This window comes from Peribacillus sp. FSL E2-0218 (assembly GCF_037992945.1).
Taxonomy (GTDB): Bacteria; Bacillota; Bacilli; order Bacillales; family DSM-1321; genus Peribacillus; species Peribacillus simplex_B.
This window is the reverse complement of record NZ_CP150304.1, coordinates 2,339,427-2,454,769: the sequence shown is the minus strand read 5'-3', so window position 1 is coordinate 2,454,769 and position 115,343 is coordinate 2,339,427. Positions and strand designations below refer to the sequence as shown.

102 protein-coding genes and 1 other RNA gene (2 of these 103 cut by a window edge) are annotated in these 115,343 nt (G+C 42.2%); 30 read left to right on the top strand and 73 right to left on the bottom strand.

Features of this window, described 5'->3' with window-relative positions; all coding sequences use genetic code 11:
- The 7 genes from MHI53_RS11830 to MHI53_RS11800 all read right to left on the bottom strand — a co-directional run.
- Window positions 1–704: the start of a S9 family peptidase gene (locus tag MHI53_RS11830; RefSeq protein WP_340373562.1), read on the bottom strand. Its footprint begins 1,096 nt before the window's first position; only the first 704 of its 1,800 coding nucleotides appear in the window; its start codon is at window positions 702–704; its stop codon lies beyond the left edge, outside the window.
- 458 nt (window positions 705–1,162) lie between these two features.
- The gene (locus MHI53_RS11825; RefSeq protein ID WP_340373561.1) at window positions 1,163–2,023 is read right to left on the bottom strand and encodes a nitrilase-related carbon-nitrogen hydrolase; all 861 of its coding nucleotides are present in this window, start codon (window positions 2,021–2,023) and stop codon (window positions 1,163–1,165) included.
- Window positions 2,024–2,085: 62 nt separating this feature from the next.
- Window positions 2,086–3,570: a sodium:solute symporter family protein gene (locus MHI53_RS11820; protein ID WP_340373560.1), complete on the bottom strand. Its 1,485-nt coding sequence runs from the start codon at window positions 3,568–3,570 to the stop codon at window positions 2,086–2,088.
- Window positions 3,567–3,767: a DUF3311 domain-containing protein gene (locus MHI53_RS11815; protein ID WP_061141968.1), complete on the bottom strand. Its 201-nt coding sequence runs from the start codon at window positions 3,765–3,767 to the stop codon at window positions 3,567–3,569. Before MHI53_RS11815 ends, MHI53_RS11820 begins: the two co-directional genes overlap by 4 nt.
- Before the next feature lie 124 nt (window positions 3,768–3,891).
- On the bottom strand, window positions 3,892–5,124 hold the full coding sequence (locus MHI53_RS11810) for a Zn-dependent hydrolase (protein ID WP_061141924.1): 1,233 nt from the start codon (window positions 5,122–5,124) through the stop codon (window positions 3,892–3,894).
- Between the two features lie 102 nt (window positions 5,125–5,226).
- Window positions 5,227–6,846, bottom strand: coding sequence for an amidohydrolase (locus MHI53_RS11805; protein WP_340373559.1), 1,620 nt, complete (start codon window positions 6,844–6,846; stop codon window positions 5,227–5,229).
- Window positions 6,847–7,124: 278 nt separating this feature from the next.
- Window positions 7,125–8,018: a hypothetical protein gene (locus MHI53_RS11800; RefSeq protein ID WP_340373558.1), complete on the bottom strand. Its 894-nt coding sequence runs from the start codon at window positions 8,016–8,018 to the stop codon at window positions 7,125–7,127.
- 929 nt (window positions 8,019–8,947) lie between these two features.
- On the opposite strand from MHI53_RS11800, the gene rocF reads away from it, so the two are divergent.
- The gene (gene rocF / locus MHI53_RS11795; RefSeq protein WP_340373557.1) at window positions 8,948–9,901 is read left to right on the top strand and encodes an arginase; all 954 of its coding nucleotides are present in this window, start codon (window positions 8,948–8,950) and stop codon (window positions 9,899–9,901) included.
- Between the two features lie 21 nt (window positions 9,902–9,922).
- On the opposite strand, the gene MHI53_RS11790 is transcribed toward rocF, so the two are convergent.
- On the bottom strand, window positions 9,923–10,114 hold the full coding sequence (locus MHI53_RS11790; RefSeq protein WP_061141927.1) for a hypothetical protein: 192 nt from the start codon (window positions 10,112–10,114) through the stop codon (window positions 9,923–9,925).
- Window positions 10,115–10,263: 149 nt separating this feature from the next.
- On the opposite strand from MHI53_RS11790, the gene MHI53_RS11785 reads away from it, so the two are divergent.
- A complete protein-coding gene (locus MHI53_RS11785; protein WP_061141928.1) occupies window positions 10,264–11,700 on the top strand; it encodes an amino acid permease in 1,437 nt (478 codons plus the stop codon).
- Between the two features lie 202 nt (window positions 11,701–11,902).
- On the opposite strand, the gene MHI53_RS11780 is transcribed toward MHI53_RS11785, so the two are convergent.
- Window positions 11,903–12,187: a hypothetical protein gene (locus MHI53_RS11780; protein WP_155645443.1), complete on the bottom strand. Its 285-nt coding sequence runs from the start codon at window positions 12,185–12,187 to the stop codon at window positions 11,903–11,905.
- A gap of 335 nt (window positions 12,188–12,522) precedes the next feature.
- On the opposite strand from MHI53_RS11780, the gene MHI53_RS11775 reads away from it, so the two are divergent.
- Both MHI53_RS11775 and MHI53_RS11770 read left to right on the top strand, forming a co-directional pair.
- On the top strand, window positions 12,523–13,854 hold the full coding sequence (locus MHI53_RS11775; protein ID WP_061141930.1) for an oligosaccharide flippase family protein: 1,332 nt from the start codon (window positions 12,523–12,525) through the stop codon (window positions 13,852–13,854).
- Window positions 13,855–14,033: 179 nt separating this feature from the next.
- Window positions 14,034–14,225, top strand: a complete 192-nt coding sequence (locus MHI53_RS11770; RefSeq protein WP_061141931.1) for a DUF3934 family protein — start codon at window positions 14,034–14,036, stop codon at window positions 14,223–14,225.
- A 179-nt stretch (window positions 14,226–14,404) separates the two neighbouring features.
- Here the strand turns inward: MHI53_RS11770 and MHI53_RS11765 are convergent, their stop codons facing one another.
- A complete protein-coding gene (locus MHI53_RS11765; protein ID WP_061141932.1) occupies window positions 14,405–14,770 on the bottom strand; it encodes a DUF948 domain-containing protein in 366 nt (121 codons plus the stop codon).
- A gap of 94 nt (window positions 14,771–14,864) precedes the next feature.
- Window positions 14,865–15,251 carry a DUF948 domain-containing protein gene (locus tag MHI53_RS11760; protein WP_061141933.1) on the bottom strand — a complete coding sequence of 129 codons (387 nt, stop codon included), beginning with the start codon at window positions 15,249–15,251 and terminating at the stop codon, window positions 14,865–14,867.
- 356 nt (window positions 15,252–15,607) lie between these two features.
- On the opposite strand from MHI53_RS11760, the gene MHI53_RS11755 reads away from it, so the two are divergent.
- The gene (locus MHI53_RS11755) at window positions 15,608–15,919 is read left to right on the top strand and encodes a hypothetical protein (protein ID WP_061141934.1); all 312 of its coding nucleotides are present in this window, start codon (window positions 15,608–15,610) and stop codon (window positions 15,917–15,919) included.
- Between the two features lie 63 nt (window positions 15,920–15,982).
- Here the strand turns inward: MHI53_RS11755 and MHI53_RS11750 are convergent, their stop codons facing one another.
- Window positions 15,983–16,669, bottom strand: coding sequence for a hypothetical protein (locus MHI53_RS11750; protein ID WP_340373556.1), 687 nt, complete (start codon window positions 16,667–16,669; stop codon window positions 15,983–15,985).
- A 198-nt stretch (window positions 16,670–16,867) separates the two neighbouring features.
- Between MHI53_RS11750 and MHI53_RS11745 the strand changes: the two genes are divergently transcribed.
- The gene (locus MHI53_RS11745) at window positions 16,868–17,074 is read left to right on the top strand and encodes a YqaE/Pmp3 family membrane protein (protein ID WP_061141970.1); all 207 of its coding nucleotides are present in this window, start codon (window positions 16,868–16,870) and stop codon (window positions 17,072–17,074) included.
- Window positions 17,075–17,163: 89 nt separating this feature from the next.
- Here MHI53_RS11745 and MHI53_RS11740 read toward each other — a convergent pair whose 3' ends face one another.
- Window positions 17,164–19,734: a DEAD/DEAH box helicase gene (locus MHI53_RS11740; protein ID WP_340373555.1), complete on the bottom strand. Its 2,571-nt coding sequence runs from the start codon at window positions 19,732–19,734 to the stop codon at window positions 17,164–17,166.
- 444 nt (window positions 19,735–20,178) lie between these two features.
- On the opposite strand from MHI53_RS11740, the gene MHI53_RS11735 reads away from it, so the two are divergent.
- Complete coding sequence (locus MHI53_RS11735) at window positions 20,179–21,141, top strand: sensor domain-containing diguanylate cyclase (protein ID WP_061141937.1); 963 nt, start codon at window positions 20,179–20,181, stop codon at window positions 21,139–21,141.
- 267 nt (window positions 21,142–21,408) lie between these two features.
- Here the strand turns inward: MHI53_RS11735 and MHI53_RS11730 are convergent, their stop codons facing one another.
- The gene (locus tag MHI53_RS11730) at window positions 21,409–21,588 is read right to left on the bottom strand and encodes a hypothetical protein (RefSeq protein WP_061141938.1); all 180 of its coding nucleotides are present in this window, start codon (window positions 21,586–21,588) and stop codon (window positions 21,409–21,411) included.
- Entirely contained in the window at window positions 21,589–22,338 is a 750-nt protein-coding gene (locus tag MHI53_RS11725) for a type II toxin-antitoxin system SpoIISA family toxin (protein WP_061141939.1), read from the bottom strand.
- 238 nt (window positions 22,339–22,576) lie between these two features.
- Between MHI53_RS11725 and MHI53_RS11720 the strand changes: the two genes are divergently transcribed.
- A complete protein-coding gene (locus tag MHI53_RS11720; RefSeq protein ID WP_340373554.1) occupies window positions 22,577–23,662 on the top strand; it encodes an MBL fold metallo-hydrolase in 1,086 nt (361 codons plus the stop codon).
- A gap of 35 nt (window positions 23,663–23,697) precedes the next feature.
- Here MHI53_RS11720 and MHI53_RS11715 read toward each other — a convergent pair whose 3' ends face one another.
- Together MHI53_RS11715 and MHI53_RS11710 are read right to left on the bottom strand one after the other, a co-directional pair.
- Window positions 23,698–24,651: a DMT family transporter gene (locus MHI53_RS11715; protein ID WP_061141941.1), complete on the bottom strand. Its 954-nt coding sequence runs from the start codon at window positions 24,649–24,651 to the stop codon at window positions 23,698–23,700.
- A 37-nt stretch (window positions 24,652–24,688) separates the two neighbouring features.
- Entirely contained in the window at window positions 24,689–24,910 is a 222-nt protein-coding gene (locus MHI53_RS11710) for a hypothetical protein (protein ID WP_340373553.1), read from the bottom strand.
- Window positions 24,911–24,993: 83 nt separating this feature from the next.
- Here MHI53_RS11710 and MHI53_RS11705 point away from each other — a divergent pair, with 83 nt between their 5' ends.
- A complete protein-coding gene (locus MHI53_RS11705) occupies window positions 24,994–25,320 on the top strand; it encodes a YnfA family protein (RefSeq protein ID WP_340373552.1) in 327 nt (108 codons plus the stop codon).
- A gap of 91 nt (window positions 25,321–25,411) precedes the next feature.
- Here MHI53_RS11705 and MHI53_RS11700 read toward each other — a convergent pair whose 3' ends face one another.
- The 3 genes from MHI53_RS11700 to ssrS form a co-directional block, all read right to left on the bottom strand.
- Window positions 25,412–25,600, bottom strand: a complete 189-nt coding sequence (locus tag MHI53_RS11700) for a hypothetical protein (RefSeq protein ID WP_340373551.1) — start codon at window positions 25,598–25,600, stop codon at window positions 25,412–25,414.
- 299 nt (window positions 25,601–25,899) lie between these two features.
- Window positions 25,900–27,255: an aromatic acid/H+ symport family MFS transporter gene (locus MHI53_RS11695; RefSeq protein ID WP_340373550.1), complete on the bottom strand. Its 1,356-nt coding sequence runs from the start codon at window positions 27,253–27,255 to the stop codon at window positions 25,900–25,902.
- A 246-nt stretch (window positions 27,256–27,501) separates the two neighbouring features.
- A non-coding RNA gene (ssrS, locus tag MHI53_RS11690) (6S RNA) lies at window positions 27,502–27,689 on the bottom strand.
- 210 nt (window positions 27,690–27,899) lie between these two features.
- Here ssrS and tatA point away from each other — a divergent pair.
- The gene (gene tatA, locus MHI53_RS11685) at window positions 27,900–28,106 is read left to right on the top strand and encodes a twin-arginine translocase TatA/TatE family subunit (RefSeq protein WP_061141945.1); all 207 of its coding nucleotides are present in this window, start codon (window positions 27,900–27,902) and stop codon (window positions 28,104–28,106) included.
- A 233-nt stretch (window positions 28,107–28,339) separates the two neighbouring features.
- Here tatA and MHI53_RS11680 read toward each other — a convergent pair whose 3' ends face one another.
- Window positions 28,340–29,638: a globin-coupled sensor protein gene (locus MHI53_RS11680; RefSeq protein WP_061141946.1), complete on the bottom strand. Its 1,299-nt coding sequence runs from the start codon at window positions 29,636–29,638 to the stop codon at window positions 28,340–28,342.
- Between the two features lie 265 nt (window positions 29,639–29,903).
- Between MHI53_RS11680 and MHI53_RS11675 the strand changes: the two genes are divergently transcribed.
- From MHI53_RS11675 to MHI53_RS11665, 3 genes are all read left to right on the top strand, one after another.
- Window positions 29,904–30,965 (top strand): DUF3900 domain-containing protein, encoded by a 1,062-nt coding sequence (locus tag MHI53_RS11675; protein ID WP_061141947.1) that lies wholly within the window; start codon window positions 29,904–29,906, stop codon window positions 30,963–30,965.
- A gap of 389 nt (window positions 30,966–31,354) precedes the next feature.
- The gene (locus MHI53_RS11670; protein WP_061141948.1) at window positions 31,355–32,020 is read left to right on the top strand and encodes a restriction endonuclease; all 666 of its coding nucleotides are present in this window, start codon (window positions 31,355–31,357) and stop codon (window positions 32,018–32,020) included.
- A 1,452-nt stretch (window positions 32,021–33,472) separates the two neighbouring features.
- Window positions 33,473–34,231: a hypothetical protein gene (locus MHI53_RS11665; protein WP_340373549.1), complete on the top strand. Its 759-nt coding sequence runs from the start codon at window positions 33,473–33,475 to the stop codon at window positions 34,229–34,231.
- Between the two features lie 521 nt (window positions 34,232–34,752).
- Here the strand turns inward: MHI53_RS11665 and MHI53_RS11660 are convergent.
- The 4 genes from MHI53_RS11660 to ssuD form a co-directional block, all read right to left on the bottom strand.
- Window positions 34,753–37,380, bottom strand: a complete 2,628-nt coding sequence (locus MHI53_RS11660) for an Ig-like domain-containing protein (protein WP_340373548.1) — start codon at window positions 37,378–37,380, stop codon at window positions 34,753–34,755.
- A gap of 508 nt (window positions 37,381–37,888) precedes the next feature.
- Window positions 37,889–39,028, bottom strand: a complete 1,140-nt coding sequence (locus MHI53_RS11655) for an Ig-like domain-containing protein (protein ID WP_340373547.1) — start codon at window positions 39,026–39,028, stop codon at window positions 37,889–37,891.
- Window positions 39,029–39,236: 208 nt separating this feature from the next.
- Window positions 39,237–39,692 carry a GNAT family N-acetyltransferase gene (locus tag MHI53_RS11650; RefSeq protein ID WP_340373546.1) on the bottom strand — a complete coding sequence of 152 codons (456 nt, stop codon included), beginning with the start codon at window positions 39,690–39,692 and terminating at the stop codon, window positions 39,237–39,239.
- Window positions 39,693–39,931: 239 nt separating this feature from the next.
- Complete coding sequence (ssuD, locus tag MHI53_RS11645) at window positions 39,932–41,065, bottom strand: FMNH2-dependent alkanesulfonate monooxygenase (RefSeq protein WP_100532282.1); 1,134 nt, start codon at window positions 41,063–41,065, stop codon at window positions 39,932–39,934.
- Window positions 41,066–41,376: 311 nt separating this feature from the next.
- On the opposite strand from ssuD, the gene MHI53_RS11640 reads away from it, so the two are divergent.
- The gene (locus tag MHI53_RS11640; RefSeq protein ID WP_340373545.1) at window positions 41,377–42,777 is read left to right on the top strand and encodes an MFS transporter; all 1,401 of its coding nucleotides are present in this window, start codon (window positions 41,377–41,379) and stop codon (window positions 42,775–42,777) included.
- A 248-nt stretch (window positions 42,778–43,025) separates the two neighbouring features.
- Here the strand turns inward: MHI53_RS11640 and MHI53_RS11635 are convergent, their stop codons facing one another.
- Complete coding sequence (locus MHI53_RS11635; protein WP_061141956.1) at window positions 43,026–43,250, bottom strand: hypothetical protein; 225 nt, start codon at window positions 43,248–43,250, stop codon at window positions 43,026–43,028.
- 18 nt (window positions 43,251–43,268) lie between these two features.
- Window positions 43,269–43,778 (bottom strand): DinB family protein, encoded by a 510-nt coding sequence (locus MHI53_RS11630; RefSeq protein WP_340373544.1) that lies wholly within the window; start codon window positions 43,776–43,778, stop codon window positions 43,269–43,271.
- A gap of 302 nt (window positions 43,779–44,080) precedes the next feature.
- On the opposite strand from MHI53_RS11630, the gene MHI53_RS11625 reads away from it, so the two are divergent.
- From MHI53_RS11625 to MHI53_RS11610, 4 genes are all read left to right on the top strand, one after another.
- A complete protein-coding gene (locus tag MHI53_RS11625) occupies window positions 44,081–45,094 on the top strand; it encodes a zinc-dependent alcohol dehydrogenase family protein (RefSeq protein ID WP_340373543.1) in 1,014 nt (337 codons plus the stop codon).
- A gap of 97 nt (window positions 45,095–45,191) precedes the next feature.
- The gene (gene xylB / locus MHI53_RS11620) at window positions 45,192–46,673 is read left to right on the top strand and encodes a xylulokinase (protein ID WP_340373542.1); all 1,482 of its coding nucleotides are present in this window, start codon (window positions 45,192–45,194) and stop codon (window positions 46,671–46,673) included.
- 48 nt (window positions 46,674–46,721) lie between these two features.
- Window positions 46,722–48,821, top strand: coding sequence for a PRD domain-containing protein (locus tag MHI53_RS11615; RefSeq protein ID WP_340373541.1), 2,100 nt, complete (start codon window positions 46,722–46,724; stop codon window positions 48,819–48,821).
- A complete protein-coding gene (locus MHI53_RS11610; RefSeq protein WP_340373540.1) occupies window positions 48,818–50,206 on the top strand; it encodes a PTS mannitol transporter subunit IIBC in 1,389 nt (462 codons plus the stop codon). Before MHI53_RS11615 ends, MHI53_RS11610 begins: the two co-directional genes overlap by 4 nt.
- Window positions 50,207–50,462: 256 nt before the next feature.
- Here the strand turns inward: MHI53_RS11610 and MHI53_RS11605 are convergent, their stop codons facing one another.
- The 3 genes from MHI53_RS11605 to MHI53_RS11595 form a co-directional block, all read right to left on the bottom strand.
- Window positions 50,463–51,755, bottom strand: coding sequence for an MFS transporter (locus MHI53_RS11605; RefSeq protein WP_340373539.1), 1,293 nt, complete (start codon window positions 51,753–51,755; stop codon window positions 50,463–50,465).
- A gap of 763 nt (window positions 51,756–52,518) precedes the next feature.
- Window positions 52,519–53,484: a peptidoglycan-binding protein gene (locus tag MHI53_RS11600; protein ID WP_081092375.1), complete on the bottom strand. Its 966-nt coding sequence runs from the start codon at window positions 53,482–53,484 to the stop codon at window positions 52,519–52,521.
- A 267-nt stretch (window positions 53,485–53,751) separates the two neighbouring features.
- Window positions 53,752–55,875 (bottom strand): glycoside hydrolase family 3 N-terminal domain-containing protein, encoded by a 2,124-nt coding sequence (locus MHI53_RS11595; RefSeq protein ID WP_340373538.1) that lies wholly within the window; start codon window positions 55,873–55,875, stop codon window positions 53,752–53,754.
- Window positions 55,876–56,064: 189 nt separating this feature from the next.
- Between MHI53_RS11595 and MHI53_RS11590 the strand changes: the two genes are divergently transcribed.
- The gene (locus MHI53_RS11590) at window positions 56,065–56,979 is read left to right on the top strand and encodes an AraC family transcriptional regulator (protein ID WP_061141963.1); all 915 of its coding nucleotides are present in this window, start codon (window positions 56,065–56,067) and stop codon (window positions 56,977–56,979) included.
- A gap of 399 nt (window positions 56,980–57,378) precedes the next feature.
- Here the strand turns inward: MHI53_RS11590 and MHI53_RS11585 are convergent, their stop codons facing one another.
- Window positions 57,379–57,693, bottom strand: a complete 315-nt coding sequence (locus MHI53_RS11585; RefSeq protein WP_340373537.1) for a hypothetical protein — start codon at window positions 57,691–57,693, stop codon at window positions 57,379–57,381.
- Between the two features lie 735 nt (window positions 57,694–58,428).
- Between MHI53_RS11585 and MHI53_RS11580 the strand changes: the two genes are divergently transcribed.
- Both MHI53_RS11580 and MHI53_RS11575 read left to right on the top strand, forming a co-directional pair.
- Window positions 58,429–58,521: a hypothetical protein gene (locus tag MHI53_RS11580; protein ID WP_340373678.1), complete on the top strand. Its 93-nt coding sequence runs from the start codon at window positions 58,429–58,431 to the stop codon at window positions 58,519–58,521.
- A 429-nt stretch (window positions 58,522–58,950) separates the two neighbouring features.
- A complete protein-coding gene (locus tag MHI53_RS11575) occupies window positions 58,951–60,228 on the top strand; it encodes an IS1182 family transposase (RefSeq protein WP_340373536.1) in 1,278 nt (425 codons plus the stop codon).
- Window positions 60,229–60,373: 145 nt separating this feature from the next.
- Here the strand turns inward: MHI53_RS11575 and MHI53_RS11570 are convergent, their stop codons facing one another.
- Window positions 60,374–60,574, bottom strand: a complete 201-nt coding sequence (locus MHI53_RS11570; RefSeq protein ID WP_061141442.1) for a hypothetical protein — start codon at window positions 60,572–60,574, stop codon at window positions 60,374–60,376.
- Window positions 60,575–60,775: 201 nt separating this feature from the next.
- On the opposite strand from MHI53_RS11570, the gene MHI53_RS11565 reads away from it, so the two are divergent.
- Window positions 60,776–61,021: a hypothetical protein gene (locus MHI53_RS11565; RefSeq protein WP_061141443.1), complete on the top strand. Its 246-nt coding sequence runs from the start codon at window positions 60,776–60,778 to the stop codon at window positions 61,019–61,021.
- Window positions 61,022–61,601: 580 nt separating this feature from the next.
- Here MHI53_RS11565 and MHI53_RS11560 read toward each other — a convergent pair.
- Both MHI53_RS11560 and MHI53_RS11555 read right to left on the bottom strand, forming a co-directional pair.
- Entirely contained in the window at window positions 61,602–62,030 is a 429-nt protein-coding gene (locus MHI53_RS11560; RefSeq protein ID WP_061141444.1) for a DUF5082 family protein, read from the bottom strand.
- 153 nt (window positions 62,031–62,183) lie between these two features.
- Window positions 62,184–62,432: a hypothetical protein gene (locus MHI53_RS11555; protein ID WP_340373535.1), complete on the bottom strand. Its 249-nt coding sequence runs from the start codon at window positions 62,430–62,432 to the stop codon at window positions 62,184–62,186.
- A gap of 245 nt (window positions 62,433–62,677) precedes the next feature.
- On the opposite strand from MHI53_RS11555, the gene MHI53_RS11550 reads away from it, so the two are divergent.
- On the top strand, window positions 62,678–63,088 hold the full coding sequence (locus MHI53_RS11550; RefSeq protein ID WP_061141446.1) for a hypothetical protein: 411 nt from the start codon (window positions 62,678–62,680) through the stop codon (window positions 63,086–63,088).
- A gap of 74 nt (window positions 63,089–63,162) precedes the next feature.
- Here the strand turns inward: MHI53_RS11550 and MHI53_RS11545 are convergent, their stop codons facing one another.
- From MHI53_RS11545 to MHI53_RS11460, 18 genes are all read right to left on the bottom strand, one after another.
- Window positions 63,163–63,459: a hypothetical protein gene (locus tag MHI53_RS11545; RefSeq protein WP_100532298.1), complete on the bottom strand. Its 297-nt coding sequence runs from the start codon at window positions 63,457–63,459 to the stop codon at window positions 63,163–63,165.
- A 148-nt stretch (window positions 63,460–63,607) separates the two neighbouring features.
- The gene (locus tag MHI53_RS11540) at window positions 63,608–63,787 is read right to left on the bottom strand and encodes a DUF3951 domain-containing protein (protein WP_061141448.1); all 180 of its coding nucleotides are present in this window, start codon (window positions 63,785–63,787) and stop codon (window positions 63,608–63,610) included.
- 50 nt (window positions 63,788–63,837) lie between these two features.
- Window positions 63,838–64,863: a serine hydrolase gene (locus tag MHI53_RS11535; protein ID WP_340373534.1), complete on the bottom strand. Its 1,026-nt coding sequence runs from the start codon at window positions 64,861–64,863 to the stop codon at window positions 63,838–63,840.
- A 150-nt stretch (window positions 64,864–65,013) separates the two neighbouring features.
- On the bottom strand, window positions 65,014–65,844 hold the full coding sequence (gene nadE / locus MHI53_RS11530; RefSeq protein WP_061141450.1) for an ammonia-dependent NAD(+) synthetase: 831 nt from the start codon (window positions 65,842–65,844) through the stop codon (window positions 65,014–65,016).
- Between the two features lie 35 nt (window positions 65,845–65,879).
- Window positions 65,880–67,349, bottom strand: coding sequence for a nicotinate phosphoribosyltransferase (locus MHI53_RS11525; protein ID WP_061141451.1), 1,470 nt, complete (start codon window positions 67,347–67,349; stop codon window positions 65,880–65,882).
- 57 nt (window positions 67,350–67,406) lie between these two features.
- Window positions 67,407–67,961: a cysteine hydrolase family protein gene (locus MHI53_RS11520; RefSeq protein WP_340373533.1), complete on the bottom strand. Its 555-nt coding sequence runs from the start codon at window positions 67,959–67,961 to the stop codon at window positions 67,407–67,409.
- Between the two features lie 16 nt (window positions 67,962–67,977).
- Window positions 67,978–68,742, bottom strand: coding sequence for an NUDIX domain-containing protein (locus MHI53_RS11515; protein WP_340373532.1), 765 nt, complete (start codon window positions 68,740–68,742; stop codon window positions 67,978–67,980).
- A gap of 202 nt (window positions 68,743–68,944) precedes the next feature.
- Window positions 68,945–70,474, bottom strand: a complete 1,530-nt coding sequence (locus MHI53_RS11510; RefSeq protein WP_340373531.1) for an acyl-CoA carboxylase subunit beta — start codon at window positions 70,472–70,474, stop codon at window positions 68,945–68,947.
- A 23-nt stretch (window positions 70,475–70,497) separates the two neighbouring features.
- Window positions 70,498–71,280 (bottom strand): enoyl-CoA hydratase, encoded by a 783-nt coding sequence (locus MHI53_RS11505; RefSeq protein ID WP_340373530.1) that lies wholly within the window; start codon window positions 71,278–71,280, stop codon window positions 70,498–70,500.
- A 19-nt stretch (window positions 71,281–71,299) separates the two neighbouring features.
- A complete protein-coding gene (locus tag MHI53_RS11500; RefSeq protein ID WP_061141456.1) occupies window positions 71,300–72,199 on the bottom strand; it encodes a hydroxymethylglutaryl-CoA lyase in 900 nt (299 codons plus the stop codon).
- A gap of 12 nt (window positions 72,200–72,211) precedes the next feature.
- Window positions 72,212–72,424 (bottom strand): acetyl-CoA carboxylase biotin carboxyl carrier protein subunit, encoded by a 213-nt coding sequence (locus MHI53_RS11495; protein ID WP_061141457.1) that lies wholly within the window; start codon window positions 72,422–72,424, stop codon window positions 72,212–72,214.
- Window positions 72,425–72,464: 40 nt separating this feature from the next.
- Window positions 72,465–73,814, bottom strand: a complete 1,350-nt coding sequence (locus tag MHI53_RS11490) for an acetyl-CoA carboxylase biotin carboxylase subunit (RefSeq protein WP_061141458.1) — start codon at window positions 73,812–73,814, stop codon at window positions 72,465–72,467.
- 12 nt (window positions 73,815–73,826) lie between these two features.
- Window positions 73,827–75,473 (bottom strand): AMP-binding protein, encoded by a 1,647-nt coding sequence (locus MHI53_RS11485; RefSeq protein ID WP_340373529.1) that lies wholly within the window; start codon window positions 75,471–75,473, stop codon window positions 73,827–73,829.
- Between the two features lie 113 nt (window positions 75,474–75,586).
- A complete protein-coding gene (locus MHI53_RS11480; protein ID WP_061141459.1) occupies window positions 75,587–76,729 on the bottom strand; it encodes an acyl-CoA dehydrogenase family protein in 1,143 nt (380 codons plus the stop codon).
- Between the two features lie 118 nt (window positions 76,730–76,847).
- A complete protein-coding gene (locus MHI53_RS11475; protein ID WP_061141460.1) occupies window positions 76,848–77,444 on the bottom strand; it encodes a TetR/AcrR family transcriptional regulator in 597 nt (198 codons plus the stop codon).
- A gap of 161 nt (window positions 77,445–77,605) precedes the next feature.
- Window positions 77,606–78,373 (bottom strand): hypothetical protein, encoded by a 768-nt coding sequence (locus MHI53_RS11470; protein ID WP_061141461.1) that lies wholly within the window; start codon window positions 78,371–78,373, stop codon window positions 77,606–77,608.
- Window positions 78,374–78,402: 29 nt separating this feature from the next.
- Window positions 78,403–79,449 carry a cytochrome d ubiquinol oxidase subunit II gene (locus MHI53_RS11465; RefSeq protein WP_061141462.1) on the bottom strand — a complete coding sequence of 349 codons (1,047 nt, stop codon included), beginning with the start codon at window positions 79,447–79,449 and terminating at the stop codon, window positions 78,403–78,405.
- A gap of 14 nt (window positions 79,450–79,463) precedes the next feature.
- Window positions 79,464–80,825, bottom strand: coding sequence for a cytochrome ubiquinol oxidase subunit I (locus tag MHI53_RS11460; protein ID WP_340373528.1), 1,362 nt, complete (start codon window positions 80,823–80,825; stop codon window positions 79,464–79,466).
- A gap of 367 nt (window positions 80,826–81,192) precedes the next feature.
- Here MHI53_RS11460 and MHI53_RS11455 point away from each other — a divergent pair, with 367 nt between their 5' ends.
- Window positions 81,193–82,638 (top strand): flavin monoamine oxidase family protein, encoded by a 1,446-nt coding sequence (locus MHI53_RS11455; protein WP_061141821.1) that lies wholly within the window; start codon window positions 81,193–81,195, stop codon window positions 82,636–82,638.
- Window positions 82,639–83,051: 413 nt separating this feature from the next.
- Here the strand turns inward: MHI53_RS11455 and MHI53_RS11450 are convergent, their stop codons facing one another.
- Genes MHI53_RS11450 through MHI53_RS11440 form a run of 3 tightly spaced genes read right to left on the bottom strand, consistent with a single transcriptional unit; the run spans window position 83,052 to window position 86,682 of the window.
- Window positions 83,052–84,164 (bottom strand): Ger(x)C family spore germination protein, encoded by a 1,113-nt coding sequence (locus MHI53_RS11450; protein WP_061141464.1) that lies wholly within the window; start codon window positions 84,162–84,164, stop codon window positions 83,052–83,054.
- Window positions 84,161–85,255, bottom strand: coding sequence for an endospore germination permease (locus MHI53_RS11445; RefSeq protein WP_340373527.1), 1,095 nt, complete (start codon window positions 85,253–85,255; stop codon window positions 84,161–84,163). The genes MHI53_RS11450 and MHI53_RS11445 overlap by 4 nt, the downstream gene beginning before the upstream one ends.
- Window positions 85,252–86,682, bottom strand: coding sequence for a spore germination protein (locus tag MHI53_RS11440; RefSeq protein WP_061141465.1), 1,431 nt, complete (start codon window positions 86,680–86,682; stop codon window positions 85,252–85,254). Before MHI53_RS11440 ends, MHI53_RS11445 begins: the two co-directional genes overlap by 4 nt.
- A 225-nt stretch (window positions 86,683–86,907) precedes the next feature.
- On the opposite strand from MHI53_RS11440, the gene MHI53_RS11435 reads away from it, so the two are divergent.
- The 3 genes from MHI53_RS11435 to MHI53_RS11425 are packed head-to-tail and all read left to right on the top strand — an operon-like array spanning window position 86,908 to window position 90,626.
- Window positions 86,908–88,434: a spore germination protein gene (locus MHI53_RS11435; protein ID WP_061141466.1), complete on the top strand. Its 1,527-nt coding sequence runs from the start codon at window positions 86,908–86,910 to the stop codon at window positions 88,432–88,434.
- An 18-nt stretch (window positions 88,435–88,452) separates the two neighbouring features.
- Window positions 88,453–89,544 (top strand): GerAB/ArcD/ProY family transporter, encoded by a 1,092-nt coding sequence (locus MHI53_RS11430; RefSeq protein ID WP_340373526.1) that lies wholly within the window; start codon window positions 88,453–88,455, stop codon window positions 89,542–89,544.
- A complete protein-coding gene (locus MHI53_RS11425; RefSeq protein ID WP_061141468.1) occupies window positions 89,541–90,626 on the top strand; it encodes a Ger(x)C family spore germination protein in 1,086 nt (361 codons plus the stop codon). Before MHI53_RS11430 ends, MHI53_RS11425 begins: the two co-directional genes overlap by 4 nt.
- A gap of 57 nt (window positions 90,627–90,683) precedes the next feature.
- Here MHI53_RS11425 and cysI read toward each other — a convergent pair whose 3' ends face one another.
- The gene (cysI, locus tag MHI53_RS11420; protein ID WP_340373525.1) at window positions 90,684–92,402 is read right to left on the bottom strand and encodes an assimilatory sulfite reductase (NADPH) hemoprotein subunit; all 1,719 of its coding nucleotides are present in this window, start codon (window positions 92,400–92,402) and stop codon (window positions 90,684–90,686) included.
- 27 nt (window positions 92,403–92,429) lie between these two features.
- The gene (locus MHI53_RS11415; RefSeq protein ID WP_061141470.1) at window positions 92,430–94,244 is read right to left on the bottom strand and encodes an assimilatory sulfite reductase (NADPH) flavoprotein subunit; all 1,815 of its coding nucleotides are present in this window, start codon (window positions 94,242–94,244) and stop codon (window positions 92,430–92,432) included.
- A gap of 330 nt (window positions 94,245–94,574) precedes the next feature.
- Between MHI53_RS11415 and MHI53_RS11410 the strand changes: the two genes are divergently transcribed.
- Window positions 94,575–95,483, top strand: a complete 909-nt coding sequence (locus MHI53_RS11410; RefSeq protein WP_061141471.1) for a LysR family transcriptional regulator — start codon at window positions 94,575–94,577, stop codon at window positions 95,481–95,483.
- A gap of 1,156 nt (window positions 95,484–96,639) precedes the next feature.
- On the opposite strand, the gene MHI53_RS11405 is transcribed toward MHI53_RS11410, so the two are convergent.
- From MHI53_RS11405 to MHI53_RS11355, 11 genes are all read right to left on the bottom strand, one after another.
- Entirely contained in the window at window positions 96,640–97,428 is a 789-nt protein-coding gene (locus MHI53_RS11405; RefSeq protein ID WP_260320147.1) for an SDR family NAD(P)-dependent oxidoreductase, read from the bottom strand.
- A 21-nt stretch (window positions 97,429–97,449) separates the two neighbouring features.
- Complete coding sequence (locus tag MHI53_RS11400; protein ID WP_061141472.1) at window positions 97,450–97,959, bottom strand: aromatic-ring-hydroxylating dioxygenase subunit beta; 510 nt, start codon at window positions 97,957–97,959, stop codon at window positions 97,450–97,452.
- Window positions 97,960–97,980: 21 nt separating this feature from the next.
- Complete coding sequence (locus MHI53_RS11395) at window positions 97,981–99,282, bottom strand: aromatic ring-hydroxylating dioxygenase subunit alpha (RefSeq protein WP_061141473.1); 1,302 nt, start codon at window positions 99,280–99,282, stop codon at window positions 97,981–97,983.
- Window positions 99,283–99,324: 42 nt separating this feature from the next.
- Window positions 99,325–100,110, bottom strand: a complete 786-nt coding sequence (gene nadX, locus MHI53_RS11390; RefSeq protein WP_340373524.1) for an aspartate dehydrogenase — start codon at window positions 100,108–100,110, stop codon at window positions 99,325–99,327.
- 16 nt (window positions 100,111–100,126) lie between these two features.
- Window positions 100,127–101,572, bottom strand: a complete 1,446-nt coding sequence (locus tag MHI53_RS11385) for an aldehyde dehydrogenase family protein (protein WP_340373523.1) — start codon at window positions 101,570–101,572, stop codon at window positions 100,127–100,129.
- Window positions 101,573–101,586: 14 nt separating this feature from the next.
- Window positions 101,587–103,275 (bottom strand): thiamine pyrophosphate-binding protein, encoded by a 1,689-nt coding sequence (locus MHI53_RS11380; RefSeq protein WP_340373522.1) that lies wholly within the window; start codon window positions 103,273–103,275, stop codon window positions 101,587–101,589.
- 27 nt (window positions 103,276–103,302) lie between these two features.
- On the bottom strand, window positions 103,303–104,094 hold the full coding sequence (locus tag MHI53_RS11375) for an SDR family oxidoreductase (RefSeq protein ID WP_061141477.1): 792 nt from the start codon (window positions 104,092–104,094) through the stop codon (window positions 103,303–103,305).
- A gap of 94 nt (window positions 104,095–104,188) precedes the next feature.
- Window positions 104,189–105,124, bottom strand: a complete 936-nt coding sequence (locus tag MHI53_RS11370; protein ID WP_061141478.1) for a VOC family protein — start codon at window positions 105,122–105,124, stop codon at window positions 104,189–104,191.
- A gap of 124 nt (window positions 105,125–105,248) precedes the next feature.
- On the bottom strand, window positions 105,249–105,782 hold the full coding sequence (locus MHI53_RS11365; RefSeq protein WP_061141479.1) for a cupin domain-containing protein: 534 nt from the start codon (window positions 105,780–105,782) through the stop codon (window positions 105,249–105,251).
- A gap of 259 nt (window positions 105,783–106,041) precedes the next feature.
- On the bottom strand, window positions 106,042–106,857 hold the full coding sequence (locus MHI53_RS11360; protein ID WP_061141480.1) for an IclR family transcriptional regulator: 816 nt from the start codon (window positions 106,855–106,857) through the stop codon (window positions 106,042–106,044).
- A 73-nt stretch (window positions 106,858–106,930) separates the two neighbouring features.
- Window positions 106,931–107,737 (bottom strand): alpha/beta hydrolase, encoded by an 807-nt coding sequence (locus MHI53_RS11355; RefSeq protein ID WP_340373521.1) that lies wholly within the window; start codon window positions 107,735–107,737, stop codon window positions 106,931–106,933.
- 612 nt (window positions 107,738–108,349) lie between these two features.
- Between MHI53_RS11355 and MHI53_RS11350 the strand changes: the two genes are divergently transcribed.
- Window positions 108,350–109,639: an MFS transporter gene (locus MHI53_RS11350; RefSeq protein WP_340373520.1), complete on the top strand. Its 1,290-nt coding sequence runs from the start codon at window positions 108,350–108,352 to the stop codon at window positions 109,637–109,639.
- A gap of 498 nt (window positions 109,640–110,137) precedes the next feature.
- On the top strand, window positions 110,138–110,320 hold the full coding sequence (gene yppF, locus MHI53_RS11345; protein ID WP_081092341.1) for a YppF family protein: 183 nt from the start codon (window positions 110,138–110,140) through the stop codon (window positions 110,318–110,320).
- A 191-nt stretch (window positions 110,321–110,511) separates the two neighbouring features.
- Here the strand turns inward: yppF and MHI53_RS11340 are convergent, their stop codons facing one another.
- From MHI53_RS11340 to MHI53_RS11320, 5 genes are all read right to left on the bottom strand, one after another.
- Window positions 110,512–111,837, bottom strand: a complete 1,326-nt coding sequence (locus MHI53_RS11340; protein WP_340373519.1) for a gluconate:H+ symporter — start codon at window positions 111,835–111,837, stop codon at window positions 110,512–110,514.
- Between the two features lie 63 nt (window positions 111,838–111,900).
- A complete protein-coding gene (locus MHI53_RS11335) occupies window positions 111,901–112,623 on the bottom strand; it encodes a GntR family transcriptional regulator (RefSeq protein ID WP_340373518.1) in 723 nt (240 codons plus the stop codon).
- A gap of 17 nt (window positions 112,624–112,640) precedes the next feature.
- Window positions 112,641–113,654 carry a sugar kinase gene (locus tag MHI53_RS11330; protein WP_340373517.1) on the bottom strand — a complete coding sequence of 338 codons (1,014 nt, stop codon included), beginning with the start codon at window positions 113,652–113,654 and terminating at the stop codon, window positions 112,641–112,643.
- Window positions 113,647–114,402: a KDGP aldolase family protein gene (locus MHI53_RS11325; protein ID WP_340373516.1), complete on the bottom strand. Its 756-nt coding sequence runs from the start codon at window positions 114,400–114,402 to the stop codon at window positions 113,647–113,649. Before MHI53_RS11325 ends, MHI53_RS11330 begins: the two co-directional genes overlap by 8 nt.
- Window positions 114,399–115,343, bottom strand: partial view of a DgaE family pyridoxal phosphate-dependent ammonia lyase gene (locus MHI53_RS11320; RefSeq protein WP_340373515.1) — the 3' portion only. 165 nt of this gene lie beyond the right edge of the window; only the last 945 of its 1,110 coding nucleotides appear in the window; its start codon lies beyond the right edge, outside the window; it ends in the stop codon at window positions 114,399–114,401. The genes MHI53_RS11325 and MHI53_RS11320 overlap by 4 nt, the downstream gene beginning before the upstream one ends.

The window sequence follows — 115,343 nt, the reverse complement described above, 5'->3', positions numbered from 1 at the left end:
TGATCGGTTTCTAGATTAAAAGAGGCCAAGTAAGTGTAATCCGAATCATAATCCGTCAATAAATAAATCAGGGAATCCGAGACGAAAACACCGTGTGTGACTGTATGTTGTTTCTCGGATGGAGGGGTAAGCAAAATCTCACAGCTTCCACTCTTCGCATAGAGGAGGGAATATGTATTTGCATAGTGCTTGTGATAAAGAAAGGTTTTTTCATCAGGACTGAAACCAATGATATAGGTTGCCGCATCTTCCCCCTCGAGTATTTGGGTTTCCTGTCCTGATTCCAGGTCTAAACAATAGGAATTTAAAAAGGACGGATTTCCTCTCGACGTGGTGTAATAAAGCCTTTGGCTGTCATTCGATAAAATCGGCATGAAATTCCGGGTATTTTCATGATTGATGATTTCCTTCATGGTCCCTCCCCTCAAAGGAATCCCATAAAACTGGGTGTTTTCATTCCCGTCTTGATCAAAACCGGCTATGATGAAACGACCTTGTTTATCAAATAACAGCTCCTGGCAGCTTTGATCGATGGATGTAAGCGGGTATGGAAACGTATTGGGTAAATCCATTCCCCATAGATTATACTTGCCGCTCAAATTCGTACTGAAAACCAACTGCTTTTCATCAGGGCTTACGATAAAATCGCCAATGGAAAATGTCCGTAAAAATTGCTCAACATCAGGTTTTGGAAAAGTGATCATGATTGAAAACCCCCTTTTTTATTGGATAACTCCTTAATTATTGTACCATATTTTCCCTTTCGATTCAGATTAATCGGTGGCATCCCCACCATAACTCCAATCAATCAGGAGACTGCTTCCCTCATTTACCATTCGGCAGCGTTCGCCCTGTTTGATTAGTTCAATTGATATACCTTCTGGCCCCGGCGTATTCCTCGCCGTATCCCGATGTGTTTATTTCATCTATTCTTACGTGTATAGAGCTGTTTAGAGAGTGGAAAGCAGCCTTGGCTTCGCCAACGATATATATGGTATTTTGATGAAACATTATTTTTGTTCCTCCTGCCAATACAGACATCATAACAGCCATAAATAAGGTCGCTCTTTATATGGTACAAGATGAAATGGTTACATATTATAATGGGCCCATCCGACAATATATTTAGAAAATTCAGTCCTTTTCGATTACAAAAAGACGATCAGCCTTTATATGGCTCATATTTAGCATACAAGGCCTTGCGGCGGTCACGATCGGTGAAAGTGGTAGCTGCACCGCTTTTACGGTTTCGATAAAGTTCCTCCATATCCACCGTGCCGGTAATGACAGTTTGTCCGGCCGTTTTTGCCTCGGCTACGATTCCATCGGCTGTCCAGGCTTTATCACAGGGGCTAAGGATACTTGCACGGCCATATCCACTCGGAAGCGGTCCTCCCGGTTCACCTACAGTGGGACAATGAACGAAGTACACCTGATTTTCGATTGCGCGTGCTTGCGCGCAATGGCGCACTCTCCAAAAACCTGCCTCCGTAAACGTATATGAGGGGCAAAAAATAATGTCTGCCCCCTTCATGGCCAATATTCTTGAAACTTCGGGAATTTCCGCTTCATAACAAATCGCTATTCCAATCTTGACAGGCCCGATGGAATACACATCCAGATCATTCCCCTCGGAAGTATGCCAATTTGCTTCGGCAGGAAAGATATGAGTTTTTTTATGCTCGGCACATGTTCCGTCCTTGTCGAAAATGTAGGCTATGTTGTAGTATTCATTTTTCCGACTTTCCAAATGTGAACCAGCAATGATCACTTGCTTCCTCTTTTTTGATATCGTCCTGAAAAGAAGTTTATATTGATTCGCATATTCAGCAATCTTGATTACGGATGTCTCATCCATTCCTTCATGTGTCGCTGCTAAGCCGATGGTAAACAGTTCAGGAAAAAGGATATAATCCGAGTCTACAGGCACTTGGCTGATCAAGTCTTCTACTTGATTCTGAAATTCAAGGAACGTCGACACTTTTTCGACCTTGAATTGGCAAGCCGATATGTTGATTTTCACGAAGCACCTCCCATAGTCTCCGTCAGTCTTGTCCCTGCTCCTGCACAGATGACCACAATCGATCAGGAAATTTTATTTAAATTTTCCACTTCCGTCCCTTTTATATTCATATGCTTAGTCAATGAACTTACGATGATCGTTACTAGCAAATTTAAAAATAAGGCTATGACGCCTGTACTGATATCATTGATTACGTGAGGCACATCAGGCAAGAAGGTCGCTATTTTCACATCGGCAATCGTGGCATACAATACGATCAGTACACCTGCCAGGATCCCTGCCATCGCACCATATTTGTTGATGATATTGTTTTTTGGCAAACTGCAAAACAAGGCAGGTGCTAGCTGGGTTATCAGGCTATATGACATGATATTCAAGATGGCGAGCGCTTCTCCGCCTGTTATCGTTACAATTAAAGCAATGATGGAGATAGCTATGATGATCATTCTTGAGACGACCAATTGCTGCTTTTCAGATGCAGCAGGGACCAGAACTTTGAAAAAGCTATTTGTCAGACCAACCGAGGCAGCCATTAGCATCACCGAGGCTGGAACTAGCGCCGTCAATAAGCCTGCTGCTCCAATCAGGCCTATCATCCATGGATCGAACGTTTGAATTGCCAGCCTTAACAGGGAAAGATCCCCATCAGCTCCCTGCAGTCCAGGGATTTCCATGATAGCGGCAAAACCTATGAAAAAGACGAATAGCAATAATAGTGTATACAAGGGTAAAGCGATCGCATTTTTCCTAAGTGTTCTTTCCCCATTCGACGATAATACGACCATGAAAGTTTGTGGCAAAAGATAAAATCCGAGTGCATTCAGCAAAACGGTAGACACAAACCAGGATTGACTCAACCCTTGATCTGCCAAAATTAACATTTCCGGTTTAGCGGCCTGTACCGTTTCGAACATGGGCTGAATGCCGCCGAAGTAATGAAAAGGAATGTAAATCCCCAAAAAAATCACTACTACCAAGATCATGAAATCCTTAAGGATTGCCGTCCATGCTGAACCGTGAATGCCTGAAATCATGACATATGTCGTAACTACGATGGCGCCGATGACACTTGCCGCCACCGGGGAGATGGCTCCATATGAAGCTTCTGAAACAATGATGCCCAATCCTTTAAGCTGGATGACAATATACGGAACAAGGGCTAAGCTACCCAGGACCGCTACGATCATTCCCATTGACCGGCTTTTGAATTTAGAGGCAAAATACTCAGGCTGGGAGATGATCGAATGTTGTTTTGAATATCTCCAGATTTTAGGGACGAGCCAATATGAGAGGACGTAAGCCAAAAAGATATAAGCAGGTACATAATAAGCCGCAGCCCCTTTGGAGTAAGCCCACCCGCTTCCGCCCAGAAATGTGAAGGTTGTATAAATTTCACCTGCTATCAACAAAAAAATGAAGAAGGTTCCGAAGCCCCTGCCTCCTAAAGCAAACTGCTCCATATCCATATCCTTTCCTTTTCTTGCTTTGATCCCCAAATAAAGAGCTAAAAACAAGAAGGAGGAAATGATGAGTAACGAAATGTTCAATCGAGATCACTCCCTTCATTATCAGGATCGAACTTATAGACGATCATCAAAATCACTGATGCCATCACCATCCAAAATGCGACCCAAAATAACAAAAATGGCATTCCCAATATGTATGGCTCCACTTTATTGGCTAAAGGCAATAAACCAAGGAACCCTATGAATGGAACAAAAAGCAATAGTTTGATAGCATTCAACTTGTACCCTCCCTGTAATAGGTATTCTCTCACGGATGAATCGCCATCAGCATAGCGGGCATTCCCTCCAAACTGATGGCAGGTAAGCATCTCTATCTGTCAAAGGATTTCGCTGGCCTTCCTCTCATTTGGATTGAATCGTAAGGACAGTTTCCAATAGGACGTTGACTCCTTTTTCACAATCCTCCCAAGCAGTAAGCTCTTCTTCACAATGGCTTTTTCCGTTGATGCTTGGAACGAAAATCATGGCTGTCGGGATATAACTAGCTATAAACTGGGCATCATGTCCGGCTCCACTAACCATCCTTTTATAAGGCAGCCCTAGTGAGATCGTCGATTGTTCAAGCAAATCACAAATTGATTCGTCGAACCAAACCGTATTCCTGTCCCATAATTTTTTCACTTGGATCTCGCAGTCATTTTCCGAACCATTTGTTGCAAAACCTGCAATGATCTCCTCAACCTGTTTGATGACCTTCGGATCTTTATGTCTGGCCTCTAATGAAAACACCACTTTATTGGGGATGACCGTATGGATATTAGGAAGAACATTGACTCTTCCCATCGTGAATACCAACTCGTCATGAAGCATCGCTAACTTTTGCCGGGCCTCCATGATCAAGGTATTGGCAGTGAAGAAGGCATCCTTTCTCATATTCATCGGAGTGGTTCCGGCATGATCGGACTCCCCGGTGACTTCAATTTCATAGCACACCATCCCCAGGACACATTCAACGACTCCGATCGTTAAAGATTCCCGCTCCAGGATGGGGCCCTGCTCGATATGCAACTCTAAAAATGCAGTCGCTTCTTTTAAACGCACCGCTTCATCCCCTGCATAGCCAATCTCATCCAAAGCGTTTTCGAAGGTATTCCCTTCACTATCCGTCTTTTGCAGCATCAGGGACTTTTCGAATTTACCGGAAAGAACGCCCGATGACATCATGGAAGGTTCGAACCTGGCTCCTTCTTCATTTGTGAAATTGACGATCATAATCGGGATTTTAGGCTGGAAATTATTTTCCACCAAAGTCCGAACGACCTCGAGTCCCGCAGCTACGCCCAAGATTCCATCAAACCGGCCTCCCTTTTTGACGGTATCCATATGTGAGCCCATCACAATGGGCGGTTTGTTTTCAAGGCCGGCCAAGGTAGCGTAAATATTACCCATATCATCTACCTGAATGGTCATTCCCAATTCCTTGCAACAGGAGCAAAAATAGTCACGGACTTGCCGATCCTCCTCCGAAAGGGATAACCGTGTAACTCCGTTGTTTTCCGTGCGTCCAAAATCGGCGAATTCCTCAAGCGTGCGGCTCAGCCTATCCCCATTGATTATTACCTTTTGTTTTTTCATAGCGAATATCCCCCTTCATGATTACATTACATGCTCCATCATTCATGCGCGCATTTACAAAATCGAAAGTGAACGTCTTGGTTGTAAAGCTATTTCCCTCTTCTATATTCCTACCAAAGTTTCGCTATTATATAGTATTTCTCCATTTAAAATCGTTGTTTCCACTTTCAATTCCTTTATGTCATTGAGCTTGACCTTCAAAATGCTATCATTCAAGATGACTAAGTCGGCCAGCTTCCCTACCTCGATACTGCCTTTGATCGCTTCATCGAAACTAGCATAAGCTCCATTCCATGTATATAGCCTGATCGCTTCCAATACCCGAATCGATTGTGCCGTGCCTATGCTTGCACCGGAGCTGCTTTTTCTATTTACTGCTACGTGTATGCCCAATAAAGGGTTATGATCCGTAACGGGAGCATCGGAACCAGCAGCAGCCAGTATGCCGTTATCGATATAATCACGGGCGGCATACATATAATTCACCCTCTCCCCATAATGCTCGATATATATATCACCGAATTCAAAAGGGAATGGCGGGTTGGGAATGGGGATGATTCCAAGTTGCTTCATCCTCCGCTGCAAATCGGGCGTAGATATTCCTGCATGCTCGATTCGATGTCTATGATCCTTTCTTGGAGATTCCTTCAAAGCCTTTTCCACACAGTTCAAATACATGTCTATCGCTTTGTCACCTTGGGCATGCACGGTAATTTGATAGCCTTTGGCATGTGCTTCACCCAACACCTGATAAATTTCCTCTTCCGTGTAATAGAGGATGCCGAAATTGCCGGGATCGCTTGAATAAGGCTCCCTAGTGGCTATGGTCGGACCCGTGCTGCTGCCATCCGTAAACAATTTTGCCGGACCGATTTTGAATCGATCGTCCCCCGTTCCGGTTACGACCCCCGCAGCCACCATTTTGTTGACGAATTCATGCGATTTGTTCAGTGAACCGATCATCGCATAAATGCGGACGCGGATATCGTTTTGTTTAACCGCTTGCTGCATGATTCGCAAACTATCAGGTCCATGTGCACCCGCTTCATGAATGCTGGTTATCCCTGCGGCAATGAAATGTTCCGAAGCGATTTTTACTGCCTTCTCCAGTTCCCTTTCCGTATAACCAGCCCGTTCGGCGATCATCATATGTGCCGTTTCAATAAGTTTGCCAGTGATCGCCCCACCTTCATCCTTTTCAATGATTCCACCTGGCGGGTTCACTGTACTCTCATCAATTCCTGCTATTTGTAACGCCTTCCGGTTCACCACACTTATATGGCTGCATGTCCTGGTTATCATGATCGGGTGGTTTTCTGATATGGCATCCAACTCAGCGATGGTTGGATATCGCTTTTCTTTCACCGCGGTTTCATTGAATCCCCATGCGCGGATCCATTCACCGTTTGGGATTGTTGCTGCTTGCTTCTTCAAGTCATCTAACAAATCAGCGACTGATTTGATATGTTCCGCTTTACAGCTTACTGCCAACTGATTGACACCGTACAATATAAGATGAATATGGGAATCTATGAAGCCTGGAAGTAATGATTTCCCCCGCAAATTGACCACTTTCGTATCTTCTCCGATAAAAGCTTCCATCTCCTGATTGGTTCCAACTGCAGAGATTAGATTTCCTTTCACTGCCATGGCCTCGGCTACTGAATTCTTCCGATCAACTGTAATGACTTCACCGTTCACGAACACGATATCAGCTAGCAAGCGCCCACCCCCTTCATATTTACTCAATAAAAAATTTTCTAGAGCACGCCTTTCCCTTTTTATGTTTGAATATTCAGTTTCCGGTAGATTCATTCTATCCATTCTTTATTGGGAAATCATTAGACAAATAGTTAATTTTTCAATCAATTTTTTATACCTTTCATCTACTTGTGTCAGATCTTCTTTTAAGATGCTCTGCCTCATCCCCTTAGGAGGTAGTTGAATAAGAAAAAAGGGAAATAAGCGCAGATGTGCTTATTTCCCCTGGAAATCCGTTTTTAGTTCTTCTCACTTTCACAAATCCTCCCGATTGCCCCAATCGTCAAATACCGTTTATCGACATTAAAATCCCATGACCAATATCGAAGGGTTAATTCCCTTTTATCGACTTCTTCCATAAAGGCTTTCAGACCTATCAATGACGCTCCATAGCCTACATTGGCTGCCAAGGTAAAAACGGCATTAATCCCTTCGTTGATGGCATCGCTATACTCAGGCTCGATTTTCAAAATATCCGTCCATGTAAGATAAAACCCATTTTTCTTGATACATTTGGACAGGGAGTGACTCAGTGTACGTACGATCTCGTCCCTTAAATCCAAGAATGCATCTTTTATCCGTTCAACGTCGTTTTCCGGGTAGTTGTCTCCATGCTCAGCAAGCAAATCCATGGCCCAATTATAAAAAAGCTGAGTGTAAATGGCAGAGGTCGCTACAATGTCAAACTCAAAACAATACTCAGCGAAAAGTTGTTCCGAAAGCTGGCTTAACCGATTCTCGGTATCTTTTACATACTGTATGACTACCCCTGCCTTTTCACCTCGATCCAACATCAAGGATAAATCACCATCAAAACCGATTGTATCGAGGCCAGTAACATTGATTTTAACCAGCTGGATTTTTTTCCGGGCAAGCTCCGGCAAGCCTTTTATACCCTTTTCCATACTTTCCTGATCTATATCAAATAAATGAATCGATTGGCATCGGGCGGCAAGATATTCCAGATCGAGATCATCGCAATTCCCAGCACCGATGATCGCCACTTTTTCAACCATCGGTTTCTTTGAAAGAACGGCTTCGAATAACTGTGTAACCTGGAGACGATGCTGTTTCCACCTTATCTTTCTTAATTCTTCTCGATCATGATTCATGTCCCTTTGAAAATCTTCCAAGTAAATCGCTCCCTTAACGGTACGTTCCATTAAAATATTGTATCAAAGTATCCTAATCATGTGGTAATGGAAATTGGCCCGGGGTTCGTTTTGAAAAATTGGCTTTGCGTCTCATAGGGAAGGAAAAATATTTTTCTTCATAAACGAACAAGAAACGTAAAAGAAATTCTTTCCTATTCATTGAACACAGGGAGCGCAATATATTGCAATGTTTGTGAAAATCTTTCATTCTTCGCCGGTGACTTCAAAGGGGTGAACTGTAATTCATTCTCACTTTCAGCCTTATCGCCCCTTCTCAAAGGCGAAAAAATAGGTGAATCTTACAACTTTTGAGATTATCGGAGCACTACCCGTTTATACAGTTAGTTTGAGCAGAAATTCACAGACTGCAACCGACCTAAAGCTTCTATTCTTCTGCTCGGCCTAGCATACCTTACTTTGTTGCATGAATGCATCTCGTTCAATACTAGTTTTCCAATTGATCCATTATTGAAAAAATTCACCAAAATCATTATGCCAGCAAAGCGAAATAACGCGGAAAACCACATTTTTTCCGTCATTCTTACTATATTCCGATAAAATTTGAAAATCCTTCCATCCATTTGATCAATCAGTGTATCAATTTCTGAATAAAGGTTGACTTGAATTTTAGGAAATGGACTCTGGGAATTCGATATCTCCCTTCTGATTTGGAATAAAATGAAATAATCATCCTGGAAGTTCCAGGCCTATTAATAGTGGGATTTCCCCATGATTTTGTCCATTACCCGATGCAGATTTCCCTGTTTTCCTTAAACTGAAAACAGGCAATTCCGCTTATGGATGTCACCCTTTTCCCAATCGTATAAATATTCAAAAAAATGTCGAGTTGAGTCATCTATCCTTTTACCCTTATACTAGGGGAGAAAACTGAAAGGGGAGAATCATTCATGAAAAAAGAAATATCAATCATTGGAGTCCCGATGGATCTTGGCCAGACAAGAAGAGGAGTCGATATGGGGCCAAGTGCCATTAGATATGCAGGATTGAGCGAGAGACTTGAAAACATTGGCTATACTGTTCATGATGAAGGCGATATAAGAGTAGAGATACAAGAAAGAGCACAAAGTGACTCAGACACAAATTTAAAGAATCTGCAAGATGTAGCGGAAGGCAATGAAAAACTGAGCCAAAAAGTGGATGAAGTCATCCGATCGAATCGCTTTCCACTAGTATTAGGTGGCGATCACAGCATTGCCATTGGCACGTTAGCAGGTTTAGCCAAGCATTCCGAGAACTTAGGAGTCATTTGGTATGATGCTCATGGTGATTTGAACACGGCGGAAACCTCCCCATCGGGAAATATACACGGGATGTCGCTGGCAGTAAGTTTGGGACTTGGACACCCTGCCCTTACTAGCATTGGCGGATACTCCCCGAAAGTCAAACCGGAAAATATCGTCATCATTGGGGCCCGTTCCTTGGACCAAGGGGAAAAAGAGTTGATTAGAGAGAAAGGAATTAAAGTTTTTACCATGCATGAGATTGATAGAATGGGCATGACAAGAGTGATGGAAGAATCGATAGCCTACCTGAAGGAACGCACGGATCTTGTACATTTATCCTTAGATCTTGATGGACTTGATCCGGATGATGCACCTGGCGTGGGGACACCTGTTATGGGAGGAATCAGCTACCGCGAGAGCCACCTTGCGATGGAAATGCTGGCTGAAGCTAATATCATCACATCAGCAGAGTTTGTCGAGATCAATCCAATTTTGGACGAGCATAATAAAACGGCTGAAGTGGCAGTTGCTCTAATGGGTTCACTTCTTGGCGAAAAATTATTATATGGAGCAGAGAATCATTTTGTCACAGCTGATATGCTGGCAGATGTGAAATAGAGGCCATTAATGCAAGACAAGCTAGGAATATATTAAGCTTTCATTCATGGATTCTCCATTGAAAAAGCCCATGCTTCGTAAGAATGCTTGATGGATGAGCATAAAAGGAGCAAGTTTACCATCCCTGATTTCCTGACGCTTGGCTTCCTTTTCTTTATTGATCGGCACTATCGAAATTATTTCTGCACCGGCATCGTTCACATTGCCCGGCATGTAGAAGTGATTTCTTATCCGAGGGAATTCAACAGCAACTTAGATTCAAAATCAATCTTTTACACATGTGCATGGAAAAACACATATTCCCTAATACCGTTCTAACATAAATGAAACCGTTTGCACCCATCAGGTAAAGGAGTTTTTCAATGAAAACAGCAGAAAATCAACCAAATGAATTAAAACGGAGCATGAAAGCAAGACATCTATTCATGATTTCAATAGGGGGATGTATTGGTACAGGCTTTTTCCTTGGATCTGGCTACACCATTCATGAAGCAGGAGCGCTTGGTGCGATCCTCTCTTACATAGTCGGCGGGTTAATCATGTATTTGACCATGCTGTGTCTAGGTGAACTATCCGTTGCGATGCCCGTAGCCGGTTCGTTTCAAACCTACTCGACCAAATTCATCGGTCCTGGAACCGGCTTTGCCATAGGATGGCTATACTGGTTAGGGTGGGCCGTTACCGTTGCCTTGGAATTTTTGGCAGCAGGACAGCTTATGCAAAGGTGGTTTCCTGAATCACCCGTGTGGATGTGGTGTGCGATCTTCGCGTTGCTCATCTTCATGCTCAACGCTCTATCGGCCAAAGCCTTCGGCGAATCGGAGTTTGTTTTTTCAAGCATAAAGGTATTGGCCATCATCCTGTTTATCGGTGTTGGCGGTGCCGCCATGTTTGGTCTTATTGATATGAAGGGCGGCCAAGAAGCGCCGTTTTTCTCGAATTTCTTCAATGAAGGCCTCTTCCCGAACGGCATTTCCGCCCTGCTTATCACGATGATTACCGTGAACTTTTCCTTCCAGGGCACAGAGTTGATCGGAATTGCTGCTGGAGAAAGTGAAAATCCGGAAAAGGTCATACCTAAATCCATTAAACAAACGGTTTGGAGAACCCTTTTCTTCTTTGTCCTATCTGTTTCAGTACTCTCTGCGCTGATTCCAAGGGAAAAAGCGGGAATCGTTGAAAGTCCTTTCGTTGTTGTACTGGATAGTATAGGCGTTCCCTATGCGGCTGACATCATGAACTTCATCATCTTAATCGCCCTATTGTCAGTCGCGAACTCCGGTCTTTATGCAGCGACACGAATGCTGTACTCGCTATCAAGGGAAGGCATGGCCAGTCCGAAGCTCGGTATGGTAAACAAGAGAGGGGTTCCTCTCAATGCTTTACTCATCACCCTAGCCATCGCTGGATTGTCTTTACTTTCTAGCGTCATCGCTGCAAAAACGGTATTTGTTTTCCTTCTTTCCCTTGCAGGTCTTGGGGCTCAAATTGGCTGGATAGCCATTGCCGCGTGCCTGCTCGCTTTTAGGAGGGCCTATGTCCGCCAAGGCGGCAAGGCAGAAGACCTCAAATTCAGAGTGCCGCTATACCCGATCATTCCAATACTTGCTTTAATAGCTAACTGCATCGTCATGATCAGTTTGGCATTTGTTCCCGAGCAGCGCATGGCCCTTTATTGCGGCGGAGCGTTCTTCATTGGTTGTTATGCGGTGTACCACTTTAAAGTGAAGAAATCCAAGGAAGCGGGTACTTCTCAACAGGAAGTGCAATTGACCGAGGGTAAAAAAATGGTGATTTAACACCACTAAAGCGAAGGAGAGAGGTCACCCATTGATTGATCACGACGTGACTTCCCGCATCCGCTACCCATATCAAAAAGAAGAAGCAGCCTGCTGTTCCACACATAAGGCTGCTTCTTCTTTTTGCATATCCCGATTTGCCGGATGATAGCATGTATAGGATGGTGAATTTCAGCTTCACCCCAATTCACTTCAAAAAAAATCATCCGAATCGATGATTGTTAGTTTGTGCAAATTCTTTCAACCTCGGCAGGATGGGCTCCAAAATTTCCTTGGCTATGTAATCCGTTTCCAATCCTATGAAGCGGTCGCTTTCCAATTCGACAGACCTTGCTTCTTCCGGGTCATTGCAAAATATGAACGATATGATCCCATTCTCTTCCCTCATGTCGACATATTTAAATGTGATGTCATGCCTCGTAAGGCAGCTTTCAAACGCAATGCACAATTCATCTATGTTTGCTGGACTTATAGATGTGAATTTCATATTGATCATCCCCTCTGCTACAGGATAACAAAATAAATCTTCAATTACAAAGCGAAATTCAAGACTTCCATAAAGCTGGAATAGATTATCTGACACAAGTGCGGCACCATTTATTTTTTGTGGAAGAAAAGGATGAAGGAAGCGCTTAGTTGATGATGGAGAATGGAAGTGAAGTTTCCTCCTTTCAGTGATTCTTACTGAACATTTCGGTTCATGAGCGTCAGGATCTTCAGGGCGATGACTCAGGAATGCAGCTCCTCGGACGGAGTTCCTTATGAATATTCCATGGCATGTCTCATATCTATATACAAACACCTTGTTAGGAGTGGGCCAACATGAAGTCTTTTTATAAGGGAACGCTCATCTTGATTATTGCAGCGTTTTTCGGTGAATGTATCGAGTTTTTGGTGAACATGATCCTAGCCAGGGAATTACACGAGGAGGGCATGGGATTATATATGTCCCTATTGCCCATTTTCTTTTTGATATATGTGATAGCCAGCCTTGAATTACATATTTCCATATCAAAATTCGTTGCAGAAAATAAACGGACCATGCATTATAACCTTATCATCCATGCGCTTAAAATGGCTGCAGTCGTCGTCTTGATCATGTGTGTGGTCATGCCTTTCATCCTTTCTTTTTCATCCGTCATGGACCGCTATCACCCCTATATTAAATGGCTGCTCATCATCTTGATCCCTATCGTCGCCTTTTCTTCCATCGCGAGAGGGTATTTCATGGGTGTCCAACAAATGGGGAAAATCGCCTTTTCCAATTTTTTGAAAGATATTATTCAATTTGGCTTGCTTTTCTTCATTTTCAACTTATTCCATTTCAATCAAGAAAAGTCGCTGTTAATGGCCTTTTTCGTATTGATCGGCAGTGAGTTCATCGTTTTTCTTTACTTGGTCAATCTCCTGATTCTGCAAATGAGGATCATGGGACGCGGAACGAACACACGAACAACTGGAAAGCATGCCCGGCAGACATTATTGGCGGTATCGCTGCCAACCATGGGGTTAAGGATTTTCCATGCAATAACGAATGCGATTCAGCCATTTTTGATTCATACAGCACTTCTTTCGGCTGGATTCGGGGCCGTGGTGGCTACGGAGCATTTCGGTATGCTCACGGGAGTTGCGATGACCATTGGGTTTTTCCCGGCCTTTATCGCACATTCCCTGATGATCATGCTCATCCCGAATGTTTCGAACGCGTACAAGAATCAGGACAAGGAAAAGTTGAGGGTATTATTGCAAAAATCGATGTCTTTTACCGTATTGTATGGGGTACCTGCGGTGTGTTTCATTTATTTCTTTGCCGAACCATTGACCTCACTCTTTTTTTCTTCAACCTCTGCAACTTACTATTTAAAGTTATTATGTCCTTACTTTCTCTTTCATTTCTTTGTCATTCCCATGCAAGCCTATCTCATTGGCTTAGGATTGGTGAAAGACGCTTTCATTCACACGGTCTGGTCACATATCGTCGCCTTTTTAATGATGTATATCCTTGGCTCCCAAGCTTCACTTAATATGGGAGGAATCATTTTAGGGATGAATACAGGAGCTGTTTTGCTAACGTTCATGCATTACTTGACCATTTGCAAAAAAATCGGGATAAGCATCTTCTTAACGAAATCCAGATCGATATCCATTAAGTGAGAAGGTTGATCGAGGCACTCCCTCATGATCAACCAGCTTGTCGTTTTGAAGGTTCAGGTTAAAAAAAATGAGCCTTTCCCTGTACATATCACCTTGGTTGCTGTATATTTCAACATACTTGGGTAATAATCAAGTAAAATGGTTTAAGTAAACCATACATATAGTAATGGAGTGATTTCATGAGTAAAGCTAAGGCTAAGAGTGGTACGGGTAAAGGCACAGGAACAGGAACGGGCAAGAAGGGCTGGAATCGTTGGAAAACGGGCGCCAACAAGAAAAAAAGCGCAAAACCTTATGTAAGTAAAGGAGTCAAGCATTCCAACGACTCTAAATCTGCAGGCAACCCGAGTGGTGAAAAAACGGATAAATAAAGACAACTTCATGACAGCTTGATGTTCCATATTCTCATACAGGAGGTTGGAAATCTGTATGAGACTCGGGGCCGATATTTCACTCGAGGAACCATCAAGGTAAACGTCCATTATCATACATACTAAAAAAAAGACACTCCCCATACGGTAGTGTCTTTCGTGTTTTTTTTATATTCCCATTACTTGATTTGACTTTTCGGTTTGATTGAATTGATTTTTTTCGGTGAAAACTCTGTCCGAAATCCGTTTGTGGCTTTTTTGACGGAGTCCGTCACCGAATGAATCGCTTCCCCAACATCCTGAGCGGAATCCAATAGCGGTTCGACGGTTTTCATTTTCGCTTTCACATCGTCGGTGATGTCGTTTGCCGTCTGCAATAGTTGTTTCGATTCACCCGATAAATCGTGGATGGCATTTCTTACCTCTTCCAATGTTTTATTGGCTTCACCTATCGTCACCATACCTTTTTGAAGAGTACCGATCAAAAAAACGACGAGCCATATGAACGCCAAAGCGATCGCGGCTATACTATATTGGATAATCATGATAAAAAGCTCCCCCTCTAATGTTAAGTGTTGATGCAATTGGTTTGGATATTTGAGTGGATACCGGGGTGACTTGTGTTTTTAATTGACCAACTTATTTAATTTTGATTTGAACGCCCTCTGCTTCCGCTTGTGGCGGGGCTGTAGGAGTGCTTAAACGATCTTTGGAATCATTCAAACTGGCCTCCTTCATTGAATGCGTTACATTATGAATCATTTCGCCTACGTCTTGAGCAGTTTCCAAAAGAGGGTCGACATTTTCCATCTTACCCTTTACATCTGCGGTTATTTGATTTGCAGAGTGGATCAATTGTTTGGACTCATGCGTCAATCCATGTACGGCATTTCTTACCTCTTCCAATGTCTTATTTGTTTCCTCCAGCGTCCCCATGCCCTTACGCAGCGTCTGGTTGACCGTATAAATTAAATAGACAACCGCACCGGAGACACTGGCCACACTTAATTTGATGAACATTTTCATCTATCCACTCCCTTCCATTCAATTTATGCTCCTCCCCCTTCTTTCATTCCCTAAAGTCCCTGCTTGTCCAGTCACTTTATTAGCATTTCCTGCCTCCATCAAGCGAATAAAGGGTGAAAGGTCGGATGAATGCCGAACATGCCCGTTCTTCTACTTACTTGCTGACTTGTTGAAAAAGCGATTTTGAGGATTGATGCGGCAATACATATATTCTAACGAGGTCTTTTCTGAAATAAATAACGGGTTATTTAACCCCTTTCCTTTAAAGGACTGTTCCCTGCCATAAGCAGGTTTTTTTAAAAAAGATTGTGAAATCCTTTCTTTCAGGCACACTATTACTAAAAAGGGAGGTTCCTATGGCCACGCGAAATGTACCAGCTAAAGATGTTGAGAAAAAGAAAGATGTCGCTTCACCAGTTGTGGAAAATGAAATAGCCCAACTCAATCGATTATTGGGAGCGGTCATGAAATATTTATCAGATGACGAGCAAGAAGAAATCGATATTGAGTATCTTCTTGAAAACACTGAGGGTTTGCGGGATTGGTGGAACGAATATAGGGAGCTTGATCGGAAAAGGGTCGAGGAGGAAATAAGAAATTCCCTGACGGTTTTATCCTTGGATGAACTTGAAACCATCCGTGAACAAATCCGAAATAAGGATAAATGAATCCCCCTGTCTAGGCTTTACAATACAGGGAGGGCCTTATCCTTTTAGTTAACAACTGACCCTTCAAATGTGCTCTTTTTCAATTGAGGGCCTTAGATCCAGTCGAGTGGCCATGAAGCTGACTAATGCCTGCAGCGGATTTATAATGGCATCTCCTGTCAGACGCTCATAGCTCATCGCTGCTTTGACCATGGATAACTGAGCCACCGAAATCTGTCTTTTTTCTTCATTGAATTGCAATAAGCGATTTACGATCTCCTGGTTATATGTGTCGTTCAAACCCTTCATGATCAATTCAAAGGCATTTTCGATGATGATGATTTCAACATCGACGCCCCCATAATTTCTTGAATGGACGTTTAAACGTTTCATCGTTCCTTCGACAGTAGCAGGATTCGTAAATAGCATCACTTGCGGCTGCTGCACTTGGCAAACCAGCTCAAAAAATGGTTCATCAATTTTGATGATGGGCATAGACAGCGATAGCTGTTCTTCGTTTAAAAAAGTAATATAGTTCGTGCAGGTTATCAGGATGGCATCCACATTACATTCGACCATCCATTCCATCTGTTCTTTCACTTTTTTCGAAGCATCCGAAAATGTAAACGTTTCATCTGATGCCACCCGATGCATCAATCCTGAATCTACAAAATGAAGCCATTCCATATCGAATGGCGAAAATGCTTTTTCTATGTATTCTATATTTGAATGGTGTGCATGCAAACAGGCGATCTTTTTTCTCATGAACATCCGTACCCCCGATGCGTTTTCTGATAATTCTAACACAGAAGCCGGCATATCGGTGAAAGGATTTTACTGAATTCATAAGACTCGCCCTGCATGAATGTGGGTCTCAAGCATATATATATCATCGCAATGACAAAAACGGAATGACTATACAAGCCTTAAGGCAGCTTGGCAATTAATAAAAACTGGAGCGTGTTCATTATTCTCTATATCATCGCGATTCTTTTCCCTCCATTGGCCGTATTGTTAGCGGGTAAACCTATTTCCGCTCTGATCAATTTGATTCTCACGCTTTTTTTCTACATTCCCGGATTGATCCATGCCCTTTTTGTGGTGCATGATAAGAAGGCGGATAAACGATTAAAGCGGCAAGCAGCTCTATTGGCCAAAGCGAAACGAAATGATTAGGCACTGCCCATCCTTCAACGCAAAATGACGTACACTTGTAGCGTACGTCATTTTGCGTTGTCCCCCTCCGGACGACCTGAGGAAGCGGATCAATGCAACCGGTGTGTCTTCCTATGGCCTCTATGATAACAAGCATCACATATATGAAAACGTGAGTCATCCGGTAGCTTTTTTCCACAGCGTTTACATTTTCTCTGGTAATTCAACATTTCATCCTTTAATTGATCATGAACGCCCTCACTGATTTCTTCACGGATACGCTCCCAATATACGGCTTCTGTTTTCTTACCCAAGCGGTATAAAAATAAGAGATGAAGGCCAATCGCCTTATAAGATAGCTCCAACTCCTCCAAATTTCTAGTCTTGATGATCGGTTCAGGAAGATCATGGCTCTCGGCTATCGCCTCGACAGTCTCCAGCCACTGCCTGATGAGACTCGGTTCTTTGGCAGAAAAAGGGATATGCAGGAAGCCATACAAATCCAGCAAAGAAAAACGAACTTCGATTTGGGTATCCCTTATCAGCTCGTACAGCTCCCTTTCTTCCGATAGTGAAGCCTTTTTCGTGCCTTTAGGGGGCTCGAACCGCTCCCACATTTCAAAAAAAGTGCCCATGTTCCGGTAATACTTTTGAAAACGCTCGAATACGGCAGAGGTTGGGGCAATCGTAAAGGTTTGAACTGGTTCATCCGCTTGTTCAAGCAACCTATTCATGATTTTGATTTCTGCCGTAAAGGCGACCTTGCCCGTATCATAAATGCCCTTTCTTCCCGCTCTGCCTGCAATTTGTTTGATTTCCTGTGACGTCAGTCTCCTTCTTCGGGTCCCGTCGAACTTTTCATTCTCAAGGAAGACAATGCGCCGGATCGGCAAATTCAAACCCATCCCAATTGCATCTGTAGCAACGACAACCGATGTTTCCCCGCGATTGAAAAGCTCTATTTGCCGTTTCCTGCTCTCAGGTGGCATACTGCCATAGATCATGCTGACATTATGTCCACTCTCTTTCAGACGCGATGCCGTCTCCAATACCTGCCTTCGCGAAAAACAAATGAGGGCATCCCCTTTTTTCGTATATTTCAATTCGAATTCACGCTGTTCCACCTCAAGCGGTATCTCTCGTCTGTATTCAAGGAGCTCCAACTCCGCTTCATCCAGAAGATTCAACAGCATCTTTTTAATATTATTGCTTCCGATAATGTGCACTTCTTTGGCATTTGCTTGCGTAATTGCCCGAAACCAGGCAAAGCCTCGATCTTTATCGGCAATCATCTGCGCTTCATCTATCACGATCACTTCGTGGTAATCCTTTTCATGGAACATTTCAACGGTACTTGAGGTGTGCTTTGCGCCCATGACAGCCTTTTCTTCCTCACCGGTTTTTAATGAGCAAGGTACGCCATCCGCATTCAATTTATCAAAAACTTCAAGCGCCAACAGCCTTAGGGGAGCCAGATATAAACCGCTTTCTGCATCTTTCATTTTTTGCAATGCCTGATGTGTCTTGCCGGTGTTGGTCTCTCCGATGTGCAAGATATAGCTGACCTTTTTTCCTAATGATGGAGTATAGGCCTTGCCAATAATGTCATTGATCATCCTTTGCTCTTCTGCCTGCTTTTTGGCTTGTTCGGCAATTGCTTCAGCTTTTCTTCTTTCTCTATTCGCCTCGTCTTTTTCGAAGATTTCCTCATGAACTGTTTCTTCAAAAGGAATTCCCTCGAGGTTCAATAAATCTGAAACGTATTCTTCTTGAAGTTCATCGAAACAGGCCTGGGACAAATCAGCCAATTCATCTCTCAAGATATCTTGCAGGGCGTGAACGGTCAGCCTTTCCCCATAAGACTCCAAAAAATCATGATGCAAGTGAACAGGCAAATGATTCATGTATTTTTCAGGGGCGATTTTCAGTATCAAATCCGAAACTAATCTCTCATAGCGATAAAAGTAATTTTCGTATTCAAAATGGTTCTTTCCCCAATCGAACAAGGAATGGATATCTCCTGTCAATTCTTCAAAGAAGTCCGTGACCATCAAATATTCATTTGCTTGGAACCCGCCTTCTTCCACCAATTTTTCTTCCAGCAGGTATGGATCGACATATTGGAATTTAGGCTTATTTTTAAGATCCTTTGCCAAAACCCCGGCAATATAAGACCTGACATGCAAATATAAAACAAGTGAGCTTTCTTCAAAATATGAGTTAGCCTCATCTTGCAGTCGGATGCGTATCTTCCACCGTTGCTTTGCGAGACGTTGTTCTTCCTGCCTCTTGAAAAAATCCCCCCGCGCTTCTCTATATCTCTTTTCCCAATCAGCCTGCTTTTCCGCGAAGGTTTCGCTCATCCACGATAATGCGTCAAATGGTCGGTACGTTCTTAATTCATTACGGAACATACTGTTGATCAGCTTATGATCCGAGCCCTCGGTAACGAAGCCCCTTTCGTTCAGAAACACCTTTTTTTCCCTTCTTGGCACATCATTTGATGCTTTATTCAACCATACATTAAGCCAGATTTGCTCAATGAAGGATAATCTGTCTGATACATAGGTTACAAACGAAGGCAATGTCTCTCTACTCTCCAAGTAAAAATTCATATCCTGCATGATTTTTTCCTTCGTATTTTCTATAGCTATAGGATATATACTTTCTAATTTACCCATAATGATCCCCTTTTGAATGTTCCTGTATGTACGGTACGCTTACCTTTTATCCTCTCCAAAACATTTTTTTACATGAGGGCCATCTAGCCTTTTACCCATCATTCAGCCCTCTCCCAAGATTCAGTTACCCCAAGGCGGCATAGCCGATGATGTGCGGCAGCCCAATCGAATGCTTGTTTAGCGGTCGATGGCACTCTTGTCAATTCATTTACAGTATAATTCATTTAATGTGCGAATTGTGCATTTACACATTTAACGAAATCGATAAATGGCCGAAAAATAACATAGGGGCCTTCAATCTTCCCAATCAGAACGAACCCTGGCTCTTATTCGAGTTTAGTGGAAATTCGGACAACTGTCACGTTTCGGCTTTTGTATCTTTGCCGTTCAATAGCAATGATTTTTGGAAAGCTAATTAGATTATCCATATAAAGGAGCCTGGAAATGATACAGCAGGATATCAATTACTATAAAAATTTCGACTGCATCGCGGAAGAATTGTTGGCACTTTTGTCAAAGACGATCAAGGTCAACACATTCTACCTCTCGATATTACACCCTACGGAAAGTTTCGCGATCAAATCCTTCAATAGACAGGCAAGGTTAATTTGTGATGGTGACGTTCTTCCTTATAATATGGTATTTTGCAAATTGGCTGCCGAAAATGGCTCCGAGCCTCTTGTCATTCCTAATTTAGCCGAACACGCTTTGACTCGTGACCATCCTTTAACGAAGTACATTGGCAATGGTTGTTTCATGGGCGCCCCGCTTTTATATGACGGCAAGGTGCTTGGGACTTTATGTGCCTTTGATATTGAACCTTACGATTTTAAAGAATATGATTCTATCCTGATTAAGTCCCTCGCCTCTTTAGCATGTCAAACCCTCATCCTTGAAGATGGGATTATCAGGGATGAATTGTCAGGTCTTTATAATAGGAACTTCCTCTATCATTATTTCGATTATAATAAAGATAAACGGAATGCTGAAATGGCGATTCTTTACATCGATCTTAATCATTTTAAAATCTTCAATGACTCCTTTGGCCATGATGTTGGAGATTTGGTCATTAAACTGACGGCTGAGTGCCTTCAGCAAAACGTACAGGAGGACAGTCACATCTGCCGTATTGGTGGTGATGAATTCATTGTATTACTTCATCCATCGCAAGGTGAGGATTTAATCAACAGAACGCACAGCAGTGCCGAGTTTTTATCGAATCGTTTATCGACGATGCCCATCCTCATTAATGGAAATGATTATTTCATTACCGCAAGTATAGGGATGAGCTTTTATCCTCATGATGGGATGAACATGGAGACACTGTTGAAAAAGGCGGATCGTAGCATGTATAAGGAAAAAAAGTCGCGCCAAAAGGCTGACGATCATTTCCAACCGGGAAAATAAAAAACCAGTTCTCCTTGGAGACTGGCTTTCATTTACCTTAAAAAAATCCATCGTTTCGCTTTCAATCTTTGTAAAAGCCTCAGCAATTCAGCATTATCTTTATGTATCCGTTGCTCGGATGGTGAAGCGGAGGGGGCCGGGATGTTCACTCTCTCGGGTTTTTTGTTCATATTCTGAAAGACCCTTCCTATTCTTTAGTTTTGAATAGTATATGCGGGTTTTTCACAAATATCATAAGGCATTAGGAACAACCCCCTGCCCTAATTCCTATAAAACACTTTTTAAGCGGCTGAAGCGTGCCGACTTTTCTTTATCTTTCAGGATAACGCGTTCGTTCTGTTTCATCACTTTTTTGGTATGCGGGCTTAACCCAACATCGGGTATCTTAACCTGTGGTTTGATTACAGCAACCGAAACTTCACTGCCGACTTTATCATAAATGCTCATCTAACCTTCACCACCTGGATTTTGTTTTATGACCATATCGAACATCATGATCAGTAATGCTATCAATAAACAATCGACTTCTGAAACGAAGCTTTCCGATTTAACGTCAAGGATATATGGTTCCATCAAAATGCTTACTGGCTGGAGTGCCATTTTTTCTTCATCATTATAATACGTATCTTCTCTTTCCAATGTAGCACGAATGGTGCTGCCATTCAAGTTAGGATGCCCAGTCATCACCATTTGCTTGTCCTGTTCCGTCTTGAAAGGAAGAATGTTCACGCTCATCGCTTCCTTTGCAGCATAAGCTTGAAGAAGAATGCTCAAATAAGCCAGGTACTCCTTATTCGTTTGATAGTATTCAGGTATTCCTTCTTTCTTTAACAAGTGAAACATATTTTTGACCTTTTCCCTATTGTCCGTTAAAAGCTTGTCGCTTTCCGCAACGGCTTTTGTTGCGTAGGACAATTCATTGTCGCCAATTTTCGATATATACATGCTCAAGAACACAAACATATCAATCAGAATGAACACAACTGCCATGATCAAAAAGTTTTTCCACTCGTTGAATATACTCATCGGATAGAAATTCCAATAAATCAGCGCTCCCAGTATAAAAATGATATACCAGGTTTTTCGGATCGCTTCGATTTTTTTACTTATCTTGTCTTTATATTTCCAAGACAAGATAACATAGGCCAATAAAGCAAAAAACACCGCCCAGACAAAGACTCTGAAAAAAATTAACAACCGTTATCCCCCTGCCCCTCATACGCCGTTTATATAACTTCTCTCTATATTATTCATTTCATCTACCTCTTTTCCCTGCCTGGAATTTGTGAAACTTATGCCACTCCCCTAAAGTTTCACTTTATAAAGAACGCTTTCTCAAGGGTGGATATTTACGGGACATCTTAGTAAATAACCTTAGTTATTCTGTGATATGATAAGTAACAAAAATATTTGATTTATATGGAGGAACATCATCATGCTGAAAATTGTAAAAATCATCGTTTCTTCTTTTATTTTATTGTTCCTTTTCCTTAAGCTTTATCCTCCACTAGGGAAAAGGACGACGAAAGCAAAAGTGAGAATGTTCAATGAGAAAGATAATTTCGCCAATGGGAAATTCCAAAATCAGGTCCCCACAAGTCAAGCGATGAGTTTAAAGCATACGGGCTCCATATTACGGGATTACATAAGAGGCAATCCGAAAAAAAGGCCAAACACCCCTATCACGATTAACACAAAAGGGATGGCCGCTGATGATTCCAATAAGATTACCTGGTTTGGCCATTCCGCCTTCATGTTGGAATTGGATGGTAAAACGATCCTGGTGGACCCTATGTTCGGCAAGGCCCCCACTCCCTTTCCTTGGTTCGGCAACAAGCGGTTTAGCGGCGAGCTGCCCGTTGACCTGGATTCGCTGCCACCTATCGATGCCGTTATACTGTCGCATGACCACTATGACCATTTGGATTATCACTCAATAAAGAACTTGAAAGGCAAAGTGGGGCAGTTCATCGTTCCCCTCGGTGTCGGGGGACATCTGGAGCGCTGGGGCGTTAACGAAGAATTAATTTCAGAACATAATTGGTGGGATGAGGTTTCATTCAAGGGTTTGCATTTAGTCTGTACCCCTGCCAGGCATTTTTCCGGACGGAGTTTAACGGATGGCAATACCACGCTTTGGTGTTCCTGGGTGATCAATGGTGAGCGGCAAAACATATTTTTCAGCGGCGATAGTGGCTATGGGACCCACTTTAAAGAAATCGGCGAGAAATACGGGCCATTTGATTTAACCTTGATGGAATGCGGCCAATATGATGAACGCTGGTCCACGATTCATATGATGCCTGAAGAAACGGTTCAAGCACATATCGATGTACAAGGAAAAAGGATGATCCCGATTCATTGGGCTGGATTCACCCTCTCCTTTCATGATTGGACAGATCCGATCGTACGGGTAACCAAAGCCGCCAATGAACTTGACGTTCAGGTCTGTACCCCGCAACTGGGAGAACCAGTACAGATCGGTGCAAAAGAATTCCCGCAAACAGAATGGTGGAAGTAAAAATGGTCCATCCCGATTGGGGTGGACCATTTCTTTCATTTCACACTTCGTTCCTGCTTATATCCGAAATTCAACTTTAAGGAAGGCTCTTTCTTCCCTCCAAAGTAATTCGTGCCAACCACACCTAAAATGATCAGTATCGACCCCGTAATATCATAAATGGTGATCTTTTCATGCAAGATGATCGCTCCTGCAGCAATCGTGACAACTGTGGAGAGGTTGGCGAACACGCTCATTTGCGACGCTTTGATTTTTGTTAAAATCGCATTCGACAATAACGAGGTAACCAGGGAAGCCAATATTCCCAAATACAAAATGGAGCTGATGAATTCCATGCTTGACCATGGTGAGAGGAATTCCTCCATCGAACCTTGCTTCAGATGGGAAAATAGCGCGGCAGCATTAAAAATGACGAAACCCGTTCCCATCATGAAAAAGGACATTTCACCTGGTGTATAATCCTTGGCGAGTGAACGTGTCATCGTTGTATAACAAGCGGTAGCAATGCAGGATAGCAGAATCAATATCATTCCAAGCATATCGGAAAAATTGATGGTACTCCCTTTCACCACAAAAATAAAAATGACTCCCATTACTGATAAAACAATTGAAAGCTTTTGATATAAAGAAGTTTTCTCCTTCAAAAAATATCCAGCGATCATCATGGTTAGAATCGGGGTAAAGGCAGATAAAATTCCAGCATCCGTCGATTGTGAATATTTTAACCCAAAAGTTTGAAACGCAAAGAAAAGAGTCGGGAATAATAATGAAAGAGGAATCAAGTACTTTATCGATTCCCACGTATAATTCACCTTAATGACTTTCATGGCGACAAGCAATAAAATGATGACGAATGAGACGGTGAATCGGAATGCCAATGTATCCAGCGGATTCGATTCTGCAATGGCCATCTTCGTGAACAAAAAAGATAAGCCGACTATACTTGCATGTATTATCGCCAGCATGTATGCAAATGTTCGGGATTTCATGGTTTCAACTCCTCAACTAGATTACGATAGTTCCGTTTTAGGTATAGTACCCCATGCATCTCCATCGCAACCCAAATGAAGCGTATTTTTGGGATGTGTCCCTTTCAACTGTAAACACTCCACTCTCGATTTCATACTCTCCTTCCATTACATATAAGCCCATGGCCACCTGGAGAGTTTTTTGCTCGCTATCCGTCATCAGCATCAAATATTTTGAGGCTCCAACAATCTTGGCAAGGATAGATTTCATGCTGTACATTGTTGCCCACCGATGATTTTCTTTTTTTTCAAAGAGCCTGTTAAATATGGTAAAATTTCAACGAGAAAGCGAGGGATACATAGATGTTAGTAACGATCGGGATATTCCTTATGGCTGGCCTTGCTGAAATTGGCGGAGGATATCTTATTTGGCAATGGTTAAGAGAAGGCAAATCCATTTATCTAGGTTTGATTGGAGGCTTCGGGCTGGTGTTATACGGCATCATTGCCACTTTCCAAACGTTTCCTACCTTTGGGCGTGTCTATGCCGCTTATGGCGGGGTTTTCATTGTCTTATCGGTATTATGGGGATGGGGCATCGATAGGAAAACGCCAGATGCATTCGATTGGATTGGGGCTGCCATCTGTTTAGTCGGTGTTTCAGTCATCCTCTGGGCTCCCAGGCACTGAAAACGACGGACGAAAAAAAGAAACAATCAACACTACCTTTATGTCATACCAACAAAAAAAATCCCTCTTTGAGGGATTTTGACTTTATGCATTAAGCATCCATTGCTTCCTTGCGCTTTCTTTCCCTTGATTCAGTAAATAAATCATAAGCAAGATAAAGAATGATGGCTCCGCCTAACAATTTAATGTACAACGGTATTTCCGCTACAAAGAAATAAACCATTGAGAATAATGTCCCGATCATGCATAACCAAAATATTGAATGTTTTAAAATTTTCAACGTGGTGACTCCTCTCAAGAGATGAGATTAATTACTGCTTCCCTCCCTTTTCAAGGAGGAATTAATTATCCGTACACTCATTCTAACATTTTTTCTTAAGATATTGGAGCAATACGTATTACGAAATTATGAACAATGAGTGCAGTTTCTACTTCTTTTCCTTCATTACTGTAAGAGCATGGAAGATTAGATCAATGCGAGCATGTGAAGTAATCCGCACTGTAAATGGACTGCCAAAAAGAAGAAAAGCACGAAATAATAGCAGAAATCCTCTCCTTTCATGCCTTTGCATGGAATGCTCAATTCTTCGTTTCGACTTTCATGCCAGCTCTTGGCTTAGAAAGATCACTTTTGTAGTAATCCTGTTTCACTGGAACAAATGATAAAGCGATGGCGGCAATTAGACCAGGAATGGCAAAGGCAATGAAATTTAATTGAATGGGTAATGAAATGGATAATAAAAAACCGCCAAGTATCGGTCCAAGCATCCCGCCAATCCTTCCGATCCCAGAGGCCACGCCAAGTGCCGTCGACCGGATGACGGCTGGGTAGTATTGGGAAACAAAGGCCTGTATAAGGTTCTGGGAACCAATCGTACAAGCTCCTGCAACAACTACCAATATGTAAATCCAGAACAAGTTGCCTCCCATACCCATTAAAGTCAAACTGATTGCCCCAAGCGCATACATGGGCACGAGCATTCTTTTAAACCCATATCGATCACACAGTTTAGCAATGATGAGAGTACCCGCGATGGCTCCCCCTTGAAGGACGACCAAGAAACCTAAGCTTGAGTTCAGTGCATATCCAGCCTCAAGCATCAGCTTTGGAAGCCATGTATTCAATCCGAATATCATCAACAAGCACATAAAATAGGCAGTCCAAAACATCAGCGTGCCAAAAGTGCGAGAGTCCTTAAACAACCCAATGATTGGTATGTTTACATCCTTTTTTTCCAAATCTAAAATATCGTCTTCCATATTACATTTGTTTGCTGGATCGACCCTGTTCAATATGTTGAGCAATTCCTCTTTTCTATTAACCCGGATAAGATGCGACGTGGCCTCCGGCAATCGCTTCAGCAAAATAGGTATAAATAACAATGGTATACCCGCAAACCAGAAAATGGATTCCCAACCTACTGAGGGTATAAGTACAATTCCAAGGATGGGGGCAAGCATTCCGCCAACAGAATAACCGCATAAAACGATTGAAACGACCATGCTCCTCATCCTTTTCGGTGAATAATCCGTCAATAAAGCAATCACATTTGGCATGACGCCCCCCAGACCCAAGCCCGCTAAAAACCGAAAAGTCGAAAACATCGAAGGCGTATCTACAAAACCACATAACAACGTAAATAAACTAAATAAAATCAATGAGATGGCAATAACTTTCTTTCTGCCAATCCGATCCGCCAATATGCCAAAAAAGATTGCCCCGAACATCATTCCAAACAAACCGTAGCTTCCCATGGCCCCTGCCTCGACTGAAGTGAGGTTCCACTCATCGGTCAATATCGGAACGACTGTCCCATAAATAACAAGATCGTAGCCATCAAAAAGGATAATTACGAAGCACCATGCTAGCAAACCGAAATGAAAGCGGTTAAATCGACTGTTGCCTATTACCTCTGCCGTGTTGATTTTAGCCATTAAACTAACTCCTCCCATGATTTTCGATACATCACCCAAATGATAACGCTTACTTTTCAAAAAAATATTTCATCACTATTTATACAAATAGTGAACTTTGTTATCTATTTATCATTATAAACAGCAATTATCAGATAATTCAATATAAAATTCCACAATCATCAATAATCCAACTTCACCATGCTTCTTCTTCTTGAACACAACAAAAAAACCAGTTCCTAATGGGAACTGGTTTTCAAATTAAAATTGGAAGCCGCCATTGCCGTATTCAAGTAAGAAAGTTTTAAACCACCACTCCTCAAAGTGGGTGTTTGCAGAAACAATCCTGTTGTCCAGGTCAGTGACGAGGCATAACATTCCTGTTTCGATGTAAAACTCCCTATTACAGCTTAAAGGTTAAAACTTAATTATCATTACGAACAACGCAGCTTGTATAGTTATAATACATAATTTCCTTCAACCTTGCAAGTTATTTCATTCCTTAGCAAGGAAATTATCACGAACTATTGAAGGACCGGTCACAATGGAACGATCGTTAGCCTAATCTGTAGGCTTGAATCTTTACAATAAATAGTAAATAGCCTTTGCAAATACATATCAGGGGTCTATAATATTAACTAACAGATTCGATTGGAGTGATTTTCATGCTTTCAAACATTGGTTTTCCCGGTTTAATAGTGATTCTACTGCTAGCTTTGGTCGTTTTTGGACCGAATAAGCTCCCGCAAATCGGACGAGCAGTCGGCACCTCCCTCAGGGAGTTCAAGGATGCAACAAAGGGGATTACGGAAGAAATCCAAGAGGAATTCAAAGAAGATGTCGAAACGGCTAGGAAAGAATCCGCCAAATGAAAAAGACGCCTGCACGCAGCAGGCGTCTTTGATGCGTTTGAGGCGTAGAACCGTCAGGCCACATCCCGACGTTTAGCTAAAAGCTTGTTCTGCGGCTTACACAAATTAGCTCATCGCTTTATTAATATAACATTAACCGCTGCTGTTTTCAAGTATTTCTTTTTTTGCCAACCTTTTTTTGTAATGATTACTGCGGATATTCTAGCGAGTTGATTTTTGAAATACACAACTCCTTACAGGTTCAGTGTCATTTCCGTCAATTGATCTGAGGAAACCGCAACTTGATTGAACGCTTCGTTAATTTCATCGAATATCGCACTCAGTTCTGTCATCTCCTTGGTTGTTTTAATATTTTGCTCTTTTACTGTAAGCATGGCCTTGGCGATGTCGGTAAAAAACAAGCCCGTTTCCTTCCCTTGCTTCGTACCTTCCGTGATTTCCCCGCTAACCAAGGAAATCGATGTATTCATTATATCGGTAAAATGAGCGATGCCGCTAACCAGCTTCACGACCTCCGAGACGGAATCCTTGGTATTTTCCGACAGCTTCCTTACCTCACCCGCTACAACCGCAAAACCTTTACCATTTTCACCTGCTCTTGCCGCTTCAATCGCTGCGTTCAGTGCCAACAAATTCGTTTGTTCCGCAATGGATGTAATGATCGTGACGATCCGTTCGATTTCCTTGGAAGTTTTCGATAGCTGCTCCATATCCTTGGCAATGATCTTCATCTGCTCCTGCGTTCTCATCAATCTTTTCTCTAATCCTTGTAACAGCGCCACTCCTTCATTCGATTTCCCCTCTGCCTGAATCGCGATTTCTGATCCCTTCTCGGTGAAACCATGAATTTCAGAGACCTTATTTGCCATCAATTGAGTCGCCGAGCTAGTCTCCTCACTGATCGCTGCCAACTCTTCTGCATTATGGTTCACCTGCCGCTTTATCGTTTCTTTTGCGTCCAGGTTTTCTTGACGAATTTTCTCATTTTCAAGTTCATACGCCTCTAAAACGATTTGCTGCTCTAAATTGAAGATTTTTGTGACAGCCAAGATGTTATTCTGATATTGGTCCATATCCTTTAAGTTGGAAAGCACATGAATGATTACTGATTGCAATAAATCTTGGAATGCGCTCATATACCATTTTGGCTGCAGTCCGATGCGGACATGCACGTGCGCGATCACATAGCGCTGTTTGATATACGCATCATTGATCGTGCCGCTGAACATTTCGAACATATGTCGATGCAGGGTCTTTTTCAGCCTTTCAACGGAACTGTTATCAGAAATGATTTCCTTTAATGAAGGTTCATTTTCCAAATTTTTATAAAAATTATCGACTATTTCGGTCAAATGATCTTTCACCTTGTCCTGCATGGAACGAATGATACATAAGTCCGCAATCGTTAGATGAATCATGTCCACTTGCGTCAATACACCCGGATATTCGGTAATATCAATACCGATCTGATCCTTGAATTGCGAGTAATCTATGGTCTCTATTTTCCGCCTGCTTCTCCATCTACTTTTCATCACTAAATTGCCTCCCATTTTCTCTACCACTATTTATTATTTCGACATAGTGCCCAACTTTCTTTAATTATTTAGATAAAACTGCCTATGAATAAGTACTTTTCACCCATATCTAAGGACCTTGTACGCTGATTTATAACAAAAGAGGATTACCGGAGCTTTGAAGACATTTAGGATGTTGACGCAATCACCGTTCATCTCTATACTTATTAAGTCATAAGAAAAGAACGGGACATATATATACTAATTGGAAAAGGTGACAAGCATGGATTTTACGATTACCTATCTGTCTTTTTATTTAATTCAAGTCGAAGGAAAGGGCGATCAGGCCGATAAACGTTTTAAACATTTTCAAACGCTTGATACGGCAGAGTACGAAGAAAGCCCGCTAAAGGATTTCCTGGATGGGGAATTGATGAAAATCTCCAAACGAAAAGTGGACCGTCATCCAAAAACGGAACAAGTACCGACGAAAATCGGCACCTTCATTGTCGAGGAAGGACATGCACTTGATTCGAACCCTAATTACAATGCATTTAGCCGTGTACGCTATGCCAAAACAAAAGAAGAATTCCAGACCGAAAACGAACAATTCACACGGTCATATATCGATACGAGTGCCGTCCGCGGCGGTGTTTTCCTCATCGCTTCCGCCAAATTAACGAAGTATTTCGATGAACCATTCGTTTTCTTGCTTAAATGTGATTTCGAGCCAAAGGTCGCTTCGATTTCGGACGAACGCACCTTGATCAGGCACGTCGAAATGGCCATCACCACAAAAAATATGAAATCGATTCAATACCCCTACATGCCCGAAGAAGGAATCGTCGAAGAAGCCGAACTGAAAATCCACCAGGCCTCACACGCCCGCTACTTCGAGGATTTCCTGAAATTCGTCGAATATGGCGAATCGATGCCGGAAATCATGAAAAACCAGGTCATCCACATGGTCCATGAACATGTATCCGCCCAATTCGAAGAAAACAGTGACGAATTGCATAAATTCGAACAAGACCTGGAAATCTGGGAAACAAGTGAAAAGCGGGAAATTCAAGAACGCCTTGAAACCCATCAGGTCGTCGAAGCAACAGCCCAGATTGTCGAGCATACACCTGAAGCTGAATTACGAATGAAGCTTGGCAGTACATCCATCAAAGGACTTCTAGCCGATTTCGGCGACAGCATTCATTTAGGGAAGATTAACGGGAAATATGTATTGATGATAGAATCCGATACGATCGAGTTCGATAAAGGCGTGTCGCCGATTGAATTTCATAGGCCGGATGATTTGATGGAGATTGTGGAGAAGATTAGTAGGAAGGTTTGAGGAGTAAGGTTTTTATAGTTTTTCGAACGCTAAAAGTGTTGATATAACTATGATTTCACGCCACAAAAATAAAAAATCAAGGTCTTATGGCTTGTTTATTAAAGTTTCCATTTATGTGAATTATCTCCCCCCCAATTGCAAAAAATTGGAGGGGTTTTTATTTTATTGAGTGCAGTTTATTTGTACAATTCAACTTTATAAATAAAGACCATCAGGAACAACGTTCGTTACCTCTTTATGAATTGACTTTAAGAGTTTGAAAACCTTCTTTAAGCTAAATTTAAATCCTTGAGTAATTAATTTATCATACTGTCTCAAAAAAAATATTTCTTATCCTCCCCTCTAAATTTCCGCAATATTGGAAAAAATAAACTTAGGAGGGATTATTGATGGCTCGCAGAAAAAGAAAAGCTACTTCGAAAAGTAGTGAACTTATTTTACTTACTCTTTTTTTAGGCATATTTCTTATATTTTATATTTTACATTTAATTGCCTTATTCTTAGACAATTTAATTAGCCTTTCAAGGGATTGGAATTTGTTCCAGTGGGGATACCTTTTTGCTCTCTGTATAGGACTATTCTTTTCCCTTCACAAATATAAATTAATGAAGAAAAATGAACAAGCCCTAATTAAAAAACAAAAAGAAAGAGAAAGATTAGAAAAACTAAAAAATGGGGCTGACCTCGATAACCTAAAAATGATGCCACATAGGGACTTTGAATATTACATAGCAGACTTATTTTCTTCGAAAGGGTACGAAGCTACAGTTACTTCGGCAAGTGGAGATGGTGGAAAAGATATTATATTAAGAAAAGAAGGCTATATTTCAATAGTTGAATGTAAGAGATACGCTACTAAAAGAATCGGACGTCCCGAAATTCAAAAGTTTCACAGTGCTTTAATCGACATACAAGCTCAGGAAGGATTTTATGTTACAACTAGCTCCTTTGCTAATACGGCTGTACATTATGTAGCTAATAAGCCTATTATACTTATTGATGGTCAACAATTAATTAATATCATAAGTGAAATTAATATAAATAAATCTAATTAAGAATTAGTTCTTCCATTATACCACTAATCAAATTGTGTTTATCTTACAGCACCATATTATCGTACTTGTTGTAAATAGTTTGAGAATAATCCTAAAAAATAAGTTTTAAATATCCGAGTGATATGACCTGTGTATTACAGACTAGGAAAGGATAATATAATATCAGTAAATTTAAATCTGTTGTTAAGTTATCTAATCAAAACGGAAGCATCAATTAAAATTAAGATCGCTAGGTGTTATGTGAATAGTTATTGGGCTCGTAACACCACAAAGTTTGAGGAATTTAATCATTGGAAAACCTAAATCTATTTTCAACCTAGGTTCCGAAGTTTTTGATTCATTTTAATTTACTCCCCGTCAAGCTACAAATTCACAATTATTCTGTGTCGCAATTTTGAATATCCCCTCAAAAATATTAAATAAGAATTTATCCATTGTATTACTCGATACGAAATCATAATTAATTAATATAAAAAGCATCTTTTTTAAAAATAAAAATGCTAATAATAAAAATTTAAATTCTTTATTATTTTTAGACCTCTATTAAAGACATAATATACATTAAATATCCATTTCTTTTTATTGAATTCTTTATGATCAGATTTAATATCACCTATTTTTTTATTCCTTGGATGAAATTATTCCTCATTCTTTTTGCTATAAAAAATATTTTGTCTCTAATAACATTTTTTTAATATATTTTACCAATCTTTTCAAATAATTCTTTGGCAGTTATATTATACGAATCTGCTTGTTTATTATCTTTAATAACTAACCCAGTTGATTATTGATTTATGTCTATTTTATTATTCCACTCTTTAAATTCACTAATATTCATTGTGTTTTTTAACAAAAATACTTGTCCTCGACTGATTTTCAAATGCTTCCTCTCATAAATCTTTTTTGGAGATATCCATTATTTTTTATAAATTAGGTTCATTCATATGGAATCCTACGCAATCATCAATTAAATATAAAACTGAAGTTCTCACTAAATTGTACCTTCCAAGGCTAGAAATTCCTATATTCATGCAATCCAACCATTTATAGTTTAAATTCACTCCTTTTTACTTATATTATTTCTATTTTTGTAAAAAACTTTATTTTTTCATAAATATTCCATACTATAGACTTAGGGGTTTAGGGACAATTTATCTATAAACATAGAAAAAGAGGAGTGTATATCAATGAATGTTAAAAAGAAACTTTTAAAGTTAGTATAATGTTTATCTCTGTTATTATTTTCTAATGTTTTTGTTACAATCCCACAAGTAAAAGCTGAAACAACAAATTCAACCGAAATTAGTGCCGTATAAAATAGTTTGGATACTATCATTACCTGTCCAAAATTATCTTGTAGTACTGGGAGATCATGAAATATATTTTTGTTAACGTTTATTTGTATCTAGTTTAATAGCATTCTGATAATAATTAAAAAGGAGTGCCTAATAAATGTATAAAAAACCTTTATCGTTCATCCTTACTGTATCACTTACATTAGCTAGTATAGGGCCAATTACTGCTAATGCTTCAACTAAAGATAATCAAAATTTGTCAGTAAATGTATTAGAATCAACAGAAGAAAAGATAGTTATTAAAACAGAAAATGACAATGAAATTGTTCTTTCTACAATTGAATCTGTTGAAAATGACACTGTTGAAGTAATTACTGAATCATCTACTGGCGAAATACAAGAATTTGTTTATCATAAAGGCGATAATTATTTTCTATTGAATGGTGAAAAAGGTGAATTTAAGATGGATGAAACAATAAAACCAGAATTAGGAAATTCAGACGTTACTATTTCGGCGATAATGGCTGCTTCAAGTGCACCTAAATATATGTCTACTACCACTCTTAGTTATAACAAACATGTAAATTCTTTGAGTGCTATAATAACAGTCATTGGCGGCGTGATTGGTACTGCTTATCTCACTGGTTTTAAATTTGCTAAAACTGATTATGCTGGTACAATTAGCGCATGGTTAGGTATTGTTGGAGCAGGAACATACTTCTCTCAAAAATTATTGAGTGGTACTTTTAAAGTTGATAATTATCGAAGTAGTTCCAAGAAATTTACCGGTTGTGAAAATTTGTATCAATATAGATATCAAAACCCAAGAATTAACTTCACTTTATTCGGAAAAACATTCAATAAATCTTATAATAAAACTGGAAGTTGGTATTACGGCACAAGACCATGTGCATAAAATAACAAAGGGGGATAAAGAAGATGCGGAGGATGATTTATCCTTTTACTATAATACTAATTTTTTCTGCATTGGCTGTAACTATATTATTGCGAACAGGTCCTTTTGAACAGCCTATTTGGATGCAAGTAGTATTTTTATTTTTCACCTCTGTATTGGCTTATGCAAATTACAACAATAAATCTAAATTTCCGTTTATTGTTCTAAGTATTTGCTCTATCGTAATGATATCTTCTTTATTAATCAGATTTGTATATCAAGCCTAATTTTTATTATATTCGACCTAAAATCTACTGAAATAAAGGTTAAATCAGCGATATGGAACTTTATATCAAGAATCATGTAAAAGAAGAAAACGCTAAAATTTCTGTTCAAAGATACAAATAATAGTACCACAATACTTCTTTGTAACGAGCTTATTAAGTAAATAAGGGTTGAAAAAATAATAAGGGGGCAGCCTCTAAAAGTCAAAAAAGACTTTTGGAAGCTGCCCCCTTTCTTTTTGAAAATAATCGTTAAGCCTAGCTTACCTTCATTTTTTTGGCATCACTCTGGTTGCCTGATTTATCTTGAGCGTAAATCTTTATGGTTGAATCCTTCTTTTGTGCCTTGATTTTCACTTTATAATATCCTCGGCTATCCACTATTCCTTGGCCAAGCTTCTTACTTCCATTGTAAATATAAATTGATGCTCCCTTTTCACTTTTGCCCGTTACCGATACTGTGTTACTTAAAATTTTATTGACTGAGGGTACAGAAGGTGCAGTTTTGTCGATTACCTTAACTGTTTTACTTCCACTCTTATTATCTACCGAATCAACTGCATAAACAGAAATGCTTGTTCCTGCTTTTTGTTTAGCAATCTTAATCGTATATGCTCCATTTTTTGCCGTTGCTTCTCCGATTTTCTTGCTTCCCACCATTGCATATACTTTTGCATTTGTTTCAGCTTTGCCACTAATAACAGTAGCGTTATCATATACAGTATTGGCTGTTGGGGGGCTTGGTGGAGTTTTATCTATAACTTTAACTGTTTTACTTCCACTCTTATTACCTGAAGTATCTGTAGCATAAACAGAAATGTTTGATCCTGCTTTTTGTTTTGCAATCTTAATCGTATATGCTCCATTTTTTGCCGTTGCTTCTCCGATTTTCTTGCTTCCCGCTAATGCATATACTTTTGCATTTGTTTCAACTTTACCACTAATAACAGTAGCGTCATCATATACAGTATTGACTGTTGGGACTGATGGAGCTGTTACGTCTTTCACCGTTACTTCTTTTACTTCACTGATGTTCCCTGCAACATCTGTTGCCGTTACTGTTAATTTCGTTCCTGCTTTTTGTTTTGGTATTGTAACCGTATATTTGCCTTCAGTATCAACAGGTACTGTCCCTATTACCGTCGTTCCCGCTTTGACCGTAATGGTAGTACCTGCTTCCGCTGTTCCAGAAACACTTGTGGAATTTTCCGTTACTTCAATTATTGCAGGTGAACGTGGAGCTGTCACATCTTTTACCGTTACTTCCTTCACTTCACTTGTATTTCCTACACCATCTGTAGCTGTTACAGAAAGTATTGTTCCTGATTTTTGTTTTGGTATTGAAACCGTATATTTGCCCTCAGTATCAACAGTCGTTGATCCTATTACCGTCGTTCCCGCTTTGACCGTAATAGTAGAACCTGCTTCCGCTGTTCCTGTCACACTTGTGGAATTTTCTGTTACTTCATTTACCGTGGGTGAATCTGGAGCTGTCACATCTTTCACTGTAACTTCCTTCACTTCACTACTGTTTCCTTCATCATCCGTGGCAGTTACCAATAACTTCGTTCCTGCTTTTTGTTTTGGTATTGTAACCTTATATTCACCTTCTGTATTGGAAGTCCCTGATCCTATAACGGTCGTTCCTGCTTTGATTGTGATAGAAGAACCTGCTTCTGCTGATCCTGTCATGCTAGTTGATTTGTCTGTTACCTCATTTACCGTAGGGATATTAGGGGAGATTACATCCTCTACAATAACAAGGGAAGGGTTACTTTTATTAAACCATTCATCAGTTGCTATAATGACTAACTGAGTACCTTCTTTAATTGGTTGTATTGGCATTTTAAACTTACCATTAGAATCTATTTTTGTATTCCCAACAAAATAGTTATATTCAGTGTAGACATTAATGGTGGCATTTTTTTCTCCTTCCCCCTGAATAAAGGTATCTCTATTAGTTATCCTATCTACAATAGGGTGTTCAGGAGGTGTATTTTCAAACTCAGGTGTGTTAGGGTCTGGGTTTTTTAGATACGGTTTAAAGTTTATATATGAAGATGAGCTTAGATCATCATTCTTATCAAAGACCATATTATCAATAAACGATTCATCTGTTGTTCCCCAATAATTATTAGTTGCTATCATTTTAGCATTCGTGTAACCAGCGGGTAAAACCAAAGTATCCTTACTTGTTATTGGGTCACCTAAATCATTTAGTTTAGGAATTAAAAAAGAATTATGAGAAACAATAGTTTCAGAATTATCATAACTAGCCCAATTTTCAATCGCATAGTTAGTATAATTGTAGAATACATTGTTTATGATATTTACCTTAACACCATCACTTGTACCCACACTTATTCCACCACTATTTACAAATACATTACGTTCAATATAAACATCTCTAGTTGGATACCAAAGGTAAAAGGAATCTTGCGTTAAATCAACTAACTTTGAATCCTTTAATACAAAACTCCCATAGACTCCATATCCTGTAGGTCTATATAAGCTCCCTTGAATAATTTCGGCACTTTCAATATCAATTAGAAACTGTTCACTAGAACTTCCACTTCCTGGCTCTATATTTACATTTTTAAATATTATTTTTGATTCAGATTTGCCAATTGCTTCAAAATCCCCGAAAACTCTAATTCGATTATTATTCCCTTTTATTATAACTCCAGGTTCTACATTTAATTTAATTCCATTTGCAATTTGAATATCACCAGTTAAATAGTAAGGGGAATTTTCCTTTGTCCATGTTGCATTTTCTTTAATTATTCCTTTTACACTTGTTCCTTCACTAGCCTTTACAATATCCTCTACTCGAAAACCAAGAATGAACAGTGCAGTAAAAACTAGTATTGTTAAATATTTATACATTTTTGCCTCCAAATAATAAATTATATATAATGAGTTCACACTATTAATATATTAGCCTTACAATTATTCCATTATACACCAATTAACCAAAAAAACTAATGCTTTTGCACCTATTCTCATTATATCTAAATAGATATTTACAAAGGCCCCCACCTTATTTGATGGGGAGCTTAAGTATGTGTGTTTGTACCAATGTTCAACACCATCGGATATTTCTATGTTGTATGTAAATGGCTCCCATATGTTTAGTTATGCACCTTTAATATCAACGCTTCACAAGAGAAAAATGAGAAAATTAATTTACAAAAACAACTTAAAATTTCTTCTTCTACTAATGCCAAGATAGGGAAAGATGGTATTGTATCGATGAAGGTAATTAGTATATATTCTAATAAGGTTTACTATGTAATATTCATATTTTTTCTCTTTTTTTGTTACATTTTCATATAAACGATCTAAACAGAAAAACAAAAAGCCGAGGAATTTATCCTCGCCTTTTTTATGGAACTTAGTGTTTTACAACTTTTGTCGTGGCCTTGGAACTGGTATTCCCGGCCTTATCTTTTGCAGTTACAGTAAGCGTGGTTCCTTTTTTCTGTGCTTTGATCTTGACTGAGTAGGTACCTTTAGAGTTTGCTTTTGCTGAACCAAGGGTTTTGCTTCCTGCCTTCACAGTTACAGTTGAACTTGCTTCCGCTTTCCCGGTAACCACCTTATCATTGTCATCTACTTTCTTTATTGTTGGCTTGCTAGGTGCGACCACATCAGCAACAGTTACCGATGCACTTGAACTTACATTCCCTGCGCTATCTTTAGCTGAAATGGACAACTTCGTGCCTGCTTTTTGAACGGCGATCTTTATAGAGTATGTCCCTTTGGATGTTGCTTTTACAGAACCTAACACCTTGCTTCCATTTTTAACAGTAACAGTAGTACTGGCCTCTGCTTTTCCGGTCACCACTTTGTCATTGTTGTCAACTTTATTTACAGTTGGCTTATTTGGTTTAACATCGTCTACAAATCCTGTTGCAATAGCATATATGTCATCTTCTGTATTATCGTCAAGATCGTAATCATTATCCTGGTCGTAAACGCCTATGTAGTATGTGCCTTTTTTGACGTCATACGCTCTTAATTCAACGTCTTCTTCGTATTTGTTTCCTAAGTATTCCAAGTTGTTATTATCAACATAATCTTTTTGTACCGCTGCAAATCCTAGGTCAATGGCATATGAGGATGCTGATCCTGCTACTAACAAAACTCCATCGCTAGGAACGGCCACTTTGGAAAAGTCTACATCATATAGAGGAAGCAATTGACCAATTGTTGTTTTTTCAAATGACGAATTATCTGCTGAGCCAAAGTCATCATTGTACTCGGTTTCATAAATATAGTCATCATCACTGGAAGATCTGCTCATTTTCCTAAAGCCTTCAACGGATTTCGCTTGTGAACCTTTAACTTCTCTTTCCAGTTGATTAAACGTCCTAGATTCAATGAATCTTTTTTCAAGTGGTTTTTCCATTTGACTTTCTAGAGCTTTTCTTACCAATTCGTTCTCGTTTCCTTCTGCCTTAACAACATCTACAGACAATGACGAAGCAAATAGACCTACCGCAACCAATGACAAAATACCTTTATTACGCACAATCACTCCTCCTACATTCGTTATAAAGAACCACTCACTTCATACTAATACAAAAGCACCTTAATTACCATAAGTTTCTATATGGATATTTTTACGTGCCATTTCACACCCCGACTTAAAACCCAGCTACCTTCACAGGCAGCTGGGTTTCCTATTAGGTCTATTGAGATCCGGTTAGTAAAAAAGCACTCTTTAGTTAGAAGAAAACTTACAGTTCCTTTTTCATAAATACGCTATTTGGGTCCTCGATGTAATCGGAAAACGGCTTACAATATTGGAATCCGATACTTGCGTAAAGTCTTCTTGCTGGTTCGAAAGCATCCATTGATCCCGTTTCCAAACTTAAGCGCCGATAGCCACGTTGCTTGGCTACTTCCATTATGTATTCAAGCAGCTGTTTTGCCACACCCTTTCTTAGATGTGATGAAGATGTTCGCATTGATTTTATCTCTCCATGTTGACCATCAATTTCTTTAAGTGCCCCGCATCCAACTAATTGATCTCCTTCCCATACACTCCAGAATGTAATTTCTGGTTTTCTCAATGCCTCAAGATTTAGGGCATGTATACTGTCTGGAGGGGAATGCAGGGTCATACCATGGAGGTGCTCGCTCACCAGTGCAATCACTTCAGATCCATTCAAATCATCTATTTTAATTTCCATAAAAATCGCCTCCTTATTCTTTACGATGAAAATGGGCTCTGCCTCATTACTTTAACGTATTATTCGGTTGCTTATTGATGAGAAGCACGTGAACCTTACCCTTTCTTATCCGCGTAATTATTGAGGATAAGAAAGGGTACTTGGATGGAGTGGACAAACCGATATGTAATTTGGACCTATTAGAAAAAAGACCTCAACATAATTGTCGAGACCCTGATTCTATGAGCGTTTTTGATAGGCTATTTAGTTGGATGTATGCTATCTGCAATGACCACTCCGTGATTAAATTTAGCAGCTTGCTTTTGCTCCCTCTCCTGAATCGAGTTCATAGGTAAATGAGGGAATAATAATTCGGCTACACGATAGGCTTCCTCCAGATGTGGATACCCAGATAAAATGAAGGTGTCGATGCCAACGGCTTGGTATTCTTTCAGGCGTTCGGCCACCGTTATCGGGTCACCGACTAATGCCGTCCCAGCACCAGCACGTACTAGACCGACACCCGCCCATAAGTTAGGGCTGATTTCCAAATTGTCTTTACTTCCACTAGAAAGTGCTAGCATACGACGTTGCCCCTCTGAAACATGTTTACTCAATTCCCTTTGTGCGGATTCAATTGTCTCGTCATCCACATATTTAATTAATTCATTGGCTGCTTGCCAAGCTTCTTCTTCCGTTTCACGAACAATGACATGTAAACGAATGCCGAAGGTTAGGGTACGTCCTTCTTTTTCAGCCAGTGCTTTTACTCTATTGATTTTTTCTTTTACTGCATCAACGGGTTCCCCCCATGTTAAATACACATCACAGTGTTTAGCGGCTACAGAAAGAGCTTTCTCTGAGGATCCGCCAAAATAGATAGGAGGGTGAGGTGTTTGAACCGGTGGAAAAATAAGACGCCCGCCGTCAATATGTAAGTGTTTTCCTTCATATTCAACTTCTTCCTCTGCCAATAGGGAGCGCCATACGTCTAAAAATTCATTTGTCAGTTCATACCGTTCATCATGGTCAACCGTAATACCATCGCCAACTTGCTCTGCGGGATTACTTCCTGAAACGACATTGATTAAGAGACGTCCCCCTGATAGTCTATCAAAAGTTGACGTCATACGGGCTGCGACGGACGGCAGCATGAGTCCTGGACGAAGAGCTACGAGAAATTTCATGCGTGAAGTGACGGATAATAACGAAGATGCCGTTACCCATGCATCTTCACAAGATCGTCCAGTTGGTAGTAAAGCTCCCTGATATCCTAAAGAGTCAATGGCTTGCGCAAGCTGTTTCATGTAATCGAAATCCACATCACGCCCGCCTTTTGATGTCCCTAAATAGCGGCTGTCCCCGCCTGTTGGAATAAACCAAAACACATTCATTTTATCTTCCTCCTGTACTGAAATAATCCACCGGTTGTTTCCTCTTGCGTTCCTTTGGAAACATTAGTTTGCAATTGTATAATCCAATCACATTATACACTAATCTGATAGCCATTCAAGGAATAAATAATTCGAATATAGTAAATTATCAATATTTTTAGAATTAACAATTTAATAAATCCTTGCATTTCAATCGGAATAATGCAATTATTATAAAATGAACTTCCGATTGGACAACCAAAGGGTTCTTTATTCTGTTGCAAATAGAGAAGGAAGAAAAAGAAAATCCAAACAGTCTAAGGAGAGAAGTTATGGCACAACCAGTAGTTAATGATACGGGGATACAATCGGTCAATACATCTAAACAGCTTAAACTTAAGGAGAAAATTGCTTACGGATTAGGAGATGTAGGTAATAATTTCTTGTTTGATCTTGGTCAAATTTACTTGCTCAAGTTTTATACGGACTCACTGGGTTTGTCGTCCGCAACAGCTGGTTTAGTCTTTTTGATAACGAAAATTTGGGATGCATTCGCGGATATCACGGTCGGCACATGGATTGATAACAGAAAGAATATTGGGCCTAAGGGTAAATTTCGCCCATTCATCCTGTATGCTGCGATTCCACTTGCTTTAATAACGATTGTCAGTTTTACGAATCCGGATTTCTCGCTGACAGGAAAAACTGTCTGGGCATTTGTAACCTACATGGCGTTCGGAACCATTTACAGCATCTCAAATATTCCTTATGGATCAATGGTACCTGCTATGACGAAAGATCCCGTGGAAAGGGCAGAATTGGCATCATTTAGGCAAGCGGGCTCAAATTTAGGACTTCTAATTACGACTGTAGGATTTATGCCTATTGTATTCATGTTCAATAGTGAATCTACTGGTTATGTCGTGGCTGTATCCGTTTTTGCCTTCTTGGGTGTCTTATTGCAAATTTACGGTTATGCCAACGTAAAAGAAAGATATGTGCACGAAAAACCAAAGGAAACAAAGGTCAAGTTGATGGACAGTTATAAAGGCTTATTAAAAAATACGCCTTTACTTGTTCTGTGCTTAGTAAATTTATTTACCTTTTCAGCTTTTAACGTCAAACTTGCTGTTCAGGTTTATTTTTGTCAGTATGTATTGAAAAACGTTTCTATTGTACCTTATATGGGCTTTTTTAGTATTGGATGCGTGTTCTTTGGCGTTGCACTCGTCCCTTTCATGGTCAAAAAAGTTGGTAAGAAGTTTACATATATAGTAGGTTGCGCCATATGGGCCGTAGGAGACATTTCAGCTTATATTTTTGCAGATAACGCATTGATTTTCATTATCCTAGCCTGCTTTGCTTTTTTTGGAAGTTCATTTGTAAACAGTTTAAACTGGGCTTTAGTTTCTGATGCTGTCGAATATGGAGAATGGAAAACCGGTAACAGATCCGAGGGCGTTGTTTATTCGTTCTTCACCTTCTGTCGTAAGCTTTCTCAAGCAATTGCAGGCTTCGTTCCCGGGCTTGTATTAGGTTTGGTCGGTTATGTGCCAAATGCGGTTCAATCTGCAGATGTACAGCAAAGTATTAGAGGGTTAATGTTTATCTATCCAAGCACTCTGGCCATGGCTACCATTGCAGTTGTCGCAATATTCTATAAACTATCGGACGAAAAATACAATCGTATCATTAAAGATCTTAGTGAACGTAAAGATAATGTTTCCATGTAGTTACTCCAATAGATGCACTGCACGTATAAAAGAGGCGAGGAAAATTTGTGGACGCACCTTTTCCTCACCTTTCCCCCAAATCGTTCGGTGCAAAAAACCATTCACTTATGAATCATCTTGAACCTTGGATGGGGCATACTTACATTATTCATTCTATCTAACCTTTTAGGCCACGGTACGAGGAGCGCCTTGGCTTTTTCCTTTGTTCCATCCTCCACCTTCCACCCACCTATTATGTCTATGTGGGCTTAATAACGATCCATTGGTTCACCTAGGCAATCCAGATCTCTTGTGATACTGATGACAATTTCATAATTCCCGCCGTTTATCATATTGACCTTTTGAACCTCCACGATATCATGCTCATATTCCTTGCTGTAATCGCACATTTCATGTAAATGAGATTGAAGGTTAAAATTCCGCCTGTTTTTAATCTTTAATTTAATGGATAGTTGATTCGTTTGTATATTCATTGCTGCCCATCCTCGCTATCAATATTTTGTATATTCTTTTTTTCCATTTTCAATATGGAGTTCGAGTTCGGCCTTTTGGCGCAAATGATGATGGAAATGCATGCCGACCAAATCATGCCATTCCTGCGCATTCAGCCAGCCGAAGCCCCCATGCTTCACTTTGAGGTTTGGGTTAATCGCACCCACCTTCCATTCCCATTCCTGCAATCTGTTCTTTACATGATCCAGCCTTGTTGTAAGCTTTTCCATACTATCTTGATTATTTGGCGGGGCGTTCATTTCATCCGGTAACTTGATCTTAATCGGAGGAAAGCCGCCATTTCGATATAACCGCTCACCAAATTCCGTTTTCCCGAGCCCATGCTCCGCTTCCGCTTTCGCACAAAGTTCCACGTTATCAAGATACTCATGGGCGACGGCTATTAAATGGTCGTACATCTGACAGATGGTCCAAACTCCCTTGGCATTTATATATTGCAGTTGCTCGATGGAATAGTTTTGCCAATCACTTTTATAGGCTTCTATCATTTCCGATGCTCCCAAACTCCCCTCTCCATTCACCTATAATTTACGGAGATTGTTCCATAGCCCCTTCAAGATTAACACAATTATCCATTTATCATTTATGTTTCATGAAGTAGGTCTATGTTTTTTTTGTCTTCTTTTCTGGGCATTATATAAAATTTGTCCATTTACAAGTGACAAACTTATGGAATCTTCTTGTGCAATCCGATGGACAAGATTGCTAGAATGATACTATGAAAACGGATTCACGTTACACCACCATCAATAATCTTTAAAACATTTAAAAAATTTTAGGAGGAAAGAAAATGAGAGCATTAGTGATTGAAGAGCCTTATAAAGCAGTCGTGAAGGAAGTTCCTTATCCTGTACCGCATTCCGGCGAGGTAACGATCAAAGTGAAGCATACCGGTATATGTGGCACCGATATCCATATTTACAAAGGGGAATTCCTGTCTCCCTATCCGATCATTCCAGGACATGAATTTTCTGGTGTCATTCATGAAATCGGAGAAAATGTAACAGGCTTTCATGTAGGTGAACGCGTAACCGCTGATCCTTCTTTATTTTGCGGCGAATGTGAATATTGCTTAACCCATCGCGGTAATCAGTGTACTAATTGGGGCGCCCTCGGCAATACCACTGATGGCAGCATGGCTGAATATGTAAAAGTCCCGGCTCGAAATGTCTTCAAATTACCTGATTCCCTTTCATTTGAAGAAGCTGCCTTCATCGAGCCGATGGCCTGTGTCGTGCATGCCATGAACCGGCTCGATCTCCAGGTGGGGGAACGCGTTTTATTATTTGGGGCTGGTGCAATGGGACAACAATTGATTCAATCCTTGAAGATGGCCGGTGCTTCAGAGCTTGTCGTCGTCGATCTTGATCAGGCAAAGTTGGATATGGGGCTCGAGTGGGGAGCTACAAAAGGGGTACTCAGCCACGAAATGGAAACAGAGCTGAATCAAGAAAAATACCCGCATGGTTTCGATGTTGTTGTTGATGCTACCGGAATCCCTTCCGTCATCGAACGGGCATTTGACTACATCGGAAAAACCGGTAAATACCTTCAGTTTGGCGTGACTGCCCAAGATGCCAAGATCTCACTCGATCCATTTAAATTGTATAATAATGATTGGACGGTTTTAGGTTCCATGGCAATCAACTACACCTTCATCCCTGCTTTCCACTGGGTGAAGGAAGGCCGGATCCAATTAAAGCCCCTTATTTCCGATCAGCTGTCGCTTGAGGAAACGATTGATTATTTACAAGGAAATCGCAGCAGCAGTCAATTTAAAGTCCAGGTAGAAATTGAAAAATAACGGCATGCCGGTCCTTGCCATCGTTTGGGCAGTTCATCTCTGCCTGCCCAAACGATGCTGACCGGCTTTTCACTAAACAGCGGAAAGGAAAAAAATGATGAATCCAACATTATTAGTAGGAATCGATATTGGCACGCAAGGAGCGAAGGCTGTGGTGATTGATGATATGGGACATGTCGTCTCTTCGGCCGATGTATCTTATTCGTTTGAAAGCCCTCAACCCGGCTGGTGTGAGCAATCTCCCTCCCTTTGGTGGGAGTCCGTCATAGCCTGCTTGCATAGGTTATGGAAAAACGGCGTTGATCCGGCAGACATCCGGGCGGTGGGCGCCACCGGGCAAATGCATAGCCTGGTCATTTTAGATGAACGGAATCAGCCGATCCGGCCAGCGATTTTATGGAATGATGGAAGAACTTTAAAAGAATGCGGCGAAATCGAAGAAATCATCGGGGCTGATCGTTTATTTACCACGACGAGAAATCCGATTCTACCTGGTTTTACTGCGCCAAAGCTATTATGGCTCAAAAACAATGAACCCCATCAATATTCCCGGATAAAGAAGGTCTTAATGCCAAAAGATTATCTCGTCCATGAATTGACTGGAGAGTTTTCAGCCGATGTGACCGATGCAAGTGGGACATGTTTGCTGGATGTCCAGAAAAGAGAATGGGCTTGGGACATAATCAAAGACCTTGGCTTTTCTTCGGAATGGTTTCCCCCTGTATCGGAAAGTCAGGAAGTGGTCGGAACCATTGGCGAAACAGCTTCACGGGTGACTGGATTGCCAATCGGAATCCCGGTGGTAGCCGGAGCCGGTGACAATGCAGCCGCTGCCCTGGGAAATGGAATAATAACGGAAAGAAAAGGGAGCATCAGTATCGGAACTTCAGGGACCGTTTTCGTTCCCCTGAACGAACTGCCCGACCTGGCAAGAGATCAAGCCGGCACCCTCCACTTGTTTTGTCATTGCTTGCCTGGAATGTGGCATGCGATGGGTACGACATTATCGGCAGGCATGTCTTTAAGGTGGCTGCGAGACACTTTTGAAAAGGAAAACTATGACGACTTACTTGATGGGGTTGAACAAGTTGAAGCTGGTGCAGATGGATTATTGTTCTTCCCCTATTTGAATGGAGAACGGTCACCATTGAATAACCCCCGGGCGAAAGGTGTTTTCTTCGGGTTAACATATGGACATCATCGCAAAAGCATGGCACGTGCCGTGATAGAAGGTGTTTGTTATAGTTTAAGAGATGTATTGGATATGATGGAGAAAGCTGGGATCGAGGTGGCGGATTGGACGGTCACGGGCGGTGCCATTAAAAACCCCATTTGGACAAAAGTGCTTGCTGACGTATACCAGCAGCATCTTCAGGTTCATGTGGAACGTGAAGGCCCGGCTTATGGTGTATCCATTCTGGCTGGACTTGGCAACGGAGTATGGAAGGCGGTCACCGATTTACCCATGCTTGATCAGGTTGCCAATCGGATTACTTGCAATCGGGAAAACCAACATGTGTATGACGCCCAATTTGCCCGCTATCAATCCATTGCACAAGCGATGAATCCTTTGTTTTAGTACATATAAATTGATGGGAAATGCTTGATGAGAAATGAGGTGTTAAGGATGGCAGAGAAAACGCAAATATTTATTAGCAGCCGCCAAAAGATGATAATCGACCGTCTTCTTGAAAGCGACTTTCCGATAATGCCGAAAGATATGGCTGAGGAACTCGATATCAGTTTACGGACTTGCCAGCGTGAGATAGCCCAGTTAAAGCCGATTGTACGGTCATATGGACTGAAGATCATGAAACAGTTTCGAAGCGGGATATGCTTGGTTGGGGATGAGGAATGTAAAGGGGTTCTGGCAGAAGAACTGGAGAAGGCCCATCAATCGACCTCCTTTTCTCCAAAAGACAGGCAGCTTGGAATCATCTGTGACTTGTTACGCGATCAGACACCAACCAAAATGTTCGTATTCAGCCAAAAATATTATGTGACGGAAGCGACGATCGGCCATGATTTACAAGAGCTGGAAGGCTGGTTGAACCAATTTCATTTGACATTGGTTCGTAAGCCGGGGCTCGGTATTTTCATATCTGGGGAGGACAAGCATTTACGAGCGGCCATTACTGCGGTTGTAAATAATCAAACACTTCCAGAGAATTGGCTGGCCGTGTTTGATTTATTGAAATCAGGAAAAAAAGAAGATTGGCAGATTGAAAAACATATCCCGTCCATGTATTTGGACCTGTTGGATTTGGATATTCTTCATGCAGTCGGGAAAGTGCTAACGGAAGCAGCTGAACGTCATCCTTCCCTGTTTTCAAACGAACGGGACCGAATCAGTGTTTCCCTTCACTTAGCCCTTGCAGTCGAGCGTCACAAGGACCAAAACAATGATCTTGTGGCGGCCGACCGTAAGCTAATCGAGTTGTACCCTTCTTCTTATTTTATAGCGGAAAGATTAAAGGAATTACTGGATATCCAGCTGCCGGAAGAGGAAATAAATTATTTGATCCTTCATTTATACGGGGTCCAGCCTAATCTCCCGCTTGAACAGTTTCAAGAAGAGGAAACCACACATTTAATCAGGATCTTCATCGAAGGTGTGAAAGCGGAACTAAATGAGCCATTGACGGACCCGATGTTAAGTGAAGGACTGCTTAAGCACTTCTACCCTGCACTAAACCGGATACGCAACGGACTGCCCATTCATAACCCGCTTCTTTCCCAAATTCAACGAGACTATCCCGTTGTCTATGAAGCAAGCCGGAAAAGCGCTGAATCACTCTCGAATTACCTTGGCGTTAGGATACCTCCCGCTGAAATTGCTTATATGGCCATACACGTGGGGGCAGCACTAATAAATCAGCAAAATCTAAAAGGGCGCGTCGCAGTCGTTTGTGCCAGTGGATTTGGCACCTCTCGCTTACTTGCATCCAGATTAAAGCAAGAAATCCCCGGCCTTCAGGTTTCAGAGGTTTTGTCGCTTAGTGAACTGCCGGGTTGGCTGGAAAACAACTGGCAAGTCGATGCAATCGTATCAACGATACAAATCCCCGGCATCACGGAAGAACGCCTTGTCGTAGTATCTCCCATTTTAAGCGACAATGATATTCAAAAAATAAAAGGGAAATTGAAAAAACAACAAAGCAGCACACAAAGGCCACGCTCGGATGATCATCCGTCAGAAGACTCTTCACTTATGGGAATTGCTCACTACGGAGAGGCCTTCGCGCAAGTGATGAGAGGATTATCATGGATGGAGGCGCTTCCAACAAAGGAGAAGCTTGCGTGGCTTCATGCCTTTGTCTCAAGATCGCATGCCGTCATCTCCCCCGAAGGGCTGATTGAAGCATTTGAGGAAAGAGAGCGGAAAGGCAGCTTTGCCATAGGTTCAATTGGGATCTTGCATAGCCGGACGGCTGCTGTCAGGACCCTTTTCGTCAACATTATTTCGTTGAAGGAAGCAATGCCATGGCATACTGAAAGTGGAAAAAAGCAAGTCGTCGATACCTTGTTATTATTGGCAGCACCGCCCGATGCACCGCGTGAGCATTTTCCGCTTTTAGGGGAGTTAATAAGCGGCCTTCTTGATGATGAGCTAGCAGGAGCCATCTCTTCCGGCAACAAGGAATGGACTCTTATTGCCGTGAAAGAGCATTTTCAGCAAGCTTACCAGGAAAGGATTTTATCTTATGCAAGAGGAAAACAAAGATGAATCGCATAGGACGCATATATAGTTCGATTGTTTTTCAGAATATCTCCATCATAATCGCAGCCGGCATCTTGAATATTTTGTTTGGGCCACATGGATGGAAGCCCGATGCTGGCATGAGTCAATTTATCGATCCGATTTATCGATATGTGTTGCCACTCATGCTTGCCTATACAGGTGGGAAACTTTATGGCGGCCATAGCGGGGGCATTGTTGCAAATGTTGCGATGATCGGGCTCATCATGGCTTCCGATATGCCAATGATCATTGGAGCGATAATATTCAGTCCGCCAATCGGTTGGCTTTCGGCATGGTTGGAACGGCGAACACAGGATTATATTCCGATTGGCAGTGAACTTCTGATTGCCAATCTTATTGATGCGTTGCTTAGCATAGGTTTGATGTTAGCCGGTTATTACTTGGTTGGCTCCCTTATGAACGATGTTCTCAAGCATATAAACAGTGGGTTGGTCATGCTGGTCGGATCAGCATGGCTCCCCTTTTTATCCTTGGTCATCGAGCCTGCCAAGGTGATGTTTTTAAATAATCTCATAAACCATGGGATCGTCGCGCCATTCGGTATTCAACAGGCACGCGAACTCGGGAAAAGCATCATCTTTCTAGTAGAGGCGAATCCTGGACCAGGCTTCGGTGTCCTGCTAGCTTATTTGATGACTTCAAGCAAGGAAGAAAAGCCATCCATCCGAGGAACCGCTGGAATTCAGCTTTTTGGAGGAATTCACGAAGTGTATTTTCCATATATATTAATGAACCCCGCCTTATTCATTGCAGTAATTGCCGGAGGATTCACTGGCATTTCCTTTTTCCAGATATTTGATGTCGGACTCGTTTCCACAGCTTCTCCCGGCAGCATTCTATTGATCTTGTTTCTAGCTCCGCAAGAAGATATATTAATCATTTTAGCAGGAGTCGGGTTATCGGCCGTGGTATCATGCATCGTCGCTCACTTTATTCTCGTGCGATCCCATGCTAAACGGAGCGGGTCACCTATGGAGTCCCTCACCTTGCCGCTTGGTGAAAAAGAAGAACGTCCAAGCATCATGATTCTTGATGAACCGCCCTATAGCCTTTCATCCATCCGGCATGTTACGATTTCCTGTGACGGAGGGATGGCTTCAAGCGCAATGGGAGCTGCCATCCTAAGACGGAAAGTGAAGGAAGCCAGGCTGCCGAATATCCAAATCGAGCACCGTTCCATCGATGATATCCCAACCGAAACTGATTTGATCATTATTCAGCACCAACTAAAAAAGAGAATGAACCAGATGCATCAATCCACTTTGATCATAGGGGTGAATTCATTATCTAACTTACTGGAATATGATGATATCGTTTTACTCATTAAGAACAGAAATCAATCATATTAAAATCGCTGTAATTTATAAAAACGGCGATGACCTGCTACATTTTCATCAGACAAAGCCTGCCGGTCTCACCGTATAAACGTGCTCGAACAACGTCATCATGACGATGTATACGAGAAATATTTTGATTGTTACGTTAGTCCAACTGTTGAGCCATCAATACCCCTGCCTATCCTGATGGACGCGTAAAACCCAAAAGGGGTTCCGAATTCTCCCTTTCGAACCCCTTTTGGTCCACTTACTGAGCCGTCTGAATGAATTAGACGGTTTTTTCCATTGCTTCCAAGTTTACCTTTTCCGCTTCATCTTTTTCCTTTGCCGGCAATTGGATAAATACGGTCAATATGGCACTGATGAAATATAAAATCGCAAGCATCCAGATTAAACCACTTGCACCCATCGGTTCATAAAAAACACCTACAAGCGCCGGGCCGACAAATACGGGAAGCCCTGCCCCTAAATTCAATACAGAAACAGCCGCTCCTTTGTCTTCTTTTACAAGCGAAGGTACCAAAGCAGATAATGGTACATAACCTGCAAGCGAAGCCCCCCAGAACATTCCGGCAATAAAAACGAATACAAGATTACCGTTCGTCCATATTGGCATATAAAATAACAACAGTGTGGAAAACCCTGCAAAAACCCCGCCAAACCAAATTACCGTATTACGCCATCCTAGTTTATCACCGACTATTCCAAATATCACATTGAATACGATGTTGCTCGTGAAAATCATGCCCCACATGGTCAGCCATGTATTGATGGAAATTCCGTAATTGGCCATGTGAATCGGCAGAAAAATCGGAAATGCAAATTGGGAAGTCGTATTGATGGTTCGGACAACCCCTCCAATCGCAACCTTTGGTTCCCTTTTTAAGATTGTAAAGCCCTTTGTCAATTCCTTTAATTTTGCTCGGGTACTCATGCTGCTGCTTTTAAGTTCCAGTTTGTCACGATTCATGACAATGGCAAACATTGCTCCAACACATACCCAGAATATCGATGTCCATAGAGTGCCAATATGCCCGAACCGTTCAATCGCCCATATCGAATAATAAGCACCCAGCACATTCAATCCGCCTGTAAAAACAAACCAAAACCACCCCACTGCCGCTCCCAGCTTATGTTTAGGACTCCGGTAATTGATCCATACCATGAAGCTATAGGCAAAAAGAGGATATCCGAACCCACGGAGAGCATAAGTGAGCAGCATCGTGCCCTGATTCAACTCGGCAAGGCCAAAAGCTATGAAAGAACTGGTTCCGATTATGTAAACTAATAAACCCGTAAACATGATTTTTCTAGGACCGAAAGCTTCAGCAAGCACTCCAGATAGAAAGGAAGCAATGGTAACGGTAACTCCATACGCCGTATAAAGAGAAGCGGTTTGTTCGACGCTCATTCCCCGTCCTTGCAAATAAGCACTCATCCAAGCGATTTCCAAACCGTCACCCATCATGAAAATCAGGATTCCCAGATATCCCCAAGCGAGCGACTTCGTAATGCCGATTTTATCTAATAATGTCAGGTTCATTCCGTTAACCGTACCCATAAACATCCCCTTTTCCTAATCAATTAAATGCATGATTGCGCTTTCATCATTTCAATTAGTATAGCATCGTTCAAAGGGAAATTGAGGCGCCACTTCTCTCAACTTTGGCGCTTTTTCCATGACAAAATTTAACTATTGCGAAAATAACCATTTTCAATATTTTCCAAAATAAAACCCTGAATCTTCCTCTCTCAGAAGAAGACTCAAGGTTTTGGAAAAAGGAAAAACTACGCCGATTCACATCCTGAAACAAAATAAAAAGAGCCATTAGGCTCTAAAATAATCTGGTAATTATTATCTTAATCCATCCAAAAAAAGAGACCCATAACGGTATGCTTAAAGATGTACCAAACAAAAGACCTTTTAAAAAATTTCCTTCGTCCTTATTCACCATATTGCACACACCTCTCGGCTTCACTTTTAGTACCATCATTTTAAATGAAAGCGCTTCCTTTGTATATGGTTCAATTGATACAACCTCTACCTCCTCTCAAAAAAACTCGTTTAACTGTATGTACCTTTTAGGAATGATGTTTAAACTGTGTCAGGTAGATAGTACCTTACGATCATTTTCTTTATTGATTACCTCTACCCGGCATGTGGCCATTTTGCTTGGTAAGCCTCGCTTTACCAATATTTCCAGTAGCTGATCAGCACTTGCTTTTAGCTCCTGCACCCTTACCGCCTAACCTTCAGCAAAAAAAGCCCTCTAATGGACTTTTTTGATAAACTATAAGCATGATCGGCACTAATCGAACTCAAATCATTCGAATAATTTGGCAAATGTATTTTCTCCTGCAATGCCATCTGCATATATTCCAACAGACCTTTGAAATGCTTTCACTGCCGATTCCGTTCCACTCCCAAAGATACCGTCTATCCCCCTTGGGTTGAAGCCTTCCATATAAAGTGCCGCTTGAAGAATATAGGTGATATTGCCTTGGGCTCCTTCCCTCACATTAGGTGAGGCAGCTCTTGTTCGCGGTCCCCATAATCCATCGACAGTAAGCTTTGCCCCATATTGTTTATTCAATTCCGTTTGATACCCCTTGATCAGCGCGTTCTTCGTATTCGGCCCATAATAACCATCCACCGCGATTTTTGCTTGATACCGCTTATTCAATGTGGTTTGGATGGACTTTATGGTTGGATCTCCACTGTCCTTTTCAGGCGGGTCTTTTTCGATGACATCCGGTTTCACACCTGACCCAGGTGATGGTGTGGTCCCAATCACCTTTGATGTCAAATTAGGCTTTAAGCCTTCCTGAAGCTGAGTATACGAGAGCCCATCGGTCATTTCCAGGTGTGGATAATCTTTAAAACTTGACCAGTCCCCGCCCCACGCAAAGCCCAATGATTTACCGATTGCCCCTGCCCTCCTCCATTTTTCATCAACAGTCCAGATCGCATTTTTGCCATCATCGCTTACGATGAAGAAATCGATGGCCAGTCCATAATTATGGTAGGATTGACCTGGCAGCGCATTAGTCACTACCGGTTTTGATAAATCACTATAATTCAAGCCACCGTAGCTATATCCTAAGCGCCCTTGACCATACAACTTCGCTTGCTCTTCCATTGAGCGATAGCCGGCACTGATTTGCACAAAAATGCCTTCTTTGTATGCCCGTTTAATCATTTCCAATGCTGATTCCTTGACGACTGGGTGTATTCCGCTGCCCATGTTCTTTTCCGATCGTTCCAATAATGTTTCCAATTTGACTGTCAATTCAATCACCTCCAAATATATTATGGTGCTTATCAGGAAATGCTTGTACAATTTAGAAAAAACACCCGAAAAATGCTCTTTAGCTCCAAATCAACCCTATTAAAATATTTTATTAAACCAAATAAAAGAAACCACTTCATAAGTGGTCTCAGTTTGTAGACAAAAGAGGGCGTAATTCAAAAATTCCTATAAACATGTTTTAAAATTATAACTCTTTTTAATCTTGGCATTTCCTTATGGGTTGTGACAGCTTCGCTAGTACCTCTATTAATAGGTTAGTCCATGACCAAGTTTATAGATATTACCATCGCTATCCTTATATGCATATGATAGTCCTGCAGGCATATATTTGTCCTTGTCATAACCAGGTACATCGTTTCTAGACACACATTCACCATTCTGACGAACGGCAATTACATCTTCACTCGCTGGTAATGTTAATGGTAGAACACCTACTGGTTTACTATTACCTGCGATAACCTCAAACTGTGCATTATAGAAGGTATCGTATCCAGCGATTAAAGCATCAGCCATCGGTTCAATATTTTCAAGTATCCATGGCAAGGTTACATTCACACTGATAACGACTTTTCCACTACGGCTATGAAGGTTGTCGCTCACTTCTTTTAGATGATCCATACCAGTTATAGTCGTTTCCTGATACAGTGAGCCATCTAAAGCTGATACTACTTTCCCCTCACAAACCTCAAGCTCTAATAGTCCTGGTGTCGCGTTGAAATAAGAACCGGATTTTGGATGTAAGAATATGATCGCTACTTCAGCTTCTTCATAATTAGTAGTCATCGAAAAATGGCCGAGCTCTTGACACTCTTTCCTTGCCTTTTCAGTATATTTTGTTGCCCGTTCTACATCCTTGTGCAATACTTCCACATATACTTTTTTACAATTAACCTTTTCAGCAGTTAATGGTAACGTCTCGTTTTGATTTTTAAGGATCGTTACAGATTTTTTATGCCCTTCATAAGCTGCTTTCCAATTCACTTTGTTACTAACTACAGCTGTAGCCTCTTCTGGCGAATTATATGTACGGTCATCGAAAATACCTAATGTAAACATTTCTATCAGAAGTCGTACATTCGCTTCATTAATGCGCTTTTCGCTAATCCAGCCTTTACTAACAGCCATTTTAAGATTTTCTATATCATTTGTGTCCGCAACTATATCTGTCCCTGCATTGACTGCTTTCGCAAAACGTTCAGCCTCACTTAATTCTTCTACGCCCCAGCTCATATTATTCACAATGCCGCTGTCACTATTGATATAGCCCTTAAATCCAAGTTTTCCTCTTAGAATATGATTAATGAAATAGTGATTGAATGTGAAGCCTACCTCTTCGAATGGAATGTCTTCACCCTCGAACTCTTGTACCACACTCTTCTTGATACTTGGTATAGAATAATAGGGCATGATAGATGATGTACCATGTTCTACCGCTGCTCTAAATGGTGGTAAGTGATATTTTTCTAAGCTTCCTGGAGTAGGGTAAAGATTCCACTTTCCTTCTTTATAATGAGGATCGAATCCATTTTCCCTTGCTCCTCCACCAGGAAAATGCTTCGTTGTCATGGCAATACTGTTTTTGCCTAATTCCTCACCTTGGAATCCATCGATAAGACGACCAATAGCATCAGAAATAAATTCTGGATCTTCTCCAAACGTACCATAGGCTCGTTGCCATCTCGGATCTGTAACCGTATCCGCCATGTACATATACCCTTTTCTGATACCTGTAGCATTCCACTCTTCGCGAGCGATTTTAGCAAATTCGCTAATAAGTGTTGCATCTCCACCGTTTTTAATATCTCCCTGTGCTGCCGCTGCAAGACCAAGGGTTCCAGGCCATGTGGAGAAAATTCCACCTGCATCATTCATACCAAAAATAGGTTCTGCATTTTCATTTCTTGAATTGGATGTAATCAAGCAAGGAATACCTAAACGGGTTCCCTCAGCAACTTCATTCATTTTATTAATCCATGCAGCCATTTCAGCTGGGCTAAAGTTGTCTCTTAATATGAAGTGTCTTACATTCCTTTTCTCGATCGTATGTGTTGTTCCGTATATTTTTGATGCAGCGAATATATTTTCCCCTTTTTCCACAATCGCTTCATCCAATATACCCTCATGGCTTGTCTTTTCTTTATTTTCCTGAGAAAGCCCCATTTTGCGCGTATTAATCAGCATCATACCGATCTTCTCATCGATATGCATCAATGAGACTAGGTTCTCCGCACGTTCCTTTGGACTCAAACGCCAATCCTTATAAGGTTCTAGCTTCCCACTATTATTCAAATCCTTAAATTTAAATCCGTCAACTTCGATAATATTCTTCACTCTAACTTCTAATTCTGGTTGTTTATGATACTTTTCCATTGTATTTCCTCCTAAACTTTACCTTCTCCTCGCTCTACCCTTAGAAGGAGCCAGTTATGATTTCCGCAACTTGTTCAATAAATTTGATATCGCTTTCTTTACTGTTATAATAACAACTAAAAGTTAAAAATAAATGGCGTAAATTGCTCAAAACATTGCAATTGTTGCTATTTGAGAGGTTGACGAAATATGAAGCAATCTAATCTAATTCCTGTCATCAATAGAGGGTTTAACATTCATTACTTTAGCAAAAAACATCCATCCCATGATTGGCTCAAAATTCATGATAAATCTCCTGAGGAATTTTCCAAAATCGAGTCCTTGTTCCAATTGCATCAGCATGATGTTTTAGAAGTGCTCGTTTTTTTAGATGGAGAATGTGACTTCTTTTGCGAAGGAAAAACTTATCCCTTAAAGAGAGGCGATGTCGTCATCATCCCTCCCTATGCTGTTCATAAGGCAAATGTTAAGAAAATGGACAGATATGAACGAATCATTATTAGCGTTAGTGAGCATTTGCTGAATGACTTCCTTTCAAGTTCACCAACGATGAAAGAAAATATCATTTATCAAAAAACATTAGATACACACGTGTTACATTTACATACAAAGCATTTCCAGACAATTATTTTTTTACTAGATGAAATCACTCAAAACATTGATAAAGGCGAAGAAAATCTCCCCTTCACATTAAACTATCAATTATTTCAGGTGCTCCAAACGATCTTCGATTCCTCTAATAGTAAGGCTAGTCACGGAAATAAGGACGAACTGGACCAAAGATTCCTATCAATAGTAGAGTATATCGAATCACATTTTACAGATCAGGATTTAAGTTTAGACATTGTAGCGAATCATTTTCATTTAAATAAATATTATTTTTCACATTATTTCAAGAAAAATATGAACCTTCCTTTTTACCGTTACGTATCATTAAAACGCCTATCTTTTGCCGTAACGATGATTAAGAAAAATCAGATATCCATAGAGAAAGTTGCCTTACATTGCGGTTTCCTAGATTATTCTAGTTTTTATCGACTCTTCAAAAAAGAATATAATATTTCTCCCAAAAAACTCCAAAAAAGATTTCAAAATTCATACTAAGATGCGGCTTTCATGAAAGGAATAACAAAGAGGCTTCCCAAAAGTACAATGAACCATGGAGAAGCATCGATAAAAATTCTCAATATTTAAAAAGTGAAGGAAAAATCGAATCCAGGAACTGAAGCCAGCAGCTCATATTCCATATTTGTTTGGGCCAATCCGTATTTGACTCGTTAAGACCTAATGAGCATCAAAGGTAGTTAATTATTTAACGTTTTACCCTCCCATTTCTCTTTTTCTTTAAAGAATGTAACAAGACAACAATTTGTCATGTTGAAACGAAAATATATTATCCGCGAACATTTAAAGAGAATTCTAAAAGGGGTTCGGAATCAATAATTCCGAACCCCTTTTGTCTACAAACTGGAATGCCTATATATAGGCATTCTTCATCGTTTATTATGACCATTTTTCTTCATCATCAATCCATTGATTATTTTTTAACTCATATGATTTAGTATCGTCGTGGAAAACAAAGAAACATGGTACATTCAATATATCCCCGCATGATTTTTTCCAACATTGACCGAACCAATCTGTAAACGCTTTTTGTTCTAACTCGTATATTGCTGGATAATTTTCTTCGTAAAAATTATCAAGAAAATCATCCAATGAATGGTCGATTAACTGATAGTATGTTACATCAGGAATTACATCAACCTGCAAAAACTGAATGGGCTTATTTTTAAAATAATCCTTTTGAAGCGCATCCAATACAATATACGCCTTTTCCCCCAAAAATACCTAGAATTAATTAAGTGTTTATATTTGCAACAAAAAAAAGCCCTCACAATGTTAATCTTCCGGAAATAGTTTCATCGAGCAGATCTAGTTGACGAGCTTTATAAACTTATTTCGCTGTTCTTTAATCACCACGAGCAATTCTTCCCCCGTCTTGAAACTATTACATAGGAGTATTCGGGTACAAGTGCTACATAAAAATAAAGGCGTGGCAAAATACTGATGATACTTATTCATTCCCATCTGAGATTACTTACGATTATACCATTGTTACACCTATAACTAAGGGGTACCTGAGTTTCCCATCTTCCGCTCAAATTGACGGGCTGTTACAAAAATATCTAGTTGATAGATTACTAACCATCATTAAAACCAATCAAAAACAATTCGAAATAACAGCATTACTTATTATAATTATGCTGCTGGAGATTATAGTAGCGCTTTTGAGGGCAAGCATTTTTCGGAATTACAAACAAACGTAAAAGAAAAACAGGAAAATATCAAAAAAGTTATCATCTATATCCAGTAGAATTACGATAAAAAAATAATGCTTGATGACTTAGCCTCCCTTTTAATATGAATAAAAAATTTTTTCAAAATATTTTCATCACTCAATTGTAAAACGCTCATTACGTATATAAATGAATATGTGAGAAAGCGGCCGAGTTGTTAAAAAGCAGCGATTTAAAAGTCTTGGATATTTCCTTCATGGTTGGATTTGAGAATTTCAGCTATTTCATCAGGAGATTTAAAGAGCATAAGCGTTATCCCCCATTCAATACAGAAAGCAATTTCATATGAGGGGCATTTCAAATTAACTCAAGAAATGTCACCATATGTATACAGATTCTTCCATTCTTAATTCTCGTGGCTATACCGTATGAATAGGCCCCAGCGTGTCTCGTTCGTTCTCCAAGCCCAAAAATAAAAAAGCACAATCCATAAGCGGATTGTGCTTCAGACTGTAGACAAACTCGATGAAAATCGAGTTTGTCTATTTTTATGGCCTGTACAATTTAGACGTTGATTTCCACTCCAGGCACTCGCTTTCCGCGGGCGGTCGGGGAGCCTCCTCGGCTTTGCCTGCGGGGTCTCCCCTAGACGCGCTTTTCCCGCAGGAGTCTCGTACCTTCCGTTCCAATCAACTTTGTCTTACCTTTTAGATAGAACACTTTTGACTGGAGTCATTTTTGTTTTAAAATTGAAGTATTAAAACTTGAGGTGATGAGGATGCTTTCTAAACATGATTCTATTCAGCGAGATCAACTTGAAATGATTACTTTAGATCAACTGGTGCCACCGAACCATTTGGTTCGTAAAATGGAGGCTGCCATTGACTTCACTTTCATTCAATATACCTTCGGTATTCGTTCCATGCGTAAAACGATTGAAGAAGTTGAAACCAATATGGCTTACCGTTGGTTCTTAGGCTATGGTTTCCATGATAAAGTACCTCATTTCTCTACGTTCGGAAAAAATTATGAGCGACGCTTTAAAGATACAGACCTGTTTGAACAGATTTTCTGTCGCATTTTAATGACAGCTGCTAATAAAAAGGTAATAAGTGTAGAACACGTTTTCGTGGATTCCACACATGTGAAAGCCAGTGCGAATAAACGGAAATTTGAAAAGAAAATCGTTCGTAAAGAAACACGAGCGTATCAAGGACGTCTTCAAGAAGAAATCAATCAAGATCGTGAAAACCACGGAAAGAAGCCTTTTCCACCAGATAAATTTGATAAGGAAGAAACCAAAGCAATTAAAGAAAGTACTACGGATCCTGAGAGTGGCTACTATGTGAAAGATGAACGAACAAAACAGTTTGCCTATTCATTCCATGCGGCCGCAGACGGCAACGGTTTTGTATTGGGAACGATTGTAACACCTGGTAATACACATGACAGTCATATTTTGGAGCCACTTGTTGAGCAAGTGATTGAGAAAGTTGGAAAACCAGAAGCAGTTGCCGCAGATGCAGCTTATAAAACACCAGCGATTACAAGCTACCTATTTAACAAAGAAATCACACCTGCTTTACCCTATACACGTCCTCGTACAAAAGAAGGATTCTTTCGCAAACATGACTATGTTTACGATGAACACTTTGATTGTTACCTTTGCCCTTCGGGAGAAACTTTAAAGTACTCAACAACAAATAAAGAGGGCTATCGCGAGTACAAATCGCCCAAACAAATTTGTGCAACATGCTCATTTTTATCACGGTGTACGGAAAGCAAAGACCATCAAAAAGTAGTGACACGGCATATCTGGCAAGCATATGTGGAAGAAGCAGATCATCTGCGTCATCATCAAGAGGTAAAACCTATATATGCGAAACGCAAAGAAACGATTGAGCGTGTATTCGCAGATGCAAAAGAAAAGCATGGTATGCGTTGGACTACTTTAAGGGGACTTAAAAAATTGTCGATGCAGGCGATGCTTACTTTCGCTGCCATGAATGTAAAGAAGATGGCCACTTGGACATGGCAAGGTCCTAAAACGGCTTAACATAGTGGCTCGAAGAGCCCAAATCTCGTAACCTTTGGTCAAAATTTCAAAGGAATTTCAAAAGGGGTTCGGAATTTTTTAATTCCGAACCCCTTTTGTCTACAAACTGAAGCACAATCCATAAGCGGATTGTGCTTCATTTTTGTTATTCCGATTTTTCGTTGCCGTTCCCAATAACCTTGATCAGTTCATCAAGCTTCTCATTTCTTTGCTGATCCAATTTAGTTTTGGCATTGATGAATTTTATTATCTTTATAACAAAATAAATACTGAGAATAAGAAGGCCTAGGTATAACAATATTGGTACTATTGCAAAAAGTCCAATTAATCCGCCGGAATGGTCCAAATGATTTTCCTCCTAATGTAAAATATACCTTCATTATACAACATTTATCTTTCAAAAGGAGATCCTTGCATCTTAATAAGCTTATTCCATTCCCCTTATTTCCCCTCCGTAATATGAATAAGCTTTGATCAATGACTTTATTTTGCCTTCGAGCTCTTGAAGCCATATAATAGAACTAGTAATGGTAAAGGGGGAATGCACATGAACCAAGGTAGAGATCCTCTCGCTTCATCACTGGCAACTCATTTACATATCAGGCTCACTCGTTTGGCAGAAGAAAGGGATATCTCTCTGGAAAGATTATTGGATAAATCCGTCGAATTGCTGCTTGAATATATGGAAGATAACGAATTGATCACCGACCATGTCAAGCTAAACAATGTGGAAGCCATTAACAAAAATAAAGAAATCATTCAACATAGCAAGGAAATCTTAAAAAAAGATTAGCAAAAACACTCAGTCATCACGGTTGGGTGTTTTTTCTTCTTCAAATGATATCGTCCATTTTTCCTGATTCATAATAAAAAAAGGACAGTCCCTCGGACAGTCCCTACTTCACAACTGCTTTACACAGTTGCTTCACCCAAATATTATTAATACCGGTGTTTGTTTTTGCACTTATTGCATTTGCAGCATTTTCTAGGAACCCATACAGTACAAGGGTCATTTTTCTCATAACATTTCTCCACATAACAACAATTTGTCTTCATCCTAACACCCTCCTTACTATTGTATATGCTTGGACTGATGGAAGGTGTGGACAAGTAGCCATAATTTAAAAAATCCTTTTTTCGGTACTTGCTGTTTAACCCCTGAAATGGAATGTTATCGCTCTAACTGTCGTTTCAACCCCAAAATTCAGGATATTTGAACCTAATTGGCAGTATTATCTACGATTTTTCGGATTTATCAATCAATACAGCGATTTTATCTACGATTTTTGAGATTTATCAACCAATACAGCGGGTTTATCTACGATTTTTGAGATTTATCAATCAATACAGCGGGTTTTATCTGCGATATTCTGTTAGAACAACCGCCTTTTTAAATCGGCAATTTTACTTTCCACCTGCTCGAATGCCTCTTCTCCTTTGTTTAAAAGGTGGTCGGCTTCTTGGGCTATATTCCCTGCTATACTCAGAAGCGTATTCTCGGCATTGAGCTTGGTGATCATCGCTTCGATTTTCCATTGATAATCATCATAATCGTCATGTATGACACCGAACATCACCTGATAAGCGTCCTGACGGGCTTCTTGAAATTTATCCGAGCGCTCCCCTGTCCAGTTTTTTCCTAGCTCGGGAGTTTTTATGTTCCTGATTTCGTTAAGGCACATACTTTGTTCTTCCATAATTTCGTTTTTCGCCTTTACTAGACGGTCAATTTTTTCATTTATATTAGCCTTTTTACTGGATATTGCAGAATGCATTTGACTCAAAATATCTGCATAAACCATGAAACTCACCTCGTAAATAGTGTATTTCTTCTATCACCTATATATTTTCCTTATGTAAGATTATAAGAGATTGAAGTCCAGGAGATAAATAGGGAAAAATATCCTATTTTAGCGATATTCATAAGCGTTTTATTGCCAATCTTAAACAAAGATTTATTCAAACTGTCCTTCGTTATACTTGTGCATTAAAACGCTCCGCACGAATTCGCTGCAGCTTCCAGACAAATGTGACCTTTGGGGATGTAACAAATCTCCATAGGGCACATCACCGACAAACTTTACTTCGCCTTCAAATTTTTTTTCAATTCCAGCATCAAAACCGGATACCTTAACAAAACAAGTATTATGTCCCGTTTTCATAAAATCGATTATCGTTACATCATGATTATGTTTGTCATTCATTTCTTATCCTCCAACGCTGAAATTTATCCACCACTCATTTTTTTATAATCTTATACATAAAAACACCAACCAAAACGAGTAACGCTACTATCACTATGGGCATGATTATATTGTTCATGGGATACACCAGCTTTCTACTATGTATTGGCTGCCATGACATTTCAGCTTGCTTTTTTCATGACATGACCTTCCACTTCTATATAGTTTTATAACCTGCTATAATCTAAGGATTGGAGGTGTGAAAAATGAAAGAATTCATCGAGATATTAGCAGAAATCGTAAATAATCTTCACGATTTCATCCTGTTTTTTGTGAGTGACACGTTACATTCGAATGCAACGGACAAAGATCTCCATTTTTGGATCATGGGAATCATCGGTATCATCATCTTTTTGTTCGTATTCATTTTATCGACCATCATTTCCCGGATGCGCTTTGGGATTACAATCCTTTCTTTTCTATATACTTTTACCGTCATGGTCGTGTTGGTGTTCGCAATTGAAATACAGCAAGCCCTTACCAGCAGGGGAAATATGGAATTTCAAGATGCTGCAGTAGGCCTTTGGGGCTTTATCGTATTTTTCCTGTTTTTTGCTGTCGCCTCATCGATATTCCTTGTGCTAAAAAAGTTCCTCACGCAATCAAAAACAAGGTAACGAAGTGTCACCTTGTTTAGCTTTATCGGCAATTATGAACACCCAAAAACAGGTTTCAGGCGAAATAATCGTGTTCATTCCTTCGGTTCAGTTTCATTAAATATATCAATACTGAATAAATTAAACGAATCGTCGTCATCAATATGTTCCCGATCGTACCCAGATAGGTCTGGACCATTTTCCCGGCGACGGCGGTTCACTTCCCGTAATTCCGCTTCTAAAAATTCAGCTTGAGCGTGGGAAAGCTTGATCGTAATTTCATTCTTTTGCTCATCTGCCGCTTTCAAAAGAACATAACTATCCGCTGCATTGCGCAAAGTGACATTACTCAATGTTAAGTTCATGTTTGCCAGTTCATATCTTGCCTTCATAACGTAAAAAGACCCTCCACCCTAAACTACCAGTTAGATTCATGTATATTAAATATACTCTACTTCAAGCTATTTAACTATACAAATTCTTTGATCGGTCCTTTCCATCTTTTTATAGCAAGGGGCTTACTTAAAAACAGCCAGCCCTTCATTCTCCAAGGTTTGAAATTTGTGCCCGCTGTTCTCTTTTTCCTTCATCTTTTCTCCCCATCACCATATCATCGTAAGGTGTATACCCGTTAGAAGGCGTTTTTTTTTTGAAAAACATTTTAAAACCAACAAGCCCGACAAGGCCTACTATAGCAATCGGAAATAGCGCAGGCAGCATGCTCTTCACCCCCTAATGCCCATGCATATGAATAATAAATCTTCCTACCGTTATAGTTCATTCTCGATCAAGCAAGCTATATCATATGGGCCGCTGCTTTCATTCGAAGAAATCACGGTTGTGAGGCGGTGGGCTGGATAGACAGCGGAATGGAAACTTACACCAGGGTCATATCCCATAATGTGATATTTGAATATCTCGCCATTTTTCTTGCTGATCCATAGCCCATACCCATAGTAATTGCCTTTAGCGTCCGTCGAAATGTGGGGCTGCAATAATACATGGGTATATTCTCGATTCAGCAATCGATTGGAAAAGAGACCTTCCCAAAATTTGACCATATCCGCTGCCGTAATGAACGCCCCACCATCCGCCCCGCCTTTGATAGGAAGCGAATATACATTCGTTCTCCATGTTCCGTCCGCTTCGTCTATGTACCCGAGTGCCGTGTTTTCAGGCAGACTGTCCAGGGAGAAGTAACCGGAACCTTTCATATCACAGGGTTGAAAAATGAATTTATCGATATATTCGGAAAATTCAAGTCGTGACTGTTGCTCTACGATCAACCCTAATAAAATATAACCGGCATTATTATAATGAAATCTTTCCCCTGGCTTGAACATCATCGCCTTATCCTGAAACATTGGCAGGAAATCCGTTAATTTTTTTATATGGTACATCGGATTTTTCTGCCATAGCTCTTCGAAGTCCTCCATCACAGCTTCATCAAAGTAATCAGGAATACCGGCAGTATGTGTCAAAAGATGATGGATCGTTATCTGTGGGGGGAAATGTGGAAACTCGAACGATAGACATTCATTTATTCGCGAGTCCAATGTGAGTAATTCATTTTGAATCAGTTGGCAAATCGCGATCGAGGTGAACAGCTTGCAGCCAGAAGCGATTCCGAACCTTGTTTCCGTCGTATTCACGATTTCGTCCGATCGATTGGAATAACCGTGTGCCGAACAATAAATTAGCTTATCTTCCGCCTTCACGCCAATTACACCCGAGAATTCCAGTTCCTTGCTAGCTTCATTAATCAATGTAGATAGTTCCATATTGACGGTGGACATGTAATACACCCCTTTGTCGGTACATTATTTTTCAATCTTGATGTTTTAGTAAAGGTGTTTGCCTAAAAAAATCCCGTATCAAAAAAACAGATGCGGGATTTTTATATTCATCCAATGAAGCCGGAGAGGATTCCCGGCTTCATCTAGCCTTTATTTCCACCAAGTATCGTAAACGTTAATCGCTTCATTGCGTTTATGTTCGGTTTTAGTATACCATCCTTCAATGATTTCGGCAGCTTCCGTCCTGATTTCTTTCCCTTCAAGATAATCATCGATCTCGTCGTAGCTAACGCCCAATGCCACCTCATCCGGAATCAGCGGTTTGTCATCCTCCAAATCGGCAGTTGGAACTTTCGTATATAGGCGCTCAGGAGCACCGACGAATTTCAGGATTTCCTTTCCTTGCCTTTTGTTTAATCGGTACAATGGGATCAGGTCGGCAGCGCCATCTCCATGTTTCGTGAAGAAACCTGTGATGGCTTCAGCTGCATGGTCTGTTCCAAGCACGACACCTTTATATAGACCTGCTAAATCATACTGCACCTTCATCCGTTCGCGTGCCTTGACGTTGCCCCTTAAGAAATGCGATAGTTTTTCGGGCACAGCGTCTTCCACAGCCTGAACGGATGCATCGACGGCAGCCTTGATGTTGACGGTGACCGTTTGGCTTGGCTTGATGAATTTCAACGCCAGCTGCCTATCATCCTCATCGGCTTGGACACCATATGGTAAGCTTACAGCGACAAACTTATATTCATTTCCGTTCGTTTCTTCATTCAATTCATTGACAGCTGTCTGGGCGATATAACCAGCCAGAGTCGAATCCTGCCCTCCGGATATTCCAAGTATAAAGCTTTTCAGAAATGTATTTTTCTTCAAATATCCTTTCAGAAGATCCACACTTTTCCTGAATTCAACTTCAGGATCGATCGTTGGTTGAACTAGCAATTTCGTTACGATTTCTTTTTGTAATGGACGCATTCGCATAGACCCTCTTTCTTAGTGAAATTGATTGATCATTTCTTAAGCATTCTCTCTACATTTGCTTTAACTTCATCAATATTCCTCATCTTATTATCCCAACAATCCTGGCTAAGGTCCACCGGATATTCTTCAGGATTGAGTGCACGAAGGTATTCTGGCCATAGTACTTGGAGATTCTTTTTGGTGAAGGCCTTTATTTCATCAATGGATGGCAAATCATAGATCAAACGGCCGTCCTTGAAAATATCCTCATGCAGATCCACCGCATCGAAGTCGGTGACGAATTTACTAAGGAAGGTATGGACCGGGTGAAACATTTTTAGTTTTTCTTGATCCTGCGGCTTTTCATATTCCATGGCCAAATAGTCGCCTTCAGCATGGTGATTCACTTTATTGATGATCCGGTATACCCGCTTCAAGCCGGGTGTCGTCACTTTTTCAGGGTTTGAAGAAATTTTGATGGTATCTCTCATATTCCCATCTTCGCCCTCTATTGAAACCATTTTATAGACCGCGCCCAATGCTGGCTGGTCATAAGCTGTGATCAATTTGGTTCCGATGCCCCAAATGTCAATTCTGGCGCCTTGCTGCTTCAAGTTTATGATCGTGTATTCATCCAAATCATTGGATGCAACAATCTTCGCATCATGGAAACCAGCAGCATCGAGCATTCGCCTTGCTTCCTTCGATAGGTAAGCTAAGTCGCCGCTGTCGAGGCGGACGCCGATGAAATTGATTTTATTCCCCAGCTCCTTGGCGACCCGGATTGCATTTGGGATGCCTGAGCGCAAAGTGTCATACGTATCGACGAGGAAAACACAATCCTTGTGGGAAACGGCATATTTATGGAATGCCGTATATTCATCTTTATAAGCCTGGATCATGGAATGGGCATGCGTTCCTGAAACTGGGATGCCAAACAGTTTACCCGCACGGACATTGCTTGTGGAATCGAAACCAGCAAGATAGGCGGCTCTCGCTCCCCAAATGGCCGCATCCATTTCTTGTGCCCTTCTTGAACCGAATTCAAGGGCGGACTCATCACCAATGACTTGTTTAATGCGCGAAGCTTTCGTAGCTACGAGTGTGTGATAGTTCACAATGTTCAGTAAAGCCGTTTCAATCAGCTGGGCTTCACCAAGAGGTGCTTCCACTCGTAAAATCGGTTCATTGCCAAAGACGAGCTCTCCCTCTTTCATGCAGCGAATCGTCCCTGTAAAACTTATGTTTTGCAAATAATCCAAATACTCTTCATCATAATGCAGCTCGTTTTTCAAATAGTCGATATCACTTTCAGAGAAGCAGAAGTTTTGCAGGTAATGAACGATTTTTTCAAGTCCGGCAAAAATCGCATAGCCGCTGTTAAATGGAAGCTTCCTGAAAAATATCTCAAAAACGGCCTTTCGCTCATGAGTTTTATCTTGCCAGTATGTTTGGGCCATATTAATTTGGTATAGATCGGTGTGTAAGGCGTAACTGTCGTCGTTGTACTTTTTTTCCATGGATAGTTCCTCCCAAAAGAGAAGCGTATACTTCCCTTCTATTCTGTTGCATGTTGGCTATGATAGAATGGTTGCGCCAAGAGATCCTTTAAAATGACCAAGCGCCCATTCGTGGCCATTATCGTTGAACGAAGCCACTGCATGTTCATATACGAAGATATTATAGCCTAGATTGTAAGCATCGATTGCCGTGTGCAAAATGCAAATATCTGTGCACACCCCGACTAAATGCACATCGGTAATGTGCCGCTCCCTTAGGCGGATATCAAGTTCCGTTCCTGCAAATGCCGAATAACGTGTTTTATCTATATAATGAACATTACTTCGATTTTTATTTGCTTCATATTCTTCTTTTAGCTTCCCATATAAGTCCCTACCCATTGTACCGCTAATATTATGCGGTGGAAACAAATTCGTTTCAGGATGTAAGCGGTCTCCTTCATCATGCAAGTCAATGGCAAATACGGTGTAGTCGCCATTTTTGATGAATTCCTTGGTTATACCGACAAGTACCTCCTCGATATCCTGGCCTGGTTTCCCGCAGGTCAATGCTCCCTTATCCGCCACAAAGTCATACGTATAATCGATATTGATCAATGCCTTTTTTCCCATTACAGGTATTCCCCCTTTAATAATAAATGGAGTCGGTGACAACCTCTGCATTAAATCGGTAAAGCTGTGATGGCCGATATGAATTGCGTTTTGTTTTCTTCTGCATGCCTTTTTCATCCAAAACTTTCTCCAAAAACGGAAGTTTAGGCGCCTTGGCATAAAAAAGCGAATCCGCGCTAATCTTCGCATCATCTCTTGCTGTCAGCAGGACCCGCTGCAGTTCAGATAGAGTAAATTCTTCTGGCAGGAACTTTTGTGCTATCGTCGTTTGCACCATTTCCTTTTTCAATAAGTTCATCGCATCATGGATGATCGACTCATGGTCAAATGCAAGCTCCAATTGCAAAGCTTCCTGCACCGTGAACAATTCAACCTCCGCCGCATCGTCACTCGCTTTTCTATGATGGAGAAACTCTTCCTGCACGATGGCATAAAAGGCGTTGGAAATGATCCACCCTCTCGGATCGCGTCCTGGCCGGTCATAAACACCGAAATGTTCGACATGGAATCCCGCTACACCCGTTTCTTCCTTCAATTCTCGTTTGGCGGCTTCATAGGCCGTCTCCTTGGCATTCACAAAGCCGCCGGGCAACGCCCATTTATCTCCCTCAATATTCGGATTTCCTTCTTTGTCATTTGTGGCACGTTTGATCAATAATAGCTTCAAAAACATTTCAGGTGGTGCCTTTTCCGCCGTTTTCTTGGTCGTAATCGTAAAGATCGCAATATCCGCGGTGTATCCGTCCGGAGTAATATACTTCAGTTTTTCATGCTGGACCATGGCAACTCTCACTTTCTTTCACTAAGTATGGGACTGAGGTAATTAGTAAATCATTAATTACTAATTATAGTACTCCTTCAGCGATCATTTAGCAACTTCAAACGAAAAGAAATTTCCTTATTGTTCGAAAAATCTTTCATTTTGGCTTTAACCCACAAAAAAAGCCCGATCATGATGATGACCGGACTTTTTCCATGCCTATTTAGACGGGATAGACTCCGTGCTTGCGCTCCGTAAATGTCAATTGTTTGCTTCCATACGCCTCAAACCTGACACTCAACTCAGCTCTCAGGTCATTGGGCTGGATGATGCCATCTACGATCATCTCGGATGCTAAACGATAAATATCAATGTCTTCATTGTATTCAGTTCGCTTCTGGGCGATGAAGGCAGGCCTTTCTTCCGCTTCCATTGCATTGATTTTATTGGCATAAACGGCATTGACTGCAGCTTCCGCCCCCATGACGGCGATCAGCGCCGTTGGCAGGGCAAGAACGCAATCCGGTTCAAAAGCGGGGCCGGCCATCGCATATAGCCCGGCGCCATAAGCCTTACGGACAATAACAGAAATCTTAGGCACCGTGGCTTCACTCATGGCCGAAATCATTTTCGCACCATGGCGAATGATGCCTGCCTGCTCGACCTTCGTCCCGATCATGAATCCAGGAATATCCACAAGGAACAATAACGGTATATGGAAGGCATCACATAAATTGATGAATTTCGCTGCCTTGTCTGCTGAATCATGAAACAATACCCCGCCTTTGACACGCGGCTGATTGGCAATGATCCCAATGGACTGCCCATTCAGCCTGGCCAGCCCGGTAATTAATTCGGGGGCGAAAAGCTTCTTGATTTCACAAAACGACTCCTTGTCTATGACCCGGTCGATCAAATCATACATATTGAAGGGGGCGTTCTGATTTTTCGGAATCAATTCCTCCAACGTCTTGTCAAATTGCTCTGGAAGTTCAGGCTTCACAGGTGCAGGCTTTTCCTGATAATTTCCTGGAAAATAGCTTAAGTATTTGCGGGCAAACGCGATCGACTCTTCTTCCGATTTCACCAGCACATCTCCGCATCCTGAAACGGAGCAATGCATTTTAGCCCCGCCCATCTCCTCTTCGGTCACCTTTTCGCCAATGACCATTTCCGCCATTCTCGGTGAACCTAAATACATCGAAGCATTCCCCTCGACCATCACGACAATATCACAAAAAGCTGGGATATATGCCCCTCCTGCTGCTGAAGGGCCGAACAATAGACAGATTTGCGGGACTTTTCCGGATAACTTCACTTGGTTATAAAAAATGCGTCCTGCACCGCGGCGTCCCGGAAACATTTCCACTTGATCGGTAATCCTTGCCCCTGCAGAGTCGACCAAGTATAGTAGCGGCAGCTGCAGTTTTTCTGCGGTTTCTTGGATGCGGATGATTTTCTCGACAGTCCTTGCTCCCCAAGAACCGGCTTTAACGGTCGAATCATTGGCCATGACACAAACCCTCTGACCATTTATTTTTCCGATTCCTGTAACGACCCCATCCGCCGGAAGGCCATCATTGGCACAATTGGCAAAGAAGGCGTCCTCTATTTCAACCCCTTCATCAAATAAGAGCTCCAGACGTTCACGTACGAAAAGCTTTCCTTTTTCAGCATTTTTTTGGTGATATTTTTCTAAACCGCCTTTTTTGATCGTTTCTACCGTTTCCGTTAATTTATCAGTCGTCACCATCGATTTTCCTCCTTCATTCGAGCTCACTGCCCCGTAAATACCGGTTTGCGTTTTTCCTTGAATGCTGCCAGGCCCTCCAGTCGGTCACGGCTTTTTAGAGTTGTCTGATAGCAGTCTTTTTCAATTTGCAGTCCGTTTTCAAGGGTTGTATCCACCCCTTGATTCATCGCCGCTTTTGCCGCCCTGAGCGCTAATGGAGCGTTGCGGGCAATTTCGGCTGCCAGCTTTTTCGCTTCATCCATCAATTGTTGGGCAGGATATAGATGACTGATGATTTTCAGTTCATGTGCCGTTTTTGCATCAAGACGCTTTGCCGTATATATAAGCTCTTTTGCCGTCGCCATTCCGACTATTCGGGGCAGGCGCTGAGTACCGCCTCCCCCAGGAATGATACCTAATGACGTTTCCGTCAGTCCCATCTTTGCCGTTTCCGAGGCAAGGCGTATGTCACAAGCCAGCGCAAGCTCCAAACCGCCGCCAAAGGCCGAGCCGTTAATGGCAGCAAGGACCGGGACTGGCAGGTTCTCCAAGGCTGTGATCGTATCGCCGATCAGCTTCACCGTCTCCTTGACTTCATCCTCATTCATCCCTGCCCGTTCCTTTAGATCCGCACCTGCACAAAATGCCTTTTCACCGGATCCGGTTACTATGACTGCTCGTAAATCGGCTGCCGATTTCAATTCATTCAGGCCCTCAAGTAGATTATGAAGCAATTCCGTCGATAAAGCATTGGCAGCATCAGGCCGATTTAATGTGACGATGGCGATACCCTTATCATCACGGCTTATGTCAATCAACGAAGTCATCCGTTACCCTCCTATCGTCTTATTGCGCGTTATATACAGCCATCTGATGGCTAGGCAAAGGTTTCTCCAAACAGCTTTGCATCATCGAGGCTGCCTTGATTAGTTTTTCTTGATTGATTCCTGTTTGGATCCCCATATTATGTAGCATATGGACCAGGTCATCCGTAGCAACATTGCCGCTCGCACCTGGTGCATATGGACAGCCGCCCAAACCACCGAGTGAAGAATCGAAGGTGTCGACTCCATACTGCAGCGCTTGGAGGACATTGGCCAATGCCATGCCCCTTGTATCATGGAAATGAAGGGCAATTCGGCTGAGATCATATCTTTTCACGGCATTTTCAAGGAACGAGGCAACCTGTCTTGGCGAGGCAACCCCTATCGTATCTCCCAGTGACACTTCACTGATTCCGTAGTCAAACAATTGGTCACACACCCGGAAGACTTGTTCCATTGATACCTCCCCTTCATATGGACAGCCGAAAACGGTTGACACATACCCCCTGACCGTTTTTCCGCTATTTGCTGCTCCATCGATGACCTTCTTCAATATTGGAAGGGTATCGGAAATCGATTTATTGATGTTTTTAAGATTATGGGTTTCACTTGATGACATGAAAACTGAAATTTCATCAATTTCCCCCTCAAGCGCCGCCTCAAGCCCCCTTTCATTCGGGACGAGTGCGGCATAGGTGATATCAGGATTTCGCTTTATACCCTTTGCCACCTGGACGGCATCGCTCAATTGGGGAATCCACTTCGGGTGTACAAAGGATGTCACTTCTATATAAGAAAGACCTGTCTCAGAGAGCTGATCGATCCAATCAATTTTGTTTTGCGTTGGTATGATGACTTGTTCATTTTGCAGACCGTCCCGCGGACCGACTTCCTTAATCGTCACTTTTTCAGGCCAATTCATTTTATTCCTCCTTTATTCGATGACGGCCAATACGTCACCCTCATTGACGAAATCCCCCTCATTCACTTTAAGTTCTTTAATAGTGCCCGCTCCCTCTGCGGCAATCGGGATTTCCATTTTCATTGATTCCAAAATGACGATATCCTCCCCGTCCGTTACACTTTGCCCCTCATTCGCTACGATTTTCCATACGCTTCCTGCCATGCTCGCTTTTAATTCTGCCATCCTTCATTCCTCCTGATCATATATGTTTTTATGTCACGTTTTATACGGTTAGTTTTTTAATATATTTATCTATGAAATCGGTAGTCGTATCTCCTTTGGCAAAAGCGTCATGAGAGATGATTTGCAAAAGCAAGGGAAGGTTCGATTTAATGCCTTCTATTTTATAAGTATCCAATGCTTCTCTTAACCTCTCGATGGCTTTATCCCTCGAATCACCGCTCACGACCAATTTGGCAATCATCGGGTCATAAAAATGCGACACGACGGAGGTGCCGTGAACCGCCATTTCATGACGGATTCCATCGCCTTCAGGAAGGTTCAGGCTTGTAATCGTCCCTGGTGCCGGATAAAATGTTTTCGGATCTTCGGCATATATGCGCACTTCAATGGAATGTCCATGCTTTTTAATGTCAGCTTGCGTGAAATCCAGTTTTTTGCCGGATGCAATGTTAATTTGCTGTTCAACCAAATCCAATCCGGTAATTTCTTCCGTGACAGGATGCTCAACCTGAAGGCGCGTATTCATTTCTAGAAAATAGAAATTTTTATCTCCATCAACCAAAAATTCAAGCGTGCCTGCATTGCTATAGCCGATCGACTTTACCGCCTTAACGGCAGCCAACCCCATTTTATTCCTTGTCTCTTCGTCCAGGAAAGATGAAGGTGCCTCCTCCACGACCTTTTGGTGGCGCCTTTGAACGGAACATTCCCTTTCCCACAAGTAAACGGCATTGCCAAAAGTATCCGCCAAAACTTGAATTTCGATATGACGCGGCTTTTCAATTAATTTTTCAATGAACATATCTCCATTGCCAAAAAACAATTGGGCACGTTTTTGATTTCCTTCAAATGCTTTCGAAAGCTCATCTTCATTGGAAACGGCCTGCATGCCGATCCCTCCGCCACCCGCTGCCGCCTTCAGCATGACGGGATAACCAATCCTTTCGGCAACGGCTGCCGCTTCAGCAGCATCGATCAATGGTCGGGAAAAACCCGGAACCAACGGAAGACCCGCTTGCTCCATCTTTTTCCGAGCCTCTACTTTATTACCCATTTGCTGGATCACTTCCGGTTTCGGACCAATGAATTGTAAACCAGCTTCTTCACATGAACGCGCGAAATCTGCATTTTCACTCAAAAATCCATATCCCGGATGAATCGCATCCACTCCGGTATTTTTAGCGATTTCCAAAATCTTGTTGACGTTTAAATAGCTTTCCTGAACTCTCGAGCCGCCCAATGAATGAGATTCATCCGCTAAGCCTACAAATGGCGCATCGGCATCAGCTTCCGAATGGACCGCAACCGTGCTTATGCCCATTTTCTTGCATGTACGAATAATGCGTGATGCAATTTCCCCTCTGTTTGCGATAAGAATTTTTCCGATCATCATATCATCTCCTTAATTAGTGCGTCCCGTTAGCAGGTCAAGCGTTTGTTGACGCAGCCTATACTTTTGAATTTTTCCTGATGCGGTCATTGGATAAGCTTCCGTGAAATGGATGTGCCGCGGAATTTTATGAAACGATATTTTCCCTTTGCAATAATCTGCCACTTCCTGCTCCGTCAAAGTTTCCCCCGGCTTCAAGATGATCCATGCCGCCACTTCTTCCCCATACTTTTGATCAGGGACGCCAAGCACCTGGACATCGACTATGGCAGGATGCTGATAGAGGAATTCCTCTATTTCACGCGGATATATATTTTCACCGCCGCGAATGATCATGTCTTTCAGCCTGCCTGTTATTTTGCAGTAGCCATTTTCATCCATGACCGCTAAATCTCCCGTATGAAGCCAGCCTTCCCCGTCTATTGCGAGCTCCGTAGCTTCAGGGTTGTTATAATATCCCTTCATTACATGATATCCCCTTGAACAAAGTTCCCCTTGCATACCCGATTGGACCTCTTCTCCTGTGGCCGGATCGACAATCTTGACTTCCACTTTCGGCAGGGCCCTTCCCACTGAAGAAACACGAAGTTCAATCGGGTCATCCGTTCTGGTCATGGTAATCCCAGGAGACGATTCCGTTTGCCCGTAAGTGATCGTAATTTCGGAAATCCCCATCTTGTTGACCACGCTTTTCATGACCTCGATCGGACAGGTCGAGCCTGCCATGATACCAGTACGTAAAGAACGTAAATTGTATTGGTCGAAGTCATCAAGATTAAGTTCCGATATGAACATGGTCGGAACGCCGTGAAGCCCCGTGCATTTTTCTGCCTCCACCGTCTGGAGGACCGTTCGGGGATTGAATTCCACAAGAGGAACCATCGTCGCCCCAACAGAAACGGAAGCCATCGAGCCGAGGGAACAGCCGAAACAATGAAACAGCGGGACAGGGATGCAAAGCCTGTCATCCTTTGTAAGCTTCATGCATGCAGCGACATTCAATCCATTGTTGACCAGGTTTGAATGCGTTAACATCACGCCTTTTGGAAATCCTGTCGTCCCTGATGTGTATTGCATATTGATAACATCATCGGGAGTCAATTCCCCCATCCTTCCGTCAAGGGACTTCTCCGAAATGGAGCGGCTTCCGTCCATGACTTCATCCCATGAAAATGTGCCCGGGTACCGAGTTTCCCCTAGAACGATGATGTTTTTCAATTTTGGCAGTTTCTTAGACTGCAACTTTCCTGGTTTTGCAGTTTTCAATTCAGGTACAATTTCATAAAGCGTATCCATATACGAATGGTCCTTGTACTGCTCCATCAGGATCATCGTCGTCGAATCAGATTGCTTGAGCAGATACTCCAGTTCACTCGTACGGTAATTCGTATTGACCGTAACCAATACCCCGCCCATTTTCGCTGTGGAAAATTGAGAAATGAGCCATTCCGGCTTGTTGGTCGCCCAGATGGCGATATGCTCCCCTTTTTTAATATCGAGTGACATAAACCCCCTGGCTGCCTTCCTGCAAATTTTTTCAAATTCGCTGTACGTATGGCGAAAGCCTAGTTCATGGTACACCACCGCTTCATTCTCACCATATCGCCCTGCGGTCATTTCAAGCAGTTTTCCGATCGTAACATCTAGCAAATCAGACATCATATTCCTCCTATCGAATAAAGGTAAGAATGAACGCTCTTTGCTGTATAGATAATATCTGCCATCACCCAAAATGAATCCAACCATCATGGTTCATCTGCGTCACTTACATATCAGCACCCTAATTGCCTGGCGATCACGATTCTTTGAATTTCAGATGTGCCCTCACCGATTTCCAACAGCTTGGCATCCCTTAAATAACGTTCCACTTCATACTCCCTCATATAACCTGAACCGCCATGGATTTGAATCGCTTGATTACTGGCCCTGAATGCGGTTTCACTTGCAAACAGCTTGGCGTAGGCCGCTTCCTTTGCAAACGGTTTTTTCATGTCTTTTAACCAAGCTGCCTTATGGACCATATTCCTTGCCAATTCAATTTCCATGGCCATGTCTGCAAGCTTGAACTGAATCGCCTGGAAACTTGAAATCGATTTCCCGAATTGAATGCGCTCCTTTGAAAAAGCCAAAGCCTTATCGAAGGCTGCCTGGGCAATGCCCACTGCCAAAGCTGCAATCGAAATCCTTCCGCCATCCAGCGTGAATAAAAACTGTTTGAACCCTTTCTCTGGATCACCCAATAAGTTCTTCTTCGGAACGCGGACATTATCAAGGATGATTTCACATGTATTGGAAGCACGGACACCCATTTTTTCATAATTGCTATTAATCGTAAGCCCTTTCGTATCGGTTGGCACGATGAATGCCGAGATGATGTTCTTGCCCCTTGCATCCTTGCCCGATACTGCAGTAACGGTGATGGTTCTTGAATAGCTGGCATTTGTGATCCACGTTTTCTCACCATTTATTACATATTCATCACCATCCAATTTGGCAGTCGTTCTCGTACCGCCTGCATCGGAGCCTGCATTCGGCTCTGTCAATCCAAAGGCTGCCAGAGTCTCGCCGGTCGTGATTGGAACGAGATATTTTTGCTTCTGTTCCTCGGTACCGAAATAATAAAGCGGACTTGCTCCGAGTGAAACGGCAGCTGCATAGCTTAATCCGGTTCCACCGCAAGCCTTGCCGATTTCTTCAACTGCGATGGCATAGGAAATCGTATCGCCGCCCGAACCGCCATATTCTTCAGGAAAAGGAATGCCTAGTAACCCGAGTTTACCCATTTTTTTGAAAACATCCTCTGCGAACATTGACTTGGCGTCCAATTCAATGGCAATTGGCTTGATTTCCTTTTCGGCAAATTCCCGAACCATCTCCTTAATCATTTGCTGCTCTTTCGTAAGTGAGAAATCCATTTGTCACTTCCCCTTCCTATTTAAGACCGACTAGTTGGTCTGTGCAAATCACTTTTTCGCTTTATTCCATAATCTATGCGATATGGGGTAAAGATGGCTGGGAGCTTTCCTTTTCCATTTACTTATCCGTCAATAATGCATGAAGGATTAAATCGATATATATCTCTCCGATTTCATCGATCGTTTTTCCGCCGTCCCTTTTGTACCATTTGTAGGACCAGTTAACCATCCCCAGGATCGACATACCGGTGATTTCTACCGGCAATTCGCTGCGGAACACGCCTTTTTCAATTCCTTCCTCGATGACGGAAAATATAATTTCTTTATACATCTTTCGCTTTTTCATAATGGCTTCCACATATGGCGGTTTTAAGTAAATGCTTTCTTGATAGAATACTGAAATGTGCGGTTGATACAGGTCAAACACTTTTACGAATGATTGAATGATCTTTTTCATTTTTTCGGCTGGATGTGTACTTGCTGATATGGCTTCCTGTGCATTTGTTAATACATATGAAATAAAATAATCATGAATGACAAATAAAAGCTCATCTTTGGAAGAGAAATGGTGATAAAAACCACCCTTGCTTGTTCCGCATGCCTTAACGATTTCGTTAACGGAGACACCATGGTAGCCATGCTGTTCGAAGAGAGTCAACGATTTTTCTATTATTTTTTCCTTTAACTCCGTAGGTCTGCACCTCCACCTTTGTATCCGCTTACATTTAATCCAGTGGACAATAACCCGTTATGTATAAAACTGGATTCATTTCGATTTTACCAAATATTTAAAAATTGTCAATTTTTAAATATAATTGAAAAACAGCCCTCAAGATTAAGAGCTGTCATCTTCCTTCATTCTATTTCAAATATTTTCTATCTCCTTGTTTGCTTGTTTGCCTTGATTTCTTTTACCTTGGCTTTTACAAGTTTCCATTCATTTTCGTACGTCCATACCGACTGGATTTCCAATAATGGATCACGTTCATCGGCCCCGTTCACTTTTTGGATTCCGATAAGTCGCTTCCTTTTTCCAAAGACTGATTTGATATCAAGCGTCGTGTATGGATTCACCAAAAGCTCTGTCGGTTCATTCAGCTTTCCGTCCTGATAAATGCCCAAATCATCGTATTCTTTTTTTCTTGAACGGATATCCATCACTACAGGCTTTTGTCCTTCAATACTGATTTTCGCCTTGTATCCGTCCAAAAATTGTGCCGTTACAGGCACGGATGGAGGCATGTCCAGTTCATGTACTTTTCCATCCTTGAATGTATAGGCACGGCTTGTGATCAAACGATCCTTGCCTTCCATCAATACCGTGACCAATATGTCCTGCAGTCCATCATTATTCAAATCCGCTACCTTTAGTTCAGGATCATACCCAGCTTCTAACGGTACGCTGATCGTACGGCGATCGCTTTCGACAATCAACTCAATTTGCTTCAGGAACTTGCTTCCCGCTTTATAAGGCAGCCCGTGAACCTGGATGATGTCTATTTTCTGGTCCCCTGTTACATCCCTTTTTGTGGAGATGTAAGTGCCATCAACCTGAAAATTCTTATCATGCGCTTCAACCGCCTGATAGCTCACAAAGAGTGAAAGAACTAAAACCGCATATTTTAGCAAATCTAACTTTTTCATCGTGATAACCTCTCTTTTCAAAGGATGGACTAATTGGTCATTTGTCGTCGTTTGAACTTACGGCGCTGGTCCTTCATGAAGATCGACCAGAAATAGTAGAAACCTGGAACCAATATTGCAAAGCCTACGATGTAAGTGGCAAACACCGCCCTGAAGGATGCAGGGTCGGTAAAGCCTGAATGGATCGTGACATTTGGATATATGATGTAAGGTAAATGGGCAAGGCCATACACATAGCTGCCGATCAAATATTGAATGATGATCGCAATGACGGCGAGACGCGGCATCCCTTTGACCTCACGTTTAGAAAAATAGGGAAGATAAAGCGCTATCCCCGCTAAGACAAAAAAGACTAGCGAAACAAGTAATAATGATGATTTTTTCATCATTTCTACATAAATCCAGTTCGCTTCGTTTTTTAATGTAACCATTACCAGCAAGGCCATGACTAGCATTAGCGGTCCGGTTATCATCGCATCCCTGCGATAGATTTTGTAAGCTTTCATTTCATCCGCTTGCTTTGAGTAGTCGGATAGGAGTAAGGAAGATAAAAAAAGTGTACTGAATACCCCGAACAACAAGAAGGCATATTCATTGGGGCTCGTGAAAAGCTTCGTTAAATTCAGCTCTTCATTCCCCTTCACCCCTTCGACAAACCCTAGATGTGTGATAGGCAAGACACTGATCAAAAGGCCGGGGATGATCAAGCCCGTAATCCCTGAAATATACGTCAGCACTTTTTCATATTTGTCTACGCTATGGGAGAAAACCAAGAAAGCACTCCTGATACAAAGCAAAACCAATATCAGGCTTGCTGGAACGATTAAGGCCACTCCAATTGGGAAAACCGCACCTGGGAATAAGCTGTAGATTGCAATGACAAGTCCGACGACAAATGTATTGGTCACTTCCCAAGTTGGCGATAAATAGCTGTTCGCTATCTTCGTAGCGTTCGTTTCTTCCTTTTTAATGTAAGTCATCGCCCAGAAACCAGCACCAAAATCCATCGAGGCCATGATGGCATAAAGAAAAATAAAGCCCCAAACCAACGTAATTGCAAGAAGAGCATCGCTCATTTGCCTTCCTCCTTTCATGAATTGGAATCAAAGAGCCTCACATCTTTTTGTTCGGCTTTATATATATCCTCACTTATCGGATTTCGTTTGAAATAGTACAGCAATGTAAACACGACTGACACGCACAACACGATATATACGATAATGAACATCGTGAATAAAAATCCAAGATTCTCATAGGTTGTGACGGAGTCCGCAGTGGTAAGCATCCTGTATATCGTCCAGGGCTGCCTGCCTGTACAAGCATAAATCCAGCCACATTCGATAGAAATCACCGAAAACGGACCCGCCGCCACAAATAACCAGAGAATCCACTTTGGATAGGTTTCCTTTTTCAACCACTTACTCCAAACCAAAGCAAACAGAGATAAAGCGATTAAACCTGAACCAATGAGCACCATCGCATTGAATAAAATATGGACATAAAGAGGCGGCCAATACTCCTCAGGGAAATCGTTCAAGCCCCTTACGACCGTATCGAAACTATTGCCTGATAAAAAGCTTAAGAGCCAAGGAAATTCAATCCCATACTTCACTTCCTGGGCTTCCCGATCGGTATAACCGAATAAGGTAAGACCAGCGTGGTCCGTGGTTTCGAACAAGCCTTCGGCAGCCGCTAATTTCTCTGGCTGCTCGCGGTACAAATGCTGTGTGGTCGAATGTCCGTTGAGCGCTGTCAAAAAAGAAAAAACCAAACCCAAGACGATGCTAAGCTTCAGCGCTTTTTGGTGAAAATTAAATTCTGTGGTTCCGAATTTGTTCTTCAACATTTTATACGCAGCAACTGCCGCTACGACAAAAGCACCTGTTGTATATGCCGTAAGCGCCGTATGCCCTGCTGTCACCAAGAAGCTTGGATTGAAAAAAGCCGCCCAAGGATCCACATCGACTATTTCCCCATTTTCAAACCGGAAGCCGGCGGGCGTTCCTTCAAATGCATGCACATTTGAAATCAATACAGCCGATGCCAATGCTCCGAATGCGACAAAAAACAAACTCACGATTCGTGCCCATGGCTTGATTTTTTCAGCTGCATACACATAAATGGACATGAACAATGCCTCAACCATGAATGCATAAATCTCGATTTGGAACGGAAGCGCCATCACTCGACCAATCACTTCCATGAATCCAGGCCATAAAAGGGATAGCTGCACACCAGCAATCGTACCTGTGGGGATTCCGACCCCAAGGAGCACCCCTAATGTTTTCGTCCAGCGTTTGGCCATGACAACATACTGTAGGTCCTTTGTTTTTTGATACATCAATTCCGCGGCCAACATCATCATCGGCAACCCGACGCCTATCGTCGCAAATATGATATGTACTGCCATATTCGTCCCGAACATTGCACGGGCCATTTGTAAATGATCCATACTTTCTTCCTTTCTAACCTTTGTCTCTTGGTAGTATCTCCGCAGGAAAGGAAAATATTTAATAAAATCCCACAAACTAAGTTTTCATGGGATCCATTAATATAGTTGCTTAGCTGAAAGGTTTTTTGAGGAACTAATGAAATGAATATTCTGGCGAGGTTTCTGTTGATATATATTCAGTATCTTTACGGACCCTTTTTATTGACTAGTGGAATGATTTTTGTTGATGAAGGAACCAATTAATCAATAATCTTCATAAATGGTGAACCTTTTAGAATATGATAGAGTAAATCCCCGATTAGGAATGTTTAATCAGAGAGGAGAGTTTTTTTTGGCCTTTTCCAACGACCCGCTTTCACCCGATCAGATGCTCGCTGTCATTAAAAATGGACTGGGACCTTCCTTTACTCCAAAAAAGATCATCATCGTTGGAGCCGGCATTTCTGGATTAGTTGCCGCTTCCCTTTTAAAGGAAGCAGGACATGAGGTAACAATATTGGAAGCAAGCGGAAGGCTCGGCGGGCGCATATTGACTATGAGGGCGCCATTTCTAGATGATGCCTATCTTGAGGCTGGTGCCATGCGCATCCCGAATTATCACTATTTAGTCGCTGAATATATTAAAAAATACCAATTACGGACCCTCTCTTTTGCCAATACGACTCCAAATGACCCCATTTATGTAAATGGCATCAAGACGACGGCTGCCATATACCAACAAGATCCGGATATACTGAAATATCCGGTAGCACCACGTGAAAGAGGGAAAACAGCTGAAGAATTGCTTAATCTGGCAATTAAGCCGGTGACTGACTTCATCAATCAAGACCCTGTCAATAATTGGAGCATCGTCATTAGAGACTTCGATAAATACTCCATGAGCTTCTTTTTGCAATACAATCCAGTAGGGATCAGCCTTTCCACGGGGGCGATTGAAAGCATAAAGGTCCTTTTAGGCTTGGAGGGCTTCCCCGAGCTGTCTTTTCCTGCGATCCTTCGCGAGTTAATGCCGCTCTTTAATCCGGATATCAATTTCTATGCAATCGAGGGCGGCAACGATCGGCTCCCCTATGCATTTCTACCGGAATTGAAGGAAAATCTGAATTTTAATTATCAGGTGACAAAAATCATCCAACAAAATAATCAGGTCACCATTGATTCTAAACATACTCAAAGCAACAGGCCTTTAACGGTCACCGGAGATCTTGCCATCGTGACGATCCCACTTCAATTATTGTCCTTTATCGAAATTGAGCCCCGGAATTCCTTTTCGCATAATAAGTGGAAGGCTATTAGGGAACTTCATTATGCTGCATCGACAAAAATCGGTCTTCAATTCAGGCAGCGGTTTTGGGAGCGGGAAGGGATATTCGGCGGCAAATTGTCGACCGACCTTCCCATCAGGTTTGCTTATTACCCTAACAGCATGTTTAATCAAAGTGAATCCGGCCTTCTCTTGGCCAGCTATACGTGGGAAGATGACGCCACGTTATGGGATATTCTTCCTGAACAAGACCGAATCCAAAATGCGTTGAAGAATCTGGAAAAAGTGCATGGAAAACAAGTATACGATCAGTTTTTAACCGGTGCTTCCTATAGCTGGACTTTGAACCAGTATGCATATGGGGCTTTCTCCATGTTTAAGCCTGGTCAGGAAACAGACCTGTTCCCCTACATCCCCACCCCTGAAGGCAGGGTCCACTTCGCAGGGGAGCATACCTCAACGTCCCCAGCCTGGATCGAAGGAGGAATCCAATCGGGGATACGGGTTGCACATGAAGTTACGAACCTGCCAAGAACATATAACCTATGAACTTGGAAGTGCGCATACCGCAGGCGTCGCTAAGGCTCAAGTAGACGCTCTTTTCCTGCAGCCGCCGCGTACACACGCTCCAATCAAATGGACTTTTATTTTTTGATACAACTCTTTTGCCTTAGGTCTTTTTTGATTTAAAATTTGAGGGGAAGAGGATGCATTCCATGCATGATTCTAATCATCAACTTGAAATGATTGCTATAGAAAGATAGGTGCCTCTCAAAAGCTATGGCAAAAGATGGAAAGGTCCAAAAATGTCCTATTATAATGGGCTCTTAGTAGTCCTATCTCTTGACTTTAGCCGAAAATCAAAAGGAAATTTTAAAAGGGGGTTCGGAATATTTCCATTCCGAACCCCCTTTTGTCTACAATCTGGAACCTTCCCTTCAGGAAGGCTTATTTATGAACAATCACTTAATCCCACCTTTTGAGCCAAAGTCGATGATTTCTAAGTCGATTTGGTAATTGATATCGGCATCACTGAAAATTTTGTCCCAGTTCTCCTTATTTTTCTCCCAATACTCTGGATGCTGATTTTCCACATAACGGAACAACCCCGCTACCCCCGTTTTATATTGATGCTGCAATTTCCAGACAACCTTTTCGACGTCTCGTGTCACCTTCTCCTCCGCATCACGTTCGGCTTCTTTTAAATAGCTTTCTTTGAAGGAATTTTCCTTGCCATACCAATCTTCCGAAAGTCTTGCTGTGTATGCTACAGAAATATTGATCGTCAAATGATCTCCGTCCAAATCTGTCCTGATTTTCCGGCTTCTCCTCTTGTCCACTTCAACGCTGAAAGGTTTACCATGATGGGCCGTTTCGATTATTCCGCCCTTCACTGATCCACTCAACCAATTCAGTGATTCGATATCCTTATTATTCATGAGCCCGACCAACTTTGAATCGTTGATCACCCCAGCTCCCTGCAAAATTAATTTTCCCCCTTTGATATCAACAGCCTGGATGGCAAAGCTTCCATCTGATTGTAAACTGGAGGAAGCCTGTCCCAATGTTAAAGGGGGGAGGATTTTATTCGTTCGCTTATCATTATCTTTCAATTCATAGATCACATTAGAAGGAATCTCCCCGTCGTCCGCTCTCTCCAATATTTCCCTCGTCGGTCTTTTCGTTAAAAAAACAAAGCAGCTTCTTCTTGTATTGTTGTCACGTATCGACTGATTGATGATGGCTTCCATGCGGATTTCCCTTAACACTTCTTCATTGATGAGCAAAATTCGTTGATGATTTGTCAAGACCGTATTGGTTAGGAGCAAGGAATCCCGTATTGCCTCATGAAGCGTTTTCGCACTGACGGTAACATTTTTATATTTTAATTTAGCTTGATTTTCCTGCAAGCTATAGCCAGGAGGTACGAGAATTTGCTGAGTTAACTTGATTTCGTTTTTGTTCTTACTTAAATCGATTCCCACTCCTACCACAAGGGATAAATCCTCGATGTTTTCACTGTCCCAGCAGCCCGAAAGCAATGGTATAAGCAAGAGTACCCATAACCTTTTCATCGGCTTCTTCGACTCCTTTTCACTTGAACGATCACGAATGTTACAATGGGCAAGCCAATCAATATAACAGGGAAAACATAGCCCAGCATATCGCTCATCTTAAAAATCTGGATTGTATTTTTCGGAATCTCCGCCAGGATGAACATGACGGGAACGAGAACGATCAGGTTCGTTGTATACGAATTGTTGAAGATTTTCGTCATGCCTTCTGCTGCAAAATAAGAGTAAATTGCATGGGTACAAAAAAACTGGAGGATCCAGGTGATCAAAAGAAATAGCTCCAAACGCTCGATGAATATTCCCTTCACCTCAAACGATTGTATAAATGAAATCGTTGGCCAGGTGACGGCTTTCACTTCCGGTACAGTCAAAGCAGCCACAACCAGAACATATGTAATCACATATAAGATTACGGGAATGAAAAAACCGAGTAAAACCCCGCTCCTTACCTTTTTTTGATTTTTCACTAAACCAAACAGGAAGATGAAAAGCTCAATTCCAAAAAAGGACAAGGTACCGGTGCCCATCCCTTTCATCACGGGCAGGAAGCCTTTGCCAAGGACAGGCTGTATGTTTTTTAAATCGACAATCCTAATACTTAGTAAGTAAATGAACAAGACGATGACAATAGTCAACGGCAGAAAGAAGACACACACTTTGGCTATCGCTTTAATTTTCCCTGTCAAGAGATGCACACTTGCTAGAATCAAGGTAAGAATCACGATCTCTTCCGGGGTATCCTCCAACAGATAAAATCGGACCATTTCACTCATGGCAAGCACTTCGAAACTGGCCACACCTACAAAGTACAGTACGACGAGCAAACCGATAACTTTGGAGAGCAACCTTCCGTATGCCTCTTCCATATAGGTATAATAACTTGTAACCTGATGTTTTTTTAACATGGCAACAAGTAAGCAAATGAACAACCCAATTAGCAGTCCGTTAAGGATCAAGACAATCCATCCATCGGACGAGTGAACTTTTTCGGTTATTGTCCTTGGAAGCGTCAGCATCCCAATTCCTAGCATGCTGCATGAAATGATTGCGGCCAATTCTGAACTAATGATTTTGCCATCCAAATGGTTCAAGAGAGTCGCCCCCCTTTTTTTCGTTTCGGTAATCTGATGAAAGCATCCTTCCAAGTCTTTTTCCCAATGAAATCGAGCGGTTGAAAATAAGGTTCTTGAAAGCTTGTCAATTTGGACAAATGGCTGATGACGAGGATAAAGAATAAAGTGGTTCCATATAGACCAAGGACGGCAGAGAAAATCATCGCACCGAATCTTAATGCCCGGAACGCAAGCCCAAAGCTGTATTGCGGGACTGTAAATGAAGTGATTGTCGTGATGGCAACGATGATCACCATGAGTGAGCTCACGATATTCGCTTGCACGGCTGCCTGTCCGATGATGACTCCTCCAACCAATCCAACTGTCTGACCGATCGGGGCTGGGAGACGGATGCCCGCTTCTCGAAGCAGTTCAATCGTCAATTCCATGATGATGGCTTCGACAAACGGGGGGAATGGCACATTCTCCCTTGTGCCTGCGATGGTCATCGCCAGTTCTGTCGGCAGCAATCCCGGGTTGAACGATACCAAGGATATATAAATCCCAGATAGAAAAACGGTAACAAAAAGCGAAAAATACCGAAGGATCCGCAAGAAAGTGCCCGCTACCCATCTTTCATAATAATCATCGGGAGATTGCAGCAGCATCGTGATCGTCGTTGGTGCCATTAGCGCAAACGGGGATCCGTCGATCATGATCACCACTCTCCCCTCTTGCAAGGCAGATAAAACTTTATCTGGGCGCTCCGTATTTTGGATCTGCGGAAATGGGGTAAACGATGTATCTTCGATTAATTCCTCCAGCATCCCTGTATCCTGAAGGTCCGTTTCCTTCACGCCATCTATCCGTTTATTCACTTCTTTTATTAATCTATCGCTTGCTTTTCCCTCATAATATATCAGCGCCAATTCACGTTTTTCCAACGTCCCTACCTTTTGTTGCTTGATAATGAGATTGGGATGGCTTGAATATTGCCTGATCAACCCGATATTTTCCTTTAGGCTTTCGATAAAGCCCATCTTCGGGCCCCGTACAACCCTCTCTGTTGAAGGTTCCGTGAAATTGCGTGTTTTTTCTCTTTCGAGGTTCAAGACATAGCCCTTTGCTATTCCATCTATAAATAAGAGCGTTTTCCCGTCAAAAATATGCTCCTTGGCTTTTTCATAGGTTTCAATTTCATCGTCCTTTACCGAACAGATCTTGGAAATGACCAATTGCTCGACTGAAACGGAATGGCTCTTTTCAATCTGGGCAGATGATAAACCAAGGACGATTTCATTGAAGGCTGGATAATCCATCGTCCCATTGACAAATACGAATATTCCGGAGCGATCATAACCGGGAATGTACAATTCTTTAAAAACCACATCATCCTGCATATCCAATATGGATTTCAATTTTTCCTGGGTTTGATCCAATTTTATATGCAAGGATTTACTTTCCATTGTGAACTCCTTTGTAAAGTGAGTATATTTTTTTTAGTTTCCTCTTTTTTCAATTTTTTATTCGACTGGAGAATGACTTTCGGGAGGGGCGGGATAGATGCTTCCTATTCCTTGCCAGACCGTTTTCTCTTTCGTGAAAATGATTGAACGACAATCTAAAATGGTTAATCTGTCATTTAATTGCAAATGCTAACCATCATAAGCTTGAGTTAAGAGGTGAGAACATTGTTTAACCGCAGGAAATCCAGACAAAGCAGCTCACAACAAAAGGATAACGATGACGGCATCAATAAAAATTCCGAAATACGCGAACTATTTATTTCCTTTTCTACATCCTATGATTTTATAAACCATCAAGGCTCATATAATGACGTAGGTTATTGGGTATCGTATTATCGTTCATTAATTGATGCACAGGAGCTTCACAAAAGTGTACTGTCAGTGATACCAACCTTGGAACAAATCAGTTTGGAGAAATTGAGAGATAGTATTCCAATCGAGGACACGCTCATCACCAGTACGAAGATTGTGGTGGAAGAGCGAATCATGAGAGGGCATATCGCGATTAGGCTAGATGCAAACCTTGATGAGTGTTTGTTAATAAATGTGGTTGCCCAACATGGGCGGCAGGTTGATAAACCGGAACTTGAATTTGGGATCATAAGTCCCCAGGAAGCTTTTGTCGAGGATATCGATATCAATCTGAATCTTGTAAGGAAAAGGCTTCCCGTACCAAGCTTGCAGGTGACTGAATTGACCGTGGGCAGCTTATCTAAAACAAAAGTGGCTGTCTTGTCCATTGATGGCATCGTTGACAATGAAAATGTCGAAACCGTCATCCAGCGCATCAATGAAATAGATTTTGATGAAATCTTGGATGGCTCCCATCTGGCGCAAATGCTTTATGATGATACAAGTACATTATTCCCCCTTTTTCTATACACGGAAAGGCCCGACCGCATCGCCAGTGCTTTGGCTGAAGGAAAAGTAGCGATGATCGTTGATCGGTCATCTTCCGCCTTGATTGCCCCAACCATTTTGTTGGAGTACTTCATTACGATGGAAGATTATAACATGCCATGGGTGCCAGCATCGGCATTTCGTTTATTAAGGATTTTCGCGGTCATTTTTTCGATATTCGCAACGCCGCTATATGTAGCTGTCCTGACTTACCATTATGAACTGATTCCTAAAGATCTTTTGGAAACGATCGTCACTTCAAGAAACTTGATCCCCTTCCAGCCTTTGATTGAAGCGTTATTCTTGGAGATCTCGATTGAGTTACTGCGGGAGGCCGCTGCCAGGCTTCCGACAAAGGTTGGTCAGACATTGGGTATCGTCGGCGGTATCGTAATCGGACAGGCTGCTGTTGTAGCGGGGCTGACGAGTAATATCTTGTTGATCATCGTTGCCTTGTCCGCTCTGGCATCGTTTGTCACCCCCATTTATAAAATGGGCAATGCCATCCGGTTACTGCGGTTTCCCTTTTTGATCGGGGCCCAGATCTGGGGGCTGCTCGGAATTACCATTTCGGCCGTGTTCTTAATGACACATCTTATTAAGCTGACATCGATGGGGCACCCGTACCTTGAGCCTATCTATCCGTTCCACTTAAAGGATTGGAAAGATAGCTTCGTGCGGCTCCCCTTTAATCTTTTTAAATCGCGACCCATCAATTTACGAACAGAAAATACAGCGAGGCAATCAAAGCCGAAACAGAAAATCATCAAAAAAAATGATTTTAATGAATGATCGTAATGAGGAACCTATATGAACCCAGCTGGTGTTAACGAAAAGGACAAGGTGCAGCCTTTTTATGTGTTTTTTTTAGTGCATGCCATGCAAACCGGAATTGGTGTGCTCAGCTTCCAACGAGTTTTAGCAAAATCCACTGGTACGGATGGCTGGATATCGATAATACTGGCGGGATTGATTGTCCATTTGCTGATATGGGTGATTTATAAGATTTTCAGCATTGTGCCAGGAGATATCCTGACTGTCAATTATCAGGCATTCGGGAAATGGATGGGAAACTTCTTCAGCCTGCTTTTCATCCTTTATTTTTTGATTCTCAGCTTGACGGTCATGATCAGCTATATTCAGGTCATACATGTATGGATGTTTGAAGAGGTTCCTGCCTGGTCTTTTTCGCTGGTCTTCCTGGTCTTGATTTACTATATCAATACTGGAGGCTTCCGAACGATTACGGGCATAGCCTTTTTAAGCGCCACCATGACCTTTGGGCTTTTATTCTTTCTCTTCTATGCCATGAAATACTCTGAATTCACCAATTTACTGCCCATTTTCGATCACTCGATTTTGGATATATGGAAAGGAACGAGAAATGTTTCCTTAACCATGATTGGATTTGAACTGATCCTGATGTTCTACCCTTTCATCAGGGACGCAAAGTCTTCTCAAAAATACGCTCATGGAGGCGCTTTGTCGACCACATTGACCACCCTGTTCATTTATCTGGTTTCGCTCGTTTTTTATTCGCAGAAGCAGTTAGTCATGACCATATGGCCGACCCTCTCCATGACAAGCATCGTTGAATTGTCCTTTATTCAACGTTTTGAATATATAGATGTTTCTTGGTGGGCCATCGTCATCATACCTAATATGACCATCTCCTTATGGGCTGCCAGCAGGGGGTTCAAGCGATTATTCAATGTCCAGCAAAAATATCCATTATGGGGGATGTCGCTTATTATCCTGATGATCAACATTTTCTTTTTTGATATCGATTCGCTTAATATATTGGCGCGGATCATCAATCCCTACGGCGTGATTTTCCTTGTTTCCTACCTGCCTCTTCTTTTGGTCATCATCTATATTAAGAAAAAGAGGAATCGTATATGAGAAAATTACTTCCTGTCATTTTGGCTTTTGTGATTCTATGCAGCTGCGCCCAGCCACGAGTGGTTGACGAGGTGAATATGGCCCAGGCCATCGGGTACGATATGATCAAGGATGATAAGGTTGAAGGAATGTTCGTCATCCCTATCTTTCAACAAGATAAAATGGGTAAATACCAAATCTTATCCGGGACTTCATCAACGACAAGTGATGTGCAGGCTGCCGTTTCAAAAAAAGCAGATAAAACGGTGCTACTCGGACAGACTCGCATCGTTTTATTCAGTGAAAAAATCGTTCATAAAATCGGGATGACAGAACTGACGGATTATCTTTACCGTGAGCCCCAGCTCGGTAACAGGGTTCTTCTCGTCATCGTCGAAGGTAAGGTCAAGGATGTCATCCATACAAAACCATCGAATTCAAATGTGAATATCGGAATTTTTTTATCGAACCTTATCAATCAGCAAAATGAAACAGGTAACGGACCGGACACCAACCTCCACCTTTTCTTGGGGAATTCCTTGGAAAATGGCGGTGATGCCTATCTCCCTATCATAAAAAAACGTGGAAATGACTTGTCTGTTTCCGGTGTCGCCCTGTTTCATGAAAATAAAATTGTCAGCAAAGTGCATTCAAGAGATATGTTCGTCTTCAAAACTTTAGTCCAATCCCATCGAAGAGGAATATACAAATTCAAATTAGATGATAAGAATAAGAGCGATATTGTAGTGGAAAGTATCAGAAGCGGCACGAGTTATCATATATCAGACTCAGAGAGCCATCCATCGATGACGATAAAGCTAAAAATAAAAGGGCAAATTAAAGAGTCGATGAGAAGTGACAATCTTACCAATCGAAAAATGATCAAAAAAATCGAACAGGATATGGAAGCTGACTTAACGAAGCAGGCCACCAGGCTTATTAAAGATTTTCAGAAACGCAACATCGACCCGATTGGCTTAAAGGAAAAATTCCACGCCAAAAATAAAAAAATGACGTATGAGCGATGGAAAAGCATTTATCCGAATATGGACATTCGTATAGAATCGAAAGCTGACATCCTCCAAACCGGGGTTTCGGAATGAAGACAAGCGCAAAAAACGAGACAGGAAGCCATTCCCGTCTCGTTTTTGTTGTAAGGATCAATCATGAAAATTCGTACCATCCGTCACTTCTTTAACGATTCCGGCCCGGATGACAAAGTCACCGAAATGCTCTCCTTCCGTCCGTTCTTTTGCAAATCGTGAAAGCAGGACCTGCAGCTCGTTCAAAATTTCTGCTTCCCCGATATTTTCACGGTACATCTTGCTTAGCCGGCTCCCATCGAATGCGGCACCGAGATACATATTGTACTTGCCAGGCGCTTTTCCGATAAAACCGATTTCTCCAAGTGCATGACGGGCACAGCCATTCGGGCAGCCGGTCATTCGTATCGTGATTTCTTCTTCCCTCAATCCGTTTTCATCAACGATGGACTCCACTTTATCAAGCAAAACCGGCAAATAACGCTCCGCTTCCGCCATTGCCAGTCCGCATGTCGGAAGTGATACACAAGCTATCGCGCTTCGGCGGAGGGCTGAATGGTTTGCCCCATCCGTCAATCCATATGCGGCAAGCAAACCATTGATTTTTTTCTTTTCCTGACTTGATACATTGGCAATGATCAGGTTTTGGTTGGAAGTCAGCCGAAAGTCACCTGTATGAATTTTCGCGATCTCACGTAAACCTGTCATCAGTTTGTACTCATTCCGATCCGCGATGCGGCCACCTTCGACAAACAAGGTAAAATGCCACTTCCCTCGTAAACCTTTCACCCAGCCGTAACGATCGCCATTATTATCAAAATGATAAGACCCCGCCTCGTCCAACTGCCAACCCAGGCGATTTTCCAGTTCATTCTTTACCGTCTCGAGCCCAAGGCGGTCAACGGTATATTTGAAACGGGCATTTTTCCTTACGGAACGATTTCCGTAATCACGCTGAATCGTAATGACTTTTTCCGCCACTTCAAGGATCTGGTCAGGTTTACAAAAGCCAATTACTTTAGCTAGCTGGGGATATGTCGATTTATCACCGTGGGTCATTCCCATACCGCCCCCGATCGCCACATTGAATCCAACGAGTTTTCCGTTTTCAACAATTGCTATGAAGCCCAGATCCTGGGAGTATACATCTATATCATTCGATGGAGGAACAGCAATGCCTATTTTAAACTTCCTTGGCAAATAAAGCGGTCCGTACATCGGTTCGATATCTTCCAATTCAGGGGTGCCTACAACTTTTTCTTCATCCAGCCATATTTCATGGTACGCCCTTGTCCGTGGCAATAAATAATCACTCAATTGTTTCGACCATTCATATACTTCGGAATGGATTTCAGATTGGAAGGGGATCGAATTGCACATGACGTTCCGATTGACATCACCGCATGCGGCGATGGTGTCGAGCATGGACGCATGAATCTCCTGAATCGTTTTTTTCATATTCCATTTCAATATGCCATGCATCTGAAAGGTCTGTCTTGTCGTCAATTTCAAGGTACCGTTTCCATATTTGTGGGCAAGATCATCCATGACCAGCCATTGTGAAGGCAACGCGACCCCGCCCGGCATGCGCACACGCAACATGAACTGATAGGCTGGCTCAAGCTTTTGCTTTTGGCGTTCATTCCGCAGATCGCGGTCATCCTGCAAATAGCTGCCATGATGTTTCATCAGGCGATTATCATCATCCGGAATGCCGGCGCTAATGCGATCTTGCATCACCTCTTCGAGTGTACCGCGCAAATAGTTGCTTCTTTCTTTTATTTGCTCAACATCACTCGGCAGTCCTTCAGGTGCTTTCAATAGTCGGTTCACCATGTTGTTATCTCCTTTTCATCAATAGTTTCAGTACACATCACGTTGATAGCGTTTATTCTGTTGCATGTCATCCAGGTAGGCCTGCGCATCGGCATGACTCATCCGACCTTCTTTTTCAATGATTCCAATCAACGTATGGTGGACGTCATGTGCCATGTTTTTCTCATCGCCGCAAATGTATATCGCCGCACCCTCCTGCAGCCAACGAAATAATTCATCGCTATGCTCGAGCATCCGGTTTTGTACATACACTTTTTCATCCGTATCCCGCGAAAAGGCCACATCCATCTTTGTCAATGCTCCAGTTTCCAACCACTTTTGCCATTCCGTCTGATAAAGGAAATCCGTCACGAAATGCTGATCACCGAAAAAGAGCCATGTTTTCCCGCTTGCTTCCGTTTCTTCGCGCTCCTGAATGAACGATCTGAAGGGCGCAACGCCCGTACCCGGTCCAATCATGATTATTGGTGTATTCCCATCAACGGGCTGCTTGAAGTTTTGATTATGCTGAATGTATACGGGCAGCTTATCTCCTGGCTGTAATCGCTCGGCACATAAAATGGAGCAAACGCCCTTTCTTTCCCGCCCATGACTTTCATAGCGGACAGCTCCGATTGTCAAATGCACTTCATCCGGATAAGCGGACAAGCTATTTGCAATGGAATAAAGGCGGGCTGGCATTTTTCTGAGAATGGAAACGAATTCTTGTGCCGACCCGCCCCATGAGCCAAAATCACGGATAACATCAAGCAAATCCCTGCCTTTGCGATATTCCTTTAGTTTTGCTTCATTTTCAGGTGATACAAGCGCCTTTAACTCCTCACTACCTGAAATCGCAGCCGCCTGCTCAAGCAGTGACTTAGTTAAAACGGTTATGTCAAAGTTGGAGATGAGCGCTTCCCTGAACGGCTGGAGGTCTCCCTGCTTGTTGACCTTCACCATTTCTTCTGGATCCCAATCGAGTTCATGAAGGAGCATATCCACTAAAGCTGAATCATTCTGCGGATAAATACCAAGGCTGTCGCCAGGTTGAAATGTAATTCCAGAGCCTTCAAGCGACAACTCGACATGACGCGTCTCCTTATTGGAGCCTCGGCCGTTCAAGTTGATATTTTCCAGCACTTCCGCCTTGAACGGATTCGTCCTCGAATATGTAGTTTCAGCCGTTTGTGCCAACGGTTCAATAACGGGTGAAACAGTATTGCCTTGCACCTTGCTTAAACTGGAAATGACGCCTTCGAGCCATTCGGCAGCCGGCTCATCATAATCAAGATCGCAGTCCATCCGCGGAAAAATCCTCGTGCCGCCAAGCTCTTCCAATCGCTTATCGAATTGTTTTCCCGTTTCACAAAAAAATTCATACGAGCTGTCACCAAGCGCCAATACAGAGAAGCGGAGATCATCAAGCCTTGATGCCCGTCTGCCATGAAGAAACTCGTGGAAGGATATCGTGTTATCTGGCGGATCACCCTCACCATGTGTGCTAACGATTATTAGAAGATTCTCGACTTTTTTTAAATTATTCACCTTATAATCGCTCATGGATGATACCGTTACTTGAAAGTCTTTACCCTTGAGCGTTCTTGCGGCATTCTCGGCCACCCCTTGTGCATTGCCGGTCTGTGAACCATATAGGATGGTAACTTCTTTTGATATTTTCTGGGCATCGGTTTGAGCTGCCGTCACCGGTTCAGCGACTGTATCTGGAATGGAAACTGACAGAGACGCAGCCAAATAACCGCTCAGCCAAACTTTTTGGTTTACTGTCAAGCCAGGCAGGAGATTGTTAAGAAGCTCTGCCTGTTCCTGATTAAAAGGACTGTTACTTACCTGAAGTTGCACGATTTCCACCTCACAAAGGAATATAAACTTATTTTAGTAGATTCTTATTTTCATTCACTCCATGAAATGAATTAACTCTTTTACTCCTATCGATCAAGTCGGTTTTAAATGCAAAAAAATTTAGAAAGTTCAGTTCATACATGGAGGGAACTGGAATCGATAGGTTGCTGCCAAATGAACAATTGACGTAAATAAGGAAAATAGCCTGCTTTACCTATACTATTGTTAAAATAAGTTCTTCATAATACTTTACCTGAGTGCTCATCATTAGTAAAATATATATAATTTATTGCTACTATTAAGAATATTAATAATAGAGGGAGTATTCCGATGTATTATGATGCTTTAAAAACTTTTGTGACGCTTGTGGAAGTCAAGAATTTTACAAAAACTGCAGAAATTCTCCTTATGTCACAACCAAGTGTTAGTTTGCACGTAAAGAAATTGGAAGAAGAGTTCCAAACGAAATTATTTCTTCGTTCACCTAAATTTTTAAAAGTCACCTTAACGGGCGAAATTCTCTACGAACGTGCTAAACAAATGATTACCATCTATGAACAGACCATCCAAGACATTCAGGAACATGATAGGTCGATCAAAGGAGAGTTAAAAATTGGCGCAAGTTTTACGATTGGAGAATACATACTGCCATCACTGCTCATTGACCTTCAGAAGGATTATCCTGAACTTGAGCTTCAAGTTGTCATTGGAAACACGGAAGAAATCGTTAAGGCCGTTCGGTTATATAAAGTCGATATTGGTTTGATTGAAGGTCAAACCAATGAAAAAGAGCTCTCCGTACACCCGTTTATGCAAGATGAGTTATTCGTCGTTTCATCGAACGACCATGAGCTCGCATGCAAAACTGAGGTGGAAATTGCCGACCTGCATGACCAAGCATGGGTAACAAGGGAAGTCGGATCCGGCACGCGGGAATACCTTAACCATGTGATACGTTCAAATGGCCTGAAAATTAAATCGATGCTTACCATCAGCAGCAATCAAGGAATCAAGGAAACATTAATCAAACATGGAGGAGGTCTTGCCCTCCTCTCCCGAAGTGTCATAGAGCGCGATGTCCAAACCAAAATCCTTTCCACTATACCCTTGAAGAATGAATCCTTTAATAGGACGCTTTCCTATGTTTATTCTCCCATCATGGAAGATAAAAAGAATGTGAAGACCTTTATTAGGGAATTAAACCGAAAATGGCCTTTGAAAACGAGATCGGTTGATTAATAGCATCATTCCTTCATTCTCCCTAACTCTATAAAAGGCCATGGCAGGAGCATTTCTTCCATGGCCTTTTATAGGATGCTTACCTAAACGGTGAATCGTGAATGACACCTTTCGCCTTACGTTTGGCTATTCTTCATTATGTATGTGCAAACCGCCCCGGTCCTGAACGGTTTTATGAATACAGGATTCCCTTCACCCTTCATACCGTTCCAGTAATTCAATGAACATTTGTATGTGGATGTTATATTTTGCATATCGGCCTTTTCCATTTAAAAAATTTCCTGTCTATATGACCGGATACCCCATTTCCACAAGCATCGCCCGTTTCTCATCCATGGCGTCCGCGGAAAAACCAATATGGTGGACTGCCTCTCCTAATGTGTCAAGATGTTCCCTCCATGTACTGGACGATTCGTCGGACCCGATCCATTCAAACTGGATTAAGGGCGTAACGATGAACGTATATCTTGCTTTCCCTTCAGTTGGTTGGCCTTTTTTAACTCACATTCGTTATGTCGGCTGGTCCCGAATCGATGATGTCCTATTTTCCGGTTCCCAACAACTTGCGGTCTGCTTCTGAAGCCGCATCCGAATCTCTTACAACAAACTTTCTACCTTATTTGTCCCTTATGGCGGCTGAATAGTTACCTCTTCATCGTTTTTCCAAGAAGTTTTCCGAGGCTCGGCACTCTCGAGCATTTCTACCAGCGTTTTGAGATCAGCTTGTGTATTTACATATACATCGTCGGTCACTTAAGGTGAATTCATCCGTTTGCCAAGCTGAATTTCCACCTTCATCCATGACGGGAACTCTCTTTTGAATAAAATCCACTTCTAAAGCGATATGCTGAATTCCTCACCCGCTTCATCGAGAAACTCCCGTATCGTTCCTGGATTTTCATCCGGATCAATCAGCACAAATTGGACGGTTGGTGTATGTTAGAAAAGCCCATTTAGATCTTGACTCCGTTGGTACACCCTTATAAATCACTTTTGAAACCGTACTGTCACCTGTCAAAAATGGTTCTGCCTTTTTTGTGCCACGCGGTTTGGAAAATGATAGATTGCAAGCCACGATATCTTTCAGAACCAATCTTTCCCAATAGTGCTTCAGCCATTTGATTCCCCTTCTCTTAAACGTTATTCGATCATGAACTCAGCCTAGTCCACGAACTGACAATCCACCATCGCTGGAAATGACCTCACCAGTAATTGCACGCGCTTCGTCCGATGCCAGGAGGACATAAGCTGCTACATGATCTTCGGGCATCTGGGCCAGCTGAAGCGGGTTTCTTTTTTTAATGCTGCTGGCTTTCGTATCATTGTCAACGATTTTCACGAATGGACGCAGTGGCGGAATGACCGACAATGCCGTCAGTGTGCCACCAGGAGCCACTGCATTTACCCGGATATTCGGAGCGAGTTCGAATGCAAGCTGGCGCATCAAGCCGATTTGGGCGTGCTTGCTTGCTGTGTACCAAACACCGCCGCCATCAGGATAGAAGCTTGCACCAGAAACGGTGAAAATGATGTTGCCGTTCGTTTTTTGAAGTTCCGCAAGTGCAGCCTTCGCTCCGAAGAAAGAGCCTTTGACATTAATATCAAGCAAAAAATCATAGGCTTCGGCCAGGGCATCCGGAGTGACATCGGCAAATTTCGCAAACCCATCGAAGACACCTGCATTCGCAATGAAAACATCAAGCTTGCCAAATTGCTCGACGGTGGCTTGCACCGCTTTTTCATTGTCTTCATATTTACTTACATCTCCTTGGTTGATGAGAATGTCTTCCCCAAACTCCTCTTTCATTTTCTTCAGCGTTTCCACGGAGCGTCCAATGATGCTGACCTTTGCCCCTTCTTGTATGAATCGTCGCGTGACAGCTTCGCCTATGCCCGAATTGCCCCCGGTAACGAGCGCCACTTTGTCCTTTAACGCCATTGCCATTATGAATCCCCCTTCAATCAGTTATATGAAAATTGCAAGATTCCTAGTATTTATCGTTGTTTGGTCAACAATGAAAATCCGCTTGGAAAGCTTCCAGTTACCTTCTTCGAAGATGAATTCATCATTGCGTTCCCCAGAAATCAAATCATGTTTAATATCGGTGCTGCGGCTGCGATAGATGAGCAGATAGCTTTTCACGACAGCTTTTTCACCTTCTACATAGTCTTTTACGCGTACATTGGAGACAAATCGCCGTGTTCTCGATGGCGGTATCTCAGCCCAGGCATAATCCGTTTTCAAGCGATCCACACGCAGCTTCAGCAGCTCGATGTCATCATTGAATGTGAACATGTCAGTGGAATAATCCGGACGTTCCACTCCTTCCTTGTTGATACGTACAGGCATTTGATAGCGAAGGCTACGGTGCATAAGATCGAACCAATGATCAAATTCTATATCATCCAGCAATTGTGCTTCATCATATAACCATTGCTCAAATTGGCACTTAACCAGCATTTCTTCCATGTTCATTTCCCTTCCTCCTCCCTCTTATCATTTCGTCATCAATTCCAGCCAGTATTTGTAGAAATTCCGCTGGCTCGCTTCCGTGAATTTATCATCATAAGCAACCCCGGGTCCTACGAATTCAACAGGTTCCCGGTGAAGGCCCATTGTATAGTTATAAGTAAGATTCTTAAGGAAAGGCATCGGGCCTTGAGCGGCTTCCGTGATATCCGTAAACACCTCCGTATCATCTTGTTCAAAAATACCGGAGGGGCTGAACGTCAGGATAAAAGAATCCCTTGAACGGTCCTTCCAATCTTGTGAGGCGTTTTTTTCAACGAGCATCCAAGCGATCACTTCCATCTTATTGTGACCGATCGGCCGCCACATTCGGACAGAGGTGTTTGAGATGAACTGGTCTTTGATTTTTGTATGGGAAATTAAAAAAGACAGGTTCGGGAAAACGTTTCCAATCATGTTCTTCAAGTTCGATAATACTCCGTATTGTTCTACAGACAAATTGCTTTTAAATTCTGCCTTCAATTCTTCAGGGAATGCAAAGTCCGGATTGGGCGTTCCCAAGTTAAGGCCATGTCCATTTTCGGTATGGATTTGGAAACCGCGCTTCGAATAAGTTGCACTCGGCACCATCCCCAGTTTTGCTATCGAACCGTGTGTAACCATCGTGTGATAGGAATCACCAACGAAATTATCGGACCCCACCTTCCAATTGGAACTCACGACAAATCGTTGAGGGACTCCGATCACTTCCATTTCTGCCCGGCCGACAAGGATATCCAAATACCATCTGATATCTCCGAGAAAATCTTCAAGCGGCTCTGCATCCTCATTCCAGGTCCCGAACAAAAGGCCCTTGTAAGATTCAAGTTTGACTTTGTGCAAACCCATCGTTGTGCGGTCAAGCGTCCCGCCGTAAATGTCCTTTTGCAGCGGAACCCCCACAAGCTCACCTGTGTTCTTGAAATTAAATCCATGATAAGGACATGTAAACATCGACTTGTTCCCTTTATCAGCCCGGCAAAGCTTCATTCCACGGTGCGTGCACATATTATAAAATGCCCGTATTTCCCCTTCACCATCACGAGTGATGATCAGTGAGTAACCAGCAAGTTCACGGGTCATGAAGTCTCCTTTGTTGGGAACTTCAGATTCATGGCCGACAAAAACCCAGGTTTTCAAAAACACTTTTTCGTGTTCGATTTCATACACCTTTGGATCGCCAAGGAGATAGGCAGGTATAACTCCTTCCTCTGGTTTGACCGTATCGTATAAATGGTTTACCACTTGCCGCTTGGACATTTCTTCCAATGGTTTATCCGTTTTAATCATACTTTTTCCTCTCCCTTCGATAGGCTTTCAGTCCATTTTTCATTATCCGATTTGAACGCATTTTTCGTTGTTTTGCAGCGTCGCCAAAACACTTAGTGCCGCAAGATAACTGGTTTTCGGATTATTGGGCAACGGTTCGTTTTCCACTTCAAGCTTCAGTTTCCCGAACGAGCCAGTCGCTTCGATCAAATGAATGTTTTTCACCACATTGGGATCGGCAATGATTTTCACTTTCGTACGCTCTGATCCAAGTCCGGCCAAAGACAAAACGATCGCAACATTGATATTTCTCGGAAACTGCTTGATGGCCTCTGCAGCAGAACCAACAAATAACACTTTTTCGTTTGCCAATGATGAACATGCCGGCAATGCGCTTGGCGGTTTTCTCGTGGTGATGGAGACGGTTTCAAGTCCATTCATGGCATTTGCCGATTTAAGGATATCAAGACCACCGATCGCACCTGACGGAAGGAAAAGCTGAACGTTATTCATTTGGCAAAGCTTGTTCGCGTTTTCGGCAAAATCAGGATCAGCCATCGCCCCGATACTGCTTAGCAAAAGGTCCTTGCCGCTTTTCAGCACATTCAATCCGTATTCCTTCGCAGCTTCAACCGTCGCTGCTTCAATGATTAAATCGACATCCGATTTCAGGATTGCATCGACATCCCCATACGCCTTTGCCTTGAATTCATCAGATAGTGGGGCAGCGATTTCTTCACGGCGTGCATAGATCGCAACGATTTTGCTGCCGGGAAGAAGTCCGTTTGCATTAATTGCTTGAAGCAGAAATTTCCCGATATTTCCGCATCCGATTAAACCCAATCTCATGTCATTTCATCCTTCCTCAATCAGCAAACCCGTAAGAGTCTGCAAAGAATTCAAGTCCGCAATGTTTTGTTTCCCGGGAGACACCGCTTTCTTTTAAGCCAGGGAAATCAAGGGCCAAATCATTGAACACCGTATGATTATTATGAAAGACCGCTCCAGCTTCCAGGCGATCTGCCAATTTAATGGCTACTTCCACGTTCTCTGTCCAAACGGATGCACGCAGGCCAAACTCACTGTCATTCGCAAGCCTTATGGCTTCTTCCTCTTCATTGAAGGGGATGATGGGGATGATGGGTCCGAATTGCTCGACCCGTACCAATTCGCTCTGCTGATTGACGCCTGTTACAAGGGACGGGAGCATATAGTAGCCAGCATCCCACGTTTCCGGATTGAGTTGAATGCCAGTCGTGATGATGTTTCCGCCTGCATTGGCCGTACGCTCGATCAAGCCTTGCACGAAATCGAATTGTGCCTTATTATTCAACGGTCCCATGGTTACGTCAGGCTGAATGCCATCACCGACCACCACCCTGCTAAACTCTTTGGTTAGCTTTCCAACAACCTCATCATGTCGTGATGAATGGACATACACTCGCTTAACCGCAGAACATACTTGGCCGGAAGCCCGTAAAATCCCCATTCTCAAACGTTGGATCGCCGCTTCATCCAAATTGGCATCTTCCATGATTAACGCCGGATCATTGCCTCCGAGTTCCATATATACGTTCTGCAGCTTCGGCGCCGATTTCTTCATGATTTCCTTTCCGGTTTCTGTACTCCCGACGAATGCCACTGTCCGGACACGGGAATCGGAACAAACCAAATCCCCAATCACTTTTCCTGAACCTGTCACTATATTGATGACTCCCGGGGGAAAATGTTCAGCCACGACTTTTAAGCAGGTCATGATCGTCAGCGGGCAATTCGTGGCAGGTTTCACGATAACGGCATTGCCTGCCAAAACAGCAGGTATCACCCGTTTGAAGGTTAATATCATCGGGGAATTCCATGGCGTGATAATGGCAGTGACCCCTCTCGCCCTTCTTCTGATTTGGACTTTTTGTTTACCTGCAACCTCTTCTGGCTTCCACCAATTCAGCAGCTCTGCTGCACAGCCCCTCATGACTTCCACACACCGTACCAAGTCTTTTTTAGCTTCAACAAGTGTTTTGCCATTTTCCCGTACAAACATTGTAACATTTTCCTCGATAATTTTTTCCAATTCAACCGCAGCAGCATTCATCCGGTCAGCCCGGTCGCTCACATCCGAGCGTGACCATGTATCAAAGGCCTTTTCTGCCACTTCAATTGCTTCATTCACGGTGTCCCCAGAACATATTGCCACTTGCCCTACAACTTCAGAAGTGTTTGCAGGATTGATTACCCCCACTTTTTCCCCTTGTTCTATCCATGCTCCATCAATTAGGCATTTACCTGAAACAAATGGGTATGTCGAAATCATTCTAAGGTCCCCCATCATAATTTTTTTGGTTTAAAGGCTTCGGCAGCACCAGGAGGACCGCCAAAAGGCTTGGCCATTGGCCCCACGGCTTCCATATCAACGACGATCATAGAGGGCTTGCGTCTTTCTTTCGCTTTTTTCAATTCGGATACGAATTCATCTCCTGAGCCGATTCGAACCGCAGCAAAATGCATCGCTTCAGCCAGTTGCACAAAATCAGGGCTCAATAAATCCACAGCTACCTGTCTTCCATACGCAGCAGATTGAATATTGCGAAGTACCCCATAACCAGAGTCATCAAACAATACGATGATGATTGGCAAATTTTCTTCCGCTGCCGTAACCATTTCCCCGATATTGACCATGAACCCCCCATCTCCTGCCATGAGAACGACGGTTTTATCTTGACAGCCCATTTGTGCCCCGATCGCCGTTGGAAGCCCTTGACCGATTCCGCCCCCTGATGCATGAATGGATGTCCTCGGTTCATGGATTTCAAACAGCCGGCTGCCCCATACGTTTGCCTGAACCGTTACATCACGGACCAAAATGGTGTCTTGAGGCAATATTTCCCTCATCCCGACGACAAATTGTTCATAAGGGCCAAGGGTGAGACGGAGTTGAGCGCGCACTTCATCACGAAGAGTACGGACTTCTTGTAAATAAGAAGGAGCCGGGTGCACTGATTTTTCCTCAAGCTTATGAATGATCGCTGCCAGCATATCTTTTGCATCACCAACCAAACCTAGCGTGGCTTTATAGTTTCGGTTGATTGCCTGCCAATCTGCATCAATCGCTATATGAGCTTTGGGGACCGGCACCTTCCAGTTGGAGGTTTCATTTCCCCTGAATCTTACGCCTACGCTAATCAATAGATCGGCATTCCTCAAAAACTCTTTCGTTTGTTCATAGGCAGCAAAATGCCCTATGCACTGTTCATGGTTTTCAGGGATCGAACCTTTTCCTGATTGACTGGTTATGACTGCTGCGCCCAAAAGCTCGGCTAATTTTTGCAGCTCTTGCGAAGCGTTGGCGCTTATGACCCCGCCTCCGGACCATATCACCGGCCGCCGTGCTTTTGCGATTTGTTCCATAACCCGTTCAGGAATAATGGCTGCCGTTTTCGTTTCAAACTCTGGAGCCTGAAGCTTATCGGCTGAAAGATCATCGATGATGGCCGATTGGTAATCGATGGGGATTTCCAATGTAACCGGTCCGGCTGGAGCCGTCAATGCTTCGGTTATTGCCTGCCTTACGACTGCTCCAGCTTGGGAGGGGTTCCTAAGCCTTACTGCATTTTTGCAGGCACCGTCCATCATGGCTAGCTGGTCCTTGCACTCATGTATGTATCCTTTGCCTGTTCCAAGATAAGCGGAAGCGACCTCGCCCGTAAGGTGAAGAAGCGGTACTCCAGCCGCCCATGCCTCCACCAATGAACCCGCGGCATTTCCAGCTCCTGTACCTGTACTGGTAATCACAACGCCCAATTTCCCCGTTGCACGAGCATATCCATCGGCCATGTTGACCGCTCCGCTCTCTCCGCGTGAACAAACGAGTTTAATCGTTCCATCTCTAAGAATCGCATCATAAATCGGCATATTGTGAATGCTGACGATACCAAAGGCTACCTCAACACCTGCATGAACCAGCTCCTTCACGATGGAATCGGAAGTCGTAAACTCCAGTTCTTCTATTATATTCATCGCGTAATCCTACCTTTTCAGTAATATTTAAAGTGCCTTTCCAATCGCTCCTGCCGTTTCAATCGTTGAACCCGCCACATAACTTGCTTTTTCCGAAGCAAGGAAAACGATGACACTGGCGACTTCCTCCGCTTCACCTACACGCCCGAGCGGGATATTCCTCTTGTTCGCAAGATCTTTGTAATACTCGTCCGCATCCATATGCGGTGCATTTTTCATTCTTCTCCGCTCCCACTGATCGGTCCGAATCAATCCGAGACTTACAGAATTCACCAATATATTGTCAAAGGCCAGTTCCTGGGACAGCGTTTTGCTTAAATTCAAGAGACCAGCCCTTGCCGCTGCAGTCGCCACCATGTGACGCTCCGGTTCTTTGGCTAGCGTTGCATTAATATTGATGATCCGTCCTCCGCCTCTTTTGACAAGGTGCGGGTGCGAAGCGCGAACGGCATATATGATTGCAAAAAACTTTAATTGAATCTGTTCATCCCACTGTTCATCCGTTATGTCAAAAAAATGACCCATCACGCTTTGCCCGGCGGCATTCACCAATATATCGATCCCGCCGAACCTTTTTGCCGTTCCATCAATGAAGGAATCCACTTCCGTTCTTGAGGTGACATTACAAATTGATGCAAAAATATCTTCTTCATCAGCTAGTGAGAGCAAATGACGTTGAGCATTATCCATACGCTCCTTGCTTCTGCCGCATATAGCCACCTTCGCGCCTTCAGCTAAAAACATTTCTGCTGTTTTCAAACCAACGCCCGATGTGCCGCCCATGATGACAGCCACTTTTCCTTGCAGGCCCAAATCCATCTTGTCACTCCTTTTCGAAACCCTCTTCTTTAGAAATTACCCTGCCCTAATCTTCTTGTGCCTTAAGGATACGGGAGGAGATTAGAAATCCCTCTCATTTTTCCGACATGATGGATTCACTTGTGGAAGCATCCACCCAGCCCAAATCAGGTTCTCCGCCCATCGCCTTGCGCGCTTCAGGTTTCGGCGGACCTGCAATACCCCATTGATCCATTAAATGCGGGACACGTTTCCAAACACGCGCTCGCCATTCCGCCTCATCCTCAATCGTTTCCAGGTAGCATGTATACTCCATGACAAAACCGCCCGGGTCCTGGAAGTAACAAAAAATATTGTCACCCGGTCCGTGACGTCCAGGCCCCCAAAGCTCGGAAAGTCCGGCTTTCCGAACATTGCTTATTCCGCGCATCAGCTCATCCACGGAATCAACCTCATAGGCAATATGGTTTACGGAAGCATGGCCTTCTTGATTGAAAGCAATGGAATGATGCTTCCTGTTGCACCTTAGAAAAGACATTTGATGCTCGCTCCAATCGGTAACTTTAAAACCAAGGATATCTGTATAAAACTTTACGATCATATCCAAATCCCTCGTGTTCATGACAACATGATTCAGTTTCACTGGATCTACATTCTTCTTGTTCCAAATTGAGGTTTGAACCTCGACCCAAGCTGAAAGCTCGATCACCCGGTTTTCCGGATCAACGAAGCGTAATCCATAACCTGCACCCGCTTCATCCAAATATCCCGGTTGATCGATGATTCGAACACCCTTCGATTGTAAAATTCCCGCCGCCCGATCCACGGCATTTTTATCAACCATCCCGAATGAAATGTGGTGCAGGCCACGCTGCTCTCCCTTATGAAGACTTAAAATATGATGTTCTGGGCCAGCACCACGGAAATAAACGGTGTTCTCTTCAGGGGCCGGCACCCTGTCCAAGCCCCAAACCTTTTCATAAAACGCTGCTTGTTCATCAAAGTTCGGCGTGATCATGCCAATATGGCGTAAATGGGTAATTCCAAGCATCTTTTTCTCCCTCCCATAAAAATAGATTACTTTTTAACAGAATGCATGGACCGGAAATAACAAGATAATCGAAAAGGGCGCCCGATTAATTTTCATAATGCAGGTGCCCTTTTCGTGTAAATGATCAGTCTTTAATGATGGCCTCTCTTTCTTTCGAGCGTTGTTTCCGAAGTTCCTCAAGCTCGCTTCCCTCAGGGTATGTCGGCAGGTTAGGTTTCACCGCCCCAAGCATGACAAGCATCCGAGCTTCAACATCCCCGTCATTCCTGATTCCCCGATAAACTCCTGGAGGACTGCTTATGCAATCTCTGGCATTTAACTTGATCTCATGCACTTCACTGTAACTATCTTCCTGGATCAAGGCCGTAACTTCCCCCTCAAGGATGAAGAATACTTCTTCAACATCATCGTGAAGGTGCAAAGGCCCGATGCAACCGGGTGGAAGCACCATCGTACTGAGCGTGAAGTGTTCACCTGCAATGACATTTGTGTCATTATTCGCAGTGGCACCACGTCCGATATATCTCATCTGTGCACGCTTATATGCCGGATCGATTTCTTCCTGGAACTTCAGGACGTTCCAATCGAGCGTCCGATCCTTCAGCCTTGCAACATATTTTTTTTCGAAATCCTTCACTGAAAAAGTCTCTTTTGTCATTATTAAAATCCTCCTTTTACGCGTTTATGTTTCATTGGCAAAACAATGTTTCATTTATAAATTAATACTAAAACGAATCCCATTCATTGTCAATTAATTTTTGGAATATTAAAAACATTTTACATTACCTGCGCGATTGGCACTTTTTTTGCTTACTAGGGCAGAATCTGTCTTTTTTCCACAAAAAAATGTGGACACCCAAGTTTTAGGAATCCACATTTTTATAATGGTTGATACATTTTTGATCGTATACATCTCTTCAGACATCTTCATGTTGAAATGGCTTTGCTCCACTATATCCCATGTACACGGATAACTGCCGGGAAATTTCCAGCAGTTTCGGCAGGGCGATTTTATCGATGAAGTCTGCCTGATAAGCCGATTCTGTCGCCACGACATTCAAGGCAGCCAGTACCTTACCATTCCTATCAAAAATAGGTGCAGCTACAGAACGGATGCCGGGGTGGAATTCCCCGCTTGTCATCGAGTAACCATTTTGGCGAATCGCCTCCAGTTGCTTCATGAATTCCCCAGGAGTAGTAAGTGTTTTGTCCGTATAAGGTGTAAGGTTCGATATTTTGATCATTTGCATAAGCATTTCTTTCGGTTGATAAGCCAAAAGTAATTTCCCATTCGCCACCGCATGTGCAGGCAGCCGCAAGCCGATGTTCACATTGACAGCGGAAACGCCTCTGATCGGAGCACTGCCAACATAAACGACTTCCTGTCCATCCAAAATGGAAAGATGGCAGGAGGCTCCTATTTCATCACGCAGTGCCTCCATATATGGTTGGACAATTTCCTGGAATTTCAGGCTATTCAAATAACTGAATCCCAATTCCAGCACTTTTGGGGTTAAACTATACCGTTTTGTATGTTCGTCCTGTGATAGGTAGCCAATATTTTGTAACGTAAATAATAACCGGTATGGAACCGTTCTGCTCACACCCAGTTGTTTTGCAATTTCCGAAAGAGACAAATTCGGCTGTGATTCATTGAATAGCTTAATGATCTCCAGCCCTCTCACCAATGAATTAGCACTATATTTCTCTTTTTCTTTTTCTTCGCTTACCATTCGCGTATTCCTCCAGTTGTATATTCATCTCATTTCTCGTTTTTCCAAAAAACCACAATCTTCAAGTCACTTATTATGTATGGTCTGCCAAGTGCCGCTTCAAAAAATCAGTAACAATTTCATTAAATGTTACCGGATCTTCCTGATAGCATAAATGGCCGGTATTCGGGACGATGGCCAATTCGGAATGGGGAATCAACTCATGAAAAACCTTTGATTCACTAACAGGCGTGACCAGATCCAATTCACCACAAATGACCAAGGTCGGAACGGATATGGATGAAAGCAATTCCATTTGGTTTACATTCGATAAAGCGTACGATACGGACCGGTATCCAGCTGGGCGTACTTGCGACATGATCCGTTCCGCTTCCTTGACTACCCCGGAAGAAGCATTTTGCGATAAGAGCGCCTTCACTCTTTTCCTCGCAAGTTCCTCCGGCCTTAACGTATTAATCGAATGTAATCTATTCTGAAGTTTCCGTTTATTTTCCTCAGAGCTTACCCCGGCCGCTCCCCGCGTCGCATCCGCTATGATCAGCGCCTCAACCATCTTCGGAAACCTGCTTGTAAAATCGAGCGCAATGGCCGATCCCATCGAATGGCCGAGCAGGTACACCGATGGCAAACCTAGACTCTCAAGAAATTCCTTCAACACATCCGCAAACTGCGAAAAATCCTGAAATTCTTCCTCTGGATCAGAACTTTCACCGTAACCTGGCGCATCCCAGGCAATTACCCTGAAATCTTCCTTCAACTGACTGAGCTGTTGCTTCCATGACTGTGAATTGTTTCCTAAGCCATGCAAAATGACGAGCGCCTTTCCATCTCCCGATTCCAGATAGTGAATCGAGTGTTTTTCCAAGTGCCTGATAGACATTTTTAAACCTCCCAATCCTTTTTATTATCACGAATGAATAGATTAATTGCTTATTTGTTAATTAAAGCATATTTACGAATATAAAACTATTTGGGTGATTCAGTCCTTTCGGCATTTTGCAATGACCAAAGCACTGCTTGATCAAGACTTATCACCTTCCAAATATATCTAAGTTTGAAAATAAAAACAAACGTAAAATTTCATAATTCGGTAGAGAAGCGGGTTTCTTGAAGCGGAAACCTCTTAATAAACGAGAGCCAAATTCTTCATCATTACCACTTGCATTTTCCCAATCATTTTGCTTATCCTCTTTTTCCCCGGTTTGATTAGTTGTTTTTTACTGTCATTCTCACCTGACAGTCCGGAACTATTTTCTAAAAATATAAAATTATCAAAATATTAAATTGACAATCAATTCTATTTATTTTATCGTTAAGAAAGTGAAACGTTGTTTCGCTTACAAAACATCACCCAGAAAAGTCACCTTTAGTTTCATTAAAGAAAGGCGGGATGCGGCGGATAAGGGGGACAATCCAAACCAAGATCCGACATTCACTTATTCTTGATGGTAAGTGTTTTAAGTCATGCTAAAATTGACAAGGAGATGGTGTTGTGTTAAATGGGAAAAAAAGATGGTTGTACATTGCCGTTCCAATTTTTTTCTTTTGGTTTTTCGGACAAATAGATAAGGTTGGCATTTCCATCATTCAAACAGATCCAGAATTCTTGAATGCACTCGGTATGACAGGTGATGATAAAAATGCAAAAATCGGTCTTCTTTCTTTCGTATTCACGATTGCCTATGGAGTATCAAACCTTTTTTGGGGATTCATCATCGATAAACTGGGGGCCCGAAAAACCGCCATTGCCGGTTTATTCATATGGACACTTACCATGATTACGTCAGGCCTTGCCAATTCGTATGAAGTGTTCCTGATTAGCAGGATCATACTCGGATTCGGGGAAGGCATGATGATTCCCGTATCGGGGAAATTCATTTCCAACTGGTTTCATAAACGTGAATTAGGAAGGGCCCAGTCCTCCTGGCTTACTGGCAACTATTTAGGGCCAGCGATAGGGGCCATTATATTGGTGCTTGTTATCTCTTTACTTCACTGGCAAGCTGCTTTCTTCATGCTCGCAGCATTCAACTTATTCATCAACATCCCGATGTTCATTTTCATGACGAGAAATACCCCGGAGGAGCACCCCCGGTTAAGTAAAGAAGAATTGGCTTTCATTCGCCAGCAGGATGAGGAAGACAAGAACGGCGAACCATCCGAGGCTAAAAATTTCGCCAAAGATCATCGCTTCTGGATCGTTTGGTTCGGTATGCTTGTCTGTTCATTCCTGTTTTTCGGAATAAGTATTTGGCTTCCTACTTATCTTATAGAAGCAAAAGGCTTCGAAAAGGAAGGAATGTCGAGCATAACTTCCCTTTCCTGGTTATTTGCGCTTGGTTTTGTCCTGGCATGCGGCTTTCTAGCAGACAAGACGCGGCGTCCCAGCTTGATGGCCTCGCTTCTATTTGCGATGACGGCTATCTTTTTGACAGTGGCCGTCTTCATTGGAAATCCAATTCTGGCAGGGCTATGCATGGGACTGGCAATGGGTGCCCAAGGCGGAGTGTTCCATCTGAGCAATATGCTCATGGTTAAATATTCAACGCCAGAAACGGCCGGGCGTGCCGCTGGCTTGCTTGGATTCACCAATATCATGGGCGGCTTCTCCAGTTATATCATGGGCTGGCTGCGCGATCTTTCCGGCGGGGACTTCAGTACATCGATTGCCATGCTGATTTTTGCAGCCCTCTTAGGCCTGGCCGCTTATATATTCTCCATTAAGAGAGAGGCAGCCGAACTTCAGGGAGCGCCATTTTCCGTTCAAAAAGTCCAGGCATGAAGTTCATTTAGTCATTACCCCTCACATCTCAATGATTGCCGTTCATAAACAAAAAGGTTTCGGGATGATTTCATTCCGAAACCTTTATACCTTCCTTATGTATTTCTTCTTCAAGGCAATGTTTCCTTACGAACGATGATAGACTCCCATTCCCTCATACTCTCACTCTTACATATGCAAGATCATTTCCCATCAACCTATTACAAAGTGGATTCGAAAAGATGAGCGGGTGACTGCAGTGAAATGAAACGGTCAATAACTAAATTCTCTCCATATAACTTGGAGAGGAGGAAGAAGCAATCTCAGTGCAAATCCTTAATAACTACGGGTAAATGCTTATTTTTCACCGGCCATGGCTTCTTTCGGCAAAGTTCGAATTTAACCGCTCTTATATTTGTATAAAAATGTCGATAGTTAAAATATTCAAAAAATGATAATTACTTGAATTACCGTGTTATATTGTTAATGAAAAAAATACTTGTCAAGTAAGGTGAGTGTGTGACTATAGAAGTTTTAATCCTCCATTACATTCAGGAAAAACGCCGGAAGCCCAATCATGCCAATGAATTGTTAGACTATATTCAAAATGAATATGTCAACGGTAAGCTGTCTATCTTACAATATCGAAGTCTCTGTCAGGATTTATACATTAGAGGAGCAAGCCCCACAACCTCTGGGTGAAACGAAGAAAGTTCGGGATGAATCTTATTCCAATCTCCTATGTCATCCAAGCCGGCCATATCCATTCGTTTGCTTCACTTAGCCTTTGGAACCTTAATACAAAATGAAAACCCCCGGTGATATGTCACCCCTTGACACATCACGGGGGTAAAGAATTGTTATCTATCCACTACATTTGTCCCTCATATTGCCTAAACAAATAGATCCAAGATCAATACAAGACCGAAAGCCACAAAGGAAAGTAAGGTTTCCATGACTGTCCATGTTTTGAACGTTTCTTTTACGGTTAACCCCATATATTCCTTGACCAACCAGAAGCCTGCATCATTGACATGGGAAAACATAAGTGAACCTGCGCCCGTGGCAATGACGAGTAATTCCAAATTGACACCCGTCATATTGGCAACGACTGGTGAAACGATTCCTGCTGCTGTGGTCAAAGCGACCGTTGCAGAGCCTGTGGCAATCCGGATCAATCCAGCCACTAGAAATGCAAGCACGAGTGGTGATAATGATATTTGTTCAGACATGGATGCAATGGCGGTTCCCACGCCACTATCGATTAAGATCTGCTTGAAGCCACCCCCCGCTCCAATTATTAAAATAATGGAAGCCAAAGGCAATAAGCATTCTTCCGTTAATTTTTTAATGAGCGATTTATCCATTCCCTGCCTAAAGCCCAAGAAATAGTAAGCTGCAAAACAAGAGATTAATAGGGCAATGACCGGACTTCCGATAAATAACAAGCATTTTTCCATGGAAGCCGGTATTGGCAGATAAGGAGCCAACACCGTCAAGACCATAAGCAATACAGGCAAGAGGATGATAAAGAACGAAACTCCTGTGCCTGGCAAGGCATTTGCCTTCGTTTCCACCCGGATCAATTCCGGTTCCCCAACTGGAACTACCCGTTTTTGAATCCATTTCGCAAACAAAGGACCGGCAAGTACAGCTGTCGGGAATGCTATGATCAATGAGTAAAGAAGTACGTGCCCCATGTTAGCATTATAAATCCCGATTGCCGTCATCGCACCCGGATGCGGGGGTACAAGCCCATGTACGATCGATAAACCAGCAAGTACTGGAATTCCGATTAATAGTATATTCACTTTAGTCGATTTCCGTATGGAAATGACCAAAGGGAGCAATATGACCAAGCCCACTTCGAAAAATACCGGTATCCCGATGATGAAGCCTGACAACAGCATCGCCCATGGCAAATTCTTCACACCAAATTTATGAATAAAGAAGTCGGCTACCTGCATGCCAGCTCCTGAGTCGGACATCATCTTCCCTAGAATCGTCCCTAATGCCAAAATGCCTATAAGGTGTCCCAGGACTGCACCGACGCCCGTTTCGTAAGCGCCTACAATCTTGTCCAAAGGAAGACCGGAAAAAACAGCTAAGAATAAACTGGCTACAGTCAAACTTATGAATGCATGCCATTTCCACCATGATACCCCCAAAATAACAATGACGATCGCTATCAGCGTAATTCCTAATAAATATAGCTCCATATGCTCTACCCGCCCTTAAGAAATCGCTTACATTCAAAGCGATACAATAAATCGAAAATCGAATTATTGTACCGGCTCATTATATGTAACGATATAATTCTGTTTCGCCGTGTTGTAAAATCCTTCACTATATTCCATGACCTTTCCGTCCCCGTCACTTGAAATCCGAATCCTTTTTAGAACAGCACTATTGGGTTCGATTTTCAGTGCTTCACATATATGGTCCGGTGGGATGGTAACGCCAAATTCGTCCCTGAAAGTTTCAAGCTGGACGTTATGATCCTCTAAAAAACGGTACAAGGAATTGATTTGGACCTCGTCCAACTCATCTTGGTCCAAATCCAGGGAAACGTAATGCGTAAAGTAAATATAAGGCTCATTGTCCAACAAATAGATTCGTTCAATGTTTATGCAATGATCGCCGAATAAAGGATGCAGATGAGAATCAGCAGGAAGTTCAACATGAGAGATGTTCAACATTTTTTTGAAAATGAAATGCCCTTCCTCCACCAATAGTTCCGTGAAGCGCTTCCCTTTGGAAAGCTTGACAATCGAACCATTCGCTATGACTCTAGTGCCTTTTCCGCTTTTCTTTTCGACATATCCCTCTTGCACAAGTTCTTTAATCGCATTGCGGACAGTAACCTTACTTACCTTAAATTCTTCTTCCAGCAGAGGCTCGGAGGGGATGTTCGTGTCAATGGCATAAACACCATGTAAAATACGATCCTTCAATATTTCTTTAATTTGTAAATACATAGGTCCATTTTTCCTGTTCACTCTCATCCCACATCTCCTGCCTTTTATCTCATTATATCTTCCATTTTACCTTCCATGGCTGACAGGATCTCCATTTCAGTTGCCAAAGGAGTATCACCAACGACCGTACACGCCAGCATTCCTGAAACAGCTGCAAACAGAACTGTCTTTTCCGGGGAAAAGCCTGTCAATTCTCCATGGAGGATTCCGCTCGTATATGCATCGCCTGAACCTATTCTATCATAAACCGAAAATGATAGGTTATCTGAAAAGTGAAATGTTTGCTCCTTGTACAGGTATCCACGTAAAGTATGGGTAGTATCACTATTGATTGAACGATGTGTCCCCGCTATTGACCGGATATTGTATTTTTTGGCCACTTCAGGCACCAACTCCCTAAGCTGTCCATCCCGATGTGGAGATTTGGACTTCATCCCTAAAATATACATGGCGTCTTTTTCATTCATCATGACAATATCCGCCAATGAAAGCATTTCTTCATAATGAGGCTTGGCAGCTGCATACCCTCCCTCCCATAAGGAAGGGCGGTAATTGCAATCGAAACAGACCGTACCGCCTTTTTCTTTTACTTTTCTCGCCAGCACCTTCATGCTTTCCCGTACATTATCCGCCATGGCAAGTGTGATCCCGCAAAAATGAATGATATCTGCCTTTTCTGCAATCAGTCCCAAATCATAATCGGATAGCGAAGCAGTATTGAAACTGCTTTCGAGCCGATTTGAGTAGGTGACCCGGCTTGCACGTTGCCCAAAGCCGTTTTCCAGAAAGTACATCCCCAAATACTTACCGCCTCTGGAAATGAAATCCCGTTCAATGCCTAAGTGCTGCAAGGAAACCACCGCAGAATCCCCAAGAGGATTATCCGGTAATTTTGTCACCAGGAAACCATCATGCCCAAGTTTGGTCATCGCAGAAGCAACGTTTACCCCAGTGCCTGAAAAGGAGTATTGCAGCGTGTTGGCTTGTGATAATAGGGCATGTCCCGGTACCTGCAAGCGCATCATCACTTCCCCGAATGCCACGATCCGTTTACGCATATTTTTCAACCAATTTTTTTGTCATGGCCAATAATTTCCTTACATCCTCCTCATTCGTTTTGCCGGTTTCTTGATCAATGATGGAAGAATAAACATGGGGAATGATTTTAGGCACTTTTGCTTCCAAAGCTATTTCCAGAATGGTTTCGAAATTCTCCAAGTCGATTCCACCAGTCGGTTCTAAAGCAAAGCCCTCTTCACCGCAAGCTTTGGCCACTGCACGGTACTCCTCTTCATGCTTCAGGCCCTTCATCGGGAAGTATTTCAATGCATTACCTCCCATATCCCGGACCAAGGCAATGGCCGCTTTGATCGGTACAATGGCAGTTTCACTTGCACCTGCACTAACAGGGCCGGTGGAAATATTCACATAGCCGACTTTGCCAGTTGGAGAAACCAACGAATTTATCCAACTATCCTTTTCGCCCAAATTTGCCCTTGTCGCTCCCACACTCGGGAAAACCTGATTAATATGGCTCCCAGGATAATATTTTGCAATTTCTGCAACAACTGTCGCCTGCCTATTATCACCAGCGCCAAGGCCGATTGAAACGGCCTCATCAATGGCATCGCCATACTCCTGCATTGCAGCCACTCCCGCTTCAACGGTTGGATAATCCTTGGAAAGCACCCCCACCAAGACATGGCCTTCCGCTGCGTTGAACACCTCCACTGCATTTTCTACACTATCGGCAAGTACATTAAGCGCCACTCGATCATTCAAAAAGCGTTCGTTTATGTTAGTCATCCTTGATTCCCTCCTAAAATGGTTCTTAACTGTGCTTCAATGACATGAATGTCATCACCTTGCAATGGACGCGGATCGATATCGAAAAAGCCTTGACGTACACCATAATCACGCGTGTAAATGGCAATATTTCCATTTTTCAGCTGCTCGTTCACTTCCTTTGCCGTTGTTTCCGTAATCAAAGGATCAATGGAGATACGAGCTCTATAGATGGCTCTACCTGCCTCATCTTGAACAATCGTTACTTTTACGCCATCAATGGATTCTAGTGATGCAAGAACTTGTAAACTAGCTTTTTCTTGTCCGCTATTGTCCGCTTTGACAAAATACTCATCCAATGCCTGAAGCAACCCAAAGGTTGTTTCTTTACCAACTTTCATACTCCTGCCGCTACAGTGCAATTGTACCTTCAACCACTCGATATATTTTTGTTTCCCAGCAACAATACCCGATGTTGGTCCTTCAATCGCTTTTGAACCACTGTAAATGGCTAAATCGGAGACTTGTACATATTTCTTCAATTCTTCCTCCGCTGCAGCATCGACAATCAAAGGAATATTATAAGCTTTTGCCACTTCCCAGGCTTCTTCTATCGAAATCATATTCTTCTGAACGGCATGATGGGATTTCACGTATAAGATCGCGGACGTATTATCATTAATGGCGTCGGCAATATGTTCTGCCTTGCCTTCGTTTGCATATCCCACTTCAACCAATTTTCCGCCACCAAGGTAAATCATCGTTTCGACTGGCGCTCCATACTGAACATTGTGTCCTTTCAGCATGATGACTTCATTCTTTTGAATGTGATCTTGATGAAGTCTTTCACTTTTCCTTCTATTTCCTTCAGTGACGATTGCCGCCACTGAAAGGGCGATTCCGCTGGAAGCTGAGTTTACGACGACCGCTGCTTCTGATTGAAGTAAATTCGCTATATGCTG

Bases quoted from the DNA above. Each gene is read 5' to 3' on its own strand.
- rocF (WP_340373557.1), top strand. From the start codon at position 8,948: ATGAAAAAAGAAATATCAATCATTGGAGTCCCGATGGATCTTGGCCAG.
- MHI53_RS11765 (WP_061141932.1), bottom strand. From the start codon at position 14,770: ATGATTATCCAATATAGTATAGCCGCGATCGCTTTGGCGTTCATATGG.
- MHI53_RS11400 (WP_061141472.1), bottom strand. From the start codon at position 97,959: ATGAACATGGAAGAAATGCTGGTTAAGTGCCAATTTGAGCAATGGTTA.
- MHI53_RS11500 (WP_061141456.1), bottom strand. From the start codon at position 72,199: ATGAATTGGCCTGAAAAAGTGACGATTAAGGAAGTCGGTCCGCGGGAC.
- ssuD (WP_100532282.1), bottom strand. From the start codon at position 41,065: ATGAATGTGTTTTGGTTTATTCCAACAGGCGGGGACAGCCGCTATTTA.
- MHI53_RS11395 (WP_061141473.1), bottom strand. From the start codon at position 99,282: ATGATTAAAACGGATAAACCATTGGAAGAAATGTCCAAGCGGCAAGTG.
- MHI53_RS11535 (WP_340373534.1), bottom strand. From the start codon at position 64,863: ATGTCCACCGTCAATATGGAACTATCTACATTGATTAATGAAGCTAGC.
- MHI53_RS11560 (WP_061141444.1), bottom strand. From the start codon at position 62,030: ATGGTTTATGCAGATATTTTGAGTCAAATGCATTCTGCAATATCCAGT.
- MHI53_RS11580 (WP_340373678.1), top strand. From the start codon at position 58,429: ATGGTTGGATTTGAGAATTTCAGCTATTTCATCAGGAGATTTAAAGAG.
- tatA (WP_061141945.1), top strand. From the start codon at position 27,900: ATGCTTTCAAACATTGGTTTTCCCGGTTTAATAGTGATTCTACTGCTA.
- MHI53_RS11670 (WP_061141948.1), top strand. From the start codon at position 31,355: ATGGCTCGCAGAAAAAGAAAAGCTACTTCGAAAAGTAGTGAACTTATT.
- MHI53_RS11470 (WP_061141461.1), bottom strand. From the start codon at position 78,373: ATGAAAAAGTTAGATTTGCTAAAATATGCGGTTTTAGTTCTTTCACTC.
- MHI53_RS11695 (WP_340373550.1), bottom strand. From the start codon at position 27,255: ATGGCTAAAATCAACACGGCAGAGGTAATAGGCAACAGTCGATTTAAC.
- xylB (WP_340373542.1), top strand. From the start codon at position 45,192: ATGAATCCAACATTATTAGTAGGAATCGATATTGGCACGCAAGGAGCG.
- MHI53_RS11635 (WP_061141956.1), bottom strand. From the start codon at position 43,250: ATGAATATACAAACGAATCAACTATCCATTAAATTAAAGATTAAAAAC.
- MHI53_RS11370 (WP_061141478.1), bottom strand. From the start codon at position 105,124: ATGCTTGGAATTACCCATTTACGCCATATTGGCATGATCACGCCGAAC.
- MHI53_RS11505 (WP_340373530.1), bottom strand. From the start codon at position 71,280: ATGACTTCGTTGATTGACATAAGCCGTGATGATAAGGGTATCGCCATC.
- MHI53_RS11455 (WP_061141821.1), top strand. From the start codon at position 81,193: ATGCTCGCTGTCATTAAAAATGGACTGGGACCTTCCTTTACTCCAAAA.
- MHI53_RS11450 (WP_061141464.1), bottom strand. From the start codon at position 84,164: ATGAAAAGGTTATGGGTACTCTTGCTTATACCATTGCTTTCGGGCTGC.
- MHI53_RS11550 (WP_061141446.1), top strand. From the start codon at position 62,678: ATGAAAGAATTCATCGAGATATTAGCAGAAATCGTAAATAATCTTCAC.
- MHI53_RS11715 (WP_061141941.1), bottom strand. From the start codon at position 24,651: ATGAAATCCCGAACATTTGCATACATGCTGGCGATAATACATGCAAGT.
- MHI53_RS11355 (WP_340373521.1), bottom strand. From the start codon at position 107,737: ATGTCTATCAGGCACTTGGAAAAACACTCGATTCACTATCTGGAATCG.
- MHI53_RS11720 (WP_340373554.1), top strand. From the start codon at position 22,577: ATGCTGAAAATTGTAAAAATCATCGTTTCTTCTTTTATTTTATTGTTC.
- MHI53_RS11710 (WP_340373553.1), bottom strand. From the start codon at position 24,910: ATGTACAGCATGAAATCTATCCTTGCCAAGATTGTTGGAGCCTCAAAA.
- MHI53_RS11650 (WP_340373546.1), bottom strand. From the start codon at position 39,692: ATGGAAATTAAAATAGATGATTTGAATGGATCTGAAGTGATTGCACTG.
- MHI53_RS11760 (WP_061141933.1), bottom strand. From the start codon at position 15,251: ATGAAAATGTTCATCAAATTAAGTGTGGCCAGTGTCTCCGGTGCGGTT.
- MHI53_RS11335 (WP_340373518.1), bottom strand. From the start codon at position 112,623: ATGAGAGTGAACAGGAAAAATGGACCTATGTATTTACAAATTAAAGAA.
- nadX (WP_340373524.1), bottom strand. From the start codon at position 100,110: ATGAGATTGGGTTTAATCGGATGCGGAAATATCGGGAAATTTCTGCTT.
- MHI53_RS11485 (WP_340373529.1), bottom strand. From the start codon at position 75,473: ATGTCTGATTTGCTAGATGTTACGATCGGAAAACTGCTTGAAATGACC.
- MHI53_RS11750 (WP_340373556.1), bottom strand. From the start codon at position 16,669: ATGTTCATGAGAAAAAAGATCGCCTGTTTGCATGCACACCATTCAAAT.
- MHI53_RS11340 (WP_340373519.1), bottom strand. From the start codon at position 111,837: ATGGAGCTATATTTATTAGGAATTACGCTGATAGCGATCGTCATTGTT.
- MHI53_RS11375 (WP_061141477.1), bottom strand. From the start codon at position 104,094: ATGGATTTGGGCCTGCAAGGAAAAGTGGCTGTCATCATGGGCGGCACA.
- MHI53_RS11605 (WP_340373539.1), bottom strand. From the start codon at position 51,755: ATGGGTACGGTTAACGGAATGAACCTGACATTATTAGATAAAATCGGC.
- MHI53_RS11590 (WP_061141963.1), top strand. From the start codon at position 56,065: ATGAAGCAATCTAATCTAATTCCTGTCATCAATAGAGGGTTTAACATT.
- MHI53_RS11565 (WP_061141443.1), top strand. From the start codon at position 60,776: ATGAACCAAGGTAGAGATCCTCTCGCTTCATCACTGGCAACTCATTTA.
- MHI53_RS11360 (WP_061141480.1), bottom strand. From the start codon at position 106,857: ATGGTAAGCGAAGAAAAAGAAAAAGAGAAATATAGTGCTAATTCATTG.
- MHI53_RS11510 (WP_340373531.1), bottom strand. From the start codon at position 70,474: ATGGTGACGACTGATAAATTAACGGAAACGGTAGAAACGATCAAAAAA.
- MHI53_RS11705 (WP_340373552.1), top strand. From the start codon at position 24,994: ATGTTAGTAACGATCGGGATATTCCTTATGGCTGGCCTTGCTGAAATT.
- MHI53_RS11495 (WP_061141457.1), bottom strand. From the start codon at position 72,424: ATGGCAGAATTAAAAGCGAGCATGGCAGGAAGCGTATGGAAAATCGTA.
- MHI53_RS11770 (WP_061141931.1), top strand. From the start codon at position 14,034: ATGAGTAAAGCTAAGGCTAAGAGTGGTACGGGTAAAGGCACAGGAACA.
- nadE (WP_061141450.1), bottom strand. From the start codon at position 65,844: ATGCGTCCATTACAAAAAGAAATCGTAACGAAATTGCTAGTTCAACCA.
- MHI53_RS11555 (WP_340373535.1), bottom strand. From the start codon at position 62,432: ATGAATGACAAACATAATCATGATGTAACGATAATCGATTTTATGAAA.
- MHI53_RS11520 (WP_340373533.1), bottom strand. From the start codon at position 67,961: ATGGGAAAAAAGGCATTGATCAATATCGATTATACGTATGACTTTGTG.
- MHI53_RS11410 (WP_061141471.1), top strand. From the start codon at position 94,575: ATGTATTATGATGCTTTAAAAACTTTTGTGACGCTTGTGGAAGTCAAG.
- MHI53_RS11465 (WP_061141462.1), bottom strand. From the start codon at position 79,449: ATGAGCGATGCTCTTCTTGCAATTACGTTGGTTTGGGGCTTTATTTTT.
- MHI53_RS11610 (WP_340373540.1), top strand. From the start codon at position 48,818: ATGAATCGCATAGGACGCATATATAGTTCGATTGTTTTTCAGAATATC.
- MHI53_RS11740 (WP_340373555.1), bottom strand. From the start codon at position 19,734: ATGGGTAAATTAGAAAGTATATATCCTATAGCTATAGAAAATACGAAG.
- MHI53_RS11325 (WP_340373516.1), bottom strand. From the start codon at position 114,402: ATGACTAACATAAACGAACGCTTTTTGAATGATCGAGTGGCGCTTAAT.
- MHI53_RS11365 (WP_061141479.1), bottom strand. From the start codon at position 105,782: ATGACAAAAGAGACTTTTTCAGTGAAGGATTTCGAAAAAAAATATGTT.
- MHI53_RS11735 (WP_061141937.1), top strand. From the start codon at position 20,179: ATGATACAGCAGGATATCAATTACTATAAAAATTTCGACTGCATCGCG.
- MHI53_RS11810 (WP_061141924.1), bottom strand. From the start codon at position 5,124: ATGAAAAAACAAAAGGTAATAATCAATGGGGATAGGCTGAGCCGCACG.
- MHI53_RS11575 (WP_340373536.1), top strand. From the start codon at position 58,951: ATGCTTTCTAAACATGATTCTATTCAGCGAGATCAACTTGAAATGATT.
- MHI53_RS11385 (WP_340373523.1), bottom strand. From the start codon at position 101,572: ATGATTTCGACATACCCATTTGTTTCAGGTAAATGCCTAATTGATGGA.
- MHI53_RS11430 (WP_340373526.1), top strand. From the start codon at position 88,453: ATGAACCCAGCTGGTGTTAACGAAAAGGACAAGGTGCAGCCTTTTTAT.
- MHI53_RS11440 (WP_061141465.1), bottom strand. From the start codon at position 86,682: ATGGAAAGTAAATCCTTGCATATAAAATTGGATCAAACCCAGGAAAAA.
- MHI53_RS11665 (WP_340373549.1), top strand. From the start codon at position 33,473: ATGTATAAAAAACCTTTATCGTTCATCCTTACTGTATCACTTACATTA.
- MHI53_RS11460 (WP_340373528.1), bottom strand. From the start codon at position 80,825: ATGGATCATTTACAAATGGCCCGTGCAATGTTCGGGACGAATATGGCA.
- MHI53_RS11490 (WP_061141458.1), bottom strand. From the start codon at position 73,814: ATGATCGGAAAAATTCTTATCGCAAACAGAGGGGAAATTGCATCACGC.
- MHI53_RS11425 (WP_061141468.1), top strand. From the start codon at position 89,541: ATGAGAAAATTACTTCCTGTCATTTTGGCTTTTGTGATTCTATGCAGC.
- MHI53_RS11525 (WP_061141451.1), bottom strand. From the start codon at position 67,349: ATGGAAAAAAAGTACAACGACGACAGTTACGCCTTACACACCGATCTA.
- MHI53_RS11380 (WP_340373522.1), bottom strand. From the start codon at position 103,275: ATGAATATAATAGAAGAACTGGAGTTTACGACTTCCGATTCCATCGTG.
- MHI53_RS11480 (WP_061141459.1), bottom strand. From the start codon at position 76,729: ATGGATTTCTCACTTACGAAAGAGCAGCAAATGATTAAGGAGATGGTT.
- MHI53_RS11680 (WP_061141946.1), bottom strand. From the start codon at position 29,638: ATGAAAAGTAGATGGAGAAGCAGGCGGAAAATAGAGACCATAGATTAC.
- MHI53_RS11330 (WP_340373517.1), bottom strand. From the start codon at position 113,654: ATGCGTAAACGGATCGTGGCATTCGGGGAAGTGATGATGCGCTTGCAG.
- MHI53_RS11790 (WP_061141927.1), bottom strand. From the start codon at position 10,114: ATGCCGGGCAATGTGAACGATGCCGGTGCAGAAATAATTTCGATAGTG.
- MHI53_RS11630 (WP_340373544.1), bottom strand. From the start codon at position 43,778: ATGATAGAAGCCTATAAAAGTGATTGGCAAAACTATTCCATCGAGCAA.
- MHI53_RS11780 (WP_155645443.1), bottom strand. From the start codon at position 12,187: ATGAAATTCACATCTATAAGTCCAGCAAACATAGATGAATTGTGCATT.
- MHI53_RS11675 (WP_061141947.1), top strand. From the start codon at position 29,904: ATGGATTTTACGATTACCTATCTGTCTTTTTATTTAATTCAAGTCGAA.
- MHI53_RS11660 (WP_340373548.1), bottom strand. From the start codon at position 37,380: ATGTATAAATATTTAACAATACTAGTTTTTACTGCACTGTTCATTCTT.
- cysI (WP_340373525.1), bottom strand. From the start codon at position 92,402: ATGGTGAACCGACTATTGAAAGCACCTGAAGGACTGCCGAGTGATGTT.
- MHI53_RS11625 (WP_340373543.1), top strand. From the start codon at position 44,081: ATGAGAGCATTAGTGATTGAAGAGCCTTATAAAGCAGTCGTGAAGGAA.
- MHI53_RS11730 (WP_061141938.1), bottom strand. From the start codon at position 21,588: ATGAGCATTTATGATAAAGTCGGCAGTGAAGTTTCGGTTGCTGTAATC.
- MHI53_RS11405 (WP_260320147.1), bottom strand. From the start codon at position 97,428: ATGGCAATGGCGTTAAAGGACAAAGTGGCGCTCGTTACCGGGGGCAAT.
- MHI53_RS11595 (WP_340373538.1), bottom strand. From the start codon at position 55,875: ATGGAAAAGTATCATAAACAACCAGAATTAGAAGTTAGAGTGAAGAAT.
- MHI53_RS11540 (WP_061141448.1), bottom strand. From the start codon at position 63,787: ATGCTGCCTGCGCTATTTCCGATTGCTATAGTAGGCCTTGTCGGGCTT.
- MHI53_RS11545 (WP_100532298.1), bottom strand. From the start codon at position 63,459: ATGAAGGCAAGATATGAACTGGCAAACATGAACTTAACATTGAGTAAT.
- MHI53_RS11615 (WP_340373541.1), top strand. From the start codon at position 46,722: ATGGCAGAGAAAACGCAAATATTTATTAGCAGCCGCCAAAAGATGATA.
- MHI53_RS11785 (WP_061141928.1), top strand. From the start codon at position 10,264: ATGAAAACAGCAGAAAATCAACCAAATGAATTAAAACGGAGCATGAAA.
- MHI53_RS11640 (WP_340373545.1), top strand. From the start codon at position 41,377: ATGGCACAACCAGTAGTTAATGATACGGGGATACAATCGGTCAATACA.
- MHI53_RS11775 (WP_061141930.1), top strand. From the start codon at position 12,523: ATGAAGTCTTTTTATAAGGGAACGCTCATCTTGATTATTGCAGCGTTT.
- MHI53_RS11515 (WP_340373532.1), bottom strand. From the start codon at position 68,742: ATGGTCCAGCATGAAAAACTGAAGTATATTACTCCGGACGGATACACC.
- MHI53_RS11755 (WP_061141934.1), top strand. From the start codon at position 15,608: ATGGCCACGCGAAATGTACCAGCTAAAGATGTTGAGAAAAAGAAAGAT.